The sequence below is a fragment of the Kitasatospora sp. NRRL B-11411 genome (genome assembly GCF_000721345.1).
GTDB classification, from domain to species: domain Bacteria; phylum Actinomycetota; class Actinomycetes; order Streptomycetales; family Streptomycetaceae; genus Kitasatospora; species Kitasatospora cineracea.
Genome location: NZ_JOGH01000003.1, coordinates 56,278 through 164,363, shown reverse-complemented (window position 1 = coordinate 164,363; position 108,086 = coordinate 56,278). Strand labels below are relative to the sequence as shown.

95 protein-coding genes, 1 tRNA gene and 1 riboswitch (1 of these 97 running past the window's edge) are annotated in these 108,086 nt (G+C 72.7%); of the genes, 50 read left to right on the top strand and 46 right to left on the bottom strand.

From position 1 onward, the window contains the following. Positions 1 to 95: 95 nt before the first annotated feature. The 3 genes from IH44_RS0103140 to IH44_RS0103130 form a co-directional block, all read right to left on the bottom strand. A complete protein-coding gene (locus IH44_RS0103140; protein ID WP_030457812.1) occupies positions 96 to 1,115 on the bottom strand; it encodes a ribonucleotide-diphosphate reductase subunit beta in 1,020 nt (339 codons plus the stop codon). Next, positions 1,115 to 3,529: a ribonucleoside-diphosphate reductase subunit alpha gene (locus IH44_RS0103135; RefSeq protein WP_030457811.1), complete on the bottom strand. Its 2,415-nt coding sequence runs from the start codon at positions 3,527 to 3,529 to the stop codon at positions 1,115 to 1,117. Before IH44_RS0103135 ends, IH44_RS0103140 begins: the two co-directional genes overlap by 1 nt. A gap of 172 nt (positions 3,530 to 3,701) precedes the next feature. Beyond that, positions 3,702 to 3,840, bottom strand: a riboswitch (cobalamin riboswitch). 80 nt (positions 3,841 to 3,920) lie between these two features. Then, positions 3,921 to 4,415, bottom strand: coding sequence for a GNAT family N-acetyltransferase (locus tag IH44_RS0103130; protein ID WP_030457810.1), 495 nt, complete (start codon positions 4,413 to 4,415; stop codon positions 3,921 to 3,923). A 275-nt stretch (positions 4,416 to 4,690) separates the two neighbouring features. On the opposite strand from IH44_RS0103130, the gene IH44_RS0103125 reads away from it, so the two are divergent. Further along, positions 4,691 to 5,671, top strand: coding sequence for a helix-turn-helix domain-containing protein (locus tag IH44_RS0103125; protein WP_030457809.1), 981 nt, complete (start codon positions 4,691 to 4,693; stop codon positions 5,669 to 5,671). A 111-nt stretch (positions 5,672 to 5,782) separates the two neighbouring features. Here the strand turns inward: IH44_RS0103125 and IH44_RS0103120 are convergent, their stop codons facing one another. The 8 genes from IH44_RS0103120 to IH44_RS0103085 all read right to left on the bottom strand — a co-directional run bounded on the left by IH44_RS0103120 (position 5,783) and on the right by IH44_RS0103085 (position 14,864). After that, positions 5,783 to 6,541 (bottom strand): histidine phosphatase family protein, encoded by a 759-nt coding sequence (locus IH44_RS0103120; protein ID WP_051816491.1) that lies wholly within the window; start codon positions 6,539 to 6,541, stop codon positions 5,783 to 5,785. Positions 6,542 to 6,707: 166 nt separating this feature from the next. Continuing rightward, positions 6,708 to 8,303 carry a monocarboxylate uptake permease MctP gene (gene mctP / locus IH44_RS0103115; RefSeq protein WP_035953734.1) on the bottom strand — a complete coding sequence of 532 codons (1,596 nt, stop codon included), beginning with the start codon at positions 8,301 to 8,303 and terminating at the stop codon, positions 6,708 to 6,710. A 20-nt stretch (positions 8,304 to 8,323) separates the two neighbouring features. Next, positions 8,324 to 8,641, bottom strand: coding sequence for a DUF3311 domain-containing protein (locus IH44_RS0103110; RefSeq protein WP_369794884.1), 318 nt, complete (start codon positions 8,639 to 8,641; stop codon positions 8,324 to 8,326). Between the two features lie 217 nt (positions 8,642 to 8,858). Further along, a complete protein-coding gene (locus tag IH44_RS0103105) occupies positions 8,859 to 9,644 on the bottom strand; it encodes a GntR family transcriptional regulator (protein ID WP_030457805.1) in 786 nt (261 codons plus the stop codon). Between the two features lie 195 nt (positions 9,645 to 9,839). Further along, positions 9,840 to 11,414 carry a glycoside hydrolase family 3 protein gene (locus IH44_RS0103100; RefSeq protein ID WP_030457804.1) on the bottom strand — a complete coding sequence of 525 codons (1,575 nt, stop codon included), beginning with the start codon at positions 11,412 to 11,414 and terminating at the stop codon, positions 9,840 to 9,842. A gap of 65 nt (positions 11,415 to 11,479) precedes the next feature. After that, positions 11,480 to 12,400 carry a carbohydrate ABC transporter permease gene (locus IH44_RS0103095; protein ID WP_030457803.1) on the bottom strand — a complete coding sequence of 307 codons (921 nt, stop codon included), beginning with the start codon at positions 12,398 to 12,400 and terminating at the stop codon, positions 11,480 to 11,482. Further along, positions 12,397 to 13,386, bottom strand: a complete 990-nt coding sequence (locus tag IH44_RS0103090; RefSeq protein ID WP_030457802.1) for a carbohydrate ABC transporter permease — start codon at positions 13,384 to 13,386, stop codon at positions 12,397 to 12,399. The genes IH44_RS0103095 and IH44_RS0103090 overlap by 4 nt, the downstream gene beginning before the upstream one ends. A gap of 164 nt (positions 13,387 to 13,550) precedes the next feature. Further along, positions 13,551 to 14,864, bottom strand: a complete 1,314-nt coding sequence (locus tag IH44_RS0103085) for an extracellular solute-binding protein (protein WP_030457801.1) — start codon at positions 14,862 to 14,864, stop codon at positions 13,551 to 13,553. A gap of 1,164 nt (positions 14,865 to 16,028) precedes the next feature. Between IH44_RS0103085 and IH44_RS0103080 the strand changes: the two genes are divergently transcribed. The 3 genes from IH44_RS0103080 (at position 16,029) to IH44_RS0103070 (ending at position 20,490) form a co-directional block, all read left to right on the top strand. Continuing rightward, positions 16,029 to 17,333, top strand: coding sequence for an extracellular solute-binding protein (locus IH44_RS0103080; protein WP_030457800.1), 1,305 nt, complete (start codon positions 16,029 to 16,031; stop codon positions 17,331 to 17,333). A 220-nt stretch (positions 17,334 to 17,553) separates the two neighbouring features. Next, positions 17,554 to 18,612: an SIS domain-containing protein gene (locus IH44_RS0103075; protein WP_030457799.1), complete on the top strand. Its 1,059-nt coding sequence runs from the start codon at positions 17,554 to 17,556 to the stop codon at positions 18,610 to 18,612. Positions 18,613 to 18,969: 357 nt separating this feature from the next. Continuing rightward, positions 18,970 to 20,490: a sensor histidine kinase gene (locus IH44_RS0103070; protein WP_030457798.1), complete on the top strand. Its 1,521-nt coding sequence runs from the start codon at positions 18,970 to 18,972 to the stop codon at positions 20,488 to 20,490. Between the two features lie 383 nt (positions 20,491 to 20,873). On the opposite strand, the gene IH44_RS0103065 is transcribed toward IH44_RS0103070, so the two are convergent. After that, the gene (locus tag IH44_RS0103065) at positions 20,874 to 21,125 is read right to left on the bottom strand and encodes a WhiB family transcriptional regulator (RefSeq protein ID WP_014138019.1); all 252 of its coding nucleotides are present in this window, start codon (positions 21,123 to 21,125) and stop codon (positions 20,874 to 20,876) included. 342 nt (positions 21,126 to 21,467) lie between these two features. Then, positions 21,468 to 22,439, bottom strand: coding sequence for a diacylglycerol kinase family protein (locus IH44_RS0103060; RefSeq protein WP_030457797.1), 972 nt, complete (start codon positions 22,437 to 22,439; stop codon positions 21,468 to 21,470). A 51-nt stretch (positions 22,440 to 22,490) separates the two neighbouring features. Here IH44_RS0103060 and IH44_RS0103055 point away from each other — a divergent pair, with 51 nt between their 5' ends. Further along, on the top strand, positions 22,491 to 22,919 hold the full coding sequence (locus IH44_RS0103055; RefSeq protein ID WP_030457796.1) for a hypothetical protein: 429 nt from the start codon (positions 22,491 to 22,493) through the stop codon (positions 22,917 to 22,919). 84 nt (positions 22,920 to 23,003) lie between these two features. Here IH44_RS0103055 and IH44_RS0103050 read toward each other — a convergent pair whose 3' ends face one another. From IH44_RS0103050 to sodN, 6 genes are all read right to left on the bottom strand, one after another. Further along, complete coding sequence (locus tag IH44_RS0103050) at positions 23,004 to 23,993, bottom strand: RNA polymerase sigma factor SigF (RefSeq protein WP_081966698.1); 990 nt, start codon at positions 23,991 to 23,993, stop codon at positions 23,004 to 23,006. 37 nt (positions 23,994 to 24,030) lie between these two features. Then, entirely contained in the window at positions 24,031 to 24,444 is a 414-nt protein-coding gene (locus tag IH44_RS0103045) for an anti-sigma regulatory factor (protein ID WP_030457794.1), read from the bottom strand. 170 nt (positions 24,445 to 24,614) lie between these two features. Beyond that, on the bottom strand, positions 24,615 to 25,097 hold the full coding sequence (locus IH44_RS0103040; RefSeq protein ID WP_030457793.1) for a GNAT family N-acetyltransferase: 483 nt from the start codon (positions 25,095 to 25,097) through the stop codon (positions 24,615 to 24,617). Positions 25,098 to 25,214: 117 nt separating this feature from the next. Further along, a complete protein-coding gene (locus IH44_RS0103035; protein WP_232794797.1) occupies positions 25,215 to 26,195 on the bottom strand; it encodes a DUF1648 domain-containing protein in 981 nt (326 codons plus the stop codon). Continuing rightward, positions 26,192 to 26,539 carry a GntR family transcriptional regulator gene (locus IH44_RS0103030; RefSeq protein ID WP_030457791.1) on the bottom strand — a complete coding sequence of 116 codons (348 nt, stop codon included), beginning with the start codon at positions 26,537 to 26,539 and terminating at the stop codon, positions 26,192 to 26,194. Before IH44_RS0103030 ends, IH44_RS0103035 begins: the two co-directional genes overlap by 4 nt. A 186-nt stretch (positions 26,540 to 26,725) precedes the next feature. Beyond that, positions 26,726 to 27,121, bottom strand: a complete 396-nt coding sequence (sodN, locus tag IH44_RS0103025) for a superoxide dismutase, Ni (protein WP_030457790.1) — start codon at positions 27,119 to 27,121, stop codon at positions 26,726 to 26,728. A gap of 152 nt (positions 27,122 to 27,273) precedes the next feature. On the opposite strand from sodN, the gene sodX reads away from it, so the two are divergent. Further along, the gene (gene sodX, locus IH44_RS0103020; RefSeq protein ID WP_081966697.1) at positions 27,274 to 27,648 is read left to right on the top strand and encodes a nickel-type superoxide dismutase maturation protease; all 375 of its coding nucleotides are present in this window, start codon (positions 27,274 to 27,276) and stop codon (positions 27,646 to 27,648) included. A gap of 7 nt (positions 27,649 to 27,655) precedes the next feature. On the opposite strand, the gene IH44_RS0103015 is transcribed toward sodX, so the two are convergent. The 5 genes from IH44_RS0103015 to IH44_RS0102995 form a co-directional block, all read right to left on the bottom strand. Beyond that, on the bottom strand, positions 27,656 to 28,243 hold the full coding sequence (locus IH44_RS0103015; protein WP_030457788.1) for an ABATE domain-containing protein: 588 nt from the start codon (positions 28,241 to 28,243) through the stop codon (positions 27,656 to 27,658). Positions 28,244 to 28,382: 139 nt separating this feature from the next. Next, on the bottom strand, positions 28,383 to 29,171 hold the full coding sequence (locus IH44_RS0103010; RefSeq protein WP_051816489.1) for an amino acid ABC transporter ATP-binding protein: 789 nt from the start codon (positions 29,169 to 29,171) through the stop codon (positions 28,383 to 28,385). Further along, positions 29,168 to 30,064: an amino acid ABC transporter permease gene (locus IH44_RS0103005; protein WP_030457786.1), complete on the bottom strand. Its 897-nt coding sequence runs from the start codon at positions 30,062 to 30,064 to the stop codon at positions 29,168 to 29,170. The genes IH44_RS0103010 and IH44_RS0103005 overlap by 4 nt, the downstream gene beginning before the upstream one ends. Positions 30,065 to 30,143: 79 nt before the next feature. Continuing rightward, positions 30,144 to 31,046: an ABC transporter substrate-binding protein gene (locus IH44_RS0103000; RefSeq protein ID WP_030457785.1), complete on the bottom strand. Its 903-nt coding sequence runs from the start codon at positions 31,044 to 31,046 to the stop codon at positions 30,144 to 30,146. A 291-nt stretch (positions 31,047 to 31,337) separates the two neighbouring features. Next, on the bottom strand, positions 31,338 to 32,279 hold the full coding sequence (locus tag IH44_RS0102995) for an ABC transporter substrate-binding protein (RefSeq protein ID WP_030457784.1): 942 nt from the start codon (positions 32,277 to 32,279) through the stop codon (positions 31,338 to 31,340). A gap of 558 nt (positions 32,280 to 32,837) precedes the next feature. Here IH44_RS0102995 and IH44_RS0102990 point away from each other — a divergent pair. Both IH44_RS0102990 and IH44_RS0102985 read left to right on the top strand, forming a co-directional pair. After that, the gene (locus tag IH44_RS0102990) at positions 32,838 to 34,031 is read left to right on the top strand and encodes an NADP-dependent malic enzyme (RefSeq protein WP_030457783.1); all 1,194 of its coding nucleotides are present in this window, start codon (positions 32,838 to 32,840) and stop codon (positions 34,029 to 34,031) included. A 183-nt stretch (positions 34,032 to 34,214) separates the two neighbouring features. Next, a complete protein-coding gene (locus tag IH44_RS0102985; RefSeq protein WP_030457782.1) occupies positions 34,215 to 35,177 on the top strand; it encodes a quinone oxidoreductase in 963 nt (320 codons plus the stop codon). A gap of 93 nt (positions 35,178 to 35,270) precedes the next feature. Here IH44_RS0102985 and IH44_RS0102980 read toward each other — a convergent pair whose 3' ends face one another. The 7 genes from IH44_RS0102980 to IH44_RS0102950 form a co-directional block, all read right to left on the bottom strand. Next, entirely contained in the window at positions 35,271 to 36,254 is a 984-nt protein-coding gene (locus IH44_RS0102980) for a PadR family transcriptional regulator (RefSeq protein WP_030457781.1), read from the bottom strand. After that, positions 36,254 to 37,147, bottom strand: a complete 894-nt coding sequence (locus tag IH44_RS0102975) for a DUF4097 family beta strand repeat-containing protein (RefSeq protein WP_035953695.1) — start codon at positions 37,145 to 37,147, stop codon at positions 36,254 to 36,256. The genes IH44_RS0102980 and IH44_RS0102975 overlap by 1 nt, the downstream gene beginning before the upstream one ends. Positions 37,148 to 37,364: 217 nt before the next feature. Continuing rightward, positions 37,365 to 37,544: a DUF6104 family protein gene (locus IH44_RS0102970; RefSeq protein WP_030457779.1), complete on the bottom strand. Its 180-nt coding sequence runs from the start codon at positions 37,542 to 37,544 to the stop codon at positions 37,365 to 37,367. 63 nt (positions 37,545 to 37,607) lie between these two features. After that, on the bottom strand, positions 37,608 to 39,539 hold the full coding sequence (locus IH44_RS0102965) for a serine/threonine-protein kinase (RefSeq protein ID WP_051816488.1): 1,932 nt from the start codon (positions 39,537 to 39,539) through the stop codon (positions 37,608 to 37,610). 202 nt (positions 39,540 to 39,741) lie between these two features. Then, the gene (locus IH44_RS0102960) at positions 39,742 to 43,479 is read right to left on the bottom strand and encodes a multifunctional oxoglutarate decarboxylase/oxoglutarate dehydrogenase thiamine pyrophosphate-binding subunit/dihydrolipoyllysine-residue succinyltransferase subunit (protein ID WP_035953692.1); all 3,738 of its coding nucleotides are present in this window, start codon (positions 43,477 to 43,479) and stop codon (positions 39,742 to 39,744) included. A gap of 301 nt (positions 43,480 to 43,780) precedes the next feature. After that, a complete protein-coding gene (locus IH44_RS0102955; RefSeq protein WP_030457776.1) occupies positions 43,781 to 44,929 on the bottom strand; it encodes an ATP-binding protein in 1,149 nt (382 codons plus the stop codon). A gap of 80 nt (positions 44,930 to 45,009) precedes the next feature. Beyond that, a complete protein-coding gene (locus IH44_RS0102950) occupies positions 45,010 to 45,744 on the bottom strand; it encodes a response regulator transcription factor (protein WP_193588041.1) in 735 nt (244 codons plus the stop codon). Positions 45,745 to 46,047: 303 nt separating this feature from the next. On the opposite strand from IH44_RS0102950, the gene IH44_RS0102945 reads away from it, so the two are divergent. From IH44_RS0102945 to IH44_RS0102935, 3 genes are all read left to right on the top strand, one after another. Beyond that, entirely contained in the window at positions 46,048 to 46,779 is a 732-nt protein-coding gene (locus tag IH44_RS0102945) for a rhomboid-like protein (protein ID WP_051816486.1), read from the top strand. Between the two features lie 392 nt (positions 46,780 to 47,171). Further along, a complete protein-coding gene (gene lon, locus IH44_RS0102940; RefSeq protein ID WP_030457773.1) occupies positions 47,172 to 49,565 on the top strand; it encodes an endopeptidase La in 2,394 nt (797 codons plus the stop codon). A 286-nt stretch (positions 49,566 to 49,851) separates the two neighbouring features. After that, the gene (locus tag IH44_RS0102935; RefSeq protein ID WP_030457772.1) at positions 49,852 to 50,379 is read left to right on the top strand and encodes a GtrA family protein; all 528 of its coding nucleotides are present in this window, start codon (positions 49,852 to 49,854) and stop codon (positions 50,377 to 50,379) included. A gap of 58 nt (positions 50,380 to 50,437) precedes the next feature. On the opposite strand, the gene IH44_RS0102930 is transcribed toward IH44_RS0102935, so the two are convergent. Continuing rightward, a complete protein-coding gene (locus IH44_RS0102930; RefSeq protein ID WP_030457771.1) occupies positions 50,438 to 51,481 on the bottom strand; it encodes an ABC transporter permease in 1,044 nt (347 codons plus the stop codon). Between the two features lie 118 nt (positions 51,482 to 51,599). Here IH44_RS0102930 and IH44_RS0102925 point away from each other — a divergent pair, with 118 nt between their 5' ends. After that, positions 51,600 to 52,064: a MarR family winged helix-turn-helix transcriptional regulator gene (locus IH44_RS0102925; RefSeq protein WP_051816485.1), complete on the top strand. Its 465-nt coding sequence runs from the start codon at positions 51,600 to 51,602 to the stop codon at positions 52,062 to 52,064. A gap of 141 nt (positions 52,065 to 52,205) precedes the next feature. Beyond that, complete coding sequence (locus IH44_RS0102920; protein ID WP_035953690.1) at positions 52,206 to 53,786, top strand: MDR family MFS transporter; 1,581 nt, start codon at positions 52,206 to 52,208, stop codon at positions 53,784 to 53,786. An 82-nt stretch (positions 53,787 to 53,868) separates the two neighbouring features. On the opposite strand, the gene IH44_RS0102915 is transcribed toward IH44_RS0102920, so the two are convergent. Together IH44_RS0102915 and IH44_RS0102910 are read right to left on the bottom strand one after the other, a co-directional pair. Further along, positions 53,869 to 54,096 carry a hypothetical protein gene (locus IH44_RS0102915; protein ID WP_030457768.1) on the bottom strand — a complete coding sequence of 76 codons (228 nt, stop codon included), beginning with the start codon at positions 54,094 to 54,096 and terminating at the stop codon, positions 53,869 to 53,871. A gap of 14 nt (positions 54,097 to 54,110) precedes the next feature. Continuing rightward, positions 54,111 to 55,274: an inorganic phosphate transporter gene (locus IH44_RS0102910; RefSeq protein ID WP_030457767.1), complete on the bottom strand. Its 1,164-nt coding sequence runs from the start codon at positions 55,272 to 55,274 to the stop codon at positions 54,111 to 54,113. A gap of 334 nt (positions 55,275 to 55,608) precedes the next feature. On the opposite strand from IH44_RS0102910, the gene IH44_RS0102905 reads away from it, so the two are divergent. Beyond that, complete coding sequence (locus IH44_RS0102905) at positions 55,609 to 57,081, top strand: NlpC/P60 family protein (RefSeq protein WP_051816484.1); 1,473 nt, start codon at positions 55,609 to 55,611, stop codon at positions 57,079 to 57,081. Positions 57,082 to 57,160: 79 nt separating this feature from the next. Here IH44_RS0102905 and IH44_RS0102900 read toward each other — a convergent pair whose 3' ends face one another. The 3 genes from IH44_RS0102900 to IH44_RS0102890 form a co-directional block, all read right to left on the bottom strand. Continuing rightward, the gene (locus IH44_RS0102900) at positions 57,161 to 59,437 is read right to left on the bottom strand and encodes an FdhF/YdeP family oxidoreductase (RefSeq protein WP_030457765.1); all 2,277 of its coding nucleotides are present in this window, start codon (positions 59,435 to 59,437) and stop codon (positions 57,161 to 57,163) included. A gap of 66 nt (positions 59,438 to 59,503) precedes the next feature. Next, entirely contained in the window at positions 59,504 to 61,390 is a 1,887-nt protein-coding gene (locus tag IH44_RS0102895) for an FAD/NAD(P)-binding domain-containing protein (RefSeq protein WP_030457764.1), read from the bottom strand. Between the two features lie 5 nt (positions 61,391 to 61,395). After that, a complete protein-coding gene (locus IH44_RS0102890; RefSeq protein WP_035953689.1) occupies positions 61,396 to 62,406 on the bottom strand; it encodes an amino acid ABC transporter permease in 1,011 nt (336 codons plus the stop codon). Positions 62,407 to 63,001: 595 nt separating this feature from the next. Here IH44_RS0102890 and IH44_RS0102885 point away from each other — a divergent pair. The 6 genes from IH44_RS0102885 to IH44_RS0102860 are packed head-to-tail and all read left to right on the top strand — an operon-like array spanning position 63,002 to position 68,325. Beyond that, on the top strand, positions 63,002 to 64,135 hold the full coding sequence (locus tag IH44_RS0102885; RefSeq protein WP_030457762.1) for an LLM class flavin-dependent oxidoreductase: 1,134 nt from the start codon (positions 63,002 to 63,004) through the stop codon (positions 64,133 to 64,135). Further along, entirely contained in the window at positions 64,132 to 64,650 is a 519-nt protein-coding gene (locus tag IH44_RS0102880; RefSeq protein ID WP_030457761.1) for a GNAT family N-acetyltransferase, read from the top strand. The genes IH44_RS0102885 and IH44_RS0102880 overlap by 4 nt, the downstream gene beginning before the upstream one ends. After that, positions 64,647 to 65,573, top strand: a complete 927-nt coding sequence (locus IH44_RS0102875) for an ABC transporter substrate-binding protein (RefSeq protein WP_030457760.1) — start codon at positions 64,647 to 64,649, stop codon at positions 65,571 to 65,573. Before IH44_RS0102880 ends, IH44_RS0102875 begins: the two co-directional genes overlap by 4 nt. A gap of 14 nt (positions 65,574 to 65,587) precedes the next feature. After that, complete coding sequence (locus IH44_RS0102870; protein WP_030457759.1) at positions 65,588 to 66,535, top strand: amino acid ABC transporter permease; 948 nt, start codon at positions 65,588 to 65,590, stop codon at positions 66,533 to 66,535. Continuing rightward, positions 66,532 to 67,308, top strand: coding sequence for an amino acid ABC transporter ATP-binding protein (locus IH44_RS0102865; RefSeq protein ID WP_030457758.1), 777 nt, complete (start codon positions 66,532 to 66,534; stop codon positions 67,306 to 67,308). The genes IH44_RS0102870 and IH44_RS0102865 overlap by 4 nt, the downstream gene beginning before the upstream one ends. A 30-nt stretch (positions 67,309 to 67,338) precedes the next feature. Next, positions 67,339 to 68,325, top strand: coding sequence for an ABC transporter substrate-binding protein (locus IH44_RS0102860; RefSeq protein ID WP_030457757.1), 987 nt, complete (start codon positions 67,339 to 67,341; stop codon positions 68,323 to 68,325). Positions 68,326 to 68,354: 29 nt separating this feature from the next. Here the strand turns inward: IH44_RS0102860 and IH44_RS0102855 are convergent, their stop codons facing one another. Genes IH44_RS0102855 through IH44_RS0102835 form a run of 5 tightly spaced genes read right to left on the bottom strand, consistent with a single transcriptional unit; the run spans position 68,355 to position 73,452 of the window. Then, the gene (locus IH44_RS0102855) at positions 68,355 to 69,206 is read right to left on the bottom strand and encodes an STM4011 family radical SAM protein (RefSeq protein WP_030457756.1); all 852 of its coding nucleotides are present in this window, start codon (positions 69,204 to 69,206) and stop codon (positions 68,355 to 68,357) included. Next, entirely contained in the window at positions 69,203 to 70,528 is a 1,326-nt protein-coding gene (locus IH44_RS0102850; protein ID WP_030457755.1) for an STM4012 family radical SAM protein, read from the bottom strand. Before IH44_RS0102850 ends, IH44_RS0102855 begins: the two co-directional genes overlap by 4 nt. Continuing rightward, positions 70,525 to 71,349, bottom strand: coding sequence for an STM4013/SEN3800 family hydrolase (locus IH44_RS0102845; protein WP_030457754.1), 825 nt, complete (start codon positions 71,347 to 71,349; stop codon positions 70,525 to 70,527). Before IH44_RS0102845 ends, IH44_RS0102850 begins: the two co-directional genes overlap by 4 nt. 1 nt (position 71,350) lies before the next feature. Continuing rightward, positions 71,351 to 72,490, bottom strand: a complete 1,140-nt coding sequence (locus tag IH44_RS0102840; RefSeq protein ID WP_051816483.1) for an STM4014 family protein — start codon at positions 72,488 to 72,490, stop codon at positions 71,351 to 71,353. 11 nt (positions 72,491 to 72,501) lie between these two features. Beyond that, complete coding sequence (locus tag IH44_RS0102835; RefSeq protein WP_030457752.1) at positions 72,502 to 73,452, bottom strand: STM4015 family protein; 951 nt, start codon at positions 73,450 to 73,452, stop codon at positions 72,502 to 72,504. A gap of 213 nt (positions 73,453 to 73,665) precedes the next feature. Here IH44_RS0102835 and IH44_RS0102830 point away from each other — a divergent pair, with 213 nt between their 5' ends. The 3 genes from IH44_RS0102830 to IH44_RS0102820 all read left to right on the top strand — a co-directional run bounded on the left by IH44_RS0102830 (position 73,666) and on the right by IH44_RS0102820 (position 76,169). After that, positions 73,666 to 73,992: a hypothetical protein gene (locus IH44_RS0102830; RefSeq protein WP_030457751.1), complete on the top strand. Its 327-nt coding sequence runs from the start codon at positions 73,666 to 73,668 to the stop codon at positions 73,990 to 73,992. Between the two features lie 44 nt (positions 73,993 to 74,036). Continuing rightward, positions 74,037 to 75,146, top strand: a complete 1,110-nt coding sequence (locus IH44_RS0102825) for a DUF6745 domain-containing protein (RefSeq protein WP_051816482.1) — start codon at positions 74,037 to 74,039, stop codon at positions 75,144 to 75,146. 183 nt (positions 75,147 to 75,329) lie between these two features. Next, positions 75,330 to 76,169: a fumarylacetoacetate hydrolase family protein gene (locus tag IH44_RS0102820; RefSeq protein ID WP_030457749.1), complete on the top strand. Its 840-nt coding sequence runs from the start codon at positions 75,330 to 75,332 to the stop codon at positions 76,167 to 76,169. Between the two features lie 17 nt (positions 76,170 to 76,186). Here IH44_RS0102820 and IH44_RS0102815 read toward each other — a convergent pair whose 3' ends face one another. Then, positions 76,187 to 76,945 (bottom strand): TetR/AcrR family transcriptional regulator, encoded by a 759-nt coding sequence (locus IH44_RS0102815; protein ID WP_030457748.1) that lies wholly within the window; start codon positions 76,943 to 76,945, stop codon positions 76,187 to 76,189. 139 nt (positions 76,946 to 77,084) lie between these two features. Here IH44_RS0102815 and IH44_RS0102810 point away from each other — a divergent pair, with 139 nt between their 5' ends. The 5 genes from IH44_RS0102810 to IH44_RS0102790 all read left to right on the top strand — a co-directional run bounded on the left by IH44_RS0102810 (position 77,085) and on the right by IH44_RS0102790 (position 83,245). Further along, on the top strand, positions 77,085 to 77,735 hold the full coding sequence (locus IH44_RS0102810; protein WP_030457747.1) for a rhomboid-like protein: 651 nt from the start codon (positions 77,085 to 77,087) through the stop codon (positions 77,733 to 77,735). Between the two features lie 75 nt (positions 77,736 to 77,810). Then, a complete protein-coding gene (locus IH44_RS0102805; RefSeq protein WP_030457746.1) occupies positions 77,811 to 79,523 on the top strand; it encodes a DUF885 domain-containing protein in 1,713 nt (570 codons plus the stop codon). A 172-nt stretch (positions 79,524 to 79,695) separates the two neighbouring features. Beyond that, positions 79,696 to 81,192 carry an MFS transporter gene (locus tag IH44_RS0102800; protein WP_051816481.1) on the top strand — a complete coding sequence of 499 codons (1,497 nt, stop codon included), beginning with the start codon at positions 79,696 to 79,698 and terminating at the stop codon, positions 81,190 to 81,192. A 246-nt stretch (positions 81,193 to 81,438) separates the two neighbouring features. Continuing rightward, complete coding sequence (locus tag IH44_RS42345) at positions 81,439 to 82,410, top strand: serine protease (RefSeq protein WP_051816480.1); 972 nt, start codon at positions 81,439 to 81,441, stop codon at positions 82,408 to 82,410. A 79-nt stretch (positions 82,411 to 82,489) separates the two neighbouring features. Continuing rightward, positions 82,490 to 83,245 carry a hypothetical protein gene (locus IH44_RS0102790; protein WP_030457743.1) on the top strand — a complete coding sequence of 252 codons (756 nt, stop codon included), beginning with the start codon at positions 82,490 to 82,492 and terminating at the stop codon, positions 83,243 to 83,245. 7 nt (positions 83,246 to 83,252) lie between these two features. On the opposite strand, the gene IH44_RS0102785 is transcribed toward IH44_RS0102790, so the two are convergent. The 3 genes from IH44_RS0102785 to IH44_RS0102775 all read right to left on the bottom strand — a co-directional run bounded on the left by IH44_RS0102785 (position 83,253) and on the right by IH44_RS0102775 (position 84,272). Beyond that, positions 83,253 to 83,633, bottom strand: a complete 381-nt coding sequence (locus tag IH44_RS0102785) for a hypothetical protein (RefSeq protein WP_227480354.1) — start codon at positions 83,631 to 83,633, stop codon at positions 83,253 to 83,255. Positions 83,634 to 83,698: 65 nt separating this feature from the next. Beyond that, a complete protein-coding gene (locus tag IH44_RS0102780; protein ID WP_030457741.1) occupies positions 83,699 to 84,046 on the bottom strand; it encodes a hypothetical protein in 348 nt (115 codons plus the stop codon). Between the two features lie 154 nt (positions 84,047 to 84,200). Beyond that, a tRNA-Arg gene (locus IH44_RS0102775) sits at positions 84,201 to 84,272 on the bottom strand. A 179-nt stretch (positions 84,273 to 84,451) separates the two neighbouring features. On the opposite strand from IH44_RS0102775, the gene IH44_RS40510 reads away from it, so the two are divergent. From IH44_RS40510 to IH44_RS0102665, 22 genes are all read left to right on the top strand, one after another. Next, complete coding sequence (locus IH44_RS40510) at positions 84,452 to 84,952, top strand: response regulator (RefSeq protein ID WP_051816478.1); 501 nt, start codon at positions 84,452 to 84,454, stop codon at positions 84,950 to 84,952. Positions 84,953 to 85,069: 117 nt separating this feature from the next. Continuing rightward, entirely contained in the window at positions 85,070 to 86,725 is a 1,656-nt protein-coding gene (argS, locus tag IH44_RS0102765; protein WP_030457739.1) for an arginine--tRNA ligase, read from the top strand. A gap of 96 nt (positions 86,726 to 86,821) precedes the next feature. Beyond that, a complete protein-coding gene (gene lysA / locus IH44_RS0102760; RefSeq protein ID WP_030457738.1) occupies positions 86,822 to 88,213 on the top strand; it encodes a diaminopimelate decarboxylase in 1,392 nt (463 codons plus the stop codon). A gap of 133 nt (positions 88,214 to 88,346) precedes the next feature. Further along, positions 88,347 to 89,639, top strand: a complete 1,293-nt coding sequence (locus IH44_RS0102755) for a homoserine dehydrogenase (protein ID WP_030457737.1) — start codon at positions 88,347 to 88,349, stop codon at positions 89,637 to 89,639. Positions 89,640 to 89,649: 10 nt separating this feature from the next. Further along, positions 89,650 to 90,747: a threonine synthase gene (thrC, locus tag IH44_RS0102750; protein ID WP_051816477.1), complete on the top strand. Its 1,098-nt coding sequence runs from the start codon at positions 89,650 to 89,652 to the stop codon at positions 90,745 to 90,747. A gap of 290 nt (positions 90,748 to 91,037) precedes the next feature. Beyond that, entirely contained in the window at positions 91,038 to 91,955 is a 918-nt protein-coding gene (gene thrB, locus IH44_RS0102745; RefSeq protein WP_030457735.1) for a homoserine kinase, read from the top strand. A gap of 511 nt (positions 91,956 to 92,466) precedes the next feature. Continuing rightward, positions 92,467 to 94,587, top strand: coding sequence for a transcription termination factor Rho (rho, locus tag IH44_RS0102740; protein ID WP_030457734.1), 2,121 nt, complete (start codon positions 92,467 to 92,469; stop codon positions 94,585 to 94,587). A gap of 149 nt (positions 94,588 to 94,736) precedes the next feature. After that, on the top strand, positions 94,737 to 95,918 hold the full coding sequence (locus tag IH44_RS0102735; RefSeq protein ID WP_232794796.1) for an LCP family protein: 1,182 nt from the start codon (positions 94,737 to 94,739) through the stop codon (positions 95,916 to 95,918). A gap of 125 nt (positions 95,919 to 96,043) precedes the next feature. Continuing rightward, entirely contained in the window at positions 96,044 to 96,268 is a 225-nt protein-coding gene (rpmE, locus tag IH44_RS0102730) for a 50S ribosomal protein L31 (protein ID WP_014138082.1), read from the top strand. Positions 96,269 to 96,391: 123 nt separating this feature from the next. Continuing rightward, a complete protein-coding gene (gene prfA / locus IH44_RS0102725; RefSeq protein ID WP_030457732.1) occupies positions 96,392 to 97,468 on the top strand; it encodes a peptide chain release factor 1 in 1,077 nt (358 codons plus the stop codon). A gap of 26 nt (positions 97,469 to 97,494) precedes the next feature. Then, entirely contained in the window at positions 97,495 to 98,361 is an 867-nt protein-coding gene (gene prmC, locus IH44_RS0102720; RefSeq protein WP_030457731.1) for a peptide chain release factor N(5)-glutamine methyltransferase, read from the top strand. 52 nt (positions 98,362 to 98,413) lie between these two features. Continuing rightward, entirely contained in the window at positions 98,414 to 99,061 is a 648-nt protein-coding gene (locus IH44_RS0102715; protein ID WP_030457730.1) for an L-threonylcarbamoyladenylate synthase, read from the top strand. A gap of 35 nt (positions 99,062 to 99,096) precedes the next feature. Further along, a complete protein-coding gene (locus IH44_RS0102710; protein ID WP_051816494.1) occupies positions 99,097 to 99,732 on the top strand; it encodes a low molecular weight phosphatase family protein in 636 nt (211 codons plus the stop codon). A 165-nt stretch (positions 99,733 to 99,897) separates the two neighbouring features. Beyond that, a complete protein-coding gene (gene glyA, locus IH44_RS0102705) occupies positions 99,898 to 101,160 on the top strand; it encodes a serine hydroxymethyltransferase (RefSeq protein ID WP_030457728.1) in 1,263 nt (420 codons plus the stop codon). 173 nt (positions 101,161 to 101,333) lie between these two features. Next, positions 101,334 to 102,677: an MraY family glycosyltransferase gene (locus IH44_RS0102700; RefSeq protein WP_030457727.1), complete on the top strand. Its 1,344-nt coding sequence runs from the start codon at positions 101,334 to 101,336 to the stop codon at positions 102,675 to 102,677. A gap of 282 nt (positions 102,678 to 102,959) precedes the next feature. Continuing rightward, positions 102,960 to 103,382 carry a hypothetical protein gene (locus IH44_RS0102695; protein ID WP_030457726.1) on the top strand — a complete coding sequence of 141 codons (423 nt, stop codon included), beginning with the start codon at positions 102,960 to 102,962 and terminating at the stop codon, positions 103,380 to 103,382. 279 nt (positions 103,383 to 103,661) lie between these two features. Beyond that, positions 103,662 to 104,474 (top strand): F0F1 ATP synthase subunit A, encoded by an 813-nt coding sequence (gene atpB / locus IH44_RS0102690; protein WP_369794882.1) that lies wholly within the window; start codon positions 103,662 to 103,664, stop codon positions 104,472 to 104,474. An 81-nt stretch (positions 104,475 to 104,555) separates the two neighbouring features. Next, positions 104,556 to 104,783, top strand: a complete 228-nt coding sequence (gene atpE, locus IH44_RS0102685) for an ATP synthase F0 subunit C (RefSeq protein ID WP_014138091.1) — start codon at positions 104,556 to 104,558, stop codon at positions 104,781 to 104,783. A gap of 41 nt (positions 104,784 to 104,824) precedes the next feature. Further along, positions 104,825 to 105,382, top strand: a complete 558-nt coding sequence (locus tag IH44_RS0102680; RefSeq protein ID WP_030457724.1) for a F0F1 ATP synthase subunit B — start codon at positions 104,825 to 104,827, stop codon at positions 105,380 to 105,382. Beyond that, the gene (locus tag IH44_RS0102675; RefSeq protein ID WP_030457723.1) at positions 105,379 to 106,194 is read left to right on the top strand and encodes a F0F1 ATP synthase subunit delta; all 816 of its coding nucleotides are present in this window, start codon (positions 105,379 to 105,381) and stop codon (positions 106,192 to 106,194) included. Before IH44_RS0102680 ends, IH44_RS0102675 begins: the two co-directional genes overlap by 4 nt. Before the next feature lie 154 nt (positions 106,195 to 106,348). Beyond that, on the top strand, positions 106,349 to 107,923 hold the full coding sequence (atpA, locus tag IH44_RS0102670) for a F0F1 ATP synthase subunit alpha (protein ID WP_030457722.1): 1,575 nt from the start codon (positions 106,349 to 106,351) through the stop codon (positions 107,921 to 107,923). Between the two features lie 33 nt (positions 107,924 to 107,956). Next, positions 107,957 to 108,086, top strand: the 5' portion of a protein-coding gene (locus tag IH44_RS0102665; RefSeq protein WP_030457721.1) for a F0F1 ATP synthase subunit gamma. It continues 785 nt past the right edge of the window; 130 of the gene's 915 nt are visible here — the first part of the coding sequence; the start codon lies at positions 107,957 to 107,959; its stop codon lies off the right edge, out of view.

Below are 108,086 nucleotides of genomic sequence, written 5' to 3'. Positions count from 1 at the left end.
TGCGGTCGCGAGGGAGTCCAGGTCAGGCGTCACAACCGACCTTTGGACTCCCTCGCTTCATCTCATGCGCTTCAGGTGCCCTTGGCATCAACCATCTAGAAGTCGTCGTCGAAGGAGACCGAGCCCTCGACGGCGATCTGGTAGGCGGAGACCCGGCGCTCGAAGAAGTTGGTCAGCTCCTGGACGTTCTGCAGCTCCATGAAGCCGAACGGGTTGGTGGAGCCGTACCGGACCGGCAGGCCGAGGCGGGCCAGGCGCTGGTCGGCGACCGCCTGGAGGTACTCGCGCATCGACTCGGTGTTCATGCCGGGCAGGCCCTCGCCGCACAGGTCGCGGGCGAACTGGAGCTCGGCCTCGACGGCCTCCTCCAGCATCTCGGTGACCTGCTGGGCCATCTTGTCGTCGAAGAGGTCGGGCTCCTCCTCGCGGACGGTGTCGACCACGGAGAACGCGAAGTCCATGTGCATCGACTCGTCGCGGAACACCCAGTTGGTGCCGGTGGCCAGGCCGTGCAGCAGGCCGCGGCTGCGGAACCAGTACACGTAGGCGAAGGCGCCGTAGAAGAACAGGCCCTCGACGCAGGCCGCGAAGCAGATCAGGTTGAGCAGGAAGGCCCGGCGGTCGTCCTTGGACTGCAGCGAGTCGATGTGGTCGACCGCGTTCATGTACTTGAAGCAGAACTGGGCCTTCTGCGCGATGGAGGGGATGTTCTCCACCGCGGCGAAGGCGGCGTTGCGGTCCTCCGGGTCGGGCAGGTAGGTGTCCAGCAGCGTCAGGTAGAACTGGACGTGCACGGCCTCCTCGAACAGCTGCCGCGACAGGTAGAGGCGGGCCTCGGGGGAGTTGATGTGCTTGTAGAGGCTCAGCACCACGTTGTTGGAGACGATCGAGTCGCCGGTGGCGAAGAACGCGACCAGCCGGCCGATCATGTGCCGCTCGCCCTCGGAGAGCTTGGCGAGGTCGGCGACGTCGGAGTGCAGGTCCACCTCCTCCACGGTCCAGGTGTTCTTGATCGCGTCCCGGTACCGGTCGTAGAACGACGGGTAGCGCATCGGACGCAGCGTCAGCTCGAAGCCCGGGTCGAGCAGCATCTTCTTCTGGTCTTCGGTGCTCATTACTGGCAGGCCTCGCAGGACTCGGGGTTCTCCAGCGAGCAGGCGATGGCGTCCTGCTCGGCCTGGGAGAGGGAGGGGGTCTGCACCGGGACGGGGGCGGCGGTGCGGGCGGCTCCGGACGCGGCCTGGGCGATCCGGGTCGCCGGGCGGGAGCGCAGGTAGTAGGTGGTCTTCAGACCGACCTTCCAGGCGTAGGAGTACATCGAGGAGAGCTTGCCGATGGTCGGCGCCGCCATGAACAGGTTCAGCGACTGGCTCTGGTCGATGTACGGCTGCCGGGCGGCGGCCAGGTCGATCAGCGCGCGCTGCGGCAGCTCCCACGCCGTGCGGTACAGCGAACGGACCTCCTGCGGCAGCCAGTTGAACTCCTGGATGGAGCCGTTGGCGTCGCGCAGCGCGTCCCGGGTGGTCTGGTCCCAGACGCCCAGCTCCTTGAGCTCGCGCACCAGGTACGGGTTGACCTGGAGGAACTCGCCGGACAGGGTCTCGCGCTTGAACAGGTTGGAGACCTGCGGCTCGATGCACTCGTAGACGCCGGCGATGGACGCGATGGTCGCGGTCGGGGCGATCGCGAGCAGCAGCGAGTTGCGCAGGCCGACCTCGGCGATCCGGGCGCGCAGGGCGTCCCAGCGCTCGGCCCACTGCGGGTTCGCGGACTCGAAGTGGTCGATGTGCAGCTGGCCGCGGGCGGCCCGGGTCTCGCCGTACGCCTCGTGCCGGCCGAACTGCTCGGCCAGGTCGGCGGAGCGCTCGTACGCGGTGAGCATGATGCGCTCGGCGATCAGGGTGGAGAGGGCGACCGCCTCGGCGGAGTCGAAGTCGATCCGCAGCTGGAAGAAGACGTCCTGCAGGCCCATCACGCCCAGGCCGACCGGGCGCCAGCGGGAGTTGGACGTCCCGGCCTCGGTGGTCGGGTAGAAGTTGATGTCGATCACGCGGTCGAGGAAGGTCACCGCGGTGCGGACGGTGGCGTCCAGGCGGTCCCAGTCCATCGCGTTCAGCAGGTCGGTGGCGGTGGCGCCGGGGGCGACGTGCGCGCCCAGGTTGACCGAGCCGAGGTTGCAGACCGCGGTCTCCGAGTCGTCGGTGACCTCCAGGATCTCGGTGCACAGGTTCGAGGAGTGCACCGTGCGGCCCGGCAGCGCGGTCTGGTTGGCGGCCCGGTTGGAGGCGTCCTTGAAGGTCATCCAGCCGTTGCCGGTCTGCGCCAGGGTGCGCATCATCCGGGCGTACAGGGTCTGCGCGGGGATGGTGCGCACGGCCTTGCCCGCCAGCTCGGCCTTCACGTACGCCTCGTCGAACTCGGCGCCCCACAGGTCGACCAGCTCCGGCACGTCCGCCGGGGAGAACAGCGACCAGTCGGCGTTGGCGTTGACCCGGCGCATGAACTCGTCCGGGATCCAGTGCGCCAGGTTCAGGTTGTGGGTCCGGCGGGCCTCCTCGCCGGTGTTGTCGCGGAGCTCCAGGAACTCCTCGATGTCGGCGTGCCAGGTCTCCAGGTACACGCAGGCCGCGCCCTTGCGCCGGCCGCCCTGGTTGACCGCCGCCACGGAGGAGTCCAGGGTGCGCAGGAACGGCACGATGCCGTTCGACTGGCCGTTGGTGCCGCGGATCAGCGAGCCGCGGGAGCGGATCCGCGAGTAGGACAGGCCGATGCCGCCGGCGTGCTTGGACAGCCGGGCGATCTGCGCGTACCGGTTGTAGATCGAGTCCAGGTTGTCCAGCGGCGAGTCCAGCAGGTAGCAGGAGGACATCTGCGGGTGCCGGGTGCCGGAGTTGAACAGCGTCGGCGAGCTGGTCAGGTACTCCAGCCGGCTCATCAGGGTGTACAGCTCGGCGACCTCGCGCACCGACTCCTCGGTCGTCCCGACCGCCAGGCCCGCCGCCACGCGGAGCAGGAAGTGCTGCGGGGTCTCGACGACCTTGCGGGTGATCGGGTGGCGCAGCAGGTAGCGGGACTGCACGGTGCGCAGGCCGAAGTACTCGAAGCGGTCGTCGCCCGCCTCGTCCACCAGCGAGTCGAACAGGTCGGCGTGCTGCGCGACGAACGCGGCCGTGGCGTCGCCGATCAGGCCCTCGGCGTGGCCCACGGCCACCGAGGAGGAGAACGAGGTGACCTGCTGGGTCGCGGCCTCGTCGCGGATCTCCAGCGCCAGCAGGCGGGCGGCCAGCTTCGAGTACTGCGGGTCCTCGGCGATCATCGACGCGGCGGCCTCCACGGCCAGCCCGCGCAGCTCGGCGAAGTCCGAACCGGCGTGGCGGCCGCGCAGCGCGGCGGCGGCGACGTGGCCGGGGTCCACCTGGGGGAGGTCGGTGCTGCGGTCGGTGAGCAGCCGGAGCAGCGCCGCACCGGGATCGGTGAAGGCGTCGGCGGATCCCTGGGACGGCAGGGTGACTGAGGCGGCGACGGTCAAGGCGCACTCTCTCCTGTGGCGGCGGCGGACGTGGCTCGGGTGTCCGGGACCGCACGCGGCCAGGGGAGGGCAGCACGAAGGAACGAGAACGCGTTCCGGCGCGCCGAAGACCACCCCCGGTCCGCCCGCGAGACCGGACGGCAAAGCTGTGCTGCATGGCGTCTGCGGGGATGCCGTGTCGCACACCGTCGGCAGGTCCTCGGACTGCGCGGGCGTCGCTGCAGCCCGCTCACCGTTGCGGGGCAGTCCCGGACTTCCACCGGGTTCCCCTGCGTCGACAGCGAGAGTGAGCATACATGTTGTGGTGGCTGGATCTGGAAGCACCAGATGTAGTAGCGCGTGTCGCGTCGGCGGCGCCGCGCGTAGACAACGAAACTGCCCGGGAACCGCCTCAGAACCGCATCGTGTAGACCCACAGGTCCATTCCGGGCGCCGCCGACCAGTCCCGCCCGGGGGTGCGGACGAAGCCCAGCGCGTCGTAGATCCGGTGCGCGGCGGTCATCGACGGCCGGGTGGAGAACGCCATCCCGGCCAGTCCGAGTTCCCGGCTGCGCCCGATCGCCGCCGCCACCAGCGCCCGGCCGACGCCGCGGCCGCGGGCCGCCGCGCCGACCGAGAGCATCCGGATCTCGCCCTCGCCGGGCCCGGCGACGTCCGCCCACGCGGTGCCGCCGGGCGCGAAGGTCACGCAGCCGAGCACGGCTCCCGCGTCGTCGACGGCGACCAGGAGCTCGGCCTCCCGGTCGCGGCGGGCGGTGTCGCGCAGGAGGTCGACGTACGGGGAGTCGGGGCGGGTGTGGCCGTCGCCGACGAAGGCCTCGACGCTGACCTCCCCGGCTCCGGCGAGGTCGCGCTCCAGGGCGCGGCGGACGGTCGGGGAGTGCATCCGGACAGTGTGCCGGACGGCCTCCGGCGGGGATCGGCCAGGTCCGGGTCGAAGGGGTAGCCGGTCGGCCGGTGCACGGCGTCGCGGCCGGTCCGGCCGTTGCGGTCCAGGTCGCGGCCGACCAGGACGCCGAGGAGTCCGAAACTGCCGATGAGGCCCAGCAGGGCGAGCGCGGTGGTCATGCCTCCACTGTCCCGGCGGGCCGGGGCCGCCACGAGTGGCAGGAACGCACCATTGCCACGGAATCCTGCCACTGCCATCCTGGCCCGATGCGGATGCTGAACAACGTCGCCGTCGTCGTGCTGGAAGAGATCCACCCCTTCGAACTCGGGGTGGCCTGCGAGGTGTTCGGCCTGGACCGGAGCGAGTCCGGCCTGCCGGTCTACGACTTCGCCCTGGTCGGCGACCGCCCCGGCCCGATGCGCACCCACGCCGGCTTCACCGTCGACGTCCCGCACGGCCCCGAACGGATCGCCGAGGCCGACCTGGTGATCGCCACCGCCACCGGCATCCGCACCCACTACCCCGAGGCGCTCTGCGCGGCGCTGCGGGCCGCCCACGACCGCGGCGCCCACCTGCTGTCGATCTGCTCCGGCAGCTTCCTGCTCGGCGCGGCCGGCCTGCTCGACGGCCGCCGCTGCACCACCCACTGGCGCTACGCCGACCTGATGGCCGAGCGCTTCCCGCTGACCACCGTCGAACCCGGCGTGCTGTACGTCGACGACCACCCGGTGATCACCTCGGCCGGCACCGCCGCCGGCATCGACGCCTGCCTGCACCTGGTCCGCAAGGTGCAGGGCGCCGAGGTGGCCCGGGAGATCGCCCGCCGGATGGTGGTCGCCCCGCACCGGGACGGCGGGCAGGCCCAGTTCATCAACCGCCCGGTGCCCGAGGGCGGCGGCGAGTCGCTGGCCGGGGTGCTGGAGTGGATGCGCCGCCACCTCGACCGGGAGACCGGCGTCGACCAGCTCGCCCGGCTCGCCCACATGTCGCCGCGGACCTTCGCCCGCCGCTTCCGCGAGGAGACCGGCACCACCCCGCACCGCTGGCTCACCGGCCAGCGGGTGCTGTTCGCGCAGCGCCTGCTGGAGTCCACCGGGGAGGGCGTGGACGCGATCGCCGCCCGCTGCGGCTTCGGCAACGCCGCCACCCTGCGGCACCACTTCGGCCGCCGGCTCGGCACCACCCCGCAGGCCTACCGGCGGGCCTTCGGCGGCCCGCGCCGGGTCACCGGGCCGCAGCACCAGGACGCCTGAGCGCGGGGCGCCGCGACAGCCCGCGGGGCGGGCCGGGGCGGGACGCTGCGGCAGCCCGCAGGGCGGTGGCGGCGGCGGGCCGGGGCGGAGCGAGGCGGTGGCGGGCCGGGCTCAGGCCGACAGGTGCTCGGTCCGGTTCCACCCGGCCGGGCGCAGCCGCCCCTCGCGGGCCCGCCACAGGCTGGTCGAGCAGTTCGCCACCGGCGGCAGCGCCAGCAGCTCCTCCTCGGCCGGCCGCTCCAGCACGTGCCGCAGCATCAGCACCGTGCAGTCGTGCGCCACCACCAGCACCGGCCGGCCCGCCTCCTCCTCGCCCAGGTCGCGCAGCAGGTCGCGCACCCGCAGCGCCACGTCCAGCCAGGACTCGCCGCCCGGCGGCCGGTAGTACAGCTCGCCCATCCGGCGCCGCCGCTCGGCCTCCGCCGGGTGGTCGCGCTCGATCGCGGCCTTGGTCAGCATCTCCAGCACGCCCAGCTCGCGGTCCCGCAGCCGCTCGTCGTAGCGCACCGGCAGCCCGACCGGGACGGCGCCCAGCCCGGACGCCTGGGCCAGCGCGATCCGGGCGGTCTCCGCGGTGCGCACGTACGGCGAGCACCACACCGAGCGGGGCCGGTCGGCGGGCGGCCGCCCGGCCCACCAGCGGCCCAGGTCGCGGGCCTGGTCCTGGCCGTGCAGGGAGAGCGGGATGTCGGCGTCCCGGCAGGTGATCGGGACGGAGAGCGCGCCGCTGGCGTCCGCGTGCCGGAACTCCACGTTGGCGGTGGACTCGCCGTGCCGGGTGGCGATCAGGACCGAGGGCAGTCTCGGCCCCCCGTCCGGCTGCGGGGCCTCCGGTCGGTGCCCGTTGCGTACCGTGGTGAGGTCGGTCATGGCGGTGGCTCCCCGTGGTCGGTGGCGCGTGCGGTGCGCCCGTCTCTCCCGGGTCTCTCCCGTGAACGGGCAGTCATAACAGATGGTCGCGCCGTCACCCCAGTGTCGATCGGGGCAACGGCGCGACCACAGGGCGCACGGTGCGGAGGTCTGCGCCCCCGGTGCGTCAGTGCGCCGCCGCGGGCTGTGGAGCGCGCTCCACGGCCTCGTCACCGGCCTCCGCGGAGTAGTCGGCCTTCGAGGTCTCGTCGGCCCCCTCGGGGGCCTTCAGGGCCCGCAGCACCAGCGTCAGGACCACCGCCACCGCCAGGTTCAGCACGAACGCGGTCAGACCGATGTAGCCGGTCTCCCCGATCCCCGGGATCTTCGCGTTGCTGCCGCCGAAGTGCTTGGTGGCCGCCGAGGACACCCCCCACGCCATCCAGGTGCCGTACACCATGCCGACCGCCCAGCCCGCCAGCAGCGCCCAGCGGTGGAACCACCGGGTGAACAGGCCCGCCACCAGCGCCACCGCGGTCTGCAGGATCCACAGGCCGCCCAGCAGCTGGAAGTTGATCGCCACCTGCTTGTCCATCAGCAGCACGAACACCAGCGCGCCGACCTTCACCAGCAGCGAGGCGATCTTCGCCACCCGGGTCTCCTCGGCCGGCGTCGCGTCCGGCTTCAGGAACTCCTTGTACACGTTGCGGGTGAACAGGTTCGCCGCCGCGATCGACATGATCGCGGCCGGCACCAGCGCGCCGATCCCGATCGCCGCGAACGCCACCCCGGCGAACCAGGACGGGAACATGTCCGCGAACAGCTGCGGCACCGCCAGCTGGCTGTTGTAGCCCTTCACGCCCTTGCCCACCCCGGCCGCGATCGCCAGGAAGCCCAGCAGCGCCAGCAGCCCCAGCATCAGCGAGTACGCCGGCATGATCGCCATGTTCCGGCGCACCGTGTTGCGCGACTTCGACGCCAGCACGCCCGTCACCGAGTGCGGGTACATGAACAGCGCCAGCGCCGACCCGAACGCCAGCGTCGCGTACGCCCACTGCCCGGACGGCCCGACCACCAGCGCCCCGCTCGGCTTCCCGGTCGGCCCCGGCGTGGCGAACTTGTGCTGCGCCGCGTCGAACACGTGCCCGTAGCCGCCCAGCCGCATCGGGATGTAGACCACCGCCACGATGATCACGACGTAGATCAGCGCGTCCTTGACGAACGCGATCAGCGCCGGCGCCCGCAGCCCCGAGGAGTACGTGTACGCGGCCAGCACGCCGAACGCGATGAACAGCGGCAGGTCCTTCAGGAACCAGTTGCCGCTGCCGCCCACGCCCAGCACGTCCAGCACCGCCTGGATGCCCACCAGCTGCAGCGCCACGTACGGCATGGTCGCCAGGATGCCGGTCAGCGCCACCGCCACCGACAGCCCGCGCGAGCCGTACCGGCCGCGCACGAAGTCCGCCGGCGTCACGTACCCGTGCACCCGCGAGACCGACCACAGCCGGGGCAGGAACAGGAACACCAGCGGGTACGCGATGATCGTGTACGGCACCGCGAAGAAGCCCGCCGCGCCCGCCGCGTAGATCGCCGCCGGTACCGCGATGAACGTGTACGCGGTGTACAGGTCGCCGCCCAGCAGGAACCAGGTGATCCAGGTGCCGAAGCTCCGGCCGCCCAGCCCCCACTCGTGCAGGTGCTCGGCGTCCGCGGCCCGGCGCCAGCGGGAGGCCAGGAAGCCCATCACCGTCACCGCGGCGAAGAACAGCAGGAAGACCGTCATCGCGGTCCAGTCCACGTGCTTCACGACTTGCCCCCGTCCGACGGCTGGGCGGGCAGGACCGGTCCGGAGACGGCGGAGACGGCGGAGGCGGCCTTGCGGGCCGCCTCGTCGCGCCGGATCAGCAGGTACGCGGCACCGGTGAACAGCGCCGACACCGGCACCCACATCAGCTGGTACCAGTAGAAGAACGGCAGGCCGCCGAACTCGGGGGAGGTCTTGCTGTAGGACGGCACCCACAGCACCACCACGATCGGCACCAGCAGGCACAGGCCCGCCAGCACCCGGGCGGGGGAGACCACGGGCGGTGCGCCCGGGGCAGGGACTTGCGACGACGACACGAGCGGCTCCCGGATGACGAGGAGTCACCTCAGTGGCACCGCAACGCACATGCCTGTGCGCCCGCCGAGCAGCACCCTCGGTGATCGAAAGGTCCCCGAGAGGCTAGGGCAGCGGAGCGACCCGTGTCACTACCCTGTCAACCCGGATCGCCCCGGTACCCCGAACAGGTCAGGCCGCCGGGCCGGTCGCTCGGACCGCCCGTTCAGGACGGCCCGTTCAGGACGGCCGGTTCAGCCGGGTGATGAACTTGTAGCGGTCGCCCCGGTAGATCGAGCGCACCCACTCGACCGGCGCGCCGTCCGCGTCGAAGGAGTGCCGGGACAGCTGCAGCATCGGCAGGCCCAGGTCGGAGCCGAGCAGGCCGGCCTCGCGCGGGTTGGCCAGGGTGGTCTCGATGGTCTCCTCGGCCTCCGCGACCGTCACCCCGTAGACCTCGCGCAGCGCGGTGTACAGCGAGTTGTGCTTGGCCAGGTTGCGCCGGAGCGCGGGGAAGCGCTTGGCGGACAGGTGCGCCACCTCGATCGCCATCGGGTCGCCGTTGGCCAGCCGCAGGCGCTCGATCCGCAGCACCCGGCCGCCGGGCTTGATGTCCAGCAGCGGGGCGAGCCGGTCGTCGGCCGAGATGTAGGCGACCTCGACCAGCCGGGAGGTCGGCTCCAGGCCCTGGGCCCGCATGTCCTCGGTGTACGAGGTGAGCTGGAGGGCCTGGGCGACCTTCGGCTTGGCCACGAAGGTGCCCTTGCCCTGGATGCGCTCCAGCCGGCCCTCGACGACCAGCTCCTGCAGGGCCTGCCGGACGGTGGTGCGCGAGGTGTCGAACTGGGCGGCCAGCGCGCGCTCCGGCGGGACCGGCGTGCCGGCCGGCTGGGTCTCGGTCAGCTGCAGCAGGTGCCGCTTGAGCCCGTAGTACTTGGGGACCCGGGCCGTGGCGGTGGCAGGGCCGGTCTGGGTCGGCACGGTGGAGCCCTCGGCGAGCGCCGCCGTGTCCCTGTCGCCACTCATGGCAGCTCTCACTCCTCGTTGGAGGCGGTCCCTTAACGGACCCCTAAGTCCTATGTAACAGCACATGTTTGCACGCACGGGAGATCGAACGTGAGCCCCCGGCCGCATTCGCGCGCCCGCGGCGGGTCCGCGGGCGGGTACGCGACGGGCCCGGAACGGGCGCCTGGCGCCCGCCCCGGGCCCGTCCCGAGTGTCTCAGCCGGCCTTGGCGGCCGTCACCGCGAGCCCCGCCAGGGCCTCCGCGGCGGCGATCGCGCAGACCCGCGAACCGCCGTAGGTGGCCAGCGTGGTCACGCCGCTCGGGGCGAACAGCTCGGCCGTCCCGTGGGCGGTGCCGATCTCCACCACGACCGCGTCCGGCCGGTGCTCGACCAGGGCCAGCGCGGCCCGGCGCATCCAGCCGTGCCGGTGCGCGTCGCGCACCACCAGCACCAGCGGGCGGCCGACCGCCGCGCCGAGCAGCGGGGCGGTGTCGATCTCGGCGTCCTCGGCGGCCACCGCGACGTGCAGCAGGCCGGAGCCCTCGGTCACGGTCGCGGGCGGGGCGACCCGGCTGGAGGTGGTGCCGGGCACCAGCTCGGCCAGCGGGCCGGCCACGCCCCACGGGGTCTCGTCGCCGGCCGCGATGTTCGCGCCGGGGGAGAACTCGACCACGTGCGGGACGCCGCCCAGCGGGCGCAGCTCGCCGGTGACCCGCAGCGCCCGGCGGGCGGCGGCCAGGCCGACGCCGACCTCGGCCTGCTGACCGACCAGCGAGGCCCGGACGCCGGCCGACCAGCGGGCGACGGCCCGGTTGCGCTCGGCGGCCTCGTGCAGCCGCTCGGCGGACAGCCGGCCCTCGCGGACCGCCCAGACCAGCGCGTCGCGCAGGTAGACGAAGGCGTCCTCGTCCTGCAGGCCGCCGCCGACGCAGATGGTGTCGGCGCCGGCCGCGACGGCCCGGACCGAGCCGGCCGCGACGCCGTGGGTGCCGGAGATGGCGCCCATCTCGATGCCGTCGGTGACGATCAGCCCGTCGAAGCCGAGCTCCTCGCGGAGCAGGCCGGTGAGGATGCGCTGCGACATGGTCGCGGGCAGCTGGGCGTCGTAGGCGTCGAACAGGATGTGCGCGGTCATGATGCTCTTCACGCCGGCCGCGATGGCGGCGCGGAAGGGCAGCAGGTGCGCGGCGAACTGGTCCAGGGCCAGGTCGATCCGGGGCAGCCCGAGGTGCGAGTCGCCGGCCGTGTCGCCGTGGCCGGGGAAGTGCTTGGCGCAGGCCGCGACGCCCGCGGACTGCAGGCCGCGGACGTACGCGGCGGTGTGCCGGGCGGCCAGCTCGCCGTCGCCGCCGAAGGAGCGGACGCCGATCACCGGGTTGTCCGGGTTGGAGTTGACGTCCGCGTCGGGCGCGTAGTTGAGGTTCACGCCGACGCTGGACAGGTCGAAGCCGATGGAGCGGGCGACCCGCTCGGTGAGGTCGGTGTCGTCGACCTCGCCGAGCGCCAGGTTGCCCGGGTAGGAGGAACCGCTGACCACCTCGAGGCGGGTGACGTCGCCGCCCTCCTCGTCGGTGGCGACCAGCAGGTCGCCGTTGAGCGCGTACAGCTCCGAGGTCAGCGCGGCGACCTGCTGCGGGGTGCGGATGTTGCGGCCGAACAGGGCGACGCCGCCGAGTTCGCCGTCGCCCAGTCTGCGGCGCAGCCACTCCGGCGCGGTCAGACCGGCGAAGCCGGGCTGCAGGACCGCTCCGGCGTCGCGGAGGAGATCGGCGCTTTCCGTACCGGGCATCGCCTTGGTTCCTTCCCTGGAGGTGAGAGAGGTGTTTCAGGTGCAGTGGGGGTGGGGGAGGGGGCTTAGCCCTTGACCGCACCGGCGGTGAGACCCGCCGACACCTTCTTCTGGAAGAACACGAACAGGATGATCACGGGCAGCGAGACCAGCAGGCCGCCGGCCATCTGCGCGCCGTAGTCCGCGCCGCGGGTGGGAGTGGTCGAGTAGAACGTCAGCCAGGTCATCGAGGTGTTCATGCCGCTGGTGCCCAGCAGGGTCTTGGCGACGATGAACTCGTTCCAGGCCTGGATCCAGCTGTAGACCGAGGTGGTGATCAGGCCGGGCAGGGTGAGCGGCAGGATGACGCGGAAGAACGCGCCCCACTGGGTGCAGCCGTCGACCATCGCGGCCTCGTCCAGCTCCGCCGGGATGTTCACGATGAAGGAGCGCAGCGTCCAGATCACGTACGGGACGGTGAAGACCAGGTAGGCGAGGATGACGCCGAACAGGCCGCCGGTCATGTTGAGGCTGTTCATCACCACGAACAGCGGGATGATGATCGCCAGCAGCGGCACCATCTGGACCACCAGCATGGTGACGATGAAGAAGTTGCGGCCGCGGAAGTTGAACCGGGCCACGCCGACCGCCGCCAGGAAGCCGACCGCGACGCCCAGCACGACCGCGCCGAGGGTCAGCACCAGGGTGTGGCCGAGGCTGGGCAGGAACTGGTCGTCGTCGAAGATCGTCCGGTAGCTGTCGAGCGAGAACGAGGAGGGCCAGAAGGTCGGGTCCTTGGAGATCAGGTCCCGGTTCGTCTTGAACGTGGTGATGACCATCCAGTAGATCGGGAAGGCCATCACGACCGCCACGACCAGGGCGACGGTGTTCCAGACCCAGGTCATGGCGCCGCTGCGGCCGACCTCGGTCTCCTTGGACTTCTTCCGCTTGGCCGGGGCGAGCGGAAGCGGGGTCTTCGGAGCGGTGGTGGAGACGTCCGTGGTCATCGCTCGTTGGCTCCGATCTTGAGCATCTGGCGGATGTAGTACACGAGGACCGCCAGCATCATGAGGATCATGGCGATCGAGATCACCGAGGCTTCGCTGTACCGGGAGGCGACGATGCCCTGCATGTACAGGTAGGTGCCGATGGTCCGGTAGCCGGGTTCGGGCGAGGTGTTGCGCAGCGCGAAGATCTGCGCGAAGACCTGGAAGTCCCAGATGAAGCTCAGCGCGGTGGAGATCATCAGGAACGGCCGGATGACCGGCAGGGTGACGTTGCGGAACGCCTGGAAGCTGTTGGCGCCGTCCAGCTTGGCGGCCTCCATCAGCTCCTTGGGCACCTGGGTCAGCGCGGCGTACAGGCCCAGGACCAGGAAGGGCAGCGCGCCCCAGATGACGACCGCGGCGCCGACCACGTAGAGGCCGACGTGCGGGTCCGCGAACCAGTCGTAGTTCTTCCAGCTCTCGTCGCCGGTGACCAGGTACGCGATGTAGTCGACGACGCCGCCCTGCGGGGAGAACAGCCAGCGGAACACCTGGCCGTTGACCAGTGCCGGGATCGACCAGACGAACATCATCACCGTGATCACGGTGACCCGGACCCAGTTGGAGACCCGGTTGAGCAGCAGTGCCAGCGCCATCGACAGCACCATGGAGAGGATGACCAGCTCCGCGGTGAAGTAGATCGAGCGGAGCACGACCTGCCAGAACTCGCTGTCGCCGAAGACCCGGGAGAAGCCGTCGAAGCCGATGTACTTCGCCCGCTCCGGGTGGACCAGCAGCGCGTACTTGTTGACGTTCTGGAACGCCAGGTCGACCAGCCGGTACAGCGGGTACGCCAGAACGCCCGCCAGTACGACGACCGCGGGCAGCAGCAGGGTGTAGGGGATGTAATGGCCGGCCGCGAAGAACCCGCGCCGCTGCGGCTTCCCCGTCGGGGCAGGCCCCTGGTTCTCGGACCGGGTCACGGTCTCGTTGGTGGTCACACTCATCAGGGTCCTTCCCGGGCCCGCGGATCTGGTCGGTCCTGGCGCACGGGTGGGCAGTCCGCGGTATCGCGGACTGCCCACCCCCTTATCCGGCGCTCAGTGCGGTGGTCCGTCCGGGGAGCACCGTTGGACTCCCCGGGCCGACCTGCGGTTCAGCTGGAGCTGGATCAGCCGTTCAGGGTCTTCAGAAGGTCGTCGTTCGCCTTCTTCAGCTCGGTGGCCGGGTCGCCACCGGCGGCGATCGCACCGAAGGCGGTCTTCAGCGCGGTCTCGTTGGTGCCGGACCACAGCGGGGTGTTCGGGATGAACCAGGTCTCGCCCTGGGCCGCGTCACCGGTCGCCTTGTTCGCCGGGTCGGCGGCCTTGTAGGCGTCGACCAGGTTCTTGGCGTTCGGGATGGCGTGCTTGGCGAGCAGGGTCTGCTGCGCGGTGTTGGTGAAGATCTGCAGGAAGGTCGCGCCCAGGCCGGGGTTCTTGGCGTTGGTCGGGACGGCCAGGTCGGAGCCGCCCAGGAAGGCCGGGGTGGTGCTGCCGGCCGCAGCGCCCGGGAGGGCGAAGGTGGCGAGCTTGTCCTTCAGGGACGGGTCGCCGGTCTTCGGGTCGGCCACGGAGGAGAGCTCCCAGCCGTTGCCGACGATGGAGGCGATGTTGCCCTTGGCCATCAGGGCGTCCTGGGTGGCCTCGTCGGAGGTGGTGCCACCGGTGGAGAAGTTCTTCTGCAGGTCGTTCCAGGTCGAGATGCCCTCGATGAACTTCGGGTCGGCCAGGGTGCTGGCCCACTTGTCGCCGTCCTTCTTGGCGATGACGTTCTTCACGCCGTAGGTGCCGGCGCCGAAGGAGACGGCGGTGTACCAGTTCTGGCCCGGCAGGTACATCGCGGAGAAGCCCGGGGTGCTGGCGTTGGCGGCCTTGACCTTGGTCAGGGCGTCCTTCAGCTCGGCCAGGGTGGTCGGGGCCTGGGTGACACCGGCGGCCTCGAAGAGGTCCTTGCGGTAGATCACGACGCGGGCGCCGGCGTAGTACGGGACGGCGTAGGTCTTGGAGCCGTCGGCGGACTGGCCGGAGGCGGCCAGCGAGTCCAGCCACTTGTCCGAGTTGTCGAACTTGCTCTTGGCCGAGGTGAGGTCGACGAACGAGTCGGCGTCGATGTACTTGGCGGCCTGGGTGTTGCCGACCTCGATCGCGTCGGGGGCGTTGCCCGAGAGCAGGGCGGTGTCGAGCTTGGTGGTGTAGTTGGTCCAGGTCTGCCACTGGATGTCGACGTCGGCGCCGGTCTTCTGCTTGAACTCGGCCTTCGCCGCCTCGACGACCTCGTTCCAGCCCTTCTGGGCGTCGTCCATCAGCCAGACGGTGATCTTCTTGCCCTTGCCGTCCGTGCTCAGGACATCACCGCTCGACTTGCTGCCGGACGAAGACGACGAGCAGGCCGAGGCGACGAGCACGGTGGCGATAGCGGCCACGGCTGCGATCTTGCGGTTCAAACCATCCTCCAGAGGGATGAGCAAGGTAGGGCACCGGGCTGCTGGGCCGACTGGCCTGGAGCTGCGTTGTGCCGTATGTGGGGAACGTCACCGGGTGACACGGATACGAACTGCCGGGGCCGGCGGGCCGATCCGTGAGGTGGAGTAGACCATTGGTTTAGACCAACGCCTGGAGGTTGGCATGGACCAATGACGAGCGTCAAGGGTTCAAAGAGCGGTTGCACAAGCCGTTATCAACGCTTGACTCGGCCGTGTTGGACTGGACCAACCCCGGGAGGAAATAGGACCTATCGGGACACCTTGCCGTCGCGGCGGCGGAGCGGGTGGTCCGGGACCGCATATTTGTGCGGTCATGTCAAGGGCGGGTTCGGGCCCGGCCGTTGACCCGGTACCCGCAGCCCCCGTGCCCGCCCCGCGCGCCCGCGTGCGAGGCGTCCCCGAGTGGGAGGCGCCCCCGCGCGGGCCCGCGGGCCCCGGGCCGGGTCGAAAGCGGCGGGGTTTCCCGGCCGAATGGCGCGGGCCGAATACCGGGCCCCGGCCACGCCCGGCTTTTCCCGTCGCGGCCGCGGAAAACCGGCCGGTAATCACCGCCGGGAGTTCCGCCGATTTCCCCGGACCGGCGGCCCGCCCGCCGCGGGCCCCGGTGTTTTGCCCCCTGCCGTCCGGGCGCCGCCCCGGCGCCGGGTGCCGCCCGCCCGTCCGTCCGCGCACCGCCTCGGGTCGCCCGCCGCAGGTCCGGCCCCCGGCGGCCGGCCCGGGGCGGCGCCGATCCCGGGCGCCGGGGAACTCGTGCGTACTCGACGGACGGCGGCCCGCCCCGCCCGTCCGCCCGGTGCCCCCGGCGTCCCGGGCCGGGCCCGCCGGTGCCGCGGCCGGTGGGGGAAACCCCGGCCGCCGGGGCCGGGAAATCGGGCGGCCGGGGATTTCCGGAATTGCGCTTGATCCATTCCTCTCACCCTGGGTCACCTTAAGTGAGCCTAAAGTCATGCACAGGGCACTTCTCCGCCGATGGTTGACGTGGCCGGGCCAAGGAAGGCAACGGATTGACAACGAGCAGGGTGCGAAACCGCACCCGCATTGACGCCCCAAATTGGTCTAGGCCAAGATCCGGAAATCTGGTCTGTACCACCGCGCAGACCTCCCCGCTCCCATCCGGAGGATTGCGTGAAGCGTCAGGTACTGGCCACGCTCGGCACCGCCGCCCTGCTGGCCACCGCCGCGGGCTGCTCGTCCGGTAGCCCGTCGTCTTCGGCGTCGAACGCCGACACGAAGAACATGACCGGCACCGTGACCGTGTGGCTGATGAACGACGCCCAGAAGAGCTGGCCCGAGCTGGTCCAGCAGGTCAACGACGAGTTCGCCCAGAAGTACCCGAAGGTCCAGATCAAGCTCAGCTACCACGACTGGCAGACCAAGGTCTCCGAACTGGACGCCGCGATCGCCGCCGGCCAGGCCCCGGACGTGGTCGAGCTGGGCAACACCGAGACGCTGAAGTACATCGTCAACGGCTCGCTGCTGGCCGTGGACCGCTCCAGCTTCGACAACGCGGACAACTGGATCAAGGGCCTCTCCGACACCTGCACCTACAAGGACACGCTCTACTGCGTGCCCTACTACGCGGGCGCCCGGGTCGGCGTCTACAACTCGAAGATGTTCCTGGACGCCACCGGCTCCGCCGACCTGCCGCAGAACGAGGACGACCTGACCGCCGCCCTCGACAAGGTGCAGAGCAAGTTCAAGGGCACGACCGGCTACTCCTCGCTGTACCTGCCCGGCCCCTACTGGTACGCCGCGATGTCCTACGTCATGGCGTACGGCGGCTCGATCGCCAAGTTCGACCAGACCGGCAACTGGCACGGCACCCTGCACGACGCCAAGTCGCAGCAGGGCCTGCAGCACTTCGTCGAGCTGGTGAAGAAGTACAACAAGAGCGGCGACTACAAGGTCAACGAGGCCGAGCAGGCCAACGTGCTCGGCCACGAGAAGGCCGGCCTGATCTACGCCAACGGCTGGGAGCTGGGCACCGCGATCGCGCCGATCACCGGCACCCCGGCGCTCAAGGACTCGCTGCGGCTCGCCGCGATGCCCGGCCCGGGCGGGAAGCCGCTGCCGTCCTTCATCGGCGGCTCCGACCTGGCGGTCACCGCCAAGTCGCAGAGCGCGAAGATCGCCACCGACTGGGTGCGGATGTTCACCAGCACCAAGTCCGAGCAGGTGCTGGCCGACAAGGACACCCTGCCGAACAACCTGGTCCAGCTGGCCCCGCTGAAGAGCAAGCCGGCCACCGCCGCGGCCGCCAACGCCGTCCAGGACGCCTGGTTCACCCCGCTCGCCCCCGGCTGGGGCGCGGTCGAGAAGCAGAACGTCCTGGTCAACATGCTGAACGCGGTCTTCGCGGGCAAGAGCATCGACGAGGCCACCAAGGAGGCCGACGCGCAGATCGACGAGCTGATCAACAACCCGGGCTGACCGGCGCGCGACCGGAGCGCCGGCCCGCCGGCCGGCGTCCCGGTCCTTGAGACCGGGCCCCGACGCACCGTCACGGAGTGTGCTGCGGGGCCCGGTCGCACGTAGGATCGGCACAGAACAGTTCCATGCAGCGAGGGTGCGGACTCGCCGCCGTTCAGAGGTCCCCGTCGGGCGTCCCGCCCCACGGGGTAGAACCATCTCTCCACGGAGGCACACCCCGATGTCCGACCCGCAGACTGTTTCCGTACCCGGCAGGATCATGTCGGCGGAGATGGCCGAGCAGCCGGCCGTCCTGCAGCGCATCCTCGACGAGGGTGCGCCCGCGATCCGTGAGATCGCCGCGCAGATCGCCGCCCGCAACCCGCGCTTCGTCCTGCTCACCGCCCGCGGCACCTCCGACAACGCCGCGCTGTACGCCAAGTACCTGATCGAGGTGCTGCTCGGCAAGCCGGCCGGCCTCACCTCGATGTCCACCACCACCGCGTACGGCGCCAAGCCGGACCTCGCGGACTGCCTGGTCATCACCGTCAGCCAGTCCGGCGGCTCGCCCGACCTGGTGGCCTCCACCAAGGCGGCCCGCGAGGCCGGCGCGATCACCCTGGCGGTCACCAACAACGCCGCCTCGCCGCTGGCCGAGGTCTCCGAGTTCCACATCGACGTGCTGGCCGGGCCGGAGAAGGCGCTGCCCGCCACCAAGACCTACACCGCCGAACTGCTGGCGCTGTACCTGTTCGTCGAGGGCCTGCGCGGCGGCGACGGCTCCGCCGCGAAGGTGCTGCCGGAGCTGGCGGCGGGCATCCTGGCCCGGCAGGGCGAGGTCAAGGACCTGGCCGAGCGCTACCGCTTCGCCCAGCGCCTGGTCATCACCTCGCGCGGCTACGGCTACCCGACCGCCCGCGAGGCGGCGCTGAAGCTGATGGAGACCACCTACATCCCGGCCTCCCCGTTCTCCGGCGCCGACCTGCTGCACGGCCCGCTGGCCATGGTCGACAACGTCTCGCCGGTCATCGCCATCGTCCCGGACGGCAAGGGCGGCGAGGCCCTGCAGCCCGTCCTGGACCGCCTGCGCGGCCGCGGCGCCGACCTGGTCGTGATCGGCCAGCAGGCGCAGGTGGAGGCCGCCAGCGCGGGCTTCGCGCTGCCGGCCGGCGTGCCCGAGGAGGTCCAGCCGATCCTGGAGATCCTGCCGCTGCAGCTGCTGGCCTACGAGGTCACCATCGCCCGCGGCCAGGACCCGGACGCCCCGCGCGCCCTCGCCAAGGTCACCGAGACGCACTGACGGCGCAACGCCGACGGCCGCCCCGCAAGATCCTCGCGGGGCGGCCGTCGTGCTGTCCGGGGCATCCGGCCCGGGGCCGGAAAACACTACGGGCCACGGCGCCGACACAGGACCCTCAACCCGTGCGGCACCGTAGCCCGGAGCTGTATGCCGGAGGCGGGGACCGTCCGAGAGTTGTGCGGGACCCTCGAACGACGCCTCCGACCGAGGAGGGGCCTCGCGCGGTCAGGGCAGTTGCGCGGAGGGCCTCTCCTTGGTGCATGTTCATTGTGGACTAGACCAATTGTGGTTGTCCAGAGGCGACCCGCAATTGGTCTGGACAACGTGGGCCGAGGTGGACGGCGATACCCTCACGGTGTGCCCTCGCTGAACGAACTCGTCCGCCGCCACACCACCCTCACCGGTGCCGACGTGGAGTGGCTGCACCTCCTGGTCTCGGAGTGGCAGCTGCTCTCCGACCTGTCCTTCGCCGACCTGGTGCTGTGGATCCCCACCTGGGACGGCATCCGCTACGTCTCGGTGGCCCAGATGCGGCCCAACACCGGCCCCACCTCGTACCAGGACGACATGGTCGGCCACCTGGTGCCGCGCGGCCGCCGCCCGCTGCTGGACGCCGCCTACGACGAGGGGCGGATCGTCCGCGAGGGCGACCCGGAGTGGCGGGAGGAGGTGCCGGTGCGGGTGGAGTCCATCCCGGTGCGACGGGACGGCAAGGTGCTCGGCGTGATCGCCCGCAACACCAACCTGCTGACCGTCCGCACCCCCAGCCGGCTGGAGCTCACCTACCTGCAGAGCGCCTCCGACCTGGCCCAGATGATCGCCGCCGGCAGCTTCCCCTTCCCGGGCGCCGAACAGGCCGACATGGACGCCGCGCCCCGGGTCGGCGACGGCCTGATCCGGCTCGACGTGGAGGGCGTGGTGACGTACGCCAGCCCCAACGCGCTCTCCGCCTACCACCGGCTCGGCCTGACCACCGACCTGGTGGGCAGTCACCTCGGCCAGACCACCGCCGAACTGGTGCCGCCCAGCCGCGGCGCGGTGCACGAGGCGCTGGTGAAGATGGCCAGCGGCTGGGCGCCCCGGCAGACCGAGATCGAGGCCCAGGGCGGCGTGGTGACCCTGCGGACCATCCCGCTCAAGCCCAAGGGCACCCCCACCGGCTCCCTGGTGCTCTGCCGGGACGTCACCGAACTGCGGCGCCGCGACCGCGAATTGATGACCAAGGACGCCACCATCCGGGAGATCCACCACCGGGTGAAGAACAACCTGCAGACCGTCGCCGCCCTGCTGCGGCTGCAGTCCCGCCGGATGGACTCGCCGGCCGGCCGGGCCGCCCTGGACGAGGCCGTCCGCCGGGTCGGCTCGATCGCCATCGTGCACGAGACGCTCTCCCAGGCCCTGGACGAGTCGGTGGCGTTCGACGAGATCGCCGACCGGGTGCTGGCCATGGTGATGGAACTCTCCCAGGACGGCCGGGTGGTGGCCCGCCGCAGCGGCTCCTTCGGCATCCTGTCCGCCGAGGTCGCCACCCCGCTGGCGATGATCCTCACCGAACTGACCCAGAACGCCCTGGAACACGCCTTCGGACCCAGCGCCTCCGGCAACCTGGAGGTCAGCGCGCTGCGCGGCCGCGCCCCGGCCGGCGGCAAGGGCTGGTCGGACACCTGGAACAACGGCGTGAAGGCCGAGGAGTACCTGCTGATCACCGTGCAGGATGACGGCCGCGGCATGCCCGAGGGCTTCGACCCGCAGCAGGCCGGCAACCTCGGCCTGCAGATCGTCCGCACCCTGGCCACCGGTGAACTCGGCGGCAGCTTCGACATGGTGGCCGCGCCCGAGGGCGGCACCAAGGTGGTGCTGGAGATCCCCGTCCGCTGACGGGGCCGCCCGGCGGGGCCTCCCCGTCAGGGCCGCGGAGACCGGGGCCCTGACGGCAGGGCCGCGGAGACAGAAACGAGGCCCTGCCGACCGGGGGGGGTGGGTCGGCAGGGCCTCTCGACCCGGTCCGGCCGTCGGGGGGAGTCGGCCGGAACGGGGGCTTCTGGTGTGGCGCGACGTTCGCCTCCGTGCATTGCACACGGTGAGCGCCACGGGCCAACGATATTGCTCTGCGTGAACAGTATCAAGTGCCCGGACGGCTCGCGTCGTCGGTCCCGCGGATCGAGCGGGGCCCGTTCGGGAAGGCTCGGCCGGCCAGTCGCGGCCGAACCCTTGATCGTGGGTTGATCCGTACTACTGCTGACGGTGCGTCAGCGGGTGTGTCAGGCGGTGCGGGCGCGGTTGCGGGCAGCGCGGCGCTTCATCGCGCGACGCTCGTCCTCGCTCATGCCGCCCCAGACGCCGGCGTCCTGGCCGGTCTCCAGCGCCCACTGCAGGCACTGCTCCATCACGGGACAACGGCGGCACACGGCCTTGGCTTCCTCGATCTGCAGCAGAGCAGGGCCGGTGTTCCCGATCGGGAAGAACAGCTCCGGGTCCTCTTCGCGGCAGACAGCGCGGTGGCGCCAGTCCATGGTCGTCCAACTCCTCCGGTCGACGGGCTGTGGCCCGCGACTCACTCGAATGGCTTGTGAATGTGAACGCTTTCACGAATCCCGCAACAGCAAAAGGGACCTAAGGCCCATCGGGCCCGGGCGGTCTGTGCTGAGGGGGTTCGGCGATTCGAGGGGCTCTCCCGCGGTGTCCCGCTGCGGTGTGTCCCGATCGCCATGTAGAGGTTCGCAAACCTCGAAGCCGGATACAACCCCCTTCGGCAAGAAATTTTTGATTCTTCGGTGTCGCCTACCTCACAGGCGGTACTTCTATGGGGTGAAGGGGCTCGAACGTTCGAGTGCAAGGCAAGGTCCCCCTTCTGGTCACACAATCACACGCAGTGCCCGCCGTACGCCTGTGAAACTGACGCGACTCCTGTCTCCAAGGTGGTCCCCGTCGACCTGAAACGGGGCCGGTTCCTCTGAAACCAAGGTGAAGTGCCGAACGTCGTGATAGGAGACGAGGTGCTTGCCGGACGGGCCGGGCGGGCGTTCGCCCCCCTCCGCGGCGGGCAGCGGACGGAGGATCTGACGGACCGTTCGGGCGGTCCGGAACGCGGTCATTCGAGTGATGCCGAAGATGTCCAGATCGGTTTCGAAGGACGCCGACGGCGAGGGGAAGACCGGACGGGAACCCAGGAACGTCCACGGTGAAGTGTTCGACACTATGGCCATCACCATGCCCGGCACCGGGTCCCCGCCATTGATCTCCAGGGAGATCGGCCCCGAACGGCGGTGTTCACGCTCGGTGATGTAGTGCCGGAGCGCCTCCACCAGGTAGAGCGCGTGGGTGGATTTGCGCCCCGCCCGGCGCTGGCGCTCCACCCGGCCCACCACGCCCGCGTCGAAACCCAGGCCCGCGGTGAAGGTGAACCAGCGGTCCGGCAGCCCGTCGGTCAGCGCCTTGCCCAGGCCGATCGCCCGCTCCCGGCGGCCCGCCAGCGCGTCCAGCAGCGCGCCGGTCGCCTCCACCGGGTCGTTCGGCAGGCCCAGCGCGCGGGCGAACACGTTGGTCGAACCGCCCGGCACCACCGCCAGCCGCGGCACCCGCTCGCCCGGCCCGTGCGTCAGCAGGCCGTTCACCACCTCGTTGACCGTGCCGTCGCCCCCCAGCGCCACCACCAGGTCCACCGAGCCGTCCTCGGCCGCCTGCTGGGCCAGGTCCCGGGCGTGGCCGCGGTACTGGGTCTGCGCGACGTCCAGCTTCAGGTCGCTGCGCAGGGCGTGGATCAGCACGTCCCGGGTCCGGCCACTGGTGGTGGTCGCCTTCGGGTTCACGACCAGGAGAGCGCGCATGGTGATCAGCCTACGACCCGCCCGACATAAGCCCACCGCTACCCTGGCCCGGTGACCGCTGAATCCGCCCCCGCCCCCGCCCCCGCCGCCCGGCCCGTTCCGCTGCTCGTCGGCGCGGCGACCACCGCGCTGGAGGGCGCGGCCATGGCCGGCTGGGGCGTCTACAACCTGCTGTCCGGCTTCACCGGCGCGGACGCCGACTTCGGCCGCGCCGAGCTGGGCGGCGCCGTCCTGCTGCTGATGGGCCTGCTGCCGCTGCTGGCCGCCCGCGCGCTGCTGCGCGGGCAGCGCTGGGGCCGCAGCCCCGCGGTGCTCACCAACTCCATCTGCCTGCCCGTCGCCTACTACATGTGGCAGCCCGGCGGCGCGGCGATGGTCGCGCTCGGCGCCGCCGTCGCGGCGATCGGCCTGGCCGGCATCGTCGCGCTGCTCAACCCGAAGGTCACCGCCGTGCTCTACGGCGCCCCCGACGAGCAGTAGCCGCCCGCCGCGCCGGCACGCCGCAGGGCCCGTCCCCGGGTGGGGGCGGGCCCTGCGACGTCGTGCGGTGCTGCCGTGCGGGGGCTACTCCTCGACCAGCAGCTTCTCGCGCAGCTGTGCCAGGGTGCGGGCCAGCAGCCGGGAGACGTGCATCTGGGAGATGCCCACCTCGGCCGCGATCTGCGACTGGGTCATGTTCCGGAAGAACCGCAGCACCAGGATCTTCTGCTCCCGGGGCGGGAGTTGGGCCAGCAGCGGCTTCAGCGACTCGCGGTACTCGACGCCCTCCAGCGCCTCGTCGGTGGCGCCCAGGGTGTCCGCCACGGCCGGCGACTCGTCGTCGCTGTCCGGCACGTCCAGCGAGAGCGTGGAGTACGCGTTGGCGGACTCCAGGCCCTCCAGCACGTCCTCCTCCGAGATGCCCAGGTGCTCGGCCAGCTCGTGCACCGTCGGCGACCGGCCGTGCCGCTGGGAGAGCTCGCTGGTCGCCGTGGTCAGCGACAGCCGCAGCTCCTGCAGCCGGCGCGGCACCCGCACCGCCCAGCCCTTGTCCCGGAAGTGCCGCTTGATCTCGCCGACGATGGTCGGCGTCGCGTAGGTGGAGAACTCCACCCCGCGCTCGTGGTCGAACCGGTCCACCGACTTGATCAGGCCGATGGTGGCGACCTGGGTCAGGTCGTCCAGCGGCTCGCCGCGGTTGCGGAAGCGGCGGGCCAGGTGCTCCACCAGCGGGATGTGCATCCGGACCAGCTGGTTGCGGATCTCCACCCGCTCCGCCGACCCCTCCGGCAGCTGGGACAGCCGCACGAACAGCGCCCGGGCCGCCTCGCGGTCCGGGGCACCGCTGCGGTGCCCCTGCGCCGGGACGGTCGAGCGCACGGCCTCGGCGGCGGCCGCCGGGCCGCCGCCCTCCGCGGGCTCGGCCGCGGGCGCCGTCTCGGGCCGCTCGGGCTTCGGGTCGGTCGGCTGGCTCATCCGGTGGGAGTCCTTCGGGAAGGCTTCGTCAGGGGCGGCGGTGCGGGCGGCGCTCGCCTGCGGCGGTACGACGGCAACTGTGCGGTCCAGATCACTCACGGCGATCACCCGTTCCGTTCCGAGAACACGTCACTGGCTACGGCTGGCCCGGCGACCCGCCGCGCTTCTTGTTCAGGCTGATCGAGACCGTGTTGTCCGACCCGACCGCGGAGTCCACCTCGCCGGCCAGCGCGGAGAGCACCGTCCAGGCGAAGGTGTCCCGCTCCGGGGCCCGGCCGTCGGTGGTCGGGGCGGAGACGGTCACCCGCAGCGCGTCGTCCACCAGCCGGAACTCGCAGCTCAGGATCGAGCCGGGAACGGCCTGTTGGAGCAGGATCGCGCAGGCCTCGTCCACCGCGATGCGGAGGTCCTCGATCTCGTCCAGGGTGAAGTCGAGTCGTGCCGCGAGACCGGCCGTCGCCGTTCGCAGCACCGAGAGATAGGCGCCCGCCGCGGGCAGCCGGACCTCAACGAAGTCCTTCACTCCGGGCTCGCCGTCGATCTGGGACACCCTCACCTCCTGGGTGACGCACGGTGCTTGCGGCCGGGGGAAGCTGCCAACACCACTGGCTCGGTTCAACTGCCTTGTGCCCCGAGACGTTACCGCGCCCGGGGGTGGTCTGTCGTGATCTCGCCGCACCGTCACGGGAACGAGGGATCACCGTTCGAACGGGGGCGCGCTCAGCGCGGCCGGGAGCCGAGCTCGGCGAGCGCGCCGTCGGTCAGCCGGAAGACCGTCCACTCGTCCATCGGCACCGCGCCGAGCGACTTGTAGAAGCCGATCGAGGGCTCGTTCCAGTCCAGCACCGACCACTCCAGGCGCTGGTAGCCGCGCTCCACGCAGATCCGGGCCAGCTCGGTCAGCAGCGCCTTGCCGTGGCCGCCGCCGCGCTTCTCCGGGCGGACGTACAGGTCTTCCAGGTAGATGCCGTGGGTGCCGCGCCAGGTCGAGAAGTTGCGGAACCAGAGCGCGAAGCCGACCGGCTCGCCCGAGCCCTCCTCCTCGGCGATCAGGCCGAACACCGCCGGGTGCTCGCCGAACAGCGCGTCGTGCAGCTGCTCCCGGGTGGCCTTCGCCTCGGGCAGCGCCCGCTCGTACTCGGCGAGTTCGCGGATCATGGTGTGGACGAAGGGGACGTCGGCGGGAGTCGCGGTGCGGATCATACGGTCGAGCGTACTCATCTCACCCCTTCATCCGGAATGGGCTTTATGCCCGGGGCAGCACCGCCGGAAACGGTCTCCGGGCGGTGCTGCCGGTGGGGGGAGGGGCGGGGCGGGCGCTCAGGCGGACTGCCGGGCGCGCAGCGCGTTCAGCAGGGCGGCGCCGCGCTCGGCGTCGTCGACGCTGACCGCGAAGTCGTGGCCGGTGGCGCGGATCCGGACCACCAGGCACTCGCCGGCGCGCAGCATCACGGTGGTGCCGAGCCCGCTCAACCGGTAGCCCCAGCCGCCGACTTGGGAGGGCAGCCGGCGTTCGACCCGGGCCGACTCCAGCTCGGCCAGCGCCCAGCGGCGGGTCGGCAGGCCGAGCGGGCCCAGCGCCACCTCCAGGCCGGTGTCGGAGACCCGCACCCGCACCGAGCAGCAGGACGCGGCGGCCAGGCAGAGCACCGCGAGCACGGCGGCCAGCGGCCAGCCCCACTCCGCCCCGAACAGGCCGGTCGCGCTGCCCAGCAGGGCCACCGCGGCCGGCGGGCCGCTGACCGCCGCGAGCACCCGCAGCGCGGGGTTGGCGGCCCGGGAGAACCACGCCAGGCGCTCGCCCTCGGGGAGGTCCAGCACCGGGCCGGCGGGCGCCGGGGGAGCGGCGGCCGACAGCCCGCGCCCGCCCAGCAGCCGCACCGCCAGGCCGGTCAGCAGCGCGGCGGCCAGTGCGCCGAGGAACCAGCCCAGCGGGAGCCGGGCCCCGTGCCAGTCGGCGCGGTCGAGGTTGGCGCGGACCGCGGCGGTCTGCAGGCCGAGGAACAACACGCCGCCCGACAGCAGGCCGGCCAGGGTCCAGACCCGCAGCAGCGGGTCGGTCCGGCGCAGCGCCAGCAGGCCCGCGGCGCCCGGCACCGCCCAGATCAGCGCCGGGACCAGGCAGGCCGCCCACAGCGGCATCGAGCCGTTCGCGGTGCTGCCGCGCCAGTGGGTGGCCAGCCGGTCGGGCAGCCGGTCGCCGACGGTCAGCGGCAGCAGGGCGGTCAGCACGGCGCTGCCCGCCACCCAGAGCGTCGGCCACCACAGGCCGCCCCGTCCGCCGTTCTCCTGCTCGCTCACGGTATCCCCCTGATCATTTCGATGAGTTCGTCCCTGCCGTACCCGGCCCTGGCGGCCTCCGCGACCAGCGCGCGGGCCTGCTCCAGCAGCCCCGAGCGCCGCTCGGCGCCGTCCGCGACCGTCACGCCCCGGCCCCGGCGGAACTCCAGCACCCCGTTGTCGCGCAGGTCGCGCAGACCGCGCAGCACGGTGTTGACGTTCACGTCGAGGGCCTGCGCGAGGTCGCGCGCGGAGGGCAGTCGGTCGCCGGGGCGGAACTCGCCCTCGGCGACGGCGCGGCGGACGGCGGCGGCGACCTGCTCGTGCAGGGGCCGGGTGTCCTTGGTGTCCAGTCTCAGCAACATGGTGCTAATGAAACTAGCACCATTATGTTCTCGGGTGAAGTGCCGGGGGCGGGTCGAGGACGGGGCGAGGACGGGTCGAGAGCGGGCCGGGGAGGGGGCGGACGGGGCCGGAAACGCCGAACACCCGGCTGCCGGGCCCCGGGAGGGGCGGTGGCAGCCGGGTGTCCGGCGAGGGCTGACGCGGGGTCAGGCCTTCTTGGTCTCCCAGAAGATCGCGTCGATCTCGGCGATCAGGTCCAGCAGGGCCTGACCGGTGGCCGGGTCGGTGGACGCCTTGGCGGCCGAGGCGGCCTTGCCGGCGCGGTTGAACAGGTCGTGCAGGCCCGGGTAGGCCTCGAAGTGCGGGGCCTTGAAGTAGTCGGTGTGCAGCACCGAGAGGTGGTGCTTGACCAGCTCGGCGCGCTCCTCCTTGATGACGATGGCGCGAGCCCGGAACTCGGCGTCCTCGTTGGCCTGGTACTTCTCCTGAGTGGCCTTCACCGACTCGGCCTCGATGCGGGCCTGGGCCGGGTCGTACACGCCGCAGGGCAGGTCGCAGTGGGCGTGGGCGGTGACTCGCGGAGCAAACAGACGAGAGAACATGGGGGTCCTTCCTTAGATCGTCTTCCCGCGCCCGACATTACCCTCACGGCAGGCCGAAATCGCGGCCGCCCCGGGGGCCTAGGGCAAAAGAAGGAGTCCGAATCGTGCGATATGGGGCACCGCTCGGCGTCGTCGACGTCGCCGGCCCGTCGATGCGCCGGCTGCTCTCCGACGGCGACCGGGTGCTGGTGCGCTACGGTGCGCCGCTGCGGCCCGGGGCGATCGCGCTGTTCCGGCACCCGCTGCAGCAGGACCTGCTGGTGGTCAAGCGGGCGGCGGAGCGGCGGCCGGGCGGCTGGTGGATGCTCTCGGACAACCCGCTGGTGCGCACCGACAGCCGCGAGTACGGGCCGGTGCCGGACGGGCTGGTGCTCGGCCGGGTGCTGCTGCGGCTGGCCCCGCGGCCGGCCTGGCTGGCGCCGGGGCGGCGGCTGGAGCGGGCGCTGCGCGGGCGTCCGCTGGGCGGGCGGGTGCCGCGGCTGGCGGAGCGGCTGGGCGTCAGCACCCCGTTCGAGGACCGGTTGTGACGGGTGCTCAGCCGGGCACGGACAGTGTGCGCTGGGCCTCCTGGCGCTTGCGGGCCCGGTAGGCGGCCACGTTGGCGCGGGTGGCGCAGCGGTCGGAGCAGTAGCGGCGGGAGCGGTTGGTGGAGGTGTCCAGGTAGGCGTTGCGGCAGGGGGCGGCCTGGCAGATGCCGAGCCGGTCGACGCCGAGGCCGGTGAGGTGGATGGCCAGGCCCATGCAGGAGACGGCGGCGTAGTTGGCGGCCGCGGTGGGCGCGTTGTCGGCCAGGTGCAGGTGCCAGTTGGGGCGGCCGGTGTCGTCCAGGTCGTCGTGGCCGGAGACCAGCGGGCTGACCGGGTACTCCACCATCAGGCTGTTGAGCAGGTCGACGGCCCGGACGTCCTCGCCCGCGGCGGCGGCCTCGAACACCCCGCGGAGCCTGGTCCGGACGGCGCGCAGCCGGGGCAGGTCGGTCTCGTCGGCCAGCGCGGAGGCCCGGGACGGCTCGCCGAACAGGTCCCGGACGGCGTCCACCGTGGTGAGGGTGTCGGTGCCGCGGTCGGGCTCCTCGCTGTTGACCAGCCGGACGGCGAAGTCGGCGTACGAGGCGAGCTCCACGGGAGGTCCTTCCGGGGCAGGTGTAATGGGTCGAGCCACTCCAGGGTATTACGTCCGGCTGGGACCCGGCTCGGGCGACCGACCGGGGACGCGGCGAGGTCCCGCTCCGGGACCTCGGAGCGGGACCTCGCCGTGCGTCTCAGAGGACCCTGGACAGGAACGCCTTCGTGCGGTCGTGCTGCGGGTTCGTGAGCACGTCGCGGGGGTGGCCGGACTCCACGACCACGCCGCCGTCCATGAAGACCAGGGCGTCACCGACCTCGCGGGCGAACGCCATCTCGTGCGTGACCACGATCATGGTCATCCCGTCCCGGGCGAGCTGCCGCATGACGTCCAGCACGTCGCCCACCAGCTCCGGGTCGAGCGCGGAGGTCGGCTCGTCGAAGAGCATGAGCTTGGGCTCCATCGCGAGGGCGCGGGCGATGGCGACGCGCTGCTGCTGGCCGCCCGAGAGCTGCGCGGGGTAGTTGTCGGCCTTGTCGGCCAGTCCGACCCGGGCCAGCAGTTCGCGGGCCTTCTCCTTCGCCGCCGCCTTCCCCGTTCCCTTGACCTGGACGGGGGCCTCGATGATGTTCTCCACCACCGTCATGTGCGGGAAGAGGTTGAAGCGCTGGAAGACCATGCCGATGTCGCGGCGCTGGAGCGCGACCTCGCTGTCCTTCAACTCGTAGAGCCGGCCGCCCTTCTCGCGGTACCCGACCAGGTTGCCGTCGACCGACAGCCGGCCGGCGTTGATCTTCTCCAGGTGGTTGATGCACCGGAGGAACGTCGACTTGCCGGAGCCGGACGGCCCGACGAGGCAGAACACCTCACCGGCGCGGACCTCCAGGTCGATGCCCTTGAGGACTTCGAGCGGGCCGTAGGACTTGCGGACCCCTTCGGCCTTGACCAGGACCTGGCCGGAAGCGGGCTTCTGGAAATCGGTCATCGCGCACGCCCAAGGGAGAGCAGGTTCGCCTTGATCTTCTGCAGGGGAGTAGGTGGCAACGTACGGGTGGCGCCCTTCGCGTAGTAGCGCTCCAGGTAGTACTGGCCGACGCTGAAGACCGTGGTGAGCACCAGGTACCAGAAGCAGGTGACGAAGAGCAGTTCCATGACCGCGAGGTTGTTGGTGTAGACGTCCTTGGCCTTGGTCATGAGCTCGCCGTAGGTCACCACGTACGCGAGCGACGAGGTCTTCAGCATGTTGATGAACTCGTTGCCCGTGGGGGGGACGATGACGCGCATGGCCTGGGGGAGGATGATGCGCCGCATGGTCTTGGCCCTGGAGAGGCCGAGCGCGTGCGCGGCTTCGGCCTGGCCCTCGTCCACGGACTGGATTCCCGCCCGGACGATCTCGGCCATGTACGCGCCCTCGTTGATGCCGAGGCCGAGGAGCGCGGCGACGAAGGGCGTGACGAGGGTGTTCGTCGAGACGCCGAACACGGTGGGGAAGACCAGCGCGAGGTTCCACCAGATCAACAGCTGGACCAGCACCGGGGTGCCGCGGAAGAGCCAGATGTACCCCCAGGCCACCGACGAGGTGACGGGGTTCTGCGACAGCCGCATCACTGCGGCGACCACGCCGAGGAGCAGGCCCAGGGCCATCGCGCAGACACTGATCAGCAGGGTGTGCCACGCCCCCGAGACCGATGCCGAGGTGAAGAGGTTGTCGCCGGTGATGGACCACTGGATGTCGGCCCCGGCGAACGCCGCGATCAGCGCGGCCAGGAGGAGGAGCACGACGACGGCCGATACCCACCGGCCGTAGTGGCGCACCGGGATCGCCTTGATCGTGTGCTCGGCAGGGACCTCGCCGGCACCGGTGTTGACGGATGTCATGGGAAAGAGCCTCTCGGGCGGACGGCGGTTTGCGGGGGCCCGCCGGGTGGACACCGTCGCGTGCCCACCCGGGTGCGGGTCAGGAACCGCCGTTGACGGTCACGGAACTGACCGCACCGAGCTTCACGTTGTACTTGTCGAGGATCTTGGCGTACTCGCCGTTGGCGATGAGGGCTTCCACGCCGGCCTTGACGGCGTCGCGGAGCTGGGTGTTGTCCTTGGCCACGCCGATTCCGTAGAGGCCCGGGTCGATCTGCTCGCCGACGACCTCGAAGTCCTTGCCGCCGCCGGACGTCTGCGCGTTGTAGGCGGCGACCGGGTAGTCGTTGAGGTCGGCGACGGCGGCGCCGGACTTCAGCTTGAGCAGGGCCTCGCCGTCGTGCTCGTACCCCTGGATGGTGATCGCGCCCTTGCCCGCCGCGGTGCACTTGTCGGACTGGGTCTTCGCGGCGTCCTCGTTGACGGTCGCCTTCTGCAGGGCGACCGTCTGGCCGCACAGGTCGTCGAGCGAGTGGATGCCCTTCGGGTTGCCCTTCTGGGTCAGGATCGAGGTGCCGGCCCGGAAGTAGTCGACGAACTCGACGCCCTTGCCCTGGCGGTCCTTGTTGTCCGTCATCGCGGACATGATCAGGTCGATCCGCTTGGTGCCGAGGGAGGTGATCAGGGTGTCGAACCCGGCGTCCTGGATCTGGAACTTGACCCCCAGCTGCTTGCCGAGCGCGTCCGCCAGGTCGGGGTCGATGCCGACGATCTTCTCGCCCTGCTTGTACTCCACGGGGGCGTAGGCGACCTCGGAGCCGACCTTGATGACGCCGGCCTTCTGGATCTCGGCGGGAAGCTTGCCGTAGAGCGGTGCCGAGGTGTTGACGCCGCCGGCGGAGCCGCCTCCGCCGCTTCCGCACGCGGTGAGGAGCAGGGAGCCGGCCGCGAGGACGGCGGCTGCGGTGATCGGCCGGAGACGCGGGTTACGGGCAGCGGGCATGGGGGATCTCCTCCTGGGGGAATCGGACGGGGCGCCGCGCCGCCGGTAGTGCCGAGCGGTACAGCAGTTCGGTGCTCGCCACCCTCCGCCGAGGTGACAGGTGGATCCGATGTGGGGGGAATCCTGCCACTGTGGGTGGGAAATCGGACCCCCTCCCAGATCAAAATCGGATAACAGGACGGATGACTGTCCGGTATGCGGAGCTTTTCCCCGACCATGCCACCCGGTGCATGCCCATGCACCGGGTGACACTCCGGACCCGGTCCGCCCGGCCCCGGCCCGCCCGTCCGGTCAGAAGCTGCCGTTCACCACGGCGCTCTGCACCGCGCCGTCGCCCAGGCCCCACTTGGCCAGCACCTTGTCGTACACCCCGTCCCGGATCAGCCGGTTCAGCGCCTTCGCCACGGCGTCCCGCAGCGCGGTGTCCTCCTTGGCGAACGCGATCCCGTACGGCGCCACCTGCAACTGCTCGCCGGCCAGTTGGAACTGCGCCCCGGCCCGGCCGTTCTTGACCGCGTGCGCCGCGACCGGGGAGTCGTTCAGGTCGGCCGCCGCCCGGCCCTGGGCCACCAGCGCCAGCGCCTGGTCGTCGGTGTCGGTCTCGGTCACCGTCAGCTTCTTGCCGGCCTTCTGGCAGGCCCCGACCTGGCGCTCCATCAGCACCGACTGGACGGTGCCGCGCTGCAGCGCGACCGTCCGCCCGCACAGGTCGTCCAGGGTGGCGATCTTCTGCGGGTTGCCCTTGGCCACCACGATCGAGGTGCCGGTGACGAAGTAGTCGACGAAGTCCAGGCCCTCGTTGATCTTGCGGGCCTGGTCGTCGGTGCCGTCCCGGCGCTGCGGGTTGTCGGTCATCCCGGACATCAGCAGGTCGTACTCGTGCGCCTGCAGCCCCAGCCGCAGCCGGTCGAACGGCGCGTCGACGAACTGCACCTGCACGCCCAGCGCGTCGCCCAGCGCGTGGGCCAGGTCCACGTCCAGCCCGTCCGGCTTGCCGCCCTCGCCCTTGAATCCGATCGGAGCGTAGGTCAGGTCCGAGCCGATCCGCAGCACCCCCGCGGACCGTACCTGCGCGGGCAGTTGGGCGTGCAGGTCGGTGTCCGGGGCGCTGCCGCCGGACGGGGTGCCGGAGCCGCAGCCCGCCAGCAGCAGCGAGCCGGCCACCGCGGCGGCGGCGAGGGCGGCGGGGCGGGGAACGGCGCCGGATCTGGCGGGGGGAGTGTCCGTCGACATCTGGGTCCTCCTGTGGGAGAGGTGGGGCGGGCCCCCGCCGCTGCGCGCCGGTGGGCGCGGCCGGGTGCGACGGGGCAGGACGCGGCCCGACAGGCGCGGGAACGTCCGGACAACGGTGGTCGAACACCGGATACTGCCATCCCGACCTGATGGATCGGGTAGCGGGTGTGTCAGAATCTGGTATCGGGTGACCCCCGACGCAGAACTCAGACCGCCGGTTCGCCACAGGGCCGGGGTGCCCAGGAACGGAAGCCGTCACCGGCTCCGTATCCGAAGGCGCCAGCTCCCCTCCGTGTCTGCGTTCACTCCTGCGAGTGCCCTGCGGACCCCTCGCTTCGGGGGCCACGCGGACAAGAAGGACCCGGCACAGGTGCGGTGCCGGATCCGGACGAAACAGCGCAGAACACCTATACCCTCACCCGAGGGCGCCGCCGACGGCAGCGCCCGACCCGGACCCGAGTCCGCCTCGAGCGGCGGACTCGGACTCACGCGTTCCCGCGTGGCCGGGCCGATAGTCCGTCGGACGCGCGCCTTCGCTGATATGACGAAGAGGTCATTGTGGCAGCGGAGATCATCACCGACACCCAGAGCACCGACGACCCGGTGGACGCCGTCTTCGCGCTCCACCGCGGCGGCAAGATGGAGATCCGGGCGACCGTCCCGGTGCGCGACGCCGAGGACCTGTCGCTCGCCTACACCCCGGGCGTGGCCCGGGTCTGCACCGCCATCGCCGAACAGCCCGAACTGGTCGACGACTACACCTGGAAGTCCAACACCGTGGCCGTCGTCACCGACGGCACCGCGGTGCTCGGCCTCGGCGACATCGGCCCGCGGGCCTCGCTGCCCGTGATGGAGGGCAAGGCCATCCTGTTCAAGCAGTTCGGCGGCGTCGACGCGGTGCCGATCGCGCTGGACTGCACCGGCGTCGACGAGATCGTCGAGACCGTCGTCCGGCTCGCCCCGTCCTTCGGCGGCGTCAACCTGGAGGACATCTCCGCCCCGCGCTGCTTCGAGATCGAGAAGCAGCTCCAGGAGCGGCTCGACATCCCGGTCTTCCACGACGACCAGCACGGCACCGCGATCGTCACCACCGCCGCGCTGTGGAACGCCGCCAAGGTGACCGGCCGTCAGGTCGGCGACCTGCGCGCGGTCATCTCCGGCGCGGGCGCGGCCGGCATCGCCATCGCCAAGATGCTGCTGGCCGCCGGCATCGGCGACGTCGCGGTCTGCGACCGCCGGGGCGTGGTCCACCAGGGCCGCGAGGACCTCACCGACGCCAAGGCCGAGATCGCGGCGCTCACCAACCGGACCGGCCGCACGGGCACCCTGGCCGACGCGCTGGCGGGCGCGGACGTGTTCATCGGCGTCTCCGGCGGCACCGTCCCGGAGGAGGTCGTCGCCACCATGGCGCCGGGCTGCTTCGTCTTCGCCATGGCCAACCCCACCCCGGAGATCCACCCCGAGGTGGCCCACCGGTACGCGGCGGTCGTCGCCACCGGGCGCTCCGACTTCCCGAACCAGATCAACAACGTGCTGGCCTTCCCGGGCATCTTCGCCGGCGCGCTCTCGGTCCGGGCCGGCCGGATCTCCGAGGGCATGAAGCTCGCCGCGGCGAAGGCCCTGGCGGGCGTCGTCGCCGACGAGCTGACGCCGCAGAAGGTCATCCCGTCGCCCTTCGACGAGCGGGTCGCCCCGGCGGTCACCCGCGCGGTCGCGGAGGCGGCGAAGGCGGAGGGCATCGCCCGGATCTGACGCGCAGCCGCGGTACCGCGGGGTCCGCCCGGGGACGGGACACCGTCCGGGGCGGACCCCGCCGTCCGTCTTCCCCCGGCACGGGGCGCGGGGCGCGGAACGGCGGTGCGGGAAAAGCAATATGGGGACGTTCACAGTGCGTCGCGGTTAACGGGCCGGGCCCCGCGGGGCTATGGTCCGGGCATGTTCGCTGCCTACGCCGCCCGTATCAGTCCCGACGACCCCTTGAGCGCGCTGGAGCTGGGCGAGCTGCCCGAACCGGAGGCGCGGCCGGGCTGGAGCGTGGTGACGGTGAAGGCCGCCACGCTCAACCACCACGACCTGTGGTCGCTGCGCGGGGTGGGCCTGCCCGCCGAGCGGCTGCCGATGGTGCTCGGCTGCGACGCGGCGGGCGTGGACCAGGACGGCAACGAGGTGGTGATCCACTCGGTGATCGGCCAGAGCGGCCACGGCGTCGGCCCGCACGAGCCGCGCTCGATCCTGACCGAGCGCTACCAGGGCACCTTCGCCCAGCGCGTCGCGGTGCCGACCTGGAACCTGCTGCCCAAGCCCGCCGAACTGAGCTTCGAGCAGGCCGCCTGCCTGCCCACCGCCTGGCTGACCGCGTACCGGATGCTGTTCACCAACGCCGGGGTGAAGCCCGGCGACACCGTGCTGGTGCAGGGCGCCGGCGGCGGGGTGTCGACCGCGCTGGTGGTGCTGGCCAAGGCGGCCGGGCTGCGGGTGTGGGTCACCGGGCGGGACGAGGCGAAGCGGGCCCGGGCGGTGGAGCTCGGTGCGGACGCCGCGTTCGAGAGCGGGGCCCGGCTGCCCGAGCGGGTGGACGCGGTGCTGGAGACGGTCGGCGCGGCGACCTGGTCGCACTCGGTGAAGTCGCTGCGCCCGGGCGGCACGATCGTGATCTCGGGGGCCACCAGCGGGCCGAACCCGAAGGCCGCCGAGCTGAACCGGATCTTCTTCCTGGAGCTGAAGGTGGTCGGCTCGACGATGGGCTCCAAGGAGGAGCTGGCCGGCCTGCTGGCGCTGTGCGCCAACGCCGGGGTGCGGCCGGTGATCGACTCGGTGCTGCCGCTGACGGAGGCCCGGGAGGCGTTCGCCCGGCTGGAGCGCGGGGACGTGTTCGGCAAGCTGGTGCTCACCCCCTGACGGCCCCCGCCGCCCCGCCGCGGCCAAGCCCCGCGCAGCGGGCGGAGCGCCCCCGACCCGTCCTCGGGAGCGCTCCGGGTCTCTGACGCGCCGTCAGCGCCCGTACAGGGCGCGGGCGGCGGCGGCCAGCGCCTGCTGGGCGCGGGCCAGCCGGGCGGCGTCGACGCCGCGGTCGCGGGCGGTGTCCCGGACGTGGTCGCGGAACCGGTCGAGCAGCCGCTCCAGCTCGCGGGCCGGGTCGCCGTCCGGGTCGGTGCGGGCCCAGTCCGGCAGGTCGGCGGCCTCGGGCGCCGGGGCGTCCTTGTCGAGGTCGATCCGGACGGCCGGCTCCTCGGGCGCGCCCCAGCGCGCGGCGTCCGCCAACGAGCCCAGGCCGCGGGTCAGTTCGGCCAGGCCCTCGGCCAGGCCGGCCGACCAGTCGCCGCCCGCGGCGTGCGCCCTGACCTGCTCCTCGACCCGGCGCTTGAGCCGCAGCGCCTCCTGCTGGGCAGCGGTGCGGGCGGCCTTGGACTGCTCGCGCAGCTTCCGGGCCTCCGCCTCGGCGGCCTTGGTCTGCTGCCGGGCGGCCTTCTCCTGCTCCTTGGCGCGCCGGGCCTGCTCCTTGGTCTCGGCCTTGAGCCGGGCGAACTCCTCCTTGGCCCGCTGCCAGGACTCCTGGTCGCGCCAGGGCGTCCCGGCCGAGGACGCGGCGGGGTCGGCGGCGGCCTGGTTCCACAGCTCGGCGCGCAGGTCCTTGGCGTTGTCCCGGACGTCCTGCCGGATGGCCCCGGCGAGCTGGCCGACCGAGTCGTGGATCTCGACCTCCAGGTCGGTCAACTCGGCCGCCCGGGAGGCGAGTTCGCTCCGCCCGGCGTCGGTCAGCCGGTAGACCTTGCGGCCGCCCTCGGTGGTGTGGCTGACCAGGCCCTCGGCCTCCAGCTTGGCCAGCCGGGGGTAGACGGTGCCCGCGGAGGGCGCGTACAGGCCGTGGAAGCGCTCCTCCAGCAGCCGGATCACCTCGTAGCCGTGCCGGGGGCTCTCGTCGAGCAGCTTCAGCAGGTAGAGGCGCAGCCGCCCGTGGCCGAACACCGGTGTCATCAGGACTCCTTGGTCAGGTCGAGCGGGGAGGCCGACAGCTCCTTGAGCGGGCGGTCCTCCTCGGCCTCGGGGCGGCGCTGGACGGTGACCGCGCCGGTCACGGTGGTCACCGCGAGGCGGCCGCGGCCGGTGCCGAGCTGGCCGGAGAGCTTCTTGGAGCCCCAGCCGCCGCCGACGCTCAGCTCGGCGAAGGCGCTGGAGAGCGTCCCGCTGGTGGTGCCGGCCTCGACCTTGGCGTCGGCGAGGGCGGGCAGCCGGACGCCGACCGGGCCGGAGACGGTGTTGACGCCGATGTCGGTGGGGGTGGCGGCGTCCAGGTCCAGGGTGACGGCGCCGGAGACCGAGTGGGCGCGGATCCTGGTCGCCGAGCCGGCCACCAGGGTGACGGCGCCGGACACCGTGTTGACCTTCAGCTCGCCGGACAGGCCCTCGGCGTCCACGTCCCCCGAGACGGTGTTGGCGCTGACCAGGCCGGTCAGCCCGGCCAGCGTGGTGGCGCCGCTGGCCCCGTGCACGCCGACCTCGCCGGCGATGCCGGAGACGGTGGCGTCGGCGGAGACGGTGCCGACCCGGACCACGGCGGCGGCCGGCACCGCGACCGTCAGGTCGGCGCTGCGCTTGCGGCGCAGCCCGGAGAAGAAGGACTTCACCGTCTGCACGGACTTCACGGCCTCGCCGAACTCGCCCCAGCTGAGGTCCTTGTAGGTGACCGTGAGCACGCCGTCCTCCAGGGTGACCTGGAGCGGCTCGCCCTCCAGCCTGGCCACCTCCAGCCGGGCGGGCCCCTCGGTGGGGACCACGTTCACGGCGCCGTCGACGACCCGGACGTGCAGGGTGTGCACGCTCTCGTCGAAGGCGATCTGCTCGGTGCTGTCTACCGTCCACTGGGTCATTTCCGGCTCCCCGTCCGCCCATACGCGATGTATCGCGTTCTTCTGTTATTCACGATATATCGCGTGACCGGGAAGTCAAGGAGGCCCGACCCCGATCCCGACCCGGAGCGCACCCCGACCCGGCCCCGACCCGCCCTCCGGGGGAACCCCGGGAACGCGGACGGCCCGGGAGGCGAACTCGCCTCCCGGGCCGTGCTGCTGACGGTGCGTCAGCCGGTCACTCGTCGTCCTCGTCGTCCAGCCGGGCCAGCCAGGTGGCCAGCCGCTCCACCGGCACCTCGAAGTCCGGGTTCAGGTCCACGAACTCCCGCAGGCGCTCGGCCAGCCACTCGAAAGTGACCTCCTCCTCGCCACGCCGGCTCTCCAACTCCTCGATGCCGCGGTCGGTGAAGTACACGGTGGTTCGCTCCGGGGGTGGGTGGTTCCAGGTCCGTCGCACCCCAGGATAGTGGCGCCGCGATCAGCCGTTGTACCGGTAGTAGCTGAGCGAGAGCGACACCGCGCCGTCGTTGCCGACGTTGGTGATCTTCATGATCGCCACGCCCCAGCTCTGCCGGTTGCGCACGCAGATCAGCCGGCCCGGCGGCAGGTCGCCGTACGGGAACGCGGCGCTCGGGTTCTTGTCGATGGCGTCCGAGCACTCCTGCGGGCTGAGCGAGTCCGACTTGCTGAGGTAGCGGTCGAAGTCGTCCGGCACGTACAGCTTGTCGTAGCTGGGCCGCACCAGGGTGTCGCTGATCGAGGTCGGCACCACCTTGCCGTTGAGCAGGTCGAAGCCGTAGTCGTTGCTGGGCGCGGACAGCGCGCGGTCGGTGTAGACCGCGGTGAACCCGGCCGGCGCCCCGCTCTGGTGGGCCGACGCGGAGGCCGAGGACTTCGCACCGGCGGACCCGGACGCCGACGGCGGGGCCGACACCCGGTCCTGGCTGCCGCCGCCGTCGCCGCCCACCCCGCCGCCCGCCGGGCTCGGGCCCACCGTGACGGTCTGGGTGGCGACCGGCCGGTCGTCCTTCCTGTCGTTCTTGCCGAGCTGCTTCATCAGCACCAGCCCGCCCGCGGTGCCCGCCAGCAGCGTCACCAGCGCGACCACCAGCAGGGTCTTCCAGGACACCCCGCGGCGGCGCTCCTCCCGCCCGGCGGCCGGAGCGGGGGCTGCCACCGGGACGGGCCCGGCGGCGAACGGGACGGCCGGGCCGGGCGGCGGGGTGTGCTGCTCGGTCAGCCGCACCGTCGGATCGGCCGGCGCCACCGGGCCGGTGACCGCCTCCGAGACGGGCACGGGCGGCCCGAACGCCCCGGCCGGCGGCAGCGGGGCGTGCGGCGCCGGAGTGTGCGGCGCCGGGGCGTGCGGCGCCGGGGTGTGCGCCTGCGCGGGCGGCTGGGCCGGCGGGGCGAGCGGCAGCGGGGGAGTGGCCGGCAGGGTCGGCGGCGCGGCCGGCAGCGGCGTCGGCGGGGTCCTCGGCAGGTCGGAGCGCCGGGTGATCTCGGTGTTCACCTGCCCCGGCAGCCAGTCCTCGCCGAACCGCAGCTGCCCGCCCACCACCGGGTGCTCCCGGGCCGCCTCGATGATCTCGGCGGGCGTCGGCCGGTCCTGAGGGTCCTTGGCCAGGCAGCGCCCGATCAGCTCGCGCAGCGGCGCCGGCACGGTGCCCAGCTCCGGCTCCTCGTGCACCACCCGGTACAGCACCGCGGTGTCCGGCCCGTCGCCGAACGGCGGCGCGCCGCCCGCCACGTACGCGGCCAGCGCGCCCAGCGCGAACACGTCGGTGGCCGCGGTGACCGGCCGGCCCTGGGCCTGCTCCGGCGACATGAAGGCGGGCGAGCCGATCCGGTAGCCGGTGCCGGTCAGCGCCGTCGCGTCGGCGGCCCGGGCGATGCCGAAGTCGATCACCCGCGGCCCGTCCGCGGCCACCAGCACGTTGGCCGGCTTGAGGTCCCGGTGCACCACCCGCACGCTGTGGATCGCCTGCAGCGCCTCCGCGATCCCGCCCACCAGCAGCAGCACCGTGCGCACCGGCAGCGCCCCGTGCTCGCGCACCACCTGCTGCAGCGACGGCCCGGGCACGTACGAGGTGACCAGCCACGGCGCGCCCGACTCCAGGCCGCCGGAGTCGATCACCTGCGCCGTGTACAGCCCGTGGATGCGCTGGGCGCTGCTCACCTCCTGCGCGAAGCGGCGGCGGAACTCCCCGTCCTCGGCGAACTCCGGCCGGACCACCTTGAGCGCCACCGGCCGGCCGCCCGGCGTGTACGACAGGTAGACCCGGCCCATGCCGCCGGCGCCGAGGCGGGCGAACAGCCGGTACCCGCCGACCTCCCGGGGGTCGTCCGGCAGCAGCGGCTGGAAGACCGGTGGGAGTGGGACGGCGTTCTGCGGAGTGTCGGCTGCCATGCGGCGGTTCCCCCTTGGACGACGGTGCCGGAAGACGGCCGTCCGGGCGGCTCCACCGGACGGCGCCCCATAACCTATCGATCCGTCAGAACCCGTGCAGCCCGCGGCGGTCCGCAGCGCATCACGGTCCGGAAACGGAACCGCCCCCGCCCCCGGAGAACCGGGGACGGGGGCGGTCGGTGCGGTGCCGCGCCTCAGCGGGTCAGAGCGAGAACACCTCTTCGATCAGCGCCTGCTGCTCGGCCGCGTGCCGCTTGGCGGAGCCGACCGCGGGGGCCGAGGAGGCCGTGCGGGCGACCCGGCGCAGCCGGGCGTTGCCACCGGAGCGGCCGATCACGACCTGCAGGTGGTCGACCAGGTTCATGGCGATGAACGGCCAGGCGCCCTGGTTGGCCGGCTCCTCCTGCGCCCAGACGAACTGCACGTCGTCGCCGTAGCGGCTGAGCTCCTCCTGGAGCTCGGCCACCGGCAGCGGGTACAGGCGCTCGACGCGGACGATCGCGGTGTCGGTGGTGCCGCGCGCGGTCCGGGCCGCCTCCAGGTCGTAGTAGAACTTGCCGGAGGTGATCACCACCTTGCGGACCTGCGCCGGGTCGACCGTGCTGTCCCCGATCACCGGGCGGAACGAGCCGCTGAGGAACTCGGAGGTGGCGGACGCCGCGGCCTTCAGGCGCAGCATCGACTTCGGGGTGAAGACGATGAGCGGCTTGTGGTGCGGGTTGTGCGCCTGCCAGCGCAGCAGGTGGAAGTAGTTCGACGGCAGGGTCGGCATGGCGACCGTCATGTTGTCCTGCGCGCACAGCGCCAGGAAGCGCTCCGGGCGGGCGGACGAGTGGTCCGGGCCCTGGCCCTCCATGCCGTGCGGCAGCAGCAGGGTGACGCCGGAGTGCTGGCCCCACTTCTGCTCGGCGGACGCGATGTACTCGTCGACCATGGTCTGCGCGCCGTTGACGAAGTCGCCGAACTGCGCCTCCCACATGACCAGCGCGTTCGGGCGGGTCAGCGAGTAACCGTACTCGAAGCCCATCGCCGCGTACTCGCTGAGCAGCGAGTCGTAGACGGTGAACCGGGCCTGGTCCTCGGTCAGGTACATCAGCGGGGTGTAGTCCTCGCCGGTGTTCCGGTCGATCAGCACCGCGTGGCGCTGGCCGAAGGTGCCGCGGCGGGAGTCCTGGCCGGCCAGCCGGACCGGGTGGCCCTCCATCAGCAGCGAGCCGATGGCGAGCGCCTCGCCGGTGGCCCAGTCGATGGTGTTGTCCTCGACCGAGGCGGCGCGGCGCTGCAGCTGCGGCAGCAGGCGCGGGTGCACGGTCAGCCAGTCCGGCAGGTTGACCTGCGAGGCGGCGATCCGCTTGACCATCTCGGCGGAGATGCCGGTCTGGATCGACACCGGGAAGTCCGCGACCGGGCGGCCGGCCTCGGCCGGGGCCGGGGCGGCGACGGCCTCGCGGACCTCGGAGAACACCTTCTCCAGCTGGCCCTGGAAGTCCTGCAGCGCCTGCTCGGCCTCTTCCATGGTGATGTCGCCGCGACCGATCAGCGCCTCGGTGTAGAGCTTGCGCACCGAGCGCTTCTTGTCGATCAGGTCGTACATCAGCGGCTGGGTGAACGACGGGTTGTCGGCCTCGTTGTGACCGCGGCGGCGGTAGCAGATGAGGTCGATCACGACGTCCTTGTGGAACTGCTGGCGGAACTCGAAGGCCAGGCGCGCGACGCGGACCACGGCCTCCGGGTCGTCGCCGTTCACGTGGAAGATCGGCGCCTCGATCATCCGGGCCACGTCGGTGCAGTACATCGAGGAGCGCGAGGAGGCCGGGGCGGCGGTGAAGCCGACCTGGTTGTTGACCACGATGTGCACGGTGCCGCCGGTGCGGTAGCCGCGCAGCTGCGACATGTTCAGGGTCTCCGCGACCACGCCCTGGCCCGCGAAGGCCGCGTCGCCGTGGATCTGGATCGGGAGCACCGGGAAGGTGGTGCCGCCGAAGTCCAGGATGTCCTGCTTGGCGCGGGCGATGCCCTCGACGACCGGGTCGACGGTCTCCAGGTGCGAGGGGTTGGCGGCCAGCGACACCTTGATGGTCTCGCCGTCCAGGCCGGTGAAGGTGCCCTCGGAGCCCAGGTGGTACTTCACGTCGCCGGAGCCGTGCATCGACTTCGGGTCGAGGTTGCCCTCGAACTCGCCGAAGATCTTGCCGAACGGCTTGCCGACGATGTTCGCCAGCACGTTCAGCCGGCCGCGGTGCGCCATGCCGATGACGGCCTCGTCGAGGCGGTGCTCGGCGGCGGCGTCGATGGTGGCGTCCAGCAGCGGGATGAGCGACTCGCCGCCCTCCAGCGAGAACCGCTTCTGCCCGACGTACTTGGTCTGCAGGAAGGTCTCGAACGCCTCGGCCGAGTTCAGCCGGCGCAGGATGCGCAGCTGCTCCTCGCGCTCCGGCTTGGTGTACGGCTTCTCCAGGCGCTCCTGCAGCCACTTGCGCTGCGCCGGGTCCTGGATGTGCATGTACTCGATGCCGACGGTGCGGCAGTAGGTGTTGCGCAGCAGGCCGAGGATGTCGCGGAGCTTCATCATCTTCTGGCCGCCGAAGCCGCCGACCGCGAACTCGCGCTCCAGGTCCCACAGGGTGAGGCCGTGCGAGACGACGTCCAGGTCGGGGTGCTTGCGCTGCATGTACTCCAGCGGGTCGGTGTCGGCCATCAGGTGGCCGCGGACCCGGTAGGAGTGGATCAGCTCGATGACCCGGGCGGTCTTGTTGACCTCGTCGTCGTGGGTGGTCGCCACGTCGGTCGCCCAGCGCACCGGCTCGTACGGGATCCGCAGGGACTCGAACACCTCGTCGTAGAAGTTGTTCGCGCCCAGCAGCAGCTGGTGGATCGAGCGGAGGAACTCGCCCGAGGCCGCGCCCTGGATGACCCGGTGGTCGTAGGTCGAGGTCAGGGTCATGATCTTGGAGATGCCCAGGCGGGCCAGCGTCTCCTGGGAGGAGCCCTGGAACTCGGCCGGGTACTCCATCGCGCCGACGCCGACGATGGTGCCCTGGTTCTGCATCAGGCGCGGCACGGAGTGCACGGTGCCGATGCCGCCGGGGTTGGTCAGCGAGACCGTGACGCCGGTGAAGTCGTCCATGGTCAGCTTGTTGGCGCGGGCCCGGCGGACGATGTCCTCGTAGGCCTGCCAGAAGCCGAAGAAGTCGAGCGTCTCGGCCTTCTTGATGGCCGCGACGACCAGCTGGCGGTCGCCGTTCGGCTTGACCAGGTCGATGGCGAGGCCCAGGTTCACGTGCTCGGGCTTCACCAGGTAGGACTTGCCGTCCTCCACCTTGTAGCTGTAGTTCATCGCGGGGTTGGCCTTCACGGCCTGGACCAGCGCGTAGCCGATCAGGTGGGTGAAGGACACCTTGCCGCCGCGGGCGCGCTGCAGGTGGTTGTTGATGACGATGCGGTTGTCGATCAGCAGCTTCGCCGGGACGGCGCGCACCGAGGTGGCGGTCGGAACCTCCAGCGAGGCGTCCATGTTGGACGCCACGGCCTTGGCCGGGCCGCGCAGCTGGACCAGCTCGGGGCCCTCGGCGGCGGCCTTCGCGGGCGCGGCGGCGGCCGGGGCCGCCGCCTTCGGCGCGGCGGGGGCGGCCGGGAGCGGCGCGGGGGCGGCCACCGGCTGCGCGGGCGCCGGCGCGACGGGCGCGGGGGCGGCGGGCGCGGCCGGAGCTGCGGCAACGGGAGCGGCAACGGGGGTCGGCTGGGCGCCGACCGGAGTTGCGGCCTGGGTCACTGGAGTCACCTCGGTACCGGGCTTGTAGTCGGCGAAAAAGTCCCACCAGGCACGGTCGACCGAGGCCGGGTCCTGGAGGTACTGCTGGTAGATCTCGTCGACGAGCCACTCATTGGGGCCGAAGCCAGTGGAGCTTGCCGAGCTGGGGGTTTCTTGGTGTGGCGACACGGGGCAACCGCCCTCTTCCGCTTCCTTTTGGGATGGTGGACAGCGGGGATTAAGGCTACGCCTCCGACCAGTGATCGCGCAGTCCCCGGTGGTCAGGCGTCACCCAGATCACACCGCCGAGCGGGTTTTTGGCCGGATCCGAGCGTTAGGGATGCCGGAAATCAGGGAAAAGGGCCCCTGATCGGTCGTGGTCATACTGGCAGAAAATCGGACGAAGTAGTGGTCTGGACCAGTTGGCGGTCCGGAGCGGGGGCCGGTGCCGAGCAGCCCGTCCCCGGTTTGTACCGATTCCGCCACAGTCTCAGACCGGCGCCGGCGTCTCACCCGGCAGGGTGACCTCGATCCGGCAGCCCGCGGCCGCCTCCGCCACCCGGATCCGGCCGCCGTGCAGGTCCACCGCCCAGCGCGCGATCGCCAGCCCGAGGCCCGTCCCGCCGTCGCTGCCCGGCCCCAGCGCGGTCGGCGAACCGCTCCGGCCGAACCGCTCGAAGACCCGCTCGCGGTCCGCCGCCGGGATGCCCGGACCCTGGTCCTCCACCTCCAGCAGCAGCCCGCCGCCCTCGGCCGCCCGGGCCCGCACCGTCACGGTGCCGCCGGCCGGCGAGTGCTTGCAGGCGTTGTCCACCAGGTTGGCCACCACCTGGTGCAGCCGCTCCTCGTCCGCCACCGCGGACAGCCCGGCCGGCTCCACCTCCACCTCCAGCCGGACGTCCCCGCGCCGGGCGTACGCGCCGCCCGCCGTCGCCCCGTCCACCGTCACCCCGCGCAGCACCCCGTCCAGGAACGGGCGGACCGGGAACGGGCGGGAGTCCAGCGGGACCACGCCGTCGTCCAGCTTCGACAGGTCCAGCAGGTGGGTCACCAGCCGGCCCAGCCGCTCGGTCTGCTCCAGCGCGGTGCCCAGGTTCTTCGGGTCGGGCTTCACCACGCCGTCCACCACGTTCTCCAGCAGGCCGCGCAGCGCCGCGATCGGCGTGCGCAGCTCGTGCGAGACGTTGGCGATCAGCTCGCGGCGGTGCCGGTCGGCGGCCTCCAGGTCGCCCGCCATCCGGTTGAAGGTGTCGGCCAGCTCGCCGATCTCGTCCCGCGAGGACACCTCGACCCGGGCGCTGTAGTCGCCCTCCGCCATCGACCGCGCCGCCGCCGTCATGTCGCGCAGCGGCGCCGTCAGCCCGTTCGCCAGGAACTGCATGAACAGCAGCGAGGCGATCAGCGAGAAGATCATGATGATCCGGATCTGGGTCTCCGACCGGATCGCCACCACCACCATCCCGGTGGCCAGCACCACCGAGACGACCACCAGCACCGCCAACTTGCCCTTGATCGAGCGGACCGGGTCGAACGGGCGGATGTCCGTCCACACCCGGTGCGCGGCGCGCGCCGCGAGCGAGGGCCGGGGCCGGGGGGGAGCCGGCTCGGCTTCCCCGTTGCGTTGCTGCGGAAAGGTCATGGTGTCCCTGCGACTTGTCCTCGGTGAGGGGGCCGGACGCGCCGCGGACGGGCCCGCGGGCCCGGACCGGCGGCGTCCGGTCAGGACAGCGGGGCCTCCAGCGCGTACCCCACGCCGTGCACCGTGCGGATCCAGCTCGCGCCGATCTTCCGGCGCAGCGCCTTCACGTGGCTGTCCACCGTGCGGGTGCCGGACGCGTCGGTCCAGTCCCACACCTCGGCCAGCAGCTGCTCGCGGGTCAGCACCGCGCGCGGCTGCGCGGCCAGGCAGGCCAGCAGGTCGAACTCGGTCGGCGTCAGGTGCACGTCGCCGCTGCCCAGCCGGACCCGGCGCTGCACGTGGTCGATCTCCAGCTCGCCGAACCGCAGGGACCCCAGCGCGGGCGTCCGGGCCGCCTGCTGGGCCCGCTCCACCCGGCGCAGCAGCACGTTCACCCGGGCCGCCAGCTCGCGCATCGAGAACGGCTTGGTCATGTAGTCGTCCGCACCGACGCCCAGGCCCACCAGCAGGTCCGTCTCGTCGTCCCGCGCGGTCAGCATCAGCACCGGCACCGGGCGCTGCGCCTGGATCCGGCGGCACACCTCCAGGCCGTCGAAGCCCGGCAGCATGATGTCCAGCACCACCAGGTCCGGCTGCCAGGTGTGGAACCCGTCCACCGCGCCCGGCCCGTCGTGGGCCACCGCCACCTTGAAGCCCTCGGCTCCCAGCCGCGCCGCGATCGACTCCGCGATGGTCGGCTCGTCCTCCACGACGAGCACCCGTCGCTGGGTGCCCACCGGTCCACTGCTGATCGGCTCTTGCTGAATCTCTGTCACGGTCACGCCACCGCCCCCAGGGCTCGCGGGCCGGCCGTCCGGGGGGACGGCGGGCTTCCGCTCGTAGTCGTCTTGTTTCCGTCGCGCCGTTCCGGCGCTGAGTGCCCCCGCCCGCGGTCGGGGCAGGTTTGGCAGGTCCCCGCTCGGACGGGCACGGGCCGATACCTTACCCGCAGCACTTGCGAGCTGTAACGGTACGTGTGCGAGCGGCACGTGCCCGGGCAGAGGTCTTCACAGAAGTTCCTCAGACACCTCTCACCCGTCACCCGTATCGTGGGCACGACGAAGCGTCCTGGAGGCACCATGACCAGCGCGGAACTGCGCCGACGACTGATCCGGCCCGGACTCCGGGCCGTGCCCACGCCGCGGGCCAACCCGTTCGCCCTCGGTTACCTCGCCCTGCTGCTCGGCACCACCCTCTACGCGCGCTTCGGCGACCAGGACACCGTGCACCGGCTCCAGTCGCTCTCCTCCACCGACGCGCACAACCTGCTCGTCCACCCCGCGCTCTCCCTGGTCGGCAGCGGCCTGTGGGTCGCCGGACCGGTCTGGATGCCCTACTTCTGGGCCTTCGCCCTCACCGTCGCACCCTTGGAACGACGCATCGGCGGCCTTCGTGCCCTCGGCGTCTTCGGCGCCGGCCACATCGCCGCGACCCTGCTCTCGCAGGCCGTCGTGGTGGCCGCGGTGGCGGCCGGCGGAGCCGAGACCGAGCTGCTCGACGCGATGGACATCGGCGTCTCCTACGGCGTCCTCACCTCGCTCGGCGCGCTCGCCGGACTGCTCGGCCCGACCGGGCGGAAGGTCGCGCTCGGCGCCGGGCTCGCGCTGATCGGACACCAGCTGCTGACCGACCCCGACCTGATCACCTCGGTCGGCCACCCCGCCGCGCTGGGGGTGGGCGTCGCGCTCTGGCCGCTCCTGCGCGGGCGCGGGCCCCGCGGCCCGTGGCGGACGCGGCGGGCGCGGACGGCGCGACCGGTGCCGGTGTGGGGCGCGCAGGGCCGGCCGAAGGCGGCCCCGGCGGAAGGGTGACCGCGCAGTCGCACCGGCGCGCGGGCGGGCCGAAGGCGGCCCCGGCGGAAGGGTGACCGCGCAGTCGCACCGGCACGCGGGCGGGCCGCCCGTGCCACGACCTTTCCGGCCCGCGCCTGCCGCCCCGCGCAGTTCCCCGCGCCCCTGACGGGGCGCGGGGTTTTCGCTGTGCCGGGATTCCTCGGGCCGGCCGGCTTCGCGCGCTGCCCGTGCTGTTCCGCAGTCTTCCGGGCCCCTCTTTTCTCGGCTCCGTGCGGTTCCCCGCCTTCCGCCGACGCGGGGTTTCCGCTGTGCCGGGGTGTGTTCACTGGGGGTGAACGCGGGGTGGGGAACAATCGGGGGGCGCCAGACCTTAGTCAGGTCAGCTCAAGTTCACTGACTGGGGAGAGATCATGGCATCGATGTCCGCTCCGCTCACTCTGCCGGTGCTGCCGCTCGACGACGAGGTGGTGCTCCCTGGCATGGTGGTTCCGCTGGAGCTTTCGAATCCCGAGGTGCGGGCCGCCGTGGAGGCGGCGCGGGCCGGGAGCGGAGGGGGGAAGCCGCAGGTGCTGCTGGTGCCGCGGCTGGACGGGTCGTACGCGGCGGTGGGGGCGCTGGCGACGGTCGAGCAGGTGGGGCGGCTGGCGGACGGGGATCCGGCGGCGCTGGTGCGGGCGGTGCGGCGGGTGCGGATCGGGGCCGGGACGACCGGGCCCGGGGCCGCGCTGTGGGTGGAGACCACGCCGTTCAAGGAGTCGGACCAGGGGCTGCCGGTGGCGGGGCGGGCGGCCGAGCTGGTCAAGGAGTACAAGGCGCTGTCGACGCAGTGGCTGCGCCGTCGCGGGGCCTGGCAGATCGTCGACCGGGTGGCCGCGATCGAGGACGTCGGCGAGCTGGCCGACAACATCGGGTACGCGCCGTTCGCGACCGCCGAGCAGAAGCTGAAGGTGCTGCTGGAGGCGGACCGCCCGGCCCGGCTGGAGTACGCGCTGAGCCTGCTGCGCGAGCACCTCGCGGAGGAGGAGGTCAACGACACCATCCGCAAGGACGTCGAGGAGGGCGTGGCCAAGCAGCAGAAGGAGTTCCTGCTGCGCCGCCAGCTGGAGGCGGTGCGCAAGGAGCTGGCCGAGCTGAACGGCGAGAGCGACTCCGAGGAGGACGACTACCGGGCCCGGGTCGAGGCGGCCGCGCTGCCCGAGAAGGTGCGCGAGGCGGCGCTCAAGGAGGTCGACAAGCTGGAGCGCGCCAGCGACCAGTCGCCCGAGGGCTCGTGGATCCGCACCTGGCTGGACACCGTCCTCGAACTGCCGTGGAACGAGCGCTCGGAGGACGCGTACGACATCGCCGGGGCCCGCGCCGTGCTGGACGCGGACCACACCGGGCTGGCGGACGTGAAGGACCGGATCGTCGAGTACCTGGCGGTGCGCAAGCGCCGGGCCGACCAGGGCCTCGGCCAGATCGGCGGGCGCCGGGGAGGCGCGGTGCTGGCGCTGGTCGGGCCGCCCGGGGTCGGCAAGACCTCGCTGGGTGAGAGCGTGGCCAAGGCGATGGGCCGCTCGTTCGTCCGGGTCGCGCTCGGCGGCGTGCGGGACGAGGCGGAGATCCGCGGCCACCGCAGGACGTACGTGGGCTCGATCCCCGGCCGGATCGTCCGGGCGGTCAAGGAGGCCGGGACGATGAACCCGGTGGTGCTGCTGGACGAGATCGACAAGGTCGGTTCGGACTACCGGGGCGACCCGGCGGCGGCCCTGCTGGAGGTCCTCGACCCGGCGCAGAACCACACCTTCCGGGACCACTACCTGGAGGTCGAACTCGACCTCTCCGACGTGGTGTTCCTGGCCACGGCGAACGTGCTGGAGGCCATCCCGGAGCCGCTGCTGGACCGGATGGACCTGGTCCGGCTCGACGGCTACACCGAGGACGAGAAGGTCGCCATCGCCCGCGACCACCTGCTGCCGCGCCAGCTGGCCAAGGCCGGCCTCGGCGGGGACGAGCTGACGGTGGACGAGGCGGCGCTGCGCAAGCTGGCCGCCGAGTACACCCGGGAGGCGGGCGTCCGGAACCTGGAGCGGTCGATCGCGCGGATCCTGCGCAAGGTCGCCGCGCAGACCGAGCTGGGCGAGCGCGAGCTGCCCGCCGCGGTCGGCGCGGACGACCTGCGGGCCCTGCTGGGCCGGCCGCACCACGTGCCGGAGGCGGCGCAGGAACCGGCCGAGCGGCGCACCGCGGTGCCGGGCGTGGCCACCGGGCTGGCGGTCACCGGGGCCGGCGGCGACGTCCTCTACATCGAGGCCTCGCTGGCGGACGCCGAGACCGGAGCGACCGGGCTGGTCCTGACCGGCCAGCTGGGCGACGTGATGAAGGAGTCCGCGCACATCGCGCTCTCCTACCTGCGCTCGCGCGGCGCCGAGTTGGAGCTGCCGGTGACCGGGCTGCGCGAGCGGGGCATCCACCTGCACGTGCCGGCCGGGGCGGTGCCGAAGGACGGCCCGAGCGCGGGCATCACCATGACCACGGCGCTGGCCTCGCTGCTGTCCGGCCGCAAGGTGCGCACCGACGTGGCGATGACCGGCGAGGTGTCGCTGACCGGGCGGGTGCTGCCGATCGGCGGCGTCAAGCAGAAGCTGCTGGCCGCGGACCGCTCCGGGGTCACCACGGTGATCATCCCCAAGCGCAACGAGGCGGACCTGGACGACGTCCCCGCCGAGGTGCTGGAGCGCCTGACGGTCCACCCGGTGTCGGACGTCCGCGAGGTGCTGCGGCTGGCCCTGGAGCCGGCCGAGGTGCTGGTGGCGGCGGCCTGACGCCCGGAGCAGGGGCCCCGTGGACACGTTCCACGGGGCCGGGGGCCTGCCTCCGAACCCCCGCCTGCCCCACGACGCCTGGCACGCGCCCTCCTTGCCCGCCATCGGGCAGGAGGGGCCCGCTCGCCGCACCGGCCGAAAACCCGAGTACACCCAGTACAAGGGCTTCCGGCCGGCACGCCGAGAGCACGCGCCAGACGCCGCGAGGCCGGCCTCCGGCCGACGACGGGGGTTCGGAGGCAGGCCCCTGCTGGTCTCCGTTCCGCGCCGATGGGACACTTCCCGCATGCCGTCCCCTACGCAGCGCGCGCTGGCCCTGGTGCCCCAGCGCCTCCGTCCGGTCCTGGTGAAGCACCGCAAGCTGGTGAAGTTCCTCGTGGTCGGAGGGACCTGCTTCGTCCTGACCATGCTGATCAACTTCGGGCTGAAGACCACCGTGCTGGACAGCAAGCCGGTGCTGGCGCTCACCATCGCCACCGTGGTGACCACGGTGATCTCGTACGTGCTGAACCGGCAGTGGTCGTTCCGCGCGGCCGGGCGCAAGCGGGAGGCGGCCGGGTTCTTCGTGGTCAGCGCGCTGGCGGTGGGGGTGAACGACCTCCCGCTGGTGGCGTCCCGGTACCTGTTCGACTTCCGGACGCCGGACGTGAGCCACTTCACCCAGGAGCTCGCCGACTTCTTCAGCGGGATGATCATCGGCACCCTGCTGGCGATGGCGTTCCGGTTCTGGGCGATGAACCGCTTCGTGTTCACCGAGCTGTCCGAGCGGGCGGCCGGCCACCAGCAGCCGGGGCGGGCGCCCGAGCGGGTCTGACCCCGCCTGGGCCGGGCCGGTCCCCGGCCGGGACGGATCAGTCCTCGGGCGGGACGGATCAGCCCTCGGGCGGGATGGGGCGGCCGAACTGCGGGCGGCGGGCCACCGCCAGGAAGGTCACCGCGATGCCGAGCACCGCCCAGAGCGCCAGCACCAGGAACGGCACGGTGAGGTTGGTGGAGTCCAGGTAGGCGATCGAGCGGGCCGCGGAGGTGCCGGCCCCGTTCGGGATCCACTCGCCGATCGCCCGCCAGAACGCGGGCAGCAGCGGCGGCGGGAAGACGCCGCCCGCACTGGGGTTGCCCAGCACCACGAAGAGCAGCACCGCCAGCCCGATGCCGACCACGTCGAACAGGCACTCCAGGGCCATGGTGACGGCGCCGACCGAGAACACCACCAGGGTGCCCAGGCCGGTGAGCGCGGCGATCGAGCCGGGCAGCGCGTGCAGGATCGGGCCGATGATCAGCGCGCCGCCCAGGCCCGCCGCGACCGAGTACAGCGCCAGGGTGCCCAGCCGCAGCACCGCCCGGGCGGTGTTGGCCGGGCGGGAGCCGGCGCTGATCCCGAGGATCGAGGCGACCAGGTAGCCGCCCACGCACCAGCCGACCACCAGGTAGAAGGCGGACAGCCCCTCGGCGTCGCCCTTGGCCAGCGGGACGGTGTCGTCCACCACGACGGTGCGGCCCTGGCTCGCGGCCAGCTTCGTCACGATGCCCTCCGCGGCGGTGGAGGCGGCCGGGCCGCGGGCCTCGGCGACCAGCAGCGCGTCCTCGGTGCCGGTCGGGTCGACCACCCAGGCCGCGTAGATCTTCTGGTCCTTGATCCGGGCCCGCGCGGTGTCCCCGTCCGGCAGGACGGAGGCGCGCACCGCGTCGTCCGGGACGGACTCCAGCGCGCCGACCAGCTTGGGCGCGACCTCGGGCGGGGCGACCACCGCGATGGACAGCTCGTGCGGCGTCGGGTGGTGCAGGGCGCCCACGTAGGAGGTGATGAAGCCGAGCTGGAGCAGCAGGACGGCGACGACCAGGAAGAACGCGCGCGGGGTGACCGCGTCCCGGAGTTCGCCGAGGAATCCCTTGGCCGGCTCTGCCGTGTGGGCCATGGCGGGGCGTCTCCTTGGGGTAGAGGGGGCGAGTGGTTCAAAAGAGGCAAAACGGATACTTCATATCATGAAACAGTTGCGTGCCGGGGGAGGCGCGAGCTGCGCGATACTGAGCGCCATGAGTGACCCCTCGGACCGGCGGAGCCCCGCCGAACTGGCGTTCCTCGCGGTCGAGCGCGAGGTGGCGACCCTGTTCCGGCGCAGCCGGGCGCGGGCCGCCGAGATCTCCCGGCTGGTGCACCCCGAGCTGGAGGCCGGGGCGTACGTGCTGCTCGGGTTCATCCGGGAGTCCGGGCGGGCCCGGGTGACCGACGTCGGGCTGCACTTCGGGGTGGGCAAGGCCACCGTGAGCCGGCAGATCCGGGCGATCGAGGAGCTGGGGCTGCTGCGGCGGGAGACCGACCCGCTGGACCGGCGGGCCTCGCTGGTGTCGCTGACCGAGGAGGGCGAGCGGCGGTTCGCGGCGGCCCGGGAGCAGCGGATGGACCGGTTCCGGGCCTCGCTGGCCGGGTGGGAGCCGACCGAGCTGGAGCAGTTCGCCCGGCTGCTGGAGCGGTTCAACGAGCTGACCGAGGGGGTCTGACCGGGGCGTCTGGCCCGGCGGCAGCGGATCCCGAGCGCTCCTCGACCGGGCGCGCCTTTACTTGGACTTGAAGAAAGTTGCCTCAGTCAACTATCCGCGTATAGTTGCTTGAGGCAACGAATTTTTAGTCGAAGGAAGCGCATGTCGACGACCCTCAAGGCACCACCGCAGGTCCAGATGTCCCACCGCCAAGTCCTCGAAGCCCTCTCGGGCCTGCTGCTCGGCCTGTTCGTGGCCGTGCTCTCCTCCACGGTCGTCTCCAACGCGCTCCCGCGGATCCTCACCGACCTGCACGGCGGCGAGTCCGCGTACACCTGGGTGGTCACCGCCGCCCTGCTGTCGATCACCGCCGCCACCCCGCTCTGGGGCAAGCTCTCCGACCTGGTCAGCAAGAAGCTGCTGGTCCAGATCGCCATGGTGATCTACGTGCTCTCCTCGGCGCTGGCCGGCCTGTCGCAGAGCATCGGCATGCTGATCTTCTGCCGGGTGCTCCAGGGCATCGGCGCCGGCGGCGTGATCGCGCTCGGCCAGATCTGCCTGGCCGCGATGGTCCCGCCGCGCGAACGCGGCCGCTACAGCGGCTACTTCGGCGCGGTCTTCGCACTCGCCACCATCGGCGGCCCGCTGATCGGCGGCGTCATCGTGGACACCTCCTGGCTCGGCTGGCGCTGGTGCTTCTACGTCGGCGTCCCGTTCGCGCTGGTCGCCATCCTGGTGCTGCAGCGCACCCTCAAGCTCCCCGAGGCCGCCGCCCGCAAGCCGAAGATCGACTACCTGGGCGCGACGCTGATCACCGCCGCCGTCAGCCTGCTGATGATCTGGATCTCGCTGGCCGGCAAGAACTACGACTGGGTCTCCTGGCAGACCGCCGTCATGGTGCTCGGCGGCCTGGCGCTGGCCGGCCTGTTCGTCGCGGTCGAGAAGCGCGCCGCCGAACCGCTGATCCCGCTCGACCTGTTCCGCCACCGCACCGTCGCGCTCGCCGCGCTGGCCAGCGCCTTCGTCGGCGTCGGGATGTACGGCACCACCACCTTCCTCGGCCAGTACTTCCAGCTCGCCAAGGAGAAGTCGCCCACCCAGGCCGGCCTGCTCACCCTGCCGATGATCCTCGGTCTGGCGGTCTCCTCCACCGTGGCCGGCAAGCTGATCACCAAGTACGGCAAGTGGAAGGGCTTCCTGGTCGCCGGCACCGTGCTGCTCGCCGCCGGCCTCGGCCTGATGGGCACCGCCCGGGCCGACACCGCGTACCCGCTGCTCGCCCTCTACATGCTGCTGGCCGGCATCGGCCTCGGCCTGACCAGCCAGAACCTGGTGCTCGCGGTGCAGAACACGGTGCCGCGCAACGAGCTCGGCGCGGCCAGCTCGGTGGTCACCTTCTTCCGCACCATGGGCGGCGCGATGGGCGTCTCCGCGCTCGGCGCGCTGCTCGGCCACAAGGTGGCCAGCTACGCGGCGGAGAACTTCGCCAAGGCCGGGATCCCCGCCGCCGGGGCAAGCGGCGACGGCATCCCGGACCTCAAGAAGCTGCCCGCGCAGATCGTCCCGCTGATCACCGACGCGTACGGGCACGGCGTCGGCACGGTGTTCCTGATCGCCGCGCCGTTCGCGGTGGTCGGCTTCCTGCTGGTGCTGTTCATCCGCGAGGTGCCGCTGCGCACCTCCAACGAGGAGCGGCCGACCGCCCCCGCCGGGGCCAAGCAGGCGGAGCTGGTCGCCGACTGACCCCGACCGGTCCGCGGACCGCGACGACATGCGAGAAGGGCCCCCGCCGGCGTGGCGGGGGCCCTTCGTCGTGCGCGGCGCGTTACTTGGCGGCGATCAGTGAGATGCCGTACAGCACCACGGCCGTGCAGGCCGCGAAGCAGACGCCCGCGGCGACCAGGGCCGGGACGCCCCTGCCGGTGCCCGCCGCGACGGCGGCCTCCCGGCGGGACAGTGCGAGGTTGCCGAGCGCGAAGACGGCGACCACGGCGACGGTGACGAGCAGGCTGACGCCCGCGGTCTCGGCCAGTGCGGCCCACTTGATGTTCATGGCGGGGGTTCCTCTCAGGCCGCGAGGGTGGCCGGGGCGGCGGCGGTGGGCAGTTCGACGGCCGCGGGGGTCGCGTCCACCTCGTTGACGTTGTCCGCGTGCACCGGCTGGCGGCGCGAGACCAGCCACATCGAACCGGCACCCACCACCAGCGCCAGGCCCACCAGGGCCACGCCCCAGTTGCCGCGGTCGGCGACCAGCGCGGCCACGCCGGAGACCACGGCGGCGGCCGGCAGGGTCAGGCCCCAGGTGTAGGCCATCCGGCGGACCATGCCCCAGCGCAGCTTGCCGGACGGGCCGCCCAGGCCCGCGCCCATGATGCCGCCGGAGCAGACCTGGGTGGTGGACAGGCCGTAGCCCATGTGCGAGGAGGTCAGGATCACCGTCGCGGCCGCGGTCTCCGAGGCGAAGCCCTGCGGCGGCCGGATGTCGGCCAGGCCGGAGCCCATCGAGCGGATGATCCGCCAGCCGCCCATGTAGGTGCCGAGCGCGATGGCCAGACCGGCGCTGACGATCACCCAGACCGGCGGGTTGTCGCCCTTGTGCAGGGCGCCGGTCGAGATCAGGGTCAGCGTGATGATGCCCATGGTCTTCTGCGCGTCGTTGGTGCCGTGCGCGAGCGAGATCAGCGAGGACGAGAAGACCTGCCCCCGGCGGAAGCCCTTCTCGGTGCCCTCCTTCGGCGCGCCCCGGGTGATCAGGTAGGCCAGCTTGGTGGCACCCCAGGAGGCCAGGCCCGCGATGATCGGGGAGGCGACCGCCGGGATCAGGATCTTGGAGATCACGGTGGAGAAGTTCACGCCGTGCAGGCCGACCCCGACCACGGTGGCGCCGATCAGGCCGCCGTACAGGGCGTGCGAGGAGGACGAGGGCAGGCCCTTGAGCCAGGTCAGCAGGTTCCACAGGATCGCGCCGACCAGGGCGGCGAAGATGATCGAGGGCTGCAGTCCGGCCTTCTCGTTGACGAGGCCGCCCGAGATGGTGGTGGCGACCTTCACGGAGAGGAAGGCACCGGCGAAGTTCAGCACCGCCGCGATGGCGACGGCGACCTTGGGCTTGAGCGCGCCGGTGGCGATGGAGGTGGCCATCGCGTTGGCGGTGTCGTGGAAGCCGTTGGTGAAGTCGAAGGCGAGCGCCGTGATGATCACAACGGCCACCAGGAACGTGATGTGTTCCATACCCAAACAATCGTCGTAGTGGTCGGACTGACGTTGCTGTCCTCGGTGAAGGTAGGAAGCCTCGGTGAACGGGAGGTTAACTGGGTGCGGAGTCGGGGTTCCGTTAGTGGCCCGGGAGTTGCCGGACTGTCGGATTCCCATGGAGGTCAGGGCCCTGCGGTGAGACCGTTCTCACACCCCGGACCGGATGAGAATTCACCCGGCGGTCCGGAAAGGGCCTGCCCCGAACCGCCCTCCACGTGGCAGGATCGGTCCGATCGCCGACGGACAACCAGGGGAGGGCCGGCCGATGGGGGCTGGGCAGCGGACCGAATCGACGGGACTGCGGCCTTGGGTGCGCGCCGCGCTGCGCTGCGGGGCGGTCCTCGCCGCCGCCGCGCTCACCCTGCCGTTCTTCGGTTCCGCGGCGTACGCGATACCCGAACCGGGCGGTGCGCCGAAGGTCTCCGCCGGGTCCGACCCGCTGGCCGACGCCAAGCGCACCCTCGGGCCGCTGCTCGACCAGCTGCACGCCCTGTACCAGCAGGCCGAGACCGCCACCGAGCAGTACAACGGCACCGTCGCCAAGCTCACCGAGCAGCAGACCACCGTCGAGGACCTGAAGAACCGGGCCGCCCGGCAGCAGGAGGCCGTCGACGCCGGCAGCGACCTGGCCTCGCAGCTCGCCGCCGCGCAGTACCGCAACAACCAGGTCTCCGGGTACGCCGAGCTGCTGATGGCCGAGAACCCGTACGAGGCCGTGGTCATCGCCGAACTGCTGAACTCCGCCGGGCGCTCGCAGAAGGACTTCCTGGACCGGCTCAAGTCGGACCGGGACACCCTGGCCGCGCTGCGGACCGCCGCCGAGCAGGCCGTCGCCCAGTCGCAGGCGCTGGCCGCCGAGCAGGAGAAGGCGAAGAACGACGTCGCGCAGAAGCTGGCCGAGGTCGAGCAGCTGGTCGGCTCGCTCACCGGCGCCCAGCGCGACGAGCTGGCCGAGCTGGAGAAGCAGGAGGCGAACGAGGCCCAGCTGGCCTTCCTGGCCTCCGGGGCGATCGGCAAGGGCGAGCGGACGCCGTCGGCGATGGGCCGCAAGGCGGTCGCCTGGGCGCTGCAGCAGCTCGGCAAGGACTACGTGTGGGGCGGCGCCGGGCCGGACGTGTTCGACTGCTCCGGCCTCACCTCGCAGGCCTGGCTGCACGCCGGGCAGGCCATCCCGCGCACCAGCCAGGAGCAGTGGGCGCAGCTCAAGCACGTCCCGCTGAACCAGGTCCGGCCCGGTGACCTGATCGTCTACTTCGGCGGCGCCACCCACATCGGGATGTACATCGGCGGCGGCCTGATCGTGCAGGCCCCGCACACCGGCGACGTGGTGAAGGTCTCGCAGATGGGCGCGATGCCGATCCTGGGCGCGGTCCGGCCGGACGGGGACGACGCGCCGGACGTCGCGGGCGGCGAGTGGAAGGTGCCGGACGTGCCGCTGGGCGCAGTGAAGATCCAGCCCGCCAAGCCCTCGACGCTGCCGACCCCGCCCGCGACGCCGACCCCGACGCCGACCCCGACCGCGCCCGGGACGCCGACCGGGACGCCGACGGATCCCTCCGGGTCGGGCTCGCCCAGCGGTTCGGGATCGCCGAGCGGTTCGGCCACGCCCAGCGGTTCGGGCTCCGCCTCCGCCCCGCCCAGCGGCACCGGGACGGGCACGCCGAGCGGCACGGGGACGCCCGGTGCCGGTACGACGCCGAGCAGCGTCACGGCGTCCGGCACCGGGGGCTCGCCGAGCGCGGCCGATTCGGTGACGCCCTCGGGGAGCCGGTCGGCGGGCTGAGGACGGACGGGAGGGGCCGGCGGCGCAGCTGCGACGCCGGCCCCTCGCCGTCTCCGCCGTCCGCCCGCCGGGCCCGCGGTCAGCCGGCCGGTTCCAGCCGGACCAGGACCGACTTGGAGGTCGGGGTGTTGCTGATGTCGGCCGTGGAGTCCAGCGGGACCAGGACGTTGGTCTCGGGGTAGTAGGCGGCGGCGCCGCCGCGGGCGACGGGGTAGTGGACGACCCGGAAGTGCGGGGCGCGGCGTTCGGCGCCGTCGCTCCACTCGCCGACCAGGTCGACGAACTGCCCGTCGGCGAGGCCGAGTTCGGCGGCGTCGGCGGGGTTGACCAGCACCACCCGGCGGCCGCCGGTGATGCCGCGGTAGCGGTCGTCCAGGCCGTAGACGGTGGTGTTGTACTGGTCGTGCGAGCGGAGCGTCTGGAGCAGCAGGCGGCCCGCGGGGACCTCGGGGGCGGTCAGCGGGTTGACGGTGAAGTTGGCCTTCCCGGTGGCGGTGGGGAAGGTGCGGCTGTCGCGCGGGGCGTGCGGGAGGGCGAAGCCGCCGGGGCGGCGGACCCTGGCGTTGTAGTCGTCGAAGCCGGGCACGACCCGGGCGATCCGCTCGCGGATCCGGTCGTAGTCGAGGGCGAACTCCTCCCAGGGAGTGGGGTCCTGGGGGCCGAGGACGGCGCGGGCGAGGCGGGTGACGATGGCGACCTCGGAGAGCAGGCCGGGCGCGGGCGGGCGCAGGCCGCCGCGGGAGGAGTGCACCATGCCCATGGAGTCCTCGACGCTGACGAACTGCTGCCCGGCGGCGGTCAGGTCGCGGTCGGTGCGGCCCAGGGTGGGCAGGATCAGCGCGCGGGCGCCGGTGACCAGGTGCGAGCGGTTGAGCTTGGTGGAGACGTGCACGGTGAGGCGGCAGTTGCGCATCGCGGCCTCGGTGGCGTCGGTGTCGGGGCTCGCCGAGACGAAGTTGCCGCCCATCGCGAAGAACACCTTCACCCGGCCGTCGCGCATCGCCCGGATGGTGTCCACGGTGTCGTGGCCGTGCGCGCGCGGCGGCTCGAAGGCGAACTCCTTGCCCAGGGCGTCCAGGAAGGCGGTGGAGGGGCGTTCGAAGATGCCCATGGTGCGGTCGCCCTGCACGTTGCTGTGCCCGCGGACGGGGCAGACCCCGGCGCCCGGGCGGCCCACGTTGCCGCGCAGCAGCAGGAAGTTGACCACCTCGCGGATGGTGGGGACGGAGTGCTTGTGCTGGGTGAGGCCCATCGCCCAGCAGACGATGACCTTCTGCGAGCCGAGCACCAGGCGGTGCAGCTCCTCGATCTGCGCCCAGGGCAGGCCGGTGGCGCGCAGCACGGCCGCCCGGTCCAGCTCGGCGGCCTCGGCGGCGAACTCGTCGTAGCCGGCGCAGTGTTCGGCGACGAACGCCTCGTCGACGGCGCCGGGGGTGGTGAGCAGCAGGTGGTTGAGGGCGCGGAACAGGGCCAGGTCGCCGCCGAGCCGGATCTGCAGGAACAGGTCGGTGAGCTTCGTGCCGCCGCCGACCAGGCCGCGCGGGGTCTGCGGGTTCTTGAACCGCTCCAGCCCGGCCTCGGGCAGCGGGTTGACGCTGACGATCTTCGCGCCGGCCCGCTTGGCGCGCTCCAGGGCGGAGAGCATCCGGGGGTGGTTGGTGCCCGGGTTCTGGCCCGCCACGATGATCAGGTCGGCCTGGTACAGGTCCTTGAGCGAGACGCTGCCCTTGCCGACGCCGAGCGTCTCGGTGAGCGCCGAACCCGAGGACTCGTGGCACATGTTGGAGCAGTCCGGCAGGTTGTTGGTGCCGAACCGGCGGGCGAACAGCTGGTACGCGAAGGCGGCCTCGTTGGAGGTCCGGCCGGAGGTGTAGAACGCGGCCCCGTCCGGGGAGCCGAGCGCGGCCAGCTCCTCGGCGACCAGCGCGAAGGCGGCGTCCCAGCCGATCGGCGCGTAGTGGGTGGCGCCCTCGTCCAGCAGCATCGGGGTGGTGAGCCGGCCCTGCTGGCCGAGCCAGTAGCCGGAGCGCTCGGCGAGGTCGGCGACCGGGTGCTCGGCGAAGAAGGCCGGGGTGATCCGGCGCTCGGTGGCCTCCTCGGCGACGGCCTTGGCGCCGTTCTCGCAGAACTCGGCCAGGTGCGGCTTGTCCGGCTCGGGCCAGGCGCAGCCCGGGCAGTCGAAGCCGCCGGGCTGGTTGATCCGGCGCAGGGTGGCCAGTGTCCGGCCCGGGGACATCTGCTCGGCGGCCATCCGCAGGGTGTGCCCGATCGCGGGCAGCCCGGCGGCGGCGTGGGCCGGGGGCCCGACGTGCGGGGCGTCCTGGGCGGGGTCGCGGTGCGGGGGCTGCTTGGCCATGGCGGTTCTCCGGAGGGCTCGGGTGCTTGGAGCGTATCCGGTGCGGGTGCGGCGCGGGCCGGGCCCTCAGTCCTCCTTCTGGAGTTCGGTGAGCAGGCGGCGGGCGACGGCGTCGTTCTGCCGGAAGGACGGGGCGTCGGTGCGCGGGCGGGCGAAGGCGGCCGGGGCGCGGGTGGTGGTGGGGGCGCCCAGGGCGGTGCGGCGCGGGTGCGGGCGGCCGCCGAGGGCGGGGTCGAGCAGGCGGGCGTCGGGGTCGGTGCGGACCAGGCCGGAGCGGTAGCGGTGGCCGTCCGGGTCGGTCAGCTCCTCCTCGTCGATCCGGCCCTCGCGCAGCAGGTGGCGCAGCAGCGGGTCGCCGGTGCGGCCGAGGTCGTGCCGGGGCAGGAAGGCGTCGACCAGGGCGGTGCCGTGGACGTGGTGGCCGGGCAGGGCGGGGGAGGAGGCGCGGAAGGTGCCGTGCTGCTCGTCGAGGTCGACCCGCAGGTCGGGGCCGAGGAAGTGCAGCAGTCCGGCGTCGGAGAGGGCCAGCAGCTGCTCCAGCCGGAAGCCGGGCGGGCCGGAGGCGTAGAAGGAGAAGAAGCCCTGCCACCAGCCGTCGAGTTCGGCGGCGGTGGAGCGGGCGGTGAGCGGGTGGACGGGCAGCAGGCGGACGAGCTGGCCGTAGAGCGAGAGCAGGGCGTGGAAGGCGCCGAGGTCGGCGCTGTGCCGCAGGTCGGAGCGGCGGGCCAGGTCGGCGCGCAGGTAGGCGCGCAGGTGCTGCTGGAGCTCGGCGGGGCTGCCGACCCGCAGGCCGGCCAGCGGGCGGTCCAGGCGCTCCAGGTCGAGCCGGTCCTCGGGGTCGGGGACGGCGGCGGCGACCAGGGCGGCGCGCTCGGGGCCGTACCAGGGGAGGCGGTCGTAGGCGGCGAGGAACTCGGCCCAGGGCAGGGCGGTGCGTTCGGGGTGGCCGTGGAACAGCTCGTGGTAGTAGCCGAAGCCGATCTCCTTGGCCATGGCGGGCCACAGGTCGCGCTTGAACTCGATGGTCCCGTCCGGGAGTTCGAGGTCGGGGCCGAAGTAGCGGGGCAGCGGCGGGGGCGGGCCCTGGAGCCGGTAGCCGGTCTTGGCGTGGTACGGGACGCCGCGCCGGGAGCCCGCGTGCAGCACCGGTTCGCGGCCGGACGGGTGGTAGCGCAGGCCGCCGCCGGGGCGCGGGGTGAAGCGGCCGCCGCGGCCCTCGGTGAGCAGCGCGACCAGGTCGACGAAGGCCAGGCCGAGGCCGCGGACGATCACCTGCTCGCCGGGGGCCAGGCCGGACAGGTCGGCGTCGGCGGTGAACGCGGGCGGCAGGTAGCCGCGGCCGTGCCGGGCGGCGAAGGCGCGGGCGGCGGCGGTGTCGGGGCCGGGCGCGGAGTCCAGGTGGCCGAGGGCGAGCACCACCCGGTCGGCGAGCAGCACGGTGTCGGAGAGGTGGACGCGCTGCGGGCCGGCCGGGTCGCCGGTGATCCGCAGGGCGGTGTCCCGGTGGACGAACAGCCGTACGTTGTCCGGGAGTTCGGCGGCGGCCCGGCGCAGCGTCCAGTCCAGGTAGGCGGACTGGACCCGCCGGGTCGGGAAGTCGGTGGGGGCCAGGGTGCGCAGCTCCGCGGCCACCTCCGGGTCCTCGACCGGCAGGTGCGGGGGGTGGGCGGCCGGGTCGGCGGCCCACTCGGCGAGCGAGGGGCCGGGGCGGACCGGGCCGTCCATGGTGGTGCGCTCGTCGGTGAACATGGTGACGTCCTCGGCCATCGAGTTCATCCGCAGCAGCGGGGACTGCGCGCGCCGCCAGATCCGGCCCCCGCCGGGCGGGTGCGGGTCGACCAGGTGGACGTCCAACTCCACGCCGGGGCCGAGCAGTTCGGGGGCGTTGGCGGCGATCCGCTCCAGCAGGCCGGTGCCCCGCGGACCGGCCCCGACCACGACCAGGACGGGCACCGCGCTCACCGCCCGACCGCGCGCCGGACGGCCGCCCGGGCCCGCTGCCACGGGGTCGGCGGCAGCCCGGCGCGGGTGGCGCCGCGGGCGAAGTGCCGCTCCAGGTAGTACTGGCCGACCGACAGCACGCTGGTCACCGCCACGTACCAGAGGGTCGCCACCAGCAGCAGCGGGATCACCTGGTACGTCTGGTTGTAGACCAGCTGGGCGGAGAACAGCAGGTCGTGGACGGCCAGCACGCTGATCACCGAGGTGCCCTTGAGGGTGCCGATCAGCATGTTCCCGGCCGGCGGCAGGATCGCCCGCATCGCCTGCGGCAGCACGATCCGGCGCAGCACCCGGCCGCGGCCCAGGCCCAGCGAGGCGGCCGCCTCCAACTGGCCCTGGTCGACCGACTGGACGCCGGAGCGCACCACCTCGGCGGCGAACGCGGCCTCGTGCAGGGTCAGCCCGATCACCGCGGTGAGCGCCGGGCCGAGCAGGTCGACGGTCCGCACCGCGAACAGCTCGCCGCCGAACGGCAGGCGCAGCGACAGCTCCGGGTACAGCGCGCCGATGTTGAACCAGAACAGCAGCTGGACCAGCAGCGGAGTGGCCCGGAAGATCCACACGAAGCCCCAACTCAGGCTCTGCAGCACCGGGTTGCCGGAGAGCCTGGCCACCGCCAGCACGGTGCCCAGGGCGAAGCCGAGGGCCGTCACCGCGCCGGTCAGCCACAGCGTCAGCAGCAGGCCGCGCAGGATCGACGCCGAGGTCAGGTAGGCGCCGACCACCGGCCACTCGAAGGCCGGATTGCCGGCCAGCGAACGCACCAGCAGGGCCGTGGCGAGCAGCGCCAGCCCGCCGCTGACGTACCGCCCGGGGCGGCGGCGGGGCACGATCGCCAGCCCGGCCGGAACGGCTTCGGGCACGGGTACGGAGGGCGCAGCGGGTGCGGCGGGCGCGGAGGCGGGGCCGGGCGGGGTCGGCGGCGCGGTGGACCGGGCGCGGGCGGACGGGACGGCGGGCGAGGCCATGGACGGCTCCCTCGGGCGGCGGGCAGGCGGTGTCCGCATGCCGTCACCCATGCGCGCCGCGTCCCTCAACGCGGCTGGGACCGGCGGCAGTTCGGCCGGGCCCGGGGCAGTACTCGCTCCACCGCGATCGTACGGGCGGACGGGCGCGCCCTGTCAAGGACGCGGGTGTGACGTCGGTGTTTCGTCCGCGGGGGAGAGGTTGACGGACCCTCGGCGGCACTGTTCAACTGTTCGGCATGACAGCCGGACAGCCCGCCCTGGTGACGCGCGGCCACATCGACTTCGGTCGGGTGTGGTCCGCCGCGTGTCGCGGCTGACCCGGCAGCGGGCCGCCTGACCGGCCCTTCTCCCTTCCGGGAGCCCTCCCTCGGTCGCCCTGTCGCGGGCCGGGACGCCGTCCGTCCGGACGGACCACCAGGCGTACGCTGCCGCCCCCCTAGCGTTCCCGCTCGCTCCTGAGCCGGCGCCCCGTCACGCGCCGTACGCCCGCTTTCCCCGTCCTTCCCCCGTTCTTCCCACCCGCGTCCGCACCCGCCCGCCGGGGCGTCCCCCGGCCTGCCCGGACGCGGCCCCACCCGACCGGAAGAGGCCAGCCATGCCCGTCGAGTTCCTCGGAATCGCCGCCACCGGCGACGGTTCGGAGACCACCGCCCGCACCACCCACGCCTTCGACCGCGACTACACGCTGCGCCTGGCCCGTGCCCACGAGGACCACGGCTGGGACCGGGTGCTGTTCGCCTACGGCGCCGGCTCGCCCGAGCCCGCGGCCGCCGCCGCGTACCTCGCCGCCAAGCTCGACAAGCTGCAGATCCTGCTCGCGCACCGCCCGAACGTCTCGTACCCGACCTTCGCCGCCAAGACCTTCGCCACCCTGGACCGGATCAGCGACGGCCGGCTCACCGTGCACTTCATCACCGGCGGCAACGACCACGAGCAGCAGCGCGAGGGCGACTTCCTGCCCAAGGACCGCCGCTACGACCGCACCCGCGAGTACATCGGCATCGTCAAGCGGGCCTGGACCAGCCGCGAACCCTTCGACCACGAGGGCGAGTTCTACCGCTTCAACGACTTCGTCTCGGACGTCTTCCCGGTCCAGCAGCCCCGGCCGGACGTCTCCTTCGGCGGCTCCTCGCCCGCCGCGTTCGCGGCCGGCGGCGCCGAGGCCGACATCTACGCGCTGTGGGGCGAACCGCTGGCCCGCACCGCCGAGCAGATCGAGCTGGTGAAGGCCGCCGCCCGGGCCGCCGGGCGCACCGACACCCCGCGGATCCAGGTCGCCTTCCGGCCGATCATCGCGCCCACCGAGGAACTCGCCTGGGAGAAGGCGCACCGCACGGTCGCCGCGATCAAGGACCGCCGGGAGGCGAACGACCTGGTCCGCCGCCGGCTCACCAGCGGCGCCGGGCCGGAGAACGCCGGCTCGCAGCGGCTGGTGGAGATCGCCGAGGCCGGCGAGCGCTACGACCGCGCGCTGTGGACCCCGACCGCGGCCGCCACCGGCGGCGCCGGCAACTCCAACGCCCTGGTCGGCACGCCCGAGACGGTCGCCCAGGCGCTGCTCGACTACTACGACCTCGGCGTGGACATCCTCTCCGCCCGCGGCTACGACCACGTCGGCGACGCGATCGACTTCGGCCGCCACGTCATCCCGATCGTCCGCGAGGAGGTCGCCAAGCGGGACGCCGCCAAGGCGGCCGACGCGACCAAGGCCGGGGCCGCTGCCGCATGAGCGCCCTGACCGTCGAGCGGGCCGTCCTCGGCGACCCCCTCACCGAACCGCTGATCCGCGAGCTCACCCACGAGTACGTCACCCGCTACGGGCCCGGCGGCCACGAGGAGATGGCCCGCTACGGCGCCGAGGAGTTCACCCCGCCCGACGGGCTGCTGCTCCTGCTGCTGCGCGACGGCGTGCCAGTGGCGGGCGGCGCCTACCGCCGCCACCGCGACCCGCGCACCGCCGAGGTGAAGCGGATGTGGACCGCCGCCGCGCACCGCCGCCAGGGCCTGGGCCGCCGGGTGCTGGCCGAACTGGAGTCCGCCGCCCGGGAGGCCGGCTACCGCCGGATCTTCCTGACCACCGGCCCGCGCCAGCCCGAGGCCAAGGGCCTCTACCTGGCGGCCGGCTACACCCCCCTGTTCGACCCCGACGCGGCCCCGGAGGAGTTCCGGCCGCTCCCGTTCGAGAAGCACCTGCCCACCACTGGCACGGCCGCCGCGGCGGCCGGAAAGGCACCGACCCGATGAAGCGCCACCTCCCCGCCCTCGCGCTGGCCACCGTCGCCGCCCTGGCACTGGCGGGCTGCGGCTCCGACCCGGCGGCCGCCCCGAAGGCCGCGCCGGTCGGCGTCCAGCCCGGCCAGGACGTGCTGTCGGACGTGCGCAAGAGCGAGGCGGCCGCCGCGCTGCTGCCCGCCGAGGTGCGGGCCGCCGGCACGATCAAGCTCGGCGGCGCGGTCGGCACCCCGCCCGGGGCGTACTACCCGGAGGGCAAGAAGGAGCTCACCGGGCTGGACGTCGACCTGGTCAACGCCGTCGCCGCGGTGCTCGGGGTGAAGGTGCAGCGCGAGGACGCCGCGTTCGAGACCATCCTGCCCGCGCTCGGCAGCGGCAAGTACGACGTCGGCACCGGCAACTTCGGCGTCACCACGGCCCGGTTGAAGACCGTCGACTTCGTCACCTACATCGACGACGGCCAGGGCTTCGCGGTGCGCGCCGACAACACCGCGCTGACCACCGTCACCGACCTGGCCCAGCTGTGCGGCCTGACCATCGGCACCGGCGCCGGCACCACCTTCGAGGCCACCCTGAACGCCAAGAAGGACGTCTGCGCGCAGGCCGGCCGGAAGCCGTACGAGGTCAAGGTGTTCTCCGAGAACGGCGCCGTGGTCACCGGCCTCCAGCAGGGCCGGCTGGACGCGGTGATGTCCACCATCAACGGCCTGCGCTACCAGGCGAACCAGCCCGGCGCGAAGACCCGCTTCCTGGGCGAGTACCACCGCCTCGACGTCGGCTTCGCGTTCAAGAAGGGCTCGCCGCTCACCCCCGCCTTCCAGGCCGCCGTCAACGAGCTGATCAAGGACGGCAGCTACCGGAAGATCCTGGCCAAGTGGGGCACCGCCGACTCGGCGATCACCGAATCCCTGATCAACCCGCCCGAGCACCCCTGACCACGGAGCCCCCGATGACCGCCGTGACCCCCGAGAAGACCCTTCCGCTACGACAACCCGCCGACGACGGGCCGGAGTTGACGATCGTCCCGCACCGCCGCCCGTGGCGGCTGGCGGCCGGCCTGGCCGCCCTGGTGCTGGCCGCCCAGTTCGTCCACGGGCTGGCCGTCAACCCCGGCTGGGACTGGCCGACCTTCCGCGCCTTCGTGTTCTCCGACAGCATCCTGCGCGCGGTCGGCACCACCCTCCAACTCACCGCCTACGGCACCGTCCTGGGCTTCGCGCTGGGCGCGGTGATCGCCGCGCTGCGGCTGTCCGGCAGCCCGATCCTGCGCACCATCGCCTGGACGTACGTGTGGGCGTTCCGCTCGATCCCGCTGATCGTGCAGCTGGTGTTCTGGTTCAACCTGGCCTACCTGTACAAGCGGATCGGGATCGGCGTCCCGTTCGGCCCGACCTTCGCCTCCTTCGGCACCATGGACCTGCTCGGCGCGCTCGGCGCGGCCGTCCTCGGCCTGGCCCTGCACCAGGCCGCGTACGCCGCCGAGATCATCCGCGGCGGGGTGCTCGCGGTGGACGCCGGGCAGCTCGAAGCCGCTGCCGCGCTCGGCATCCCGCGCTTCCGGCAGGCCTGGCGGATCGTGCTGCCGCAGGCCATGCGCGGCATCCTGCCGAACGCCGCCAACGAGGTGATCTCGCTGTTCAAGGGCACCTCGATCGTCTACGTGATGGCGATCGGCGAGCTCTTCTACCAGGTGCAGGTGATCTACGGCCGCACCGGCCGGGTGGTGCCGCTGCTGATGGTCGCCACCGTCTGGTACGTGCTGCTGACCACCGCGCTCTCGCTGGTCCAGTACTGGGTCGAGCGCTACTTCGCCCGCGGCAGCGGGCGCGGCGCGCCGCCCACCCCCTGGCAGCGGCTGCGGGCCGCCGCCACCGAGAACGAGGAGGAGCGGGCATGAGCGGCGAAGGCGCGACGGCCATGGTCGAAGTGCGCGGCGTGCACAAGCGGTTCGGGCGGCTGGAGGTGCTGCGCGGCATCGACCTGGACGTGCGGCCCGGCACCGTCACGGTGGTGCTCGGCCCGTCCGGCTCCGGCAAGTCCACCCTGCTGCGGGCGGTCAACCACCTGGAGAAGCTCGACCGGGGCCACGTCCGGGTGGACGGCGAGCTGATCGGCTACCGGCGGGTCGGCGACAAGCTGCGCGAACTGCCCGAGCGGGAGGTGCTCAGGCAGCGCACCCGGCTCGGCTTCGTGTTCCAGAACTTCAACCTGTTCCCGCACCTGACCGTGCTGGAGAACCTGGTCGAGGCCCCGGTCGGCGCGCTCGGCGTCCCCAAGGCCGAGGCCCGGGCCCGGGCCCGCGACCTGCTGGAGCGGGTCGGCCTCGCCGACAAGGCCGACGAGTACCCGCGCCGGCTCTCCGGCGGCCAGCAGCAGCGGGTCGCCATCGCCCGGGCGCTCGCCCTGGAGCCCAAGGTGCTGCTGTTCGACGAGCCGACCTCCGCGCTCGACCCCGAACTGGTCGGCGAGGTGCTCGACGTGATCAAGGACCTGGCCCGCACCGGCACCACCATGATCGTGGTCACCCACGAGATCGGCTTCGCCCGCGAGGTCGCCGACACCGTGGTGTTCATGGACGGCGGCGTGGTGGTCGAACAGGGCCCGCCCGCCCAGGTGCTGGACGACCCGCAGCACGAACGCACCCGCGCCTTCCTCGCCAAGGTGCTCTGAACCCCCTTCCAGATCAAAGGAGTTGCCCGCATGTCCGTGTACCGCCGCACCAACGCCGCGGCCGCCGCCGCCCTCGTCGCCGCCCTGCTGCTCTCCTCCTGCGGCTCCTCGGGCAACGCCTCCGCCGACCTCGGCGCCAAGAAGGAGGGCACCGCGCCCAACGGCGTGAAGATCAACCTGACCCCGGACCAGAACCGGATCACCACCCCGAAGGTCGACGCGATCGCCGCCCTCGTCCCCGACGAGGTCCGCCGAAGAGGCACCCTCCGGGTCGCGGCGAACGTCGGCACCGTCCCGCCGCTCGGGTTCTACGCCACCGACGACAAGACCGTCATCGGCACCGAGCCCGACCTGGCGTACCTGATCGGCGACGTGCTCGGCCTGAAGGTCGAGATCGACCCGGTCTCCTGGGAGAACGTCTTCGTCGGCCTGGACAGCGGCAAGTACGACGCGGGCATCACCAACGTCACCGTCACCGAGGCCCGCAAGGAGAAGTACGACTTCGCCACCTACCGGCTCGACATCCTCGGCTTCGAGGCCAAGAAGGGCGGCAGCTGGAAGGTCAAGGGCCCGGCCGACGTCGCCGGGCACACCATCGGCGTCTCCTCCGGCACCAACCAGGAGAAGCTGCTGCTGGCCTGGAGCGAGCAGGACGTCAAGAACGGCCTCAAGCCGGTCGACGTGAAGTACTACCAGAACTCCTCCGACTACTACCTCGCCCTCGGCTCCGGCCGGATCGACGCCTGGCTCGGCCCCAACCCGGCCACCGCCTTCCACTCCGCGCAGACCGGCGAGACCGAGGTGATCGGCACCTACTCCGGCGCCGGGGACACCGTCCTCGGCAAGATCGCCGCCACCACCAAGAAGGACAACGGCCTGGTCAAGGCGCTCAACGGGGCGATCAACGAGGCCATCAAGAACGGCACCTACAGCCAGGTCCTCAAGCGCTGGGGCCTGGACAACGAGGCCGTGCCGACCTCCGAGATCAACCCGCCCGGCCTGCCCAAGACCGACTGACCCCCGCCGCGGCCGCCGGAGCGCATCCCTCACCACCCGTGCGGGATGCGCTCCAGCACGCCGCCCGCGAACACGTCGTACAGCGGCAGCGACTCCAGGTGCACGTACCCGATGTGGCAGTCGCAGCTCCCCAACGGGCAGGCCCGCGGCCGCAGTTGGGCCCGGTACGAGTCGTCGTACAGGTTGCCCAGCGGCGGCCGGACGAAGTGGCAGCGGCGCACCGTCCCGTCCCCGTCCACCGACACCACGCTCTCGCCCGTCCGGCACGGCAGCCCGGCGCTGCGGTGCGGGTGCCGGCTGTAGCCGAACAGCGGGTCCAGCTCCGTCCACCGCGCCGCCTCGGCGTCGGTGTACGTCAGCCCGTCGGCCGCGTTCACCCACAGGTACACCTCCGCCGGCAGCGCCGCCCGCAGCCGCCGGGCCGCCACCAGGTGCTCCGGCTGCCCGACCACGCCGACGCTGAACCGCACGCCCAGCGCGGTCAGTTCGGCGCACTTGGCGAGGAAGCGCGCTTCGGTCACCTGCCCCGGGTGGTACGTCACCCAGAGCGCCAGCTTCGCGCGGTCCGCCTCCGCCAGCCAGGCCGTCCGGCAGCTCGCGTTGGTCTGGATCGCCACCCGCTCCAGGTGCGGCAGCCGGCTCAGCTCCACCATCGCCCGCCGGTACCAGCTGCGCACCAGCCCCTCGCCCCACGGCGTGAACAGCACCGACAGCCGCCCGTGCTCGTACGCGGCCGCCCAGGCGGTGAACCGCTCCAGCGCCGCCCGGTCGGCCCGCAGCAGCTCCGGGGAGTCGCGCCGCTTGGCGAACGGGCAGTACGGGCAGTCGTAGTCGCAGGAGGACAGCGGGCCTCGGTAGAGCAGGGTCAGGTGCTCGCTCACTTGGCCGCGTACTCCGCCATGTTGGCGCGCACCGCGGCCGAGAACAGCCGCGGCCCCACCGCGTCCGACCAGGCCAGGCCCTCCGCGCTCAGCAGCAGCCGGGCCGGGTCCTGCGCCGACAGCCAGCCGCGGGCGGCGAACCCGGCCAGCTCGGTCGGGAAGTCCAGCTCCGGGGTGCTGCCGAAGCGCTCCCGATAGGCCGCCAGGTCGACGCCCTCGCCCTGCAGCAGCGACTGCACCAGGTGGCGGCGCCGGGTCTCCTCCGCCGTCATCGCCCAGCCCAGCTCGGCCCGGGAGAAGTCCGGCGCGGCCACGTAGTCGTCGATGATCCGGCGCACCTCGCGGGCGTCCACCGCGTAGTCGAAGGAGTAGTGCAGCCGCGAGGTGTACGAGCGGGCCCCGCAGCCCAGGCCCACCATGCCGTCGGTCTGGCAGGCGTACTCGCCCGCGCTCGCGCGCGCCGCGCCGACCCGGCGGAACATCCGCATCGACACCTGCTCGTACCCCTCGGCCAGCAGGTGGTCGCGGCCCGCCCGGTACAGCGCCAGCCGCTGGGCGTCCCACTCCGGGGAAGGGCCGGTCCCGTGCCGCCCGAGGCCGGTCAGCGGGCGGACGTACAGCGGGTACAGGTACAGCTCCTCCGGCTGCCACACCAGCGCCGCGTCCAGGGACTCGACCCAGCTGGCGGGCGTCTGGCCGTCGATGCCGTAGATCAGGTCGATGTTCAGCACCGGGAACCCGGCGTCCCGCACCCGGCCCAGCGCCGCCTCCACCGCGGCCCGCTTCTGCGGGCGCACCGCCGCCTTCGCCTCCCCGTCCAGGAAGGACTGCACGCCCAGGCTCAGCCGGGTCGTGCCGCGCTCGGCCAGCACCCGCAGCCGGTCCGCCGTCGCGGTGTCCGGCGAGGCCTCCACCGAGAGCGGGACCGCCCGCAGGTCCGCCCCCATCCGCAACTCGGCGATGTCGCACAGCCGTTCCAGCTCGGCCGCGCTCAGGTAGGTGGGCGTCCCGCCGCCGAACGCCGCCAGCGCGAACCGGGCGTCCGGCGCCAGCGCCTCCCGCACCTGCCGGGCCTGCCGCTCCAGCGCGTCCAGGTAGGCGGTGGTCAGCCCCTCCGGGCTGCCGATCCGGGTGAACAGGTTGCAGAACCCGCACCGCACCTCGCAGAACGGCACGTGCAGGTACAGCGAGAGCGCGTCCTGCTTCTCGCCCTCCCACAGCTCCGCCAGCCGCGGCCGCTCCGGCAGCGGGCGGTAGGCGGTCTTGTGCGGGTACGCGTAGACGTAGCTCTGGTACGGGGACTCGGCGGTGGCGGTGCTCATCGGGACTCCTGCGGCAGGCCGGCGGGAAGGGTGAAGTGCGCGTAGGGGACGGTCCAGACCACCTCGTGGCCGATCCGGTGCCCGGTGTACCCGTCCTCGCCGTACGCGGTGCCGTGGTCCGAGCAGACGATCGCGAAGCACGGCCGCCGGGCGCTCATCGCCGCGAACAGCCGCCCCACGTGCGCGTCCACGTACTCCAGCGCGGCGGCGTGGGTGGCCCGGCTGTCCCCGTCCGCGCGGGTCGCGCCCGGCAGGTGGAACCAGTTCGGCTGGTGCAGCGCCGAGACGTTGACGAACAGGAACAGCGGCTGCCCGGGCGGCTGCTCGGCCGCCACCCGCTCGGCCACCGCCACCTGCGACTCGAAGGAGGTCGGCGACGGCACGCCCAGCTCCGGCGCCCAGTGGCTCTCCTGGAACAGGCCCGGCAGCACCGAGCCGAGCGGGCCCTGCTTGTTGAAGAACCCCACCCCGCCGATGCACACCGTCCGGTACCCGGCCGCGGCCAGCGCCGTCGGCAGGTCCGGCGCGTCGAACACCCAGGTCCGCGACTCGGTGGTCTCCGACCCCGCGAACCGGGCCGCGAACAGCCGCGGGTGCGGCCCGTCCGGGGTGGCGGGCGTCGGCAGGAACCCGGCCAGGATCGCCTGGTGCGCGGCGTACGTGAAGCTGCCCGGCGAGTGCCGCCGCTCCCAGCCGTCGGGCGGCAGCACCTTCGCCAGGTTCGGCAGCCGGCCGGCCGCGAGCAGCTCCGCGGCGACGTCGAAGCGCAGCGTGTCGAGGGTGACCAGCAGCAGGTCGTGCGAACCGACGACCCGGTTCATGTCAGGCATCACAGCGGGCGGTCCTCCGGGCGTCCGGCACGGCGTCCGCCGTGCGGGAGTCCAACGCGTAGGCGGGCGAAGCCAGTTGGGCGGCATAGGTGTCGAGGCCCGGGGCCGGCCCGTCGGGCAGTCCGGGCAGGTTCGGGAGCAGGTCGCCGAAGGCGTTGACCTCGCCGACCAGGGCGCGCCGCCAGCGGGCGTGCGGGAGCAGGTCGACGCCGACCATCGGGGAGCGCGGGAAGCAGCGGGCGGCGGCCTCCGCGGTGGCCAGCAGCTCCGGCCAGTGCGGGCCGGCCGCCGCCCGGACCAGGTCGGTCCGGCCGCGGCCGCCGCCGAGGTGCAGGTTGGTCATCGGGTGCCGGCTGGTGCGGACCACCAGGTGGGTGGCCCGGCCGCCGACCACCACCACCCGCAGGTCCGCCGCCCGGCCGCCCTGGTCGGACTTCGGGACCCAGCGCTCGACGTGCAGCCCCTCCGGGGCGAGCCGGTCGACCAGCTCGGCGACCTCCGCCGCGGAGCGGTAGCGGCGCACCGCGAGCGAGTTGTGCAGCCCGTCCGGGGCGAGCTCCACCGAGGTGGTGGCCTGCACCCGCCCGCCCGGCCCGAACTCCAGCGCCACCACGCCGGACGCGGACGAGCCGTGCACCGGCTTGAGGAACACCCGGCGCATCCCGGCCCCGGCCAGCCGCTCCTTCAACTCCTCGAACCCGGACGGCAGTCCGCCGGGCAGCGCGGGCGGCACCGGCACCCCGGCGGCGGCCAGCCGGGCGTGCGCGGCCCGCTTGTCGAACATGGCGGCGATCTCGTCCGGGTCGCCGAGCAGCCGCACCCCGGGCCGGGCGGCCAGCGCGCGCAGCGCCGCCATGACGCCCGCGTACCAGGCCGGGCCGCCCTCGACCCGGGTCGGCGCGTAGCCCGCGCCGAGGACGGGCCCGCGCAGCAGCCGGTCCGCCTCCGGGTCCTCGCCGGGCGAGTCGACCCGGACCACCGCGCCGGGCGGCAGCCCGTACCGCCCGCGCAGCACCGCGGACCAGGGCAGCACGGCGGGCTCCGGCCGGCCGGCGGCCCGGGCCGCGGCGGCGAACAGGGCGGCCCGGCGGTGCCCCGGGCAGCCCAGGACGACCAGCTGGTGCGGCGTCACGTCGGCCCCGCCTACTCGGAGATGGCGACGTAGCGCCAGTTGTCGCCCGGGTCCTCGGCGCCGGAGAGGTCGACCGCGACGCCCGGCAGGGCGTCCCGCAGGCGCTGCTGCATGCCCTCGGTGAGGTAGTGGTGGTGCAGGTCCAGGGTCTTCAGGTGGGTCAGCGGCTGGCCCTCCAGCAGCGCGGCCGCGCCCTCGTCGGTGAACGCCCCCATGGACAGCGACAGCCCGGTCAGCCGGGGCACCACCGGGGCCCGGGCGACCAGCGCGGCGATCTGGTCCTGGAACACCGAGTCCTGCAGGCCCAGGTGGGTCAGCGCGGGCAGCTTGGCGCCGGACAGGAACGGCGCCAGGTCGTCCATCGTCCAGTTGCCGCCGTAGTTGTCGACGCCCAGCCACAGCTCCAGCTTCTCCAGCGCCGGGAAGTCGCAGGCGCCGACCGCGCGGACGATCTCGGCGGGCAGGCCGCCGGACTCGAACCGCAGCGCCTTCAGCCTCTCGTGCCGCACCGGCTTGAGGCCGAGCCGCTCCTTGTCGTCGTAGTCCTCGCTGGCGCCGCGCACCACCAGCTCCTCCAGCCGCGGGAACGCGGCGAACACCGGCGTGATGTCGCACATCTGGATCCAGGAGATCTCGCACTCCTCGAAGGTGATGTCGCCGAGGAACAGCGCGCGCAGCGCGGGCAGCCGGTCGGCGGCGGCGAGGATCAGCGGCAGCGCCTCGGACAGCGACTCCGGCTCCTCCGGGAACCAGCGGCCCAGCACCAGCGCGGTGACCCGCTCCGGCTCCACGGTGTCCAGGAACTTCTGCCAGAGCTCGGCGAACCCCTGCTCGTCGTCCCAGTCCAGGCCGATCCGCCAGGCGGTGGCGTCCGCCGCCGGGAGCTTCCCCTCCTTCTCGGCCTCCCGGAAGTCGGTCACCGGGAGGCCGTGGAACTCCTCGACGTGGTCGTTGATGGTCATGCGCTGCTCCTCGTTGCTCCGGATCGTGGTGCCGTGCTCATGCCGCGGTGGTTCGGTGTCGCTGCTGCCCGCAGTGGGCCGAGACCTGTCTACCAGCCGCCCGTGACGTTCACCCGCACGAAGGACCCCGGGGACGCGGAGTTGTCGGTGGGGCGGCCTAGTTTTCGGGGCGTGGCGTCCGGCAGCGGGCCGGACCCGACGCCGGGAGGCCCCGTGTACCGCCAGGGTGACGTACTGATCGTTCCGGTCGCGCAGAGCGCCGTCCCGGCCGCCCTGGAGCAGGCCGCCCGGCAGCCCCGGGACGCCCGCGGGCGGCTGGTGCTGGCCCTCGGCGAGGTCACCGGCCACGCCCACGCGGTGGTCGGACCGGGCGAACTCGTCCGCGAGGGCGGCCCGTTCGGCGCCGCCTGGCTGCACCTGCCGGAGGGCGGCCGGGTCGTCCACGAGGAGCACGCCGCGATCGCCCTGCCCGGCGGCTGGTACCGGGTGGTCCGCCAGCGCGAGTACACGCCGGGCGCGGTCCGCGTCGTCGCCGACTGATCCCCCGCCGCCACCCGTCCGAGACCCAGCACTACGGAGAACTGATGAGCAGCCAGCTGACGGGCCGTCCGGCCGACCTCTCGGTGGCCCACTGGCGGGCCGTCGCCGCCGCCACCGGCCCCGCCGACCGGGCCACCGCCGAACAGGCCGTCCGGGACGCCTACCGGGCCGCCGGGCTCGCCGAGCCCGCCGAGTTCCGCTGGTGCCCCTCGCCGCGCGCCGCCCTCGACGAACTCCTCGCGCACCGCGACGGGTTCGGGGCGAGCGTGCGCGAGCAGGTGCGCACCGCCGCCTGGGAACGGGCCCGCACCGCAGCCCTCGCCACCCTCGGCCCGGCCGGCTGGGCCGCCCTGTGGGCCGTCACCGGCGCCGAACTCGCCACCACCACCGCGCTGCCCGCCGAGCGGGTCCGCGCCGCGCTGCTCGACCACTTCGCCCCCGAGCCCGAGCCGATCGACGACTGGCAGGAGGCCCGCAAGCCCGAGAACCGGGCGGTCCGGCAGGCCGCCGCCGAACGGCGCGGCCGGATCCGCCTGCTCCTGCTGGACGCGGTGGCCGGCCAGCACGACGCCGCCTGGCTGGCCGCCTTCGACACCGCCGGCACCGGCGACGCGGCCCTCGCCGCCCTGGCCGGCGCCGCCCGGCAGACCGGCTGGTGGTGGCCCTACGAGCGCACCGTGCTGCTCAGCGAGCGCCCCACCGCCCTGCACCGCGACGAGGCCGGCCGGCTCGACCGCGCCGACGGCCCCGCGCTCGCCTACGCCGACGGCTTCGCGCTGCACGCCAGGCGCGGCATGCCCGTCCCGGCCGACTTCCTCGACCGGCTCACCGGCCTCACCCCCGAGCGGATCCGCGGCGAGGAGAACGCCGAACTGCGCCGCGTCATGCTGGAGCACTTCGGCTACGACCGCTACCTCGCCGAGTCCGGCGCCGAACCGCTGCACCGCGACGGGACCGGCACGCTCTGGCGGATCCAGCTCCCGAACGACGAGCCGGTGGTGATGGTCGAGGTGCTCAACTCCACCCCCGAGCCGGACGGCACCCACCGCACCTACTACCTGCGGGTCCCGCCCGGCACCCGCACCGCGCGGGCCGGCGTCGCCTGGACGTTCGGGGTCGAGGAGGCCGAGTACCACCCGCAGCAGGAGACCTGACCGCAGGCCGGCGGCGGCTGTCAAGGGTGCGGGGCACCGATTCGCCCCGCGCCCGGATTCCTCCGATTGGGAGGAATTCGCCGAACCGGCACCACTGTTCCGCAGGCGATCACCCCTGGTATACCTCGATGTCCCGGGGCAGGGGACGACCCGCCCCCGAGACGAAACAGGTGGTGACAGGCAGTGAAGCTCCTCCGCGTGGGCCCTGCGGGCGCAGAACGACCGGTCGTACTCGCCCCCGACGGCACCGCCCGCGACCTCCGCCCGCTCACCCCCGACCTGGACGGCGCCTTCCTCGCGGCCCTCGACCCGGCGGCGCTCGACCTCGCCGCGCTCCCGGTCACCGACCTCACCGGCGAGCGGATCGGCCCGCCGGTCGCCCGCCCCGGCAAGATCGTCGGCATCGGCCTCAACTACCGCGACCACGCGGCCGAGGCGGGCGCCGCGATCCCGGCCGAGCCGGTGGTCTTCCTCAAGCCCGTCAACACCCTGGTCGGCCCGAACGACCAGGTGCTCGTCCCGCGCGGCAGCGAGAAGACCGACTACGAGGTCGAACTCGCCGTCGTCATCGGCCGCACCGGCCGCTACCTGGACACCCCGGCCGACGCCGCCGCGATCATCGCGGGCTACGCCGCCGTCAACGACGTCACCGAGCGCGCCTTCCAGTTCGACCGCGGCGGCCAGTGGGACAAGGGCAAGTCCGCCGAGACCTTCACCCCGCTCGGCCCCTGGCTGGTCACCCCCGACGAACTCGGCGACCCGCAGGCCCTCGACCTGCGGCTGTGGGTCAACGGCGAGCTCCGCCAGGACGGCACCACCGCGGAGATGATCTTCCCGGTGCACGAGACCGTCCGCTACCTCACCCACTTCATGCGCCTCGACCCCGGCGACATCGTCATCACCGGCACCCCCGCCGGCGTCACCCTCGGCCGCCCCGGCACCCCGTTCCTCCGGGCCGGCGACAAGGTGGCCCTGGAAGTCACCGGCCTCGGCCGCCAGGAGACCACCCTCGGCCAGGCCTAGGGAGTCCCTGGTTCCGGCTAGAGCCCCAGGTCGCGCAGACGCGAGATGAGCACCCCCGCCGGGCTGTCGGCCGTCTCCAGCTGGAGCCAGCCGTGCAGCGCCTGCGCGGTCTGGGCGTCGCGGACGGCGGTGGCCGCCGCCATCACCACGAACTGGTCGACCAGCCAGGCGCAGAGCGAGTCGGCCGGGATCTGCCGCCCCTCGTCCAGCCAGCTGATCGCGGACGCCTCGACCACCGAGATCCAGGAGCGCACCAGCAGGGTCAGCCGCGGTCCGGCCTCCCGGACGCCGAGGTGGCGCAGGGTGCGCCGGAGCGCCGCCCGGCGGACGTCGTCGACGATCGCCGAGGTGCGCGCGGTCTCGACGACCGAGCCGCCGCGCAGCAGCGCGCCGTACCCGGCGGCGTGCTCGCCGACGAAGTCGAAGTAGCCGTGCAGGACGGCGCCGAGCTGCTGGGTCGGGGTGCCGTCGGTGGTCCGGACGGTGAACCGGGTGGTGAGCTCGGACGCGGCGCTGCGCAGCGCCGCCTCGTACAACTGCTGCTTGCCGCCCGCGAAGTAGCGGTAGACCAGCGGCCGGGAGGCCCCCGCGGCCTCGGCGACGTCGTCGAGCGAGACCTCCTCGGGCGGCCGGGCGGCGAAGAGTTCGAGGGCGACGGCGATGAGCTGCTCGCGCCGTTGCTGGACGGGCAGTCGCCGGTAGGCGGCGCGGCGGGGGCGCTCCGCGGCGGGGGAGTCGTCGACGGGCTCCTCGACGGGGGAGGGGGTCGCTGCCATGCGTGCCAGGGTAGACCTCGGGCGGCCCCGCGCACCCCCTCCGCACGCCCGCGACCGGCGGGTTCCCGCCGGGCGGGGCCCCGGACGGGGTCGCAGACTGGGAACAGGTCTCGGGTCACGTCGCGGCGAGGAGCGGCCGGTGCGGTGGGTGCGGGCGGTGGGGCGGTGGATCGGGAAGTCCCCGGGGACGTACGTGTGGCTGCTGCTGCTGGCGCTGACCAGCTTCGTGGTGGCCCGGATGGACCCGGCGGCGCTGGACTACTTCCTGGAGAAGCGCTCCACCAACATCCACCAGCTCTCCTCGCACCCGGTGCACGCCCTGCTGGCCAGCCTGATCTGGACCGAGCAGGCGAACTTCCTGTTCTACTTCGCGGTGTTCCACGTCTTCCACGTGCCGGCCGAGCGCTGGCTGGGCACCCGCCGCTGGCTGACGGTCGCGCTGACCGCGCACGTGCTGGCCACGTTCGTCAGCGAGGGCGTGGTCGCCTGGGGCGTCAACCACCACGTGCTGCCGCTGAACATGTCGACCACGGTGGACGTCGGGGTGTCCTACGCGCTGGCCGGGGTCGAGGGCGTGCTGACGTACGCGCTGGCCGGGGCGTGGCGCTGGGTGTACGGCTGCGGGCTGGTCGCCTTCTACCTGGTGCCGCTGCTGGTCTCGCACACGTTCACCGACCTGGGGCACTTCTGCTCGGTGCTGATCGGCCTGGCGTTCTACCCGATCACCCGGGGCCGGCCGACCTGGGACCCGTGGCGCAGCGTCCGGCGGCTCGCCCCGGTGCGGGGGTGACGGACCGGCCCGGGGGTGACGACGCCAATACCTGACAGGGGTTGAATTCGCCTGCGGCTACGACAGGATGGCCGGATGGCTCATGAACTGAACGACCCTCACCCGAGCGGCCCCACCCCGCGCCGACTCGCCGACTCCTACGTCCACGCGCTCGCCGACGCCGACCCGCTGACCGCGGTGTACCTCGGCCTCAACCCGGAGGACGACCGGCTGCCCGACCTCTCCTCCGAAGGCATCGAAGCCACCGCCGACCTGGCCCGCCGCACCCTCGCCGCGCTCGACGAGCTGGAGGCCGCCGGCCCGGTCGAGGACGAGGCCGAACGCCGCTGCGCCCGGCTGCTGCGCGAGCGGCTGACCGCCGAACTGGCCGTGCACGACGCGGGCGAGGGCTACCGCAGCGTCCGCAACCTGGGCTCGCCGGTGCACAACACCCGCGAGATGTTCACCCTGCTGCCCACCGACACCGACGAGGACTGGCAGCGGCTGGGCCGCCGGCTGGCCCGCTTCCCGCTGGTGACGGCCCAGTACCGGCAGAGCCTGGAGGAGGGCGTCCGGCGCGGCCTGCTGTCGGCGCCGCGCCAGGTGGAGACGGTGGTCGGCCAGTTCGGCGAGTGGATCGACGGCGAGACCCCCGGCGGCTGGTTCGGCGAACTGGTCGCCGCCGCCCCCGCGCACCTGCGCGAGCAGCTGACCGCCACCGCGGTCGAGGCCACCGCCGCCCTCGCCGACCTGCGCGACTGGATGCGCGACGCGTACGCCCCCGCCGCGAAGGGCACCCCGGACGCGGTCGGCCGCGAGCGCTACACCCGCTGGGTGCGGTACTGGACGGGCGCCGAACTCGACCTGGACGAGGCGTACCGCTGGGCCTGGGAGCAGTTCCACGAACTGGACGCCCAGATGCGGGCCGAGGCGGAGAAGGTCCGCCCGGGCGCGACCCCGATGCAGGCCATGAAGTGGCTGGAGACCGACGGCCCGGCGATCCGCGGCGAGCAGCAGGTGCAGGAGTACCTGCAGGGCCTGATGGACCGGGCGATCGACGACCTCCAGGGCGTGCACTTCGACCTGGCCGAGCCGCTGCTGAAGGTGGAGTCCCGGATCGCCCCGCCCGGCAGCGCCGCCGCTCCCTACTACACCCAGCCCTCGCTGGACTTCTCCCGCCCCGGCCGGACCTGGCTGCCCACCCTGGGCCGGGAGGCGTTCCCCGAGTGGGACCTGGTCTCCACCTGGTACCACGAGGGCGTCCCGGGCCACCACCTGCAGCTCGCGCAGTGGACGTACGTCGCCGACCGGCTCTCCACCTACCAGGTCACCCTGGGCGGGGTCAGCGCCAACATGGAGGGCTGGGCGCTGTACGCCGAGCGCCTGATGGACGAGCTCGGCTACCTGACCGACCCGGGCCACCGCCTCGGCTACCTGAACGCCCAGATGATGCGGGCGCTGCGGGTGATCGTCGACATCGGCATGCACGCCGAGCTGGACTTCCCGGCCGACTCGCCGTTCGCCCCCGGCGAGCCGATGCGGCCCGAGCGGGCCCGGGAGTTCTTCGGCGCCTACTGCGGCCTGTCCGCGGACTTCCTGGACAGCGAGCTGGTGCGCTACCTGGGCCTGCCCGGCCAGGCGATCGGCTACAAGCTGGGCGAGCGGGCCTGGCTGCGCGGCCGGGCCGAGGCCCGGGCGGCGGCCGAGGCGCGCGGCGCGGAGTTCGACCTCAAGGCGTGGCACATGGCGGCGCTCTCCCAGGGCTCGCTCGGCCTGGACGACCTGGTCACCGAACTGGGCGCGCTGTAACGACGACGGGCACCGCGTTCCGGGTGGCCGATGCGGCCGGGCACCCGGGACCCCGTCCCACATATTGACAAACTGGACAATTCGCCTTGCCGCTGGTCCGTCCGGGGGTTTCCCTGGGAAGAGCGCCGTACGCGCCCAGCCCCACTCCCGATCGGCGGAAGGCGGCCTCACGGTGACCCCCCAGCAAGCCCCCGACACCCCCGCGGCGGATCCGCGCCGCTGGTGGGCCCTGGCGGTCATCGCCATCGCCCAGCTGATGATCGTCCTCGACGCGACGATCGTGAACATCGCCCTGCCCTCCGCGCAGAAGGCGCTCGACATCTCCGACGCCAACCGCCAGTGGGTGATCACCGCCTACACGCTGGCCTTCGGCGGACTCCTGCTGCTCGGCGGCCGCATCGGCGACCTCTTCGGCCGCAAACGGACCTTCCTGGTCGGACTGCTCGGCTTCGCCCTCGCCTCCGGCCTCGGCGGCTTCGCCACCACCGGCGGCATGCTCTTCGCCGCCCGCGCCCTGCAGGGCGCCTTCGGCGCGCTGCTCGCCCCGTCCGCGCTCTCCCTGCTCTCCGTCACCTTCCGCGACCCGCGCGAACGCGCCACCGCCTTCGGCATCTTCGGCGCCCTGGCCGGCGGCGGCGCCGCGATCGGCCTGATCACCGGCGGACTGCTCACCGAGTACCTGTCCTGGCGCTGGTGCCTGTACGTCAACATCCCGATCGCGGTCGTCACCGGCATCGGCGCGTACTACCTGCTGGTCCGCGACCACGTCGACCGCGCCCGCCGGGTCCGGCTCGACCTGCCCGGCGCGGTGCTCGGCTGCGGCGGCCTGCTGGCCATCGTGTACGGCACCTCCGAGGCGGTCTCCCGCGGCTGGGACGACTGGGTGGTGCTCACCGCGCTGTGCGCCGGCGTCGCCCTGCTCGCGGTCTTCGCGCTGGTCGAACGGCGCACCGAGCACGCCCTGCTGCCGATGCACCTGATCGGCAACCGCAACCGGGCCGGCGGCGCGCTCTCGGTCGGACTCGCCGTGATCGGCATGTTCGGCCTGTTCCTCTTCCTCACCTACTACCTCCAGGTGATCAAGGGCTACTCGCCGATCAAGGCCGGCGTCTCCTTCCTGCCGATGACCGCCGCCATCGTGATCAGCGCGGCCGGCATCGCCTCCCGGCTGATGACCCGGATCCCCACCCGCAACCTGGTCGTCCCCGGCCTGCTGCTCGGCGCGGCCGGCATGGCCTGGCTCACCCAGATCAAGGTCGACAGCCCCTACGCCACGATGGTGCTGCCCGCCGAACTGCTGCTCGGCTTCGGCATGGGCCTGGTCTTCATGCCCACCATGAGCCTGGCCACCCTGAACGTCCCCCCGCAGGAGACCGGCGCCGCCTCCGCCATCATCAACAGCGCCCAGCAGGTCGGCGGTTCGATCGGCACCGCGCTGCTCAACACCATCGCCGCCAGCGCCACCGCCACCTACCTGGCCGCCCGCAACCCCACCGACCCGCTGGTCCAGGCCCAGGGCGCGGTGCACGGCTACGCCGTCGCCACCACCGTCGCCATGGCCATCCTGCTGGGCGCCGCCCTGGTCGCCTTCCTGATGATCAACCACCGCCCGGCCCCCGGCGAGGCCCGGGGCGAGGACGCCGCCGCCGAGGCCCGCGCCGCGGTCTGACGGCCCCGCCCCGCACCGGAGTCCGACACCCGCCCCGCGGGTGTCGGACCCGGACACCCGCCCCCGGCCGTGGGACGCTGCTCGACGCCGTCGGAAATCTCACGAGCCTCCCAGGCAGTCATGACGGCTTTCCCAGCTCCACGACGGATATTGGGGAGCCGATCGGGCAACCGATCGACACGTGCCCGCGTCGGATCCGCGCCGTGGGCACCGCCACGACCAGGACCGGCCGGAACGGGGCAGCGGATGGGACGCAACACCAGCCAGGACGGACACCGCCCGCTGCGGTCGGCCGCCCTCACCTCGGTCCTCGCCGTCGGCGTGGTCGGCGCGATAGCGACCGCCGGAGTGCTCACCGTCCAACTCCGCGACCCCGGACGGCCCCGCACCCGCCCGGTGGCCCTGGCCGCCCCCGCCACGCCCACGCCGACGCCTTCGCCGACGCCTTCGCCCACCCCGAGCCCGACGGCGGCCCCCACCCCGACCTCGGCGCCGGCGTCCGCCCCCGCCGCGGTGCGGCAGGACGACCCCGTCACCGCCCCCACCCTGCAGGCCCCGCCCAGCGCGCCGCCCGACGCCGTCCCCGGCACCACCGCCACCGCCCCCGACAACGCCGAGTCCCGCCGGGTCGGCGCCCTCTTCGCCGGACCGACCGGCCCCGGCAACCACTTCTGCACCGCCAGCGTCATCGACAGCCCCGGCCGCAACCTGATCCTCACCGCCGCGCACTGCCTGTCCGGCGCGGCCGGCACCACCTTCGTCCCCGGCTACCGCGACGGCCGGGCCCCGTACGGCAGTTGGCGGGTCACCAAGGTCTACACCGCGGACGGCTGGCGCAACGGCGGCGACCCCGACGAGGACTTCGCCGTCCTCGCCGTCGCCCCGAACGACGGGCAGCAGATCGAGGACGCCCTCGGCGGCAACCCGCTCGGCACCGCCGCCTCCTGGACCGCCGAGGCCCGGCTCTACGGCTACCCCGCCGGGAGCGAACTGCCGGTCCTCTGCACCAACACCACCAGCCGCCAGGACACCTACCAGCGCCGGATCGACTGCCCGTCCTTCCCCGGCGGCACCAGCGGCGGCCCCTTCGTCGACACCGCCACCGGCCAGGTCATCGGCGTCATCGGCGGCTACCAGCAGGGCGGGGACAGCGACGACACCTCCTACAGCGCCGCCTTCGACCACACCGTCGCCGAACTCCTGGCCGCGGCGGGCTGAACCGGCCCCGCCCCCCTGCCCGCCGCCCCGTCCGGAGGTCCACAATGGGGACTCGACGCACAGGCACGGGGGAGGCGCGGTGTTCCGGCGCTGGTGGTTTCTCAAGGTCGCGGGTTCGGTCCCGGCGGATCCCGCCGCGCCGCCCACCCGGCGCGAGGCACGGGCCCGCCAGGCGCTGGTGCTGGGGGAGTGGGAGGCGCTGCGGGAGCACCTGCGCGGGGTCGCCGCCGAGCGGGTCACCGCGGCCGGGGCGGTCTTCCGGGCCGCCGAACTGCACCTGCAGAGCGAGGAGTCGGCCGCCCGGGTGGCCTACCAGTGGGCCCTGGAGGCGTACGAGGCGGCCGGCCGGCTGCTCGACCACGCCGGGGACGAGGACACCGACCTGCCGGACCTGGCGGCGGCCGTCGTCATGGCCGAGCAGGCCGTCGAACGGCTCGCCGCCGCCCACCTGCTGCACGCCGGGAAGCGCCCCGGGCCGCTGCAGGTCCGCTGCTACTGGAACCCGCTGCACGGGCCCGCCGACATCGTTCTCGCCCCCGGCCGGGGCCGCAAGGCCCGGCAGCGCCGGCACCTGACGCCCCGGGAGGCCGCCGCCGAGCGCCGCCCCACCTGCCGCTCCTGCCGGACCGCGATCCTGGCCGGCCAGACGCCGGACGTGCTGCCCGCCCTGCTGCCGGCGAAGGCCGCACCGGGCCGCAAGGGGCCGGTGCTGGTGCCGTACTTCGCGGTGCCCCGCCAGTGGTCGCCCTGGTCGACGACCGCCTGCGGCGCCTACGACCAGGGCACCCCGGCCCTGGTGCTGAGCGGCGAGCACCGCCGCAACGCCAAGCGCTGACGGACCGTCAGGCGGCGACGGCCGGGGCGAACCCGCCGTGCGAGCCCCCGTCGAGCAGCGCGGTCCAGTCGAGCGGCCCGGCCAGCGCGGCCGGATCGGGCAGCGAGACCACCAGCGCGCCGCCGGCCCGCTCGACCTCGGCGCACCAGCCGGCCACGCCGTCGGCGGCGAACGAGCCGCCCAGGGTGGGGAAGAGGCAGCCGGCGTCGCCGGGCCCGTCCAGCACGCACATGGTGAGGCTGGCGAACACCGACCAGCCGTCCAGTCCGGGCACCGCCCCGTCCGCGACCCGCAGCACCGGCAGCGCCCCGTGCACCGGGGCGCCGCCCAGCAACAGGATCGGCGCGGACGCCCCGGACACGAATCGGACCTGCTCAGCAGAGATCATCACCCCGGTACCCTGCCACACCCCGGCCCCCCGCCCCCGCCGGAACCCTTGCCCGGCCCGGGAGTTCAGCGCTTCGCGCGCCGCTCGGCGACCCGCCGCTCGACCTCGGCCAGGAACCGCTCCGGCACCTCGCCGGTGGCCCGCAGGTGCGCCCGCTCCTCGGCGGTGAGCGTCTCGGCCGCACCGTCCACGGCGAAGGCGTACTCGTGCAGCCGCCCCGACGTCCGGTCGCGCCGCAGGTCGCCCGCCAGCCCGGCCGCCTGCCGCCCGGCCCGGCCGCCCCGGGCCGCGAACAGCGCCGTCAGCCACCCGAACGCCCCCGGCCGGGCCGCCCGCCGCCCCACCTGGTCCCGGACCGCCAGCCAGCACAGCCGGTCGTCCGGCAGGTTCGGGACGGGTTCCGTCCTGGTCATCGCGCCACCCCCAAGGAAAGTCGTGGGGCGAACAGTAGCGACCGGCCCGCGGCCGGAGGAAGCGGTTTCGGCCCGGTGCTCCCGGGAACGACGAAGGCCCAGATCCGTGGAGCAACTCCACTGACCTGGGCCTCTGTTGCACTTCGAAGCGAAGTGCCCCCGGTAGGATTCGAACCTACGCACCCGCCTCCGGAGGGCGGTGCTCTATCCCCTGAGCTACGGGGGCCTGGGCTGACCTCGCGGTGCTGCCCGGCCTGACGGGGAAAACACTACCAGGGAAACTCCGTGCTCCGTGCACGGGTTTCCGCGGCCCGGCGCGGTGCCGCCCCGACGCCCCGTCAGCAGGTGACCGGCAAGTAGCCGAAAGGCCGGACAGCGGGACGGGGCGCGGCTACCCTCGGTGAGGTGGCGGCGACGTCGGGGCGGGTCCTCGTGGTGGACGACAGCGAGGTGATCCGCCAACTGATCAGGGTCAACCTGGAGCTGGAGGGCTTCGAGGTGGTGACCGCCGCCGACGGTGCCGAGTGCCTGGAGGTGGTCGGCCGGGTCGCCCCGGACGTGGTCACGCTGGACGTGGTGATGCCCCGGCTGGACGGTCTGCGGACGGCGGCCCGGCTGCGCGCGGCGCGGGAGACCGCGCACCTGCCGATAGCGATCGTGAGCGCCTGCACGCCGGCCGACCTGGAGCGCGGCGAGTCGGTGGGGGTGGACGGCTACCTGGCGAAGCCCTTCGACCCGGCGGAGCTGGTCGCGCTGGTGCGGCGGCTGCGGGTGTCGGCGGCGGGCGGGCGCCGGTTCGCCTACGACTTCGGGGGCCAGCCGCCGGCGGTCGGGCAAACCTCCCGGGATTCAGCCCTGGGCGAACAGCCGCAGGAACTCGTCCGGCCGGACGAGCCCCACCCGTGAGATGTGCCCGCCAGCGGGGACGTCCGACGACACGAAGCACGCCGGACGGCGCGACGCGGCCCGCGGCGGACAAACCGAGTGGCGGCCCGGTACCCCGTCTCGCCTAGGCTTGGCACCGTGACACCCGCAGAACTCTCCCAGGCAGTCCAGGCCGCCGTCAGCGCCGCCGTCGAGGCGGACGAGCTGACCGTCGACGTGCCCGCGCACGTGACGGTCGAGCGGCCCAAGAACAGGGACCACGGCGACTACGCCACCAACGTGGCCCTCCAGCTCGCGAAGCCGGCCGGCAAGCCGCCGCGAGCCGTCGCGGAGATCCTGGCCGGGCGCCTGCGAGAGATCACCGGCGTGGCGAAGGTCGACATCGCCGGGCCGGGCTTCCTGAACATCACGCTGGACGCCGCCACCCAGGGCGGGCTGGCGCGCACCATCGTCGAGGCGGGCGAGGCGTACGGCCGCAACGAGGCGCTCAAGGGCCTGAAGATCAACCTGGAGTTCGTCTCGGCGAACCCGACCGGCCCGATCCACATCGGCGGCGTCCGCTGGGCCGCCGTCGGCGACTCGCTGGCCCGGGTGCTCAAGGCGACCGGCGCCGAGGTGTCCACCGAGTACTACCTGAACGACGCCGGCGTGCAGATCACCAAGTTCGCCAAGTCGCTGAAGGCCGCCGCCAACGGGCAGCCCGTCCCCGAGGACGGCTACGTCGGCGAGTACATCTCCGACATCGCCAAGGCCGTCACCGACGGCCTGCCCGGCGTGCTCGACCTGCCCGAGGACGAGCAGCTCCAGGCGTTCCGCACCGAGGGCCTCAAACTGATGGTCGCCGAGATCCAGCGCTCGATGGCCGAGTTCGGGGTGCACTTCGACACCTGGTTCTCCGAGCAGACCCTGCACGACTCCGGCGCCGTCGAGAAGGCCATCGAGCGGCTGCGCGAGCAGGGCCACGTCTTCGACCGGGAGGGTGCGATCTGGCTGCGCACCACCGACTTCGGCGACGACAAGGACCGCGTCCTGATCAAGGCCGACGGCGAGACCACCTACTTCGCCGCCGACGCCGCCTACTACCTGAGCAAGCGGGACCGCGGCGCGGAGGTCTCGGTCTACATGCTCGGCGCCGACCACCACGGCTACGTCAACCGCCTCAAGGCCATCGCGGCCTGCGCCGGCGACGACATGGACCGCAACATCGAGGTGATGATCGGCCAGTTCGTGAAGATGCTGCGCGACGGCAAGGAGGTCCGGCTCTCCAAGCGCGCGGGCAACATCATCACGATCGACGACGTGATCGACTGGATCGGCGTGGACGCCGCCCGCTACATGCTGGTGCGGCAGTCCACCGACTCCACCATCACCATCGACATCGACCTGGTGACCAGCACCTCCCGGGAGAACCCGGTCTACTACGTGCAGTACGCGCACGCCCGGATGTGCTCGGTGCAGCGCAACGCGGTGGAGAAGGGCATCACCCGCAGCGCGGACTTCAAACCGGAGCTGCTGAGCAGCGAGTGGGAGAACGACCTGCTCGGCCAGCTCGGCGAGTTCCCGCGGGTGCTGGCCAAGGCCGGCGAGCTGCGCGAGCCGCACCACGTGGCCACGTACCTGGAGGAACTGGCCCGCGCCTACCACCGGTTCTACGACAACTGCCAGATCCTGCCGAAGGGCGACGAGGAGGTCACCGACCTCACGCACGCCCGCCTCTGGCTGGCCGACGCGACGCGGACGACGCTGGCCAACGGCCTCGGCCTGCTCGGCGTCTCGGCGCCCGAGCGGATGTAAGCACCACACCCCCGAAGCGCAGCACAGCAGGGGGCGGCGACCGGTCGACGGAGACCGGTGGCCGCCCCTCGCCATAGGTCGAGGAAGTTTCATCAGATGAGCCGCTCCGCCCACCCCGCAGGCCCCCGCCACGGCGACGTGCTGCCCGAGGGCCACTACCAGGCCCCGCCGGCCGACCTCAACGCGCTCGACCCCAAGGTCTGGTCGCGCACCGTGGCCCGGAACGCCGAGGGCGTCGCCACCGTCGGCGGCGTCGACGTGCGCACCCTGGCCGCCGAGTTCGGCACCCCCGCCTACGTGCTGGACGAGGCCGACTTCCGGGCCCGGGCCCGGGCCTGGCGGGACGCCTTCGGCGAGAGCGCCGACGTGTACTACGCGGGCAAGGCGTTCCTGTCCAAGGCCGTGGTGCGCTGGCTGCACGAGGAGGGCCTGAACGTCGACGTCTGCTCCTCGGGCGAGCTGCACGTGGCGCTGGCGGCCGGCATGCCGGGGGAGCGGATCGCGCTGCACGGCAACAACAAGTCGGTGCCGGAGCTGGAGCAGGCGGTGAAGGCCGGGGTCGGGCACATCGTGGTCGACTCCTTCCAGGAGATCGAGCGGCTGGCCCGGATCGCCGACGCCCAGGGCGTCCGGCAGCCGGTGCTGATCCGGATCACCGTCGGCGTCGAGGCGCACACCCACGAGTTCATCGCCACCGCGCACGAGGACCAGAAGTTCGGCCTCTCGCTCTCCGGGGGCCTGGCCGCCGAGGCGGTCCGCCGGGTGCTGGCCGAGCCGGCCCTGGAACTGCGCGGCATCCACTCGCACATCGGCTCGCAGATCTTCGACTTCGCCGGCTTCGAGGTCGCCGCCCGCCGGGTGGTCGGCCTGCTCGCCGAGGTCCGCGACGAGCACGGCGTCGAGCTGCCGGAGATCGACCTGGGCGGCGGCCTGGGCATCGCCTACACCGCCGACGACGACCCGCGCGAGCCCGCCGAGATCGCCGCCTCGCTCCGCGAGATCGTCCGACGCGAGTGCGCCGCCGCCGAGTTGACGGCCCCTCGGATCTCGGTCGAGCCGGGCCGGGCGATCGTCGGCCCGACCGCGTTCACCCTCTACGAGGTCGGCACCGTCAAGCCGCTGGAGGGCCTGCGCACCTACGTCAGCGTGGACGGCGGCATGTCCGACAACATCCGCACCGCGCTGTACGACGCCGAGTACTCGGTGGCGCTGGTCTCCCGCACCAGCGAGGCCGAGCCGATGCTGGCCCGGGTGGTCGGCAAGCACTGCGAGTCCGGCGACATCGTGGTCAAGGACGCCTTCCTGCCCGCCGACCTGGCCCCCGGCGACCTGATCGCGGTGCCCGCGACCGGCGCCTACTGCCGCTCGATGGCGAGCAACTACAACCACGCCCTCAAGCCCCCCGTGCTGGCCGTCGCGGACGGCGCGGCCCGGGTGATCGTCCGCCGCGAGACGGAGGAGGATCTCCTGCGGCTCGATATCGGCTGACGAAATTTTCGTCTCAGAACGTGGACCAGCCGTAGATCCGTGCGGAAAGTCCCGGAGACTGGTGGGAAACAGGCAAGCCCCCGGGGGCGACGGAACACCCCGACGGGGACCGAAGAATGCAGAGCGGAGTCGGATGATGCGTACGCGCCCGCTGAAGGTGGCGTTGCTGGGCTGTGGTGTGGTGGGCTCCGAGGTGGCGCGCATCATGACGACGACGGCCGACGACCTCGCCGCGCGCATCGGCGCCCCGGTCGAGCTCGCCGGCATCGCGGTCCGCCGGGCCGGGCGCCCCCGCCCCGGGGTGCCCGAGCACCTGCTCACCACCGACGCCGAGGCCCTGGTCGGCCGCGGCGACATCGACGTGGTGGTCGAGGTGGTGGGCGGCATCGAGCCGTCCAAATCGCTGATCCTGAAAGCCTTCGAGGGCGGCGCCTCGGTGGTCTCCGCCAACAAGGCGCTGCTCGCCAAGGACGGCGCCGAACTGCACGAGAAGGCCGCCGCGGCCGGCGTCGACCTCTACTACGAGGCCGCCGTCGCCGGGGCGATCCCGCTGCTGCGCCCGCTGCGCGAGTCGCTGGCCGGCGACAAGGTGAACCGGGTGCTGGGCATCGTCAACGGCACCACCAACTTCATCCTCGACAAGATGGACTCCACCGGCGCCGGGTACTCCGAGGCGCTGGAGGAGGCCACCGCGCTCGGCTACGCCGAGGCCGACCCGACCGCCGACGTGGAGGGCTTCGACGCCGCCGCCAAGGCCGCCATCCTGGCCGGGATCGCCTTCCACACCAAGGTCACCGCCGCGGACGTCTACCGCGAGGGCATCACCGAGGTCACCGCCGCCGACATCGCCTCCGCCAAGCAGATGGGCTGCGTGGTCAAGCTGCTGGCGATCTGCGAGCGGGCCGCCGACGGCGCCTCGGTCACCGCCCGGGTGCACCCGGCGATGATCCCGCTCAGCCACCCGCTGGCCTCCGTCCGCGAGGCGTACAACGCGGTCTTCGTGGAGGCCGAGGCGGCCGGCCGGCTGATGTTCTACGGCCCCGGCGCGGGCGGCTCGCCGACCGCCTCCGCGGTCCTCGGCGACCTGGTCGCGGTCTGCCGCAACAAGCTGAACGGCTCCACCGGCCCCGGCGACTCGGTGTACGCCGCGCTGCCCGCCAAGCCGATGGACGAGGTGGTCACCCGCTACCACGTCAGCCTGGACGTGGACGACCGCGCGGGCGTGCTCGCCCAGGTCGCCTCGGTCTTCGCCGAGCACGGCGTCTCCATCGACACCGTGCGCCAGCAGGGCCGCGACGGCGACGCCGCGCTCGTCGTGGTCACCCACCGCGCCACCGACGCCGCCCTGTCGGCGACGGTCGACAAGCTCCGCGCACTGGACAGCGTGCGCGACGTGGCCAGCATCATGCGGGTCGAAGGGGAATAGGAAAACCGGTATGAACGCCATTGCCGAAAGCACCGCCCGAGGCAGCCACACCCACCAGTGGCGCGGCCTCATCGAGGAGTACCGCGACCGCCTCCCGGTCTCCGCCTCCACCCCCGTGGTGACCCTGCTGGAGGGCGGCACGCCGCTCGTCCCCGCCCAGGTGCTCTCCGAGCGCACCGGCTGCGACGTCTACCTCAAGGTCGAGGGCGCCAACCCGACCGGCTCCTTCAAGGACCGCGGGATGACCATGGCCATCTCCAAGGCCAAGGAGGACGGCGCCCAGGCCGTCATCTGCGCGTCCACCGGCAACACCTCCGCCTCCGCCGCCGCCTACGCGGTGCGGGCCGGCATGGTCTCCGCCGTGCTCGTCCCGCAGGGCAAGATCGCCCTCGGCAAGATGGGCCAGGCGCTGGTGCACGGCGCCAAGATCCTGCAGGTCGACGGCAACTTCGACGACTGCCTGACGCTGGCCCGCGAGCTCTCCGAGAAGTACCCGGTCGCCCTGGTCAACTCGGTCAACCCGGTGCGCATCGAGGGCCAGAAGACCGCCGCCTTCGAGATCGTCGACATGCTCGGCGACGCCCCCGACATCCACGTCCTGCCGGTCGGCAACGCGGGCAACATCACCGCCTACTGGAAGGGCTACCGCGAGTACGCGGCGGACGGCCTCGCCACCCGCACCCCCCGCATGTGGGGCTTCCAGGCGTCCGGCTCGGCCCCCATCGTGGACGGCGCCCCGGTGCTCAAGCCGCAGACCATCGCCACCGCGATCCGGATCGGCAACCCCGCCTCCTGGGACTACGCGCTCGCCGCCCGGGACGACTCCGGCGGCCTCATCGACAAGGTGACGGACCGCCAGATCCTGTCCGCCTACCGGCTGTTGGCCTCCCAGGAGGGCGTCTTCGTCGAGCCCGCCTCGGCCGCCTCGGTGGCCGGCCTGCTCGCCAAGGCCGAGGCCGGCCTGGTCGACCCCGGCCAGCGGATCGTCTGCACCGTCACCGGCAACGGCCTCAAGGACCCGGACTGGGCGGTGGCCGGCGCCCCGCAGCCGCAGATCGTCCCGATCGACCCGGAGACGGCCGCCCGCCGCCTCGGCCTGCTCGACTGACCCGCCCGACCGAGCGTCGACCCGGCGAGCGGCCCGCCCCCACGGAGCGGACCGCTCGCCGCCGCTTTCCGGTCAACCCACCGGTGCTTTTCCGCTGGTTGCGGCAACACGGAAGATCCGAGCCGGGCGGGGTGTACCGCTCCGGAACCTCTCTTCGATACGCTTGACCCCGCGGGCCGCGCCATGCTGCGCGCCCCCTTCGGCACCCCGCCGCCACGTACCATCGCAGGCCCCGTCGTCCGGATCGCCCGGGCCTGGATCCCCCCACCTTTCAGGAGTGTGTCCACCGCATGGCCGGTCCCGCGTTCCGCGCCGCCGCCGTCCGGGTCCGCGTCCCCGCGACCAGCGCCAACCTCGGCCCCGGCTTCGACGCCTTCGGCCTCGCCCTGGGGCTCTACGACGACGTGGTGGTCCGGGTCTCCGACTCCGGCCTGGCCGTGGACATCGCCGGCGAGGGCGCCGAGAACCTGGCCCGCGACGAGCGCCACCTGGTGGTCCGCTCGATGCGCGCCGCCTTCGACCGGCTCGGCGGCCAGCCCCGCGGCCTCGAAGTGGTCTGCGCCAACCGGATACCGCACGGCCGCGGCCTGGGCTCCTCGTCCGCCGCGATCTGCGCCGGCATCGTCGCCGCCCGCGCCGTCACCATCGGCGGCGCCTCCGCGCTCGGCGACGACGCGCTGCTCGCCCTCGCCTCCGAGCTGGAGGGCCACCCGGACAACGTCGCGGCCTGCCTGCGCGGCAACTTCACCGTCGCCTGGACCGAGGACGACGGCGCCCGCACCATCACCCTGGACCCCTCCGACCGGGTCGTGCCGGTCGTGTTCATCCCGTCCACCGAGGTGCTCACCGAGACCGCGCGCGGCCTGCTCCCCAAGACCGTCCCGCTCTCCGACGCCGCGCTCAACGCGGGCCGCGCCGCCCTGCTGGTCGAGGCGCTCACCCGCCGCCCGGAGCTGCTGCTCACCGCCACCGAGGACCGCCTGCACCAGGACTACCGGGCCTCCGCGATGCCGGACAGCGCGGCCCTGGTCGCCGCCCTGCGCGCCGAGGGCGTCCCCGCCGTCATCTCGGGTGCCGGACCGACCGTGCTCGCCCTCACCGACGAGGCCGGTGCCGGCAAGGTGCTCAACTTCGCGGGGGCGCAGTTCGCGGCGCACCGGCTGGAGCTGGACCGCGCCGGCGCCACCGTCCTGCCGCTCGACATGTGAGACGGACACGATTGACAACCAAAGGGCTGGGGAATGTGTCAGGGGGTAGGTAGTGTTAACCTCATTGCTGCACCAGATGCCCTCCGGGCGCCGGTGCGACGCATCCCGATCCCGTTCCCCCGTCCGCACGGGGGCCGGAAGCTCGGGAGCACGATTCTCCGGGAGCTCGCCACACCGCGTACGCAGCCTGCCTGCGCAAGTGGGGCCCATCCCGAAGCCGTGACGGCACCGGACTCCCACCCCCAGCCTCCTGACTGAGGCTCGGCCGGGCGGGGCCCGCACTGCCGCCGCGCGGCGGGGGCCCGGGCATCAACAGGCGCAGCGAGGTCGGCACCAGAACCGGCCGTCCGCGCCGCTTCGCACCACAGTGCACCGCACTTCGCAGCTCCCCGGAAGGACCAGCCTTCCGCGGGAATCCAGCCCCTGGCCGGCGCAAAGAGACGCTGGGCAGGACAGCACAACCGGTCGCCGTGCCAGACAGGCCGACGTCCGCTCCAGGGAAGGACCCTTAGTGAGCGACACCACCGATCTGATGGGCGCGCGCCCGGACGCCGAGGCGTCGGACGCAGCCGCCCCTGCGGCTCCGGCGCGGCGCCGCCGTACCGCTGCCGCCGGCCTGGACGGCCTGGTGCTGGCCGAGCTCCAGAAGCTCGCCTCGTCCCTCGGGATCAGCGGTACCGGACGGCTGCGCAAGAGCCAGCTGATCGAGGCCATCAAGGAGAAGAGCGGCGGGGACCCGCTGCTCGCCGGCGCCTCCGGCGCCACCGCTCCGGCCGCCAAGAAGGCCGCCAAGGCCGCCGCGCCCGCCGCCGCCGAGGCCGCTCCGGCCGCCCCGGTCGAGGAGCAGGCCGAAGCAGCGGCTCCGGCCCGGGCGGCCCGCCGCACCCGTGCCGCCGCTGCCGCCACCGAGCCGCAGCCGCAGGCGCAGATCGAGATCCCGGTGCAGGCCGCCGCCGAGACCGCGGCCGCCACCGCCCGGGCCGAGCGCCCGCGCCGCCGGGCCACCGCCGCGGCCGGCGCCCCGACCGCCGAGGCCGGCACCGCCACCGCCACCGCCGAGCAGGCCCCCGCCGAGGCCAGGACCGAGGCGCAGCGCCCGGCCGCCGCCGAGGGCGAGGGCCGTCCCGAGCGCCGCGAGCGCCGGGACCGCCGCGAGCGCGGCGAGCGCACCGAGCGCACCGAGGCCCCCGCGGCCGAGGGCGACAACGAGGTCCGCGAGTCCCGCCGGGACCGCCGCAACCGCCGCGAGCGCGACCGCACCGACCGCCAGCAGGACGGCGGCCAGGGCCGCCAGCAGCAGAACCAGCAGCAGAACCAGCAGCAGGGCGGCACCCAGCAGCAGGGCGGCGGCAACGCCCACCAGCAGCAGGGCGGCTACGACGACGACGAGTTCGGCGACGGCCGGCGCGGCCGCCGCGGCCGCTACCGCGACCGCCGGGGCCGTCGCCGCGAGGGCTTCGAGGGCACCACCGGCCCCGAGGTCCCGCTGAGCGACGACGACGTCCTGATCCCCGTCGCGGGCATCCTGGACATCCTCGACAACTACGCCTTCGTCCGGACCTCGGGCTACCTGCCCGGCCAGAACGACGTCTACGTCTCGCTGGCCCAGGTCCGCAAGCACGGCCTGCGCAAGGGCGACGCCATCACCGGCGCGGTCCGCCAGCCCAAGGACGGCGAGCGCCGCGAGAAGTTCAACGCCATGGTGCGGCTGGACTCCGTCAACGGCATGGACCCGGACAGCGGCCGCGGCCGCCCCGAGTTCGGCAAGCTGACCCCGCTGTACCCGCAGGAGCGGCTGCGCCTGGAGACCGACCCGGGCGTGCTGACCACCCGGATCATCGACCTGGTGTCGCCGATCGGCAAGGGCCAGCGCGGTCTGATCGTGGCCCCGCCGAAGACCGGCAAGACCATGATCATGCAGGCGATCGCCAACGCGATCACCCACAACAACCCCGAGTGCCACCTGATGGTCGTCCTGGTCGACGAGCGTCCGGAAGAGGTCACCGACATGCAGCGGTCGGTGAAGGGCGAGGTCATCTCCTCGACCTTCGACCGCCCGGCCGAGGACCACACCACCGTCGCCGAGCTCGCCATCGAGCGCGCCAAGCGCCTGGTGGAGCTGGGCCACGACGTGGTGATCCTGCTCGACTCCATCACCCGCCTGGGCCGCGCCTACAACCTGGCCGCGCCCGCCTCCGGCCGCATCCTGTCCGGTGGTGTCGACTCGACCGCGCTGTACCCGCCGAAGAAGTTCTTCGGCGCCGCGCGCAACATCGAGAACGGCGGCTCGCTGACCATCCTCGCCACCGCGCTGGTCGACACCGGCTCGCGGATGGACGAGGTGATCTTCGAGGAGTTCAAGGGCACCGGCAACATGGAGCTCAAGCTCGACCGGAAGCTCTCCGACAAGCGCATCTTCCCCTCCGTCGACGTGGACGCCTCCGGCACCCGCAAGGAGGAGATCCTGCTCGGCCACGAGGAGCTGGCCATCACCTGGAAGCTCCGCCGGGTCCTGCACGCGCTCGACTCGCAGCAGGCGATCGAGCTGCTGTTGGACAAGATGAAGCAGACCAAGTCGAACGCCGAGTTCCTGATGCAGATCGCCAAGAACACCCCCGGCTCGGGCGACTGACGCCGGTAGCACCGCCTTCCTCGGGACCCCGCACCGCCGCCCGGCGGTGCGGGGTCCCGGGCTTTTCCCGGGCGGGGACCGGAAACCGCCCGCCGTACCGGCGCGTCACTTATGCTCGAAAGGTCGCACTGAGGGCGAAATGAGGCGATATGGCCGAGAACACCGAGCAGCGCCCCCCGCGTCGCCGCGGGCTCCGGATCGCCCTGTTCGCGCTGGCCGGCCTCGTCCTGGTCGGTGCCGGACTGGGCGGGATCGCCTACTGGAAGCTCAACGGGAACATCCACAGCGTCGACATCTCCGGCCAGCTGGGCACCGCCCGGCCGCCCGCCTCCACCGGCGGGGCGTTCAACGTGCTGGTGCTGGGCTCCGACTCGCGCTCCGGCGCCAACGGCAGCCTGGCGGGCGGCGACACCGGGGACACCGCCCGCTCGGACACCGCGATGGTCGTGCACGTCAACCAGGCGCACACCGCCGCCTCGGTGGTCTCCATACCGCGCGACACCCTGGTGTCCCGCCCGGCCTGCACCGCCCCCGACGGCACGCAGGTCGCCGCGGTCCGCAGCGCGATGTTCAACTCCGCGTACGAGGTCGGCGGCCCGGCCTGCGCGGTGAAGACCGCCGAGCAGCTCACCGGGATGCGGATGGACCACTTCGTCGAGGTCGACTTCACCGGCTTCGCCGCGCTGATCGACGCGATCGGCGGGGTGGACGTCACCACCACGGTGGCGATCGACGACAAGGACAGCGGGCTGCACCTCGACCCCGGCACCCACCACCTGGGCGGCGCGCAGGCGCTGGCCTTCGTCCGGACCAGGCACGGCGTCGGCGACGGCAGCGACCTGGGCCGGATCGAGCTGCAGAAGGAGATGGTCAAGGCGATGCTCGGGCAGATCGGCTCGCTCGGCCTGACCTCCAACCCGGTGGCGATGTGGAATCTCGGCGACAAGCTGACCAGCTCGCTGACCACCGACTCCGACCTGGCCTCGGTGAGCTCGCTGGTCGGCATGGCGCAGACGGTCAAGAAGATCGGGCCGGACCAGCTCACCATGGTCACCCTGCCGGTGGCGTACGCGGTCAGCGACCCCAACCGGGTGGTCCCGAAGACCCCGGACGCCCAGCAGCTGTGGACGGCGCTGCGGACCGACCAGGCGGTGCCGCAGCAGGTGCTCCAGCAGCAGCCGGCCAACCCGGCGATGGCCTCGCCGTCCGCCTCCGGATCGGCCCCCGGATCCGCCTCCGGATCGGCCCCCGCGTCGGCCTCGGCCTCGGTCTCCGTCCCCGCGACGGCCCGGGCGTCCCGGCCGGCGGTGGCGGGCGGGGGAGCGGAATAGCCGGATCCGCCTCCCGGTTTGGGAAGATGCGGGCAGTGCTGGCACACTGGTCCGTCGGTCCCGGTTCACGAGCGGCAGTCGATGTCCGCCGACCCGGTGCCCTCCCGATCAGCTAGGAGAATCCCTTGAAGTCCAACGTTCACCCGGACTACGTCCTCACCAAGGTGACCTGCACCTGCGGCAACGAGTTCACCACTCGTTCGACCGAGACCAGCGGCGAGATCCGCGCCGAGGTCTGCTCGAACTGCCACCCGTTCTACACCGGCAAGCAGAAGATTCTGGACACCGGTGGCCGCGTGGCCCGCTTCGAGGCGCGCTTCGGCAAGAAGCTCTCCGGCGGCAAGGCCTAGCGCTTCCACGGCGCCGGTCTCGGACGTCCCCGTGCTCGTGCACGGAGGCGTCCGGGCCGGCGCCGTTCGCGTCCCTCCCCCCAAGCTCCCCCCGCGGCACACTCACGGAAGTAGGACAGACCGATGTTCGAGGCAGTCGAAGAGCTCCTCGTCGAGCACGCCGACCTCGAGAAGAGGCTGGCCGACCCGTCGGTGCACGCCGACCAGGCGAACGCCCGCAAGCTGGCCAAGCGGTACGCCGAGCTGACCCCGATCACCCGGACGTACCTGGCCTGGAAGCAGGCCGGCGAGGACATCGTCGCCGCGCGCGAACTCGCCGCCGAGGACCCGGACTTCATCGCCGAGGCGAAGGCGTCCGAGGCCCGGCAGGAGGAGCTGACCGAGGAGCTGCGGCTGCTGCTGGTGCCGCGCGACCCCAACGACGACAAGGACGTCATCCTGGAGGTCAAGGCGGGCGAGGGCGGCGAGGAGTCCGCGCTGTTCGCCGGCGACCTGCTGCGGATGTACCTGCGCTACGCGGAGCGGCTCGGCTGGAAGACCGAGATCATCGACGCCAACGAGTCCGACCTCGGCGGCTACAAGGACGTCTCGGTGGCGGTCAAGACCAAGGGCAACCCCGAGCCGGGCCACGGCGTCTGGGCGCAGCTGAAGTACGAGGGCGGCGTGCACCGGGTGCAGCGGGTGCCCGCGACCGAGTCGCAGGGCCGGATCCACACCTCCGCCGCGGGCGTGCTGGTCACCCCGGAGGCCGAGGAGGTCGAGGTGGAGATCCACGCCAACGACCTGCGGATCGACGTCTACCGCTCCTCCGGCCCCGGCGGGCAGTCGGTGAACACCACCGACTCCGCGGTCCGGATCACCCACCTGCCGACCGGTATCGTGGCGTCCTGCCAGAACGAGAAGAGCCAGCTGCAGAACAAGGAGCAGGCGATGCGCATCCTGCGTTCGCGGCTGCTGGCCGCCGCGCAGGAGGAGGCCGAGCGGGAGGCGTCCGACGCCCGCCGCAGCCAGGTGCGCACCGTGGACCGCTCCGAGCGGATCCGGACGTACAACTTCCCGGAGAACCGGATCTCCGACCACCGCACCGGGTTCAAGTCGTACAACCTGGACCAGGTGCTGGACGGCGACCTCAACGCGGTCATCCAGTCCTGCGTGGACGCCGACGCCGCGGCCAAGCTGGCCGCCGCGCAGGAGAACTGAGCCTAGGAGCTAAGGGGCCCGAGGGTATGAACCTGCTGCTCGCCGAGGTGGCCCAGGCCACCCAGCGCCTGGCCGCGGCCGGCGTGCCCTCGCCGCGCTTCGACGCCGAGGAGCTGGCGGCGCACACCCACGGGGTGAAGCGCAGCCAGCTGCACACCGTGCCGGACGGGGACTTCGACGCCCGGTACTGGGAAGCGGTCTCCCGCCGCGAGCAGCGCGAGCCGCTGCAGCACATCACCGGCCGGGCGTTCTTCCGCTACCTCGAACTGGAGGTCGGGCCCGGGGTGTTCGTTCCCCGGCCGGAGACCGAGTCGGTGGTCGAGTGGGCGATAGACGCGGTCCGCGCGATGGACGTGGCCGAACCGCTGGTGGTCGACCTGTGCACCGGCTCCGGGGCGATCGCGCTGGCCCTCGCCCAGGAACTGCCCCGCTCCACCGTGCACGCCTTCGAACTCGACGAGGGCGCCCTCGCCTACACCCGCCGCAACGTCGAGGCCAGCCCCGACCGCGCCCGGGTCCACCTGCACCAGGGCGACGCCACCCGGGCCTTCGTCGACGACCGCGGCTGGGACGGCCGGTTCGACCTGGTGATCAGCAACCCGCCGTACATCCCGCTCACCGAGTGGGAGTACGTCGCCCCCGAGGCCCGCGACCACGACCCGCAGATGTCGCTGTTCTCCGGCGAGGACGGACTGGAGACCATCCGCGGCATCGAACGCGTCGCGGCCCGGCTGCTGCGGCCCGGCGGCGCGGTGGTGATCGAGCACGCGGACACCCAGGGCGGGCAGGTCCCGTGGATCTTCCGCGAGGAGGGCGGCTGGACGGACGCCGCCGACCACCGGGACCTCAACAACCGCCCGCGCTTCACCACAGCTCGGCGCGCCTCGCTCTGAGCACGGCCACGCCGTACGTACCACTGACTTTCACCGGAAGGGGATTGCTCCGATGAGCCGCCGATACGACTGCTCCGACGCCCAGGACCGCGCGAGCGGGCTGCGTGAGGCCGCCACGGCGATCCGCCGCGGGGAGCTGGTGGTGGTGCCGACCGACACGGTGTACGGGATCGCCGCGGACGCCTTCTCGCCGGAGGCGGTCGGCGCGCTGCTGGAGGCCAAGGGCCGGGGCCGGAACATGCCCTCGCCGGTGCTGGTCGGCTCGCCGACCACGCTGCACGGGCTGGTCACCGACTTCTCCGAGCAGGCCTGGGAGCTGGTGGACGCGTTCTGGCCGGGCGGCCTGACCCTGGTGGCCCGGCACCAGCCCTCGCTGCGCTGGGACCTGGGCGAGACCCGGGGCACCGTCGCGGTCCGGATGCCGCTGCACCCGGTCGTGCTGGAGCTGCTGAACGCCACCGGCCCGCTCGCGGTCTCCTCCGGCAACAAGACCGGCGGCCCGTCCCCGTCCACCTGCGACGAGGCCGAGGCCCAGCTCGGCGACGCGGTGTCGATCTACCTGGACGGCGGGACGGCGGACTACGGCACGCCCTCGACCATCGTCGACGTCACCGGCAAGGTGCCGGTGGTGCTGCGGTCGGGCGCGATCAGCGTCGAGCAGCTGAGGGAGGTCGTTCCGGACGTGGAGGCCGGCAGTTGACCGCCGCTGCCCCCCTGTACGGAGCGGGCGGCGCCCTGGCACCCTTCGCGGAGCCGGGGCCGCCCGCGCTGGACACCTTCCGCATCCTGTTCGTCTGCACCGGGAACATCTGCCGCTCCCCGATCGCCGAGCGCCTGGCCCGGCTGGAGCTGGACTCCCGGCTCGGCGCCGGGACCGGCCGCCGGATCGTGGTGGAGAGCGCCGGCACCTGGGGCCACGAGGGCGCCCCGATGGAGGCGCACGCGGCGACGGTGCTCGGCGAGTACGGCGCGGACAGCGCCGGCTTCGCGGGCCGGGAGCTGCTGGACGAGCACGTGATAGACGCCGACCTGGTGCTGACCGCGACCCTGGACCACCGGGCGCAGGTCATCTCGATGGGGCACGCGGCGGGTCTGCGCACCTTCACCATCAAGGAGTTCACCCGTCTGGTGCAAAGGGTCGACCCGCGCACCCTGCCGGACCCCAGGGACGGCGCGCGGCTGACCGAGCGCGCCCGCGCACTGGTCCGCTCGGCCGCCGCCCTGCGCGGCTGGCTGCTGGCCTCCGCGCCCGAGTTCGACGAGCTGAGGGACCCGTACGGGGCCCCGATCGGGATGTTCCGCAACTGCGGCGAGGAGATATTCGACGCGCTGGACCCGGTGGTGACCGCACTGACGGGTGTGGCCCGCTGAGTTGAGCGCCCTCCACTAAAGTTTCCGTGGGGGATTCGTGAAGACTGCGTGCGCAGGCGGTGGCGGCAACCGGAAAGGCGCAAGCCCGCGCGCGCGGGCGGGCCGGGCGGCGGAGGCCGACCTACGCTGGAAAAATCTGCCCGCACCGCAGCCTGGAGCCGCACCATGACGGTCGCCGATGCCCGCCCCGCCCACTGGGAGGCCGCCGAGGCCCTGCGCGCGGCCGACCCGTTGATCGCCGACCTGCTGGCCGCCGAGGACGAACGCCGGGCCGGGAGCCTGCAACTGCTCGCCGGGGAGAGCCTGGCCACCCCCGCCGTGCTGGCCGCGCTGACCGGCCCGCTGGTCGACAAGTACGCCGACGGCTACCCGGGCCGCCGCCACCACACCGGCTGCGCGCCCGCCGACACCGTGGAGCTGCTGGCGATCGACCGGGCCCGCGAACTGTTCGCCGCCCCGCACGCCAACGTCCAGCCCCGGTCCGGGACTTCGGCCATGCTGGCGGCCTACGCGGCGCTGCTGCGGCCGGACGACGCGGTGCTCGCCATGTCGCTGGAGCACGGCGGCCACCTGAGCGCCGGCTCGCGGGCCAACTTCTCCGGCCGCTGGTTCCGCTTCCACGGCTACGGGGTGCGCGCCGACGACGGCCTGATCGACCTCGACCAGGTCCGCGAACTGGCCCGCGAGCACCGCCCGAAGGCGATCGTGGCGGGCGGCATCTCCTACCCGCGGCACGTCGACTGGGCCGCCTTCCGGGAGATCGCCGACGAGGTGGACGCCTACCTGATCGCCGCCGCCGGGCAGACCGCCGGACTGGTCGCGGCCGGCGCCGCCCCCTCCCCGGTGCCGCACGCCGACGTCACCGTCGCCACCACCCACAAGCTGCTGCGCGGCCCGCGCGGCGGGCTGCTGCTGTGCACCGCCGAACTGGCCGACCGGATCGACCGGGCGGTGTTCCCGTTCAGCCAGGGCGGGGCGGCCGTGCACGAGGTGGCCGCCAAGGCGGTGGCGCTGGCCCAGGCCGCCACCCCGGAGTACACCGGCTACGTTCGCCGGGCGGTCTCCGGGGCCCGGGCGGTGGCCGCCGCGCTGGGCGCCGCCGGGGCGCCGCCGCTCACCGGCGGCACCGACACCCACCTGGTGTCGGCCTCGGTCCGGGCCCTCGGCCTGACCGGCGTGGAGGCCGAACGGCGGTGCGCCGCAGCCGGGTTGATGCTCGGCCGGTGCGCCGTCCCGTACGACCCGGCGCCGCCCGCCGAGACCTCCGGGATCCGGCTGGGCACCGGGACGTGCGCGGCCCAGGGGATGGGCGAGGCGGAGCTCGGCGAGGTCGGCGAACTGCTCGGCCGGGTGCTCCGCGGCGAGGCGGTCGAGCCGGTGCGCGGGCGGGTGCGGGAGCTGGCCCGGGCCTTCGCCGGGCGGCGCTGAGCGGTCCGGTGCGGGGTCGGCGCGGGGTCCGGGCGGCTCCGGGAGAACCGCGATGCGGGAGCCGGGCGTCGGAGTCAATAAGGTGTGGTCCGTGGCGACGCACCCCGAACCCCGAACCAGCACGGGAGTACCCTGCGTACTCGTCCGTCCGAGCGTGACCCTGGAGGCCAGTGGTGCGTGAGTATCTGCTGGTGATGTTCGTCTCGGCGGCGGTCACCTACCTGCTGGTCAGCCCGGTGCGGAAGTTCGCCATCGCGGCCGGCGCGATGCCCGCCGTCCGGGCCCGCGACGTGCACCGCGAACCGACCCCGCGGCTGGGCGGCATCGCCATGTTCGGCGGCCTGCTGGCCGGCCTGCTGGCGGCGTCCCAACTGACCAACCTCGGGCGGCTGTTCGTGCAGAGCGCGGACATCAAGGCGCTGCTCTCCGGGGCCGGGATCATGTTCGTGCTGGGCGTCCTGGACGACAAGTGGGGCGTGGACGCGCTGGTGAAGCTCGGCGGGCAGATGATCGCCGCCGGCGTGATGGTCTGGCAGGGCATCACGGTCATCGCCATCCCGGTGCCCGGCTACGGCTCCGTCCCGGTCACGCCGACCCAGGGCATGCTGATCTCGGTCGTGCTGGTGGTCGTCATGGTCAACGCGGTGAACTTCATCGACGGCCTGGACGGCCTGGCGGCCGGCATGGTCTGCATCGCCGCGATGGCCTTCTTCCTGTACTCGTACCGGCTCTGGCTCGGCTACGGGATCAACGACGCCGCGCCCGCCGCGCTGTTCACCGCGGTGCTGATCGGCATGTGCCTGGGCTTCCTGCCGCACAACCTGCACCCGGCGCGGATCTTCATGGGCGACTCCGGCTCGATGATGCTCGGCCTGATGCTGGCCGTCGCGGCGATCTCCATCACCGGCCGGGTCGACCCCGACCTGATCACCGAGCAGGTCGGCTCGCAGACCACCGCCGTGCACGCCCTGGTGCCGATCTACATCCCGCTGATCCTGCCGCTGACGGTGATCGCGCTGCCGCTGGCCGACCTGCTGCTGGCCGTGGTGCGCCGCACCTGGGCGGGCAAGTCGCCGTTCGCGGCGGACAAGCAGCACCTGCACCACCGGCTGCTGGAGGTCGGGCACTCGCACAGCCGGGCCGTGCTGATCATGTACTTCTGGGCCGCGCTGATCGCCTTCGGCACCGTCGCGGTGTCGATCACCCACACCGGCCGCACGGTGGTCCTCACCATGGCGGGCCTGTGCCTGGTCGGCCTCGCGGTGCTGCTGATGCCGCGGTTCCGGCCGCGCGCGCCGAAGGCCGTCCAGTCCTTCGTGCCGCCCCGCTACCGGGACGGCGAACCGGGTGCCGCGGCGGGTGCTCCGGCGACCGCCGGGGAGGACGCCCCGACCGCCGCGGACGCGGGCGGGGACGCGCCCGCGATGGCCGAGCTGTCGGCCGAGGACAAGGCCCTGCTGGGACGGCTCGGGACGGGCGCGACGGCGGCCGGCCAGCACGGCGAGCGGCGTTCCTGACCGGACGTCAACTCCCGCTGGGCCGTTCGGCGGCACCCGTTCGGCGGCACTTGTGGGCCTACGGTGTGACAGGTACCACACGTTCATGGTAAAGCTCTCATCAAATAGTTTGTGATACCGTTCACGAGTACCGAGAACACGCCGAAAGACCTGACAGGTGGAGGACTTCCGTCCCCGGTCGGTCTCCCTCGTCGGGCCCGCCGTCAGGCGGCCGTCCGCGGCGGCGTCCTCGCACCCCGTGTATCTGCCCCCCGTTTCCGACATGCCGCCGGAGTTGCCGACATGCCGTCCCACGACGCCCGGATCCTCCGAGGCGCCGCAATTCCCACTGCGGTCGCCGGAGTGGTCGCCATGGCGATCGCCTTCGTCGTCGCGCAGGGGAAGGGTCTGCTCGGCGCCCTGCTCGCCACGGTGGTCGTGATCCTCTTCTTCGGTGCCGGCCAGACCGCGCTCGACCGGCTGGGCCGGAACAACCCGCAGATGCTGATGCCGATCGCCATGCTGGTCTACACCACGCAGATCCTGGTGATCGGCGTCCTGCTCGCGGTGGCCAAACACCTCACCTTCTTCGACCACAAGGTCTTCGGGTTCTCCCTGCTCGGCCTGGTGCTCGTCTGGATGTGCTTCCAGGTGCGGGGCTGGCTCAAGGCCAAGACCTTCTACGTGGAACCCGACGGCAAGCCGAAATCAGGGCGTCAATCGTGAGCGGGGCACACCGTCCCCCTCACGAGGGGGGCGGTGTTTATGCCCTCCTGACGGGCTGCTATCGTCCGTCCCAACGGCGGAGTACGGGAAGCGGCCAGGTCCCTCCGAGAATCGGACGGATCGCCCCCCGGCTCCACGAAGCTTTCGAAGATCCCGCGGTGGGGATATGCGCCGCGCCGGGTCAGCGAGAAATCCAACTAGTTCCAGTGCCGCACCGTGGCCGACGGCCACGCCGACACACCGAGGTTGCCGTAACCATGCGTCAGAACGAAGGAGTCTGTGGTGGGTGCTGACGTTCAGCTCGCCTCCGAGGCCGGTTGCCACTTCGACTCCGGCTGCGGCTTCCCGGCCCCCGGCCTCGGTGAGTTCGACTTCAAGCCGATCTTCTCGGTGGGCGGAGTCGACTTCACCAAGCCGATGCTGCTGTCGATCATCTGCGCCCTGCTGGTGGTCGGCTTCTTCTGGGCCGCGTTCGCCAAGCCGAAGCTGCTCCCGGGCAAGCTCCAGCTGGTCGGCGAGATCGGGTACGACTTCGTCAAGCGGAGCATCGTGCTGGAGACCATCGGCAAAAAGGGCGAGAAGTACGTCCCGATGCTGGTCTCGATGTTCTTCTTCGTGTGGATCATGAACATCATGTCCATCATCCCGTTCGCCCAGTTCCCGGTGATGTCGCGCATCGCGTACCCCGCCGGACTCGCGCTGGTCGTCTGGATCACGTACATGGCGCTGACCTTCAAGAAGCACGGCTTCGTCGGCGGCATGAAGAACCTCTGCTGGCCGTCGGGCATCCCGGGCTGGGTCATGTTCATCCTGGTGCCGATCGAGTTCTTCTCGAACATCTTCGTGCGCCCCTTCACCCTCGCGGTCCGAGCCTTCGCCAACATGTTCGCCGGTCACCTGCTGATCGTCGTCTTCTCGGTGGCCTCGTGGTACCTGCTCAGCCCCACCATCGGCGCCCTGTACGGCTCGGTGTCCTTCGTGGTGGCCGTCGGTCTGACCGCCTTCGAGCTGCTGGTGCAGTTCCTGCAGGCGTACATCTTCGTGATGCTCGCCAGCAGCTACATCGCCGGTGCCCTGGAAGAGGCGCACTGATTCCCGCGGCCCCGGCCGCGCCCACGAACTCCCGGTGGCCAACACCCACCGGTATCCCATCCCCGCAAAGGATTAGCTGAGATGTCCGCTCTCGCTGAGGTTTCCGGTTCCGTCGCTTCCATCGGCTACGGCCTCGCCGCCATCGGCCCCGGCATCGGCGTCGGTCTGATCTTCGGTAACGGCGTGCAGGCGATGGCCCGTCAGCCCGAGGCTGCCGGCCTGATCCGCTCGAACATGTTCATCGGCTTCGCCCTGACCGAGGCCCTCGCCCTGATCGGCATCGTCATGCCGTTCGTCTACGGCCAGTGAGCCAGGCGCACCGGTAGTCACTTCCGACGAAAGGTTCTGATATGGCCCCCGAGGTTCTCCTCGCGGCAGAAGAGAAGATGAACCCTCTTCTCCCCGCGTGGCCCGAGGTCATCATCGGCCTGCTCTGCTTCTTCATCGTCTTCGGCATCCTCGGCAAGAAGCTCCTCCCCAGCATCGAGAAGGTGCTGGGGGAGCGCCGTGACGCCATCGAAGGCGGCATGAAGCGCGCGGAGACCGCTCAGGCCGAGGCCCAGGCCCTGCTGGAGCAGTACCGCGCCGAGCTCGCCGAGGCGCGCCACGAGGCTGCTCGGATCACCGAGCACGCCCGTGAGCAGGGCGCTGTCCTGATCAACGAGATGCGCGAGGAGGGCCAGCGCCAGCGCGAGGCCATCGTCGCCGCCGGCCACGCCCAGATCGAGGCCGACAAGAAGCAGGCGACCGCCGTCCTGCGCCAGGACGTCGGCTCGCTGGCCTCCCAGCTGGCCTCCCGCATCGTCGGTGAGTCGCTGGAGGACCACGCCCGCCAGAGCGGTGTCATCGACCGCTTCCTGGACGAGCTGGAGTCCAAGGCCGCCGCCGCCCAGGGTGCGTCCAAGTGATCGGCGCGAGCCGTGAGGCACTCGCCGCCGGCCGCGAGAACCTCGAGAGCCTGACCGACAACACCTCGGTGGACGCGGCCAAGCTCGCCGAGGAACTCGCCGCCGTCACCGCGCTGCTGGACCGCGAGGTCTCGCTGCGCCGCGTCCTGACCGACCCCGCGCGGTCCGGTCAGGACAAGGCCCGGCTGGTCGCCTCGCTGCTGAACGGCCAGGTCTCCGGCGAGGCCGTCGACCTGGTCTCCGGCCTGGTCCGCTCGCGCTGGTCCGGCCCGCGCGACCTGGTCGACGCGGTCGAGGAGCTCGCCGCGTACGCCGAGGTCATCGCCGCCGACAAGGCGGGCGCGCTGGACGACGTCGAGGACGAGCTGTTCCGCTTCGGCCGGGTGGTGGCGGGCTCGCACGAGCTGCGCGCCGCGCTGACCGAGCCGAAGGCCGACGCCGCCGCCAAGGCCGCGCTGGTGCGCAAGCTCCTCGGCGGCCGCGCCAACGCCGGCACCGTCCGCCTGGTCACCAGCCTGGTCACCAACCCGCGTGGTCGTAGCCTGGAGGGTGGCCTGGAGTCCTACTCCAAGCTCGCCGCCTCCCGGCGGGGCCGCGTGGTGGCCCTGGTCACCAGCGCGATCCCGCTGTCGGACGTCCAGAAGCAGCGGCTCGCCGCCGCCCTGGCCGGTCTGTACGGCCGTTCGGTGCACCTGAACATCGACGTGGACCCCGCGGTCCAGGGCGGTGTCCGGGTCCAGATCGGCGACGAGATCATCGACGGCACCGTCGCGAGCCGCCTCGAGGGCGCTCGCCAGGGCCTCGAAGGCTGAGCACCAGCACTATCCGACCCTCGGTCGGGCGTCGGTCCACACCAGGTGGGCCGGCAAAACGTACGGCCGGTTCACCCGACCCGGCCGAGAGTCGAGCACTTGCGGCCCTCAATGGCGGGCCGAGGATCGCAAACTAGGAGAGCAGGGAAGCCTGATGGCGGAGCTTACGATCCGTCCGGAGGAGATCCGGGACGCGCTGGCCGACTTTGTCCAGTCGTACCAGCCGGACGCGGCCTCGCGTGAAGAGGTCGGCACGGTCACCGAGGCCATGGACGGTATCGCCAAGGTCGAGGGTCTGCCCTCGGTCATGGCCAACGAGCTGCTGAAGTTCGAGGACGGCACCCTCGGCCTCGCGCTGAACCTCGACACCCGCGAGATCGGTGTCGTCGTCCTCGGTGAGTTCTCGGGCATCGAAGAGGGCCAGACGGTGCAGCGCACCGGCGAGGTCCTCTCCGTCCCGGTCGGCGACGGCTACCTCGGCCGCGTCGTGGACCCGCTGGGCAACCCGATCGACGGCCTGGGCGAGATCGCGGCCACCGGCCGCCGCGCCCTGGAGCTGCAGGCCCCCGGCGTCATGGCCCGCAAGTCGGTCAAGCAGCCGCTGCAGACCGGCATCAAGGCGATCGACGCGATGACCCCGATCGGCCGCGGCCAGCGCCAGCTGATCATCGGTGACCGCCAGACCGGCAAGACCGCCGTCGCCGTCGACACGATCATCAACCAGCGCGACAACTGGCGCTCGGGCGACCCGGAGAAGCAGGTCCGCTGCATCTACGTCGCCGTGGGCCAGAAGGGCTCCACCATCGCGTCCGTCCGCGGCGCCCTGGAGGAGGCCGGCGCGCTGGAGTACACCACCATCGTGGCCGCTCCCGCCTCCGACCCGGCCGGCTTCAAGTACCTCGCCCCGTACACCGGTTCGGCCATCGGCCAGGAGTGGATGTACGACGGCAAGCACGTCCTCATCGTCTTCGACGACCTGTCGAAGCAGGCCGAGGCCTACCGCTCCGTCTCCCTGCTGCTGCGCCGCCCGCCGGGCCGCGAGGCGTACCCGGGCGACGTCTTCTACCTGCACTCCCGCCTGCTGGAGCGCTGCGCCAAGCTGAACGACGCCCTCGGCGGCGGCTCGATGACCGGTCTGCCGATCATCGAGACCAAGGCCAACGACGTCTCGGCGTACATCCCGACCAACGTCATCTCGATCACCGACGGCCAGTGCTTCCTGGAGTCCGACCTGTTCAACGCCGGCATCCGCCCGGCCGTGAACGTCGGCATCTCGGTCTCCCGCGTCGGTGGCTCCGCCCAGATCAAGGCCATGCGCTCGGTCGCCGGCCGTCTGCGCCTCGACCTCGCCCAGTACCGCGAGCTGGAGGCGTTCGCCGCCTTCGGTTCCGACCTGGACGCGGCCTCCAAGGCCCAGCTGGAGCGCGGTGCGCGCATGGTCGAGCTGCTGAAGCAGGGCCAGTACCAGCCGTTCCCGGTCGAGGAGCAGGTCGTCTCGATCTGGGCCGGCACCACCGGTCAGCTGGACGACGTCCCGGTGGCGGACATCCGCCGCTTCGAGCGCGAGTTCCTGGACAACGTCCGCCTGGAGCACAAGGGCATCCTGGCCGGCATCGTCGAGACCGGCCTGCTGGAGCAGGGCACGATCGACGCGCTGACCGCCGCCATCACGTCCTTCAAGCAGGGCTTCACCACGGCTGACGGCAAGCTGCTCTCCGAGCAGGCCTGAGTCCGGTAGCGAGGGAAAGGACGTAACGACCCAATGGGAGCACAGCTTCGGGTCTACAAGCGCCGCATCCGCTCCGTCACCGCGACGAAGAAGATCACCAAGGCGATGGAGATGATCTCCGCGTCGCGCATCGTCAAGGCGCAGCGCGCGGTGGCCGCCTCCA

Coding starts and splice junctions, on each gene's coding strand:
- IH44_RS0103005 (WP_030457786.1), bottom strand. CDS start 30,064: ATGACATCCGTCAACACCGGTGCCGGCGAGGTCCCTGCCGAGCACACG.
- IH44_RS0103140 (WP_030457812.1), bottom strand. CDS start 1,115: ATGAGCACCGAAGACCAGAAGAAGATGCTGCTCGACCCGGGCTTCGAG.
- IH44_RS0102735 (WP_232794796.1), top strand. CDS start 94,737: ATGGCCGAGAACACCGAGCAGCGCCCCCCGCGTCGCCGCGGGCTCCGG.
- IH44_RS0102755 (WP_030457737.1), top strand. CDS start 88,347: ATGATGCGTACGCGCCCGCTGAAGGTGGCGTTGCTGGGCTGTGGTGTG.
- IH44_RS0102910 (WP_030457767.1), bottom strand. CDS start 55,274: ATGGAACACATCACGTTCCTGGTGGCCGTTGTGATCATCACGGCGCTC.
- IH44_RS0103075 (WP_030457799.1), top strand. CDS start 17,554: ATGTCCGACCCGCAGACTGTTTCCGTACCCGGCAGGATCATGTCGGCG.
- glyA (WP_030457728.1), top strand. CDS start 99,898: ATGACGGTCGCCGATGCCCGCCCCGCCCACTGGGAGGCCGCCGAGGCC.
- IH44_RS0102975 (WP_035953695.1), bottom strand. CDS start 37,147: ATGACCCAGTGGACGGTAGACAGCACCGAGCAGATCGCCTTCGACGAG.
- IH44_RS0102920 (WP_035953690.1), top strand. CDS start 52,206: ATGTCGACGACCCTCAAGGCACCACCGCAGGTCCAGATGTCCCACCGC.
- IH44_RS0102965 (WP_051816488.1), bottom strand. CDS start 39,539: ATGGCAGCCGACACTCCGCAGAACGCCGTCCCACTCCCACCGGTCTTC.
- IH44_RS0102890 (WP_035953689.1), bottom strand. CDS start 62,406: ATGGCCTCGCCCGCCGTCCCGTCCGCCCGCGCCCGGTCCACCGCGCCG.
- IH44_RS0102860 (WP_030457757.1), top strand. CDS start 67,339: ATGTCCGTGTACCGCCGCACCAACGCCGCGGCCGCCGCCGCCCTCGTC.
- atpA (WP_030457722.1), top strand. CDS start 106,349: ATGGCGGAGCTTACGATCCGTCCGGAGGAGATCCGGGACGCGCTGGCC.
- IH44_RS0102680 (WP_030457724.1), top strand. CDS start 104,825: ATGGCCCCCGAGGTTCTCCTCGCGGCAGAAGAGAAGATGAACCCTCTT.
- thrC (WP_051816477.1), top strand. CDS start 89,650: ATGAACGCCATTGCCGAAAGCACCGCCCGAGGCAGCCACACCCACCAG.
- IH44_RS0102785 (WP_227480354.1), bottom strand. CDS start 83,633: ATGATCTCTGCTGAGCAGGTCCGATTCGTGTCCGGGGCGTCCGCGCCG.
- IH44_RS0102815 (WP_030457748.1), bottom strand. CDS start 76,945: ATGGCAGCGACCCCCTCCCCCGTCGAGGAGCCCGTCGACGACTCCCCC.
- IH44_RS0102915 (WP_030457768.1), bottom strand. CDS start 54,096: ATGAACATCAAGTGGGCCGCACTGGCCGAGACCGCGGGCGTCAGCCTG.
- prfA (WP_030457732.1), top strand. CDS start 96,392: ATGTTCGAGGCAGTCGAAGAGCTCCTCGTCGAGCACGCCGACCTCGAG.
- sodX (WP_081966697.1), top strand. CDS start 27,274: ATGCGCCGGCTGCTCTCCGACGGCGACCGGGTGCTGGTGCGCTACGGT.
- IH44_RS0102955 (WP_030457776.1), bottom strand. CDS start 44,929: ATGACCTTTCCGCAGCAACGCAACGGGGAAGCCGAGCCGGCTCCCCCC.
- IH44_RS0102935 (WP_030457772.1), top strand. CDS start 49,852: ATGCCGTCCCCTACGCAGCGCGCGCTGGCCCTGGTGCCCCAGCGCCTC.
- IH44_RS0103120 (WP_051816491.1), bottom strand. CDS start 6,541: ATGACCGACCTCACCACGGTACGCAACGGGCACCGACCGGAGGCCCCG.
- sodN (WP_030457790.1), bottom strand. CDS start 27,121: ATGTTCTCTCGTCTGTTTGCTCCGCGAGTCACCGCCCACGCCCACTGC.
- IH44_RS0103105 (WP_030457805.1), bottom strand. CDS start 9,644: ATGAGTGGCGACAGGGACACGGCGGCGCTCGCCGAGGGCTCCACCGTG.
- IH44_RS0103000 (WP_030457785.1), bottom strand. CDS start 31,046: ATGCCCGCTGCCCGTAACCCGCGTCTCCGGCCGATCACCGCAGCCGCC.
- mctP (WP_035953734.1), bottom strand. CDS start 8,303: ATGACGGTCTTCCTGCTGTTCTTCGCCGCGGTGACGGTGATGGGCTTC.
- IH44_RS0102845 (WP_030457754.1), bottom strand. CDS start 71,349: ATGAACCGGGTCGTCGGTTCGCACGACCTGCTGCTGGTCACCCTCGAC.
- IH44_RS0103125 (WP_030457809.1), top strand. CDS start 4,691: ATGCTGAACAACGTCGCCGTCGTCGTGCTGGAAGAGATCCACCCCTTC.
- IH44_RS0103030 (WP_030457791.1), bottom strand. CDS start 26,539: ATGTTGCTGAGACTGGACACCAAGGACACCCGGCCCCTGCACGAGCAG.
- IH44_RS0103060 (WP_030457797.1), bottom strand. CDS start 22,439: ATGCGCGCTCTCCTGGTCGTGAACCCGAAGGCGACCACCACCAGTGGC.
- IH44_RS0103100 (WP_030457804.1), bottom strand. CDS start 11,414: ATGCCCGGTACGGAAAGCGCCGATCTCCTCCGCGACGCCGGAGCGGTC.
- prmC (WP_030457731.1), top strand. CDS start 97,495: ATGAACCTGCTGCTCGCCGAGGTGGCCCAGGCCACCCAGCGCCTGGCC.
- IH44_RS0102835 (WP_030457752.1), bottom strand. CDS start 73,452: ATGACCATCAACGACCACGTCGAGGAGTTCCACGGCCTCCCGGTGACC.
- IH44_RS0102985 (WP_030457782.1), top strand. CDS start 34,215: ATGTTCGCTGCCTACGCCGCCCGTATCAGTCCCGACGACCCCTTGAGC.
- lon (WP_030457773.1), top strand. CDS start 47,172: ATGGCATCGATGTCCGCTCCGCTCACTCTGCCGGTGCTGCCGCTCGAC.
- IH44_RS0102865 (WP_030457758.1), top strand. CDS start 66,532: ATGAGCGGCGAAGGCGCGACGGCCATGGTCGAAGTGCGCGGCGTGCAC.
- IH44_RS0102995 (WP_030457784.1), bottom strand. CDS start 32,279: ATGTCGACGGACACTCCCCCCGCCAGATCCGGCGCCGTTCCCCGCCCC.
- IH44_RS0102695 (WP_030457726.1), top strand. CDS start 102,960: ATGCCGTCCCACGACGCCCGGATCCTCCGAGGCGCCGCAATTCCCACT.
- IH44_RS0102780 (WP_030457741.1), bottom strand. CDS start 84,046: ATGACCAGGACGGAACCCGTCCCGAACCTGCCGGACGACCGGCTGTGC.
- IH44_RS0102825 (WP_051816482.1), top strand. CDS start 74,037: ATGAGCAGCCAGCTGACGGGCCGTCCGGCCGACCTCTCGGTGGCCCAC.
- IH44_RS0102885 (WP_030457762.1), top strand. CDS start 63,002: ATGCCCGTCGAGTTCCTCGGAATCGCCGCCACCGGCGACGGTTCGGAG.
- IH44_RS0102875 (WP_030457760.1), top strand. CDS start 64,647: ATGAAGCGCCACCTCCCCGCCCTCGCGCTGGCCACCGTCGCCGCCCTG.
- IH44_RS0103090 (WP_030457802.1), bottom strand. CDS start 13,386: ATGAGTGTGACCACCAACGAGACCGTGACCCGGTCCGAGAACCAGGGG.
- lysA (WP_030457738.1), top strand. CDS start 86,822: ATGAGCCGCTCCGCCCACCCCGCAGGCCCCCGCCACGGCGACGTGCTG.
- IH44_RS0102805 (WP_030457746.1), top strand. CDS start 77,811: ATGGCTCATGAACTGAACGACCCTCACCCGAGCGGCCCCACCCCGCGC.
- IH44_RS0102880 (WP_030457761.1), top strand. CDS start 64,132: ATGAGCGCCCTGACCGTCGAGCGGGCCGTCCTCGGCGACCCCCTCACC.
- thrB (WP_030457735.1), top strand. CDS start 91,038: ATGGCCGGTCCCGCGTTCCGCGCCGCCGCCGTCCGGGTCCGCGTCCCC.
- IH44_RS0103010 (WP_051816489.1), bottom strand. CDS start 29,171: ATGACCGATTTCCAGAAGCCCGCTTCCGGCCAGGTCCTGGTCAAGGCC.
- IH44_RS0102945 (WP_051816486.1), top strand. CDS start 46,048: ATGACCAGCGCGGAACTGCGCCGACGACTGATCCGGCCCGGACTCCGG.
- IH44_RS0102850 (WP_030457755.1), bottom strand. CDS start 70,528: ATGAGCACCGCCACCGCCGAGTCCCCGTACCAGAGCTACGTCTACGCG.
- IH44_RS0102930 (WP_030457771.1), bottom strand. CDS start 51,481: ATGGCCCACACGGCAGAGCCGGCCAAGGGATTCCTCGGCGAACTCCGG.
- IH44_RS0102715 (WP_030457730.1), top strand. CDS start 98,414: ATGAGCCGCCGATACGACTGCTCCGACGCCCAGGACCGCGCGAGCGGG.
- IH44_RS0102900 (WP_030457765.1), bottom strand. CDS start 59,437: ATGGCCAAGCAGCCCCCGCACCGCGACCCCGCCCAGGACGCCCCGCAC.
- IH44_RS0103065 (WP_014138019.1), bottom strand. CDS start 21,125: ATGGACTGGCGCCACCGCGCTGTCTGCCGCGAAGAGGACCCGGAGCTG.
- IH44_RS42345 (WP_051816480.1), top strand. CDS start 81,439: ATGGGACGCAACACCAGCCAGGACGGACACCGCCCGCTGCGGTCGGCC.
- IH44_RS0103095 (WP_030457803.1), bottom strand. CDS start 12,400: ATGACCACGGACGTCTCCACCACCGCTCCGAAGACCCCGCTTCCGCTC.
- IH44_RS0102980 (WP_030457781.1), bottom strand. CDS start 36,254: ATGACACCGGTGTTCGGCCACGGGCGGCTGCGCCTCTACCTGCTGAAG.
- IH44_RS0102925 (WP_051816485.1), top strand. CDS start 51,600: ATGAGTGACCCCTCGGACCGGCGGAGCCCCGCCGAACTGGCGTTCCTC.
- IH44_RS0103130 (WP_030457810.1), bottom strand. CDS start 4,415: ATGCACTCCCCGACCGTCCGCCGCGCCCTGGAGCGCGACCTCGCCGGA.
- IH44_RS0102870 (WP_030457759.1), top strand. CDS start 65,588: ATGACCGCCGTGACCCCCGAGAAGACCCTTCCGCTACGACAACCCGCC.
- atpE (WP_014138091.1), top strand. CDS start 104,556: ATGTCCGCTCTCGCTGAGGTTTCCGGTTCCGTCGCTTCCATCGGCTAC.
- IH44_RS0103040 (WP_030457793.1), bottom strand. CDS start 25,097: ATGATCCGCACCGCGACTCCCGCCGACGTCCCCTTCGTCCACACCATG.